Origin of the sequence: Lactococcus sp. S64, from assembly GCF_016516525.1 — a bacterium.
GTDB lineage: Bacteria > Bacillota > Bacilli > Lactobacillales > Streptococcaceae > Lactococcus > Lactococcus lactis.
The window spans coordinates 403,700-519,042 of the sequence record NZ_JACVUQ010000001.1 but is presented as its reverse complement, the minus strand read 5'-3'; the positions used below and the strand labels follow the sequence as shown (position 1 = coordinate 519,042).

109 protein-coding genes, 1 tRNA gene, 1 other RNA gene and 1 pseudogene (2 of these 112 running past the window's edge) are annotated in these 115,343 nt (G+C 34.4%); 79 read left to right on the top strand and 33 right to left on the bottom strand.

Translation table 11 applies throughout. The annotated features are described in order from the left end of the window. Together IAE51_RS02430 and IAE51_RS02425 are read left to right on the top strand one after the other, a co-directional pair. On the top strand, window positions 1-569 hold the 3' end of the coding sequence (locus tag IAE51_RS02430) for an ABC transporter permease/substrate binding protein (protein WP_012898065.1). It extends 1,153 nt beyond the left edge of the window; only the last 569 of its 1,722 coding nucleotides appear in the window; its start codon lies beyond the left edge, outside the window; the stop codon is at window positions 567-569. Window positions 570-760: 191 nt separating this feature from the next. Continuing rightward, window positions 761-931, top strand: a complete 171-nt coding sequence (locus IAE51_RS02425) for a DUF3042 family protein (protein ID WP_200094638.1) — start codon at window positions 761-763, stop codon at window positions 929-931. Window positions 932-979: 48 nt separating this feature from the next. Here IAE51_RS02425 and IAE51_RS02420 read toward each other — a convergent pair whose 3' ends face one another. After that, window positions 980-1,546 carry a TetR family transcriptional regulator gene (locus tag IAE51_RS02420; protein WP_058208175.1) on the bottom strand — a complete coding sequence of 189 codons (567 nt, stop codon included), beginning with the start codon at window positions 1,544-1,546 and terminating at the stop codon, window positions 980-982. A 274-nt stretch (window positions 1,547-1,820) separates the two neighbouring features. On the opposite strand from IAE51_RS02420, the gene IAE51_RS02415 reads away from it, so the two are divergent. The 5 genes from IAE51_RS02415 (at window position 1,821) to psiE (ending at window position 5,771) form a co-directional block, all read left to right on the top strand. After that, window positions 1,821-3,140 carry a DUF3440 domain-containing protein gene (locus IAE51_RS02415; protein WP_200094669.1) on the top strand — a complete coding sequence of 440 codons (1,320 nt, stop codon included), beginning with the start codon at window positions 1,821-1,823 and terminating at the stop codon, window positions 3,138-3,140. After that, the gene (locus IAE51_RS02410; RefSeq protein ID WP_003130454.1) at window positions 3,122-3,664 is read left to right on the top strand and encodes a ParB/RepB/Spo0J family partition protein; all 543 of its coding nucleotides are present in this window, start codon (window positions 3,122-3,124) and stop codon (window positions 3,662-3,664) included. The genes IAE51_RS02415 and IAE51_RS02410 overlap by 19 nt, the downstream gene beginning before the upstream one ends. A gap of 80 nt (window positions 3,665-3,744) precedes the next feature. Beyond that, on the top strand, window positions 3,745-4,047 hold the full coding sequence (locus IAE51_RS02405; protein ID WP_017864672.1) for a helix-turn-helix transcriptional regulator: 303 nt from the start codon (window positions 3,745-3,747) through the stop codon (window positions 4,045-4,047). Window positions 4,048-4,341: 294 nt separating this feature from the next. Continuing rightward, on the top strand, window positions 4,342-5,286 hold the full coding sequence (locus IAE51_RS02400) for a cation diffusion facilitator family transporter (RefSeq protein ID WP_012898061.1): 945 nt from the start codon (window positions 4,342-4,344) through the stop codon (window positions 5,284-5,286). Window positions 5,287-5,339: 53 nt separating this feature from the next. Continuing rightward, on the top strand, window positions 5,340-5,771 hold the full coding sequence (psiE, locus tag IAE51_RS02395) for a phosphate-starvation-inducible protein PsiE (protein WP_010905975.1): 432 nt from the start codon (window positions 5,340-5,342) through the stop codon (window positions 5,769-5,771). A 70-nt stretch (window positions 5,772-5,841) separates the two neighbouring features. On the opposite strand, the gene coaA is transcribed toward psiE, so the two are convergent. Then, the gene (gene coaA / locus IAE51_RS02390; protein ID WP_021722763.1) at window positions 5,842-6,762 is read right to left on the bottom strand and encodes a type I pantothenate kinase; all 921 of its coding nucleotides are present in this window, start codon (window positions 6,760-6,762) and stop codon (window positions 5,842-5,844) included. Between the two features lie 187 nt (window positions 6,763-6,949). Here coaA and IAE51_RS02385 point away from each other — a divergent pair, with 187 nt between their 5' ends. From IAE51_RS02385 to IAE51_RS02355, 7 genes are all read left to right on the top strand, one after another. Then, entirely contained in the window at window positions 6,950-7,552 is a 603-nt protein-coding gene (locus IAE51_RS02385; RefSeq protein WP_003130463.1) for a class I SAM-dependent methyltransferase, read from the top strand. A gap of 30 nt (window positions 7,553-7,582) precedes the next feature. After that, the gene (locus IAE51_RS02380) at window positions 7,583-8,875 is read left to right on the top strand and encodes a pyrimidine-nucleoside phosphorylase (protein ID WP_180259706.1); all 1,293 of its coding nucleotides are present in this window, start codon (window positions 7,583-7,585) and stop codon (window positions 8,873-8,875) included. Between the two features lies 1 nt (window position 8,876). Continuing rightward, window positions 8,877-9,065: a hypothetical protein gene (locus tag IAE51_RS02375; protein ID WP_180259705.1), complete on the top strand. Its 189-nt coding sequence runs from the start codon at window positions 8,877-8,879 to the stop codon at window positions 9,063-9,065. 12 nt (window positions 9,066-9,077) lie between these two features. After that, window positions 9,078-9,740: a deoxyribose-phosphate aldolase gene (gene deoC / locus IAE51_RS02370; RefSeq protein ID WP_003130468.1), complete on the top strand. Its 663-nt coding sequence runs from the start codon at window positions 9,078-9,080 to the stop codon at window positions 9,738-9,740. Continuing rightward, entirely contained in the window at window positions 9,727-10,119 is a 393-nt protein-coding gene (locus tag IAE51_RS02365; protein WP_003130469.1) for a cytidine deaminase, read from the top strand. The genes deoC and IAE51_RS02365 overlap by 14 nt, the downstream gene beginning before the upstream one ends. A 258-nt stretch (window positions 10,120-10,377) precedes the next feature. After that, window positions 10,378-11,430, top strand: a complete 1,053-nt coding sequence (locus tag IAE51_RS02360; protein WP_012898057.1) for a BMP family protein — start codon at window positions 10,378-10,380, stop codon at window positions 11,428-11,430. 191 nt (window positions 11,431-11,621) lie between these two features. Next, complete coding sequence (locus tag IAE51_RS02355; RefSeq protein ID WP_003130471.1) at window positions 11,622-12,329, top strand: GntR family transcriptional regulator; 708 nt, start codon at window positions 11,622-11,624, stop codon at window positions 12,327-12,329. A 7-nt stretch (window positions 12,330-12,336) separates the two neighbouring features. Here the strand turns inward: IAE51_RS02355 and IAE51_RS02350 are convergent, their stop codons facing one another. The 3 genes from IAE51_RS02350 to IAE51_RS02340 all read right to left on the bottom strand — a co-directional run bounded on the left by IAE51_RS02350 (window position 12,337) and on the right by IAE51_RS02340 (window position 15,130). Continuing rightward, window positions 12,337-12,777, bottom strand: a complete 441-nt coding sequence (locus IAE51_RS02350; RefSeq protein WP_012898056.1) for a DUF4395 domain-containing protein — start codon at window positions 12,775-12,777, stop codon at window positions 12,337-12,339. Between the two features lie 99 nt (window positions 12,778-12,876). Next, window positions 12,877-14,430: a cell wall metabolism sensor histidine kinase WalK gene (locus IAE51_RS02345; protein WP_017864667.1), complete on the bottom strand. Its 1,554-nt coding sequence runs from the start codon at window positions 14,428-14,430 to the stop codon at window positions 12,877-12,879. Further along, entirely contained in the window at window positions 14,420-15,130 is a 711-nt protein-coding gene (locus IAE51_RS02340; protein ID WP_012898054.1) for a response regulator transcription factor, read from the bottom strand. The genes IAE51_RS02345 and IAE51_RS02340 overlap by 11 nt, the downstream gene beginning before the upstream one ends. A gap of 183 nt (window positions 15,131-15,313) precedes the next feature. Here IAE51_RS02340 and IAE51_RS02335 point away from each other — a divergent pair, with 183 nt between their 5' ends. The 11 genes from IAE51_RS02335 to IAE51_RS02285 all read left to right on the top strand — a co-directional run bounded on the left by IAE51_RS02335 (window position 15,314) and on the right by IAE51_RS02285 (window position 19,764). Continuing rightward, window positions 15,314-15,649: a putative DNA-binding protein gene (locus tag IAE51_RS02335; protein WP_003130477.1), complete on the top strand. Its 336-nt coding sequence runs from the start codon at window positions 15,314-15,316 to the stop codon at window positions 15,647-15,649. A gap of 197 nt (window positions 15,650-15,846) precedes the next feature. Continuing rightward, window positions 15,847-16,205: a transfer-messenger RNA gene (ssrA, locus tag IAE51_RS02330) on the top strand. Between the two features lie 121 nt (window positions 16,206-16,326). Continuing rightward, window positions 16,327-16,485: a hypothetical protein gene (locus tag IAE51_RS02325; protein ID WP_017864616.1), complete on the top strand. Its 159-nt coding sequence runs from the start codon at window positions 16,327-16,329 to the stop codon at window positions 16,483-16,485. Window positions 16,486-16,642: 157 nt separating this feature from the next. Beyond that, window positions 16,643-16,993, top strand: coding sequence for an acyltransferase family protein (locus IAE51_RS12405; protein WP_080613254.1), 351 nt, complete (start codon window positions 16,643-16,645; stop codon window positions 16,991-16,993). 155 nt (window positions 16,994-17,148) lie between these two features. Beyond that, window positions 17,149-17,475, top strand: a complete 327-nt coding sequence (locus tag IAE51_RS02315) for a hypothetical protein (RefSeq protein ID WP_143466236.1) — start codon at window positions 17,149-17,151, stop codon at window positions 17,473-17,475. After that, the gene (locus IAE51_RS02310) at window positions 17,448-17,741 is read left to right on the top strand and encodes a hypothetical protein (protein WP_200094635.1); all 294 of its coding nucleotides are present in this window, start codon (window positions 17,448-17,450) and stop codon (window positions 17,739-17,741) included. Before IAE51_RS02315 ends, IAE51_RS02310 begins: the two co-directional genes overlap by 28 nt. 139 nt (window positions 17,742-17,880) lie before the next feature. Continuing rightward, a tRNA-Ser gene (locus IAE51_RS02305) sits at window positions 17,881-17,970 on the top strand. Between the two features lie 203 nt (window positions 17,971-18,173). Then, window positions 18,174-18,575, top strand: coding sequence for an arsenate reductase (thioredoxin) (arsC, locus tag IAE51_RS02300; RefSeq protein ID WP_103054851.1), 402 nt, complete (start codon window positions 18,174-18,176; stop codon window positions 18,573-18,575). A gap of 29 nt (window positions 18,576-18,604) precedes the next feature. Continuing rightward, complete coding sequence (locus IAE51_RS02295; protein ID WP_165379791.1) at window positions 18,605-18,766, top strand: hypothetical protein; 162 nt, start codon at window positions 18,605-18,607, stop codon at window positions 18,764-18,766. Between the two features lie 119 nt (window positions 18,767-18,885). Then, window positions 18,886-19,314, top strand: coding sequence for a universal stress protein (locus IAE51_RS02290; RefSeq protein WP_003130484.1), 429 nt, complete (start codon window positions 18,886-18,888; stop codon window positions 19,312-19,314). A gap of 96 nt (window positions 19,315-19,410) precedes the next feature. Further along, window positions 19,411-19,764, top strand: coding sequence for a DUF1304 domain-containing protein (locus IAE51_RS02285; RefSeq protein WP_200094633.1), 354 nt, complete (start codon window positions 19,411-19,413; stop codon window positions 19,762-19,764). 65 nt (window positions 19,765-19,829) lie between these two features. Here the strand turns inward: IAE51_RS02285 and IAE51_RS02280 are convergent, their stop codons facing one another. Next, on the bottom strand, window positions 19,830-20,588 hold the full coding sequence (locus IAE51_RS02280) for a TraX family protein (RefSeq protein WP_003130487.1): 759 nt from the start codon (window positions 20,586-20,588) through the stop codon (window positions 19,830-19,832). 182 nt (window positions 20,589-20,770) lie between these two features. After that, window positions 20,771-21,325 carry a TMEM175 family protein gene (locus tag IAE51_RS02275; RefSeq protein ID WP_012897984.1) on the bottom strand — a complete coding sequence of 185 codons (555 nt, stop codon included), beginning with the start codon at window positions 21,323-21,325 and terminating at the stop codon, window positions 20,771-20,773. Window positions 21,326-21,857: 532 nt separating this feature from the next. Here IAE51_RS02275 and IAE51_RS02270 point away from each other — a divergent pair. The 4 genes from IAE51_RS02270 to yoaB all read left to right on the top strand — a co-directional run bounded on the left by IAE51_RS02270 (window position 21,858) and on the right by yoaB (window position 27,239). Continuing rightward, window positions 21,858-22,691: a hypothetical protein gene (locus IAE51_RS02270; protein WP_200094631.1), complete on the top strand. Its 834-nt coding sequence runs from the start codon at window positions 21,858-21,860 to the stop codon at window positions 22,689-22,691. Window positions 22,692-22,831: 140 nt separating this feature from the next. After that, entirely contained in the window at window positions 22,832-23,401 is a 570-nt protein-coding gene (locus IAE51_RS02265) for a hypothetical protein (RefSeq protein WP_014570628.1), read from the top strand. 220 nt (window positions 23,402-23,621) lie between these two features. Beyond that, entirely contained in the window at window positions 23,622-24,344 is a 723-nt protein-coding gene (locus tag IAE51_RS02260) for an epoxyqueuosine reductase QueH (RefSeq protein WP_023189145.1), read from the top strand. Window positions 24,345-24,602: 258 nt separating this feature from the next. Then, window positions 24,603-27,239 (top strand): cation-translocating P-type ATPase, encoded by a 2,637-nt coding sequence (gene yoaB / locus IAE51_RS02255; protein ID WP_200094629.1) that lies wholly within the window; start codon window positions 24,603-24,605, stop codon window positions 27,237-27,239. Window positions 27,240-27,279: 40 nt separating this feature from the next. Here yoaB and IAE51_RS02250 read toward each other — a convergent pair whose 3' ends face one another. Continuing rightward, the gene (locus IAE51_RS02250; protein WP_012897981.1) at window positions 27,280-27,909 is read right to left on the bottom strand and encodes a glycoside hydrolase family 73 protein; all 630 of its coding nucleotides are present in this window, start codon (window positions 27,907-27,909) and stop codon (window positions 27,280-27,282) included. A 182-nt stretch (window positions 27,910-28,091) separates the two neighbouring features. Here IAE51_RS02250 and IAE51_RS02245 point away from each other — a divergent pair, with 182 nt between their 5' ends. The 3 genes from IAE51_RS02245 (at window position 28,092) to IAE51_RS02235 (ending at window position 33,042) form a co-directional block, all read left to right on the top strand. Then, a complete protein-coding gene (locus IAE51_RS02245) occupies window positions 28,092-28,565 on the top strand; it encodes a glutathione peroxidase (RefSeq protein ID WP_103054846.1) in 474 nt (157 codons plus the stop codon). A gap of 311 nt (window positions 28,566-28,876) precedes the next feature. Next, on the top strand, window positions 28,877-32,071 hold the full coding sequence (gene carB / locus IAE51_RS02240; RefSeq protein WP_200094627.1) for a carbamoyl-phosphate synthase large subunit: 3,195 nt from the start codon (window positions 28,877-28,879) through the stop codon (window positions 32,069-32,071). A gap of 434 nt (window positions 32,072-32,505) precedes the next feature. Next, window positions 32,506-33,042 (top strand): rRNA large subunit pseudouridine synthase E, encoded by a 537-nt coding sequence (locus IAE51_RS02235; RefSeq protein ID WP_025017118.1) that lies wholly within the window; start codon window positions 32,506-32,508, stop codon window positions 33,040-33,042. Between the two features lie 29 nt (window positions 33,043-33,071). On the opposite strand, the gene IAE51_RS02230 is transcribed toward IAE51_RS02235, so the two are convergent. The 4 genes from IAE51_RS02230 to IAE51_RS02215 form a co-directional block, all read right to left on the bottom strand. Further along, window positions 33,072-33,857, bottom strand: coding sequence for a TPM domain-containing protein (locus tag IAE51_RS02230; RefSeq protein WP_129880884.1), 786 nt, complete (start codon window positions 33,855-33,857; stop codon window positions 33,072-33,074). After that, a complete protein-coding gene (locus tag IAE51_RS02225; RefSeq protein WP_129880883.1) occupies window positions 33,854-34,993 on the bottom strand; it encodes a TFIIB-type zinc ribbon-containing protein in 1,140 nt (379 codons plus the stop codon). Before IAE51_RS02225 ends, IAE51_RS02230 begins: the two co-directional genes overlap by 4 nt. Window positions 34,994-35,152: 159 nt before the next feature. Further along, window positions 35,153-36,364, bottom strand: a complete 1,212-nt coding sequence (locus tag IAE51_RS02220) for an SPFH domain-containing protein (RefSeq protein ID WP_003132414.1) — start codon at window positions 36,362-36,364, stop codon at window positions 35,153-35,155. A 166-nt stretch (window positions 36,365-36,530) separates the two neighbouring features. After that, window positions 36,531-37,469, bottom strand: a complete 939-nt coding sequence (locus IAE51_RS02215) for an acetylxylan esterase (RefSeq protein WP_200094625.1) — start codon at window positions 37,467-37,469, stop codon at window positions 36,531-36,533. A 98-nt stretch (window positions 37,470-37,567) separates the two neighbouring features. Between IAE51_RS02215 and IAE51_RS02210 the strand changes: the two genes are divergently transcribed. From IAE51_RS02210 to IAE51_RS02155, 12 genes and pseudogenes are all read left to right on the top strand, one after another. Next, a complete protein-coding gene (locus IAE51_RS02210; RefSeq protein ID WP_038600580.1) occupies window positions 37,568-38,494 on the top strand; it encodes a 1,4-beta-xylanase in 927 nt (308 codons plus the stop codon). Window positions 38,495-38,608: 114 nt separating this feature from the next. Beyond that, window positions 38,609-39,928, top strand: a complete 1,320-nt coding sequence (locus IAE51_RS02205; protein ID WP_058211049.1) for an ABC transporter substrate-binding protein — start codon at window positions 38,609-38,611, stop codon at window positions 39,926-39,928. A gap of 91 nt (window positions 39,929-40,019) precedes the next feature. Continuing rightward, window positions 40,020-40,913, top strand: coding sequence for a carbohydrate ABC transporter permease (locus IAE51_RS02200; protein ID WP_080613247.1), 894 nt, complete (start codon window positions 40,020-40,022; stop codon window positions 40,911-40,913). Next, window positions 40,913-41,749 (top strand): carbohydrate ABC transporter permease, encoded by an 837-nt coding sequence (locus tag IAE51_RS02195; RefSeq protein ID WP_012897970.1) that lies wholly within the window; start codon window positions 40,913-40,915, stop codon window positions 41,747-41,749. Before IAE51_RS02200 ends, IAE51_RS02195 begins: the two co-directional genes overlap by 1 nt. Beyond that, on the top strand, window positions 41,746-42,300 hold the full coding sequence (locus IAE51_RS02190) for a hypothetical protein (RefSeq protein WP_200094623.1): 555 nt from the start codon (window positions 41,746-41,748) through the stop codon (window positions 42,298-42,300). Before IAE51_RS02195 ends, IAE51_RS02190 begins: the two co-directional genes overlap by 4 nt. Further along, window positions 42,293-43,719: pseudogene (locus tag IAE51_RS02185) on the top strand (glycoside hydrolase family 1 protein). The gene IAE51_RS02190 and the pseudogene IAE51_RS02185 overlap by 8 nt, the downstream one beginning before the upstream one ends. A gap of 71 nt (window positions 43,720-43,790) precedes the next feature. Then, window positions 43,791-44,507, top strand: coding sequence for a GntR family transcriptional regulator (locus IAE51_RS02180; protein WP_029344010.1), 717 nt, complete (start codon window positions 43,791-43,793; stop codon window positions 44,505-44,507). A gap of 162 nt (window positions 44,508-44,669) precedes the next feature. Continuing rightward, the gene (locus IAE51_RS02175; protein WP_058204796.1) at window positions 44,670-46,034 is read left to right on the top strand and encodes an MDR family MFS transporter; all 1,365 of its coding nucleotides are present in this window, start codon (window positions 44,670-44,672) and stop codon (window positions 46,032-46,034) included. A gap of 466 nt (window positions 46,035-46,500) precedes the next feature. Next, on the top strand, window positions 46,501-47,289 hold the full coding sequence (locus tag IAE51_RS02170; protein ID WP_200094620.1) for a dihydroorotate dehydrogenase electron transfer subunit: 789 nt from the start codon (window positions 46,501-46,503) through the stop codon (window positions 47,287-47,289). A 72-nt stretch (window positions 47,290-47,361) separates the two neighbouring features. Next, window positions 47,362-48,297 (top strand): dihydroorotate dehydrogenase, encoded by a 936-nt coding sequence (locus tag IAE51_RS02165; RefSeq protein WP_012897964.1) that lies wholly within the window; start codon window positions 47,362-47,364, stop codon window positions 48,295-48,297. Between the two features lie 220 nt (window positions 48,298-48,517). After that, on the top strand, window positions 48,518-49,231 hold the full coding sequence (pyrF, locus tag IAE51_RS02160) for an orotidine-5'-phosphate decarboxylase (protein WP_058203167.1): 714 nt from the start codon (window positions 48,518-48,520) through the stop codon (window positions 49,229-49,231). A gap of 1 nt (window position 49,232) precedes the next feature. Further along, entirely contained in the window at window positions 49,233-49,697 is a 465-nt protein-coding gene (locus IAE51_RS02155) for a hypothetical protein (protein WP_012897962.1), read from the top strand. Between the two features lie 15 nt (window positions 49,698-49,712). Here the strand turns inward: IAE51_RS02155 and rsmG are convergent, their stop codons facing one another. From rsmG to IAE51_RS02125, 6 genes are all read right to left on the bottom strand, one after another. Next, complete coding sequence (gene rsmG / locus IAE51_RS02150; RefSeq protein WP_200094617.1) at window positions 49,713-50,429, bottom strand: 16S rRNA (guanine(527)-N(7))-methyltransferase RsmG; 717 nt, start codon at window positions 50,427-50,429, stop codon at window positions 49,713-49,715. Beyond that, window positions 50,426-51,385, bottom strand: a complete 960-nt coding sequence (locus IAE51_RS02145) for a polyprenyl synthetase family protein (protein WP_017864589.1) — start codon at window positions 51,383-51,385, stop codon at window positions 50,426-50,428. Before IAE51_RS02145 ends, rsmG begins: the two co-directional genes overlap by 4 nt. Further along, on the bottom strand, window positions 51,376-51,906 hold the full coding sequence (locus IAE51_RS02140; protein WP_003131089.1) for a Gx transporter family protein: 531 nt from the start codon (window positions 51,904-51,906) through the stop codon (window positions 51,376-51,378). Before IAE51_RS02140 ends, IAE51_RS02145 begins: the two co-directional genes overlap by 10 nt. Further along, on the bottom strand, window positions 51,903-52,310 hold the full coding sequence (locus IAE51_RS02135; protein WP_129880878.1) for a NusG domain II-containing protein: 408 nt from the start codon (window positions 52,308-52,310) through the stop codon (window positions 51,903-51,905). The genes IAE51_RS02140 and IAE51_RS02135 overlap by 4 nt, the downstream gene beginning before the upstream one ends. 70 nt (window positions 52,311-52,380) lie before the next feature. After that, complete coding sequence (gene galU / locus IAE51_RS02130; RefSeq protein ID WP_015426578.1) at window positions 52,381-53,322, bottom strand: UTP--glucose-1-phosphate uridylyltransferase GalU; 942 nt, start codon at window positions 53,320-53,322, stop codon at window positions 52,381-52,383. Window positions 53,323-53,364: 42 nt separating this feature from the next. After that, the gene (locus tag IAE51_RS02125; RefSeq protein WP_003131086.1) at window positions 53,365-54,390 is read right to left on the bottom strand and encodes an NAD(P)H-dependent glycerol-3-phosphate dehydrogenase; all 1,026 of its coding nucleotides are present in this window, start codon (window positions 54,388-54,390) and stop codon (window positions 53,365-53,367) included. 191 nt (window positions 54,391-54,581) lie between these two features. On the opposite strand from IAE51_RS02125, the gene IAE51_RS02120 reads away from it, so the two are divergent. The 6 genes from IAE51_RS02120 to IAE51_RS02095 all read left to right on the top strand — a co-directional run bounded on the left by IAE51_RS02120 (window position 54,582) and on the right by IAE51_RS02095 (window position 61,951). Next, on the top strand, window positions 54,582-55,208 hold the full coding sequence (locus tag IAE51_RS02120; protein WP_010905895.1) for a 5-bromo-4-chloroindolyl phosphate hydrolysis family protein: 627 nt from the start codon (window positions 54,582-54,584) through the stop codon (window positions 55,206-55,208). A gap of 144 nt (window positions 55,209-55,352) precedes the next feature. Continuing rightward, complete coding sequence (locus IAE51_RS02115; protein ID WP_003131084.1) at window positions 55,353-56,531, top strand: toxic anion resistance protein; 1,179 nt, start codon at window positions 55,353-55,355, stop codon at window positions 56,529-56,531. Between the two features lie 172 nt (window positions 56,532-56,703). Next, a complete protein-coding gene (nagA, locus tag IAE51_RS02110; RefSeq protein ID WP_010905894.1) occupies window positions 56,704-57,852 on the top strand; it encodes an N-acetylglucosamine-6-phosphate deacetylase in 1,149 nt (382 codons plus the stop codon). Window positions 57,853-58,237: 385 nt separating this feature from the next. Continuing rightward, the gene (gene pfkA, locus IAE51_RS02105) at window positions 58,238-59,260 is read left to right on the top strand and encodes a 6-phosphofructokinase (protein ID WP_003131080.1); all 1,023 of its coding nucleotides are present in this window, start codon (window positions 58,238-58,240) and stop codon (window positions 59,258-59,260) included. 87 nt (window positions 59,261-59,347) lie between these two features. Continuing rightward, the gene (gene pyk, locus IAE51_RS02100) at window positions 59,348-60,856 is read left to right on the top strand and encodes a pyruvate kinase (protein WP_003131076.1); all 1,509 of its coding nucleotides are present in this window, start codon (window positions 59,348-59,350) and stop codon (window positions 60,854-60,856) included. 117 nt (window positions 60,857-60,973) lie between these two features. Continuing rightward, a complete protein-coding gene (locus IAE51_RS02095; protein WP_003131075.1) occupies window positions 60,974-61,951 on the top strand; it encodes an L-lactate dehydrogenase in 978 nt (325 codons plus the stop codon). A gap of 118 nt (window positions 61,952-62,069) precedes the next feature. Here the strand turns inward: IAE51_RS02095 and IAE51_RS02090 are convergent, their stop codons facing one another. The 5 genes from IAE51_RS02090 to IAE51_RS02070 all read right to left on the bottom strand — a co-directional run bounded on the left by IAE51_RS02090 (window position 62,070) and on the right by IAE51_RS02070 (window position 68,283). After that, window positions 62,070-63,023 carry an ABC transporter permease gene (locus IAE51_RS02090; protein ID WP_017864585.1) on the bottom strand — a complete coding sequence of 318 codons (954 nt, stop codon included), beginning with the start codon at window positions 63,021-63,023 and terminating at the stop codon, window positions 62,070-62,072. Then, on the bottom strand, window positions 63,020-64,114 hold the full coding sequence (locus IAE51_RS02085) for an ABC transporter permease (RefSeq protein ID WP_058203163.1): 1,095 nt from the start codon (window positions 64,112-64,114) through the stop codon (window positions 63,020-63,022). The genes IAE51_RS02090 and IAE51_RS02085 overlap by 4 nt, the downstream gene beginning before the upstream one ends. Further along, window positions 64,107-65,627 (bottom strand): ABC transporter ATP-binding protein, encoded by a 1,521-nt coding sequence (locus IAE51_RS02080; protein ID WP_058211432.1) that lies wholly within the window; start codon window positions 65,625-65,627, stop codon window positions 64,107-64,109. The genes IAE51_RS02085 and IAE51_RS02080 overlap by 8 nt, the downstream gene beginning before the upstream one ends. A gap of 178 nt (window positions 65,628-65,805) precedes the next feature. Continuing rightward, window positions 65,806-66,621, bottom strand: coding sequence for a putative RNA methyltransferase (locus IAE51_RS02075; RefSeq protein WP_129880875.1), 816 nt, complete (start codon window positions 66,619-66,621; stop codon window positions 65,806-65,808). Window positions 66,622-66,660: 39 nt separating this feature from the next. Further along, entirely contained in the window at window positions 66,661-68,283 is a 1,623-nt protein-coding gene (locus IAE51_RS02070; protein WP_129880874.1) for an NFACT family protein, read from the bottom strand. 315 nt (window positions 68,284-68,598) lie between these two features. On the opposite strand from IAE51_RS02070, the gene IAE51_RS02065 reads away from it, so the two are divergent. From IAE51_RS02065 to IAE51_RS02025, 9 genes are all read left to right on the top strand, one after another. Then, complete coding sequence (locus IAE51_RS02065; RefSeq protein ID WP_017864582.1) at window positions 68,599-69,042, top strand: hypothetical protein; 444 nt, start codon at window positions 68,599-68,601, stop codon at window positions 69,040-69,042. Between the two features lie 346 nt (window positions 69,043-69,388). After that, window positions 69,389-72,727, top strand: a complete 3,339-nt coding sequence (locus IAE51_RS02060; protein ID WP_200094614.1) for an adhesive domain-containing protein — start codon at window positions 69,389-69,391, stop codon at window positions 72,725-72,727. A 326-nt stretch (window positions 72,728-73,053) separates the two neighbouring features. Then, window positions 73,054-73,218 carry a hypothetical protein gene (locus IAE51_RS02055; protein ID WP_003131055.1) on the top strand — a complete coding sequence of 55 codons (165 nt, stop codon included), beginning with the start codon at window positions 73,054-73,056 and terminating at the stop codon, window positions 73,216-73,218. A 186-nt stretch (window positions 73,219-73,404) separates the two neighbouring features. Beyond that, window positions 73,405-73,824 carry a Spx/MgsR family RNA polymerase-binding regulatory protein gene (locus IAE51_RS02050; RefSeq protein ID WP_010905888.1) on the top strand — a complete coding sequence of 140 codons (420 nt, stop codon included), beginning with the start codon at window positions 73,405-73,407 and terminating at the stop codon, window positions 73,822-73,824. Between the two features lie 199 nt (window positions 73,825-74,023). Next, window positions 74,024-74,962, top strand: coding sequence for a 2-dehydropantoate 2-reductase (locus IAE51_RS02045; protein WP_021722833.1), 939 nt, complete (start codon window positions 74,024-74,026; stop codon window positions 74,960-74,962). A 151-nt stretch (window positions 74,963-75,113) separates the two neighbouring features. Then, on the top strand, window positions 75,114-76,286 hold the full coding sequence (locus IAE51_RS02040; RefSeq protein ID WP_129880872.1) for an exonuclease SbcCD subunit D: 1,173 nt from the start codon (window positions 75,114-75,116) through the stop codon (window positions 76,284-76,286). Between the two features lie 2 nt (window positions 76,287-76,288). Continuing rightward, entirely contained in the window at window positions 76,289-79,429 is a 3,141-nt protein-coding gene (locus tag IAE51_RS02035; RefSeq protein WP_180259689.1) for an AAA family ATPase, read from the top strand. 128 nt (window positions 79,430-79,557) lie between these two features. Then, on the top strand, window positions 79,558-79,785 hold the full coding sequence (locus IAE51_RS02030) for a DUF4176 domain-containing protein (RefSeq protein WP_129880870.1): 228 nt from the start codon (window positions 79,558-79,560) through the stop codon (window positions 79,783-79,785). 472 nt (window positions 79,786-80,257) lie between these two features. Next, entirely contained in the window at window positions 80,258-84,370 is a 4,113-nt protein-coding gene (locus tag IAE51_RS02025) for a bacterial Ig-like domain-containing protein (protein WP_200094667.1), read from the top strand. Between the two features lie 102 nt (window positions 84,371-84,472). On the opposite strand, the gene IAE51_RS02020 is transcribed toward IAE51_RS02025, so the two are convergent. Then, entirely contained in the window at window positions 84,473-84,886 is a 414-nt protein-coding gene (locus tag IAE51_RS02020; protein WP_033899008.1) for a VOC family protein, read from the bottom strand. A 272-nt stretch (window positions 84,887-85,158) separates the two neighbouring features. Here IAE51_RS02020 and IAE51_RS02015 point away from each other — a divergent pair, with 272 nt between their 5' ends. The 7 genes from IAE51_RS02015 (at window position 85,159) to IAE51_RS01985 (ending at window position 91,240) form a co-directional block, all read left to right on the top strand. Further along, window positions 85,159-85,872 (top strand): metal ABC transporter ATP-binding protein, encoded by a 714-nt coding sequence (locus tag IAE51_RS02015; RefSeq protein WP_033899005.1) that lies wholly within the window; start codon window positions 85,159-85,161, stop codon window positions 85,870-85,872. A 7-nt stretch (window positions 85,873-85,879) separates the two neighbouring features. Further along, a complete protein-coding gene (locus tag IAE51_RS02010; protein WP_129880867.1) occupies window positions 85,880-86,725 on the top strand; it encodes a metal ABC transporter permease in 846 nt (281 codons plus the stop codon). After that, on the top strand, window positions 86,718-87,659 hold the full coding sequence (locus IAE51_RS02005) for a metal ABC transporter substrate-binding protein (RefSeq protein ID WP_032946886.1): 942 nt from the start codon (window positions 86,718-86,720) through the stop codon (window positions 87,657-87,659). Before IAE51_RS02010 ends, IAE51_RS02005 begins: the two co-directional genes overlap by 8 nt. A gap of 167 nt (window positions 87,660-87,826) precedes the next feature. Beyond that, complete coding sequence (locus IAE51_RS02000) at window positions 87,827-88,408, top strand: aminodeoxychorismate/anthranilate synthase component II (protein WP_129880866.1); 582 nt, start codon at window positions 87,827-87,829, stop codon at window positions 88,406-88,408. 4 nt (window positions 88,409-88,412) lie between these two features. Continuing rightward, window positions 88,413-90,305 carry an aminodeoxychorismate synthase component I gene (pabB, locus tag IAE51_RS01995; protein WP_200094611.1) on the top strand — a complete coding sequence of 631 codons (1,893 nt, stop codon included), beginning with the start codon at window positions 88,413-88,415 and terminating at the stop codon, window positions 90,303-90,305. A 181-nt stretch (window positions 90,306-90,486) separates the two neighbouring features. Then, window positions 90,487-90,858 carry an ArsC/Spx/MgsR family protein gene (locus tag IAE51_RS01990; RefSeq protein ID WP_017864571.1) on the top strand — a complete coding sequence of 124 codons (372 nt, stop codon included), beginning with the start codon at window positions 90,487-90,489 and terminating at the stop codon, window positions 90,856-90,858. A gap of 58 nt (window positions 90,859-90,916) precedes the next feature. Further along, on the top strand, window positions 90,917-91,240 hold the full coding sequence (locus tag IAE51_RS01985; RefSeq protein WP_033898988.1) for an arsenic metallochaperone ArsD family protein: 324 nt from the start codon (window positions 90,917-90,919) through the stop codon (window positions 91,238-91,240). Window positions 91,241-91,295: 55 nt separating this feature from the next. Here the strand turns inward: IAE51_RS01985 and IAE51_RS01980 are convergent, their stop codons facing one another. Then, window positions 91,296-91,832, bottom strand: a complete 537-nt coding sequence (locus tag IAE51_RS01980; protein ID WP_129880864.1) for a ClbS/DfsB family four-helix bundle protein — start codon at window positions 91,830-91,832, stop codon at window positions 91,296-91,298. A gap of 203 nt (window positions 91,833-92,035) precedes the next feature. Here IAE51_RS01980 and IAE51_RS01975 point away from each other — a divergent pair, with 203 nt between their 5' ends. Together IAE51_RS01975 and IAE51_RS01970 are read left to right on the top strand one after the other, a co-directional pair. Beyond that, the gene (locus IAE51_RS01975; protein ID WP_129880863.1) at window positions 92,036-92,233 is read left to right on the top strand and encodes a hypothetical protein; all 198 of its coding nucleotides are present in this window, start codon (window positions 92,036-92,038) and stop codon (window positions 92,231-92,233) included. Window positions 92,234-92,339: 106 nt separating this feature from the next. Further along, entirely contained in the window at window positions 92,340-93,113 is a 774-nt protein-coding gene (locus IAE51_RS01970) for an alpha/beta hydrolase (RefSeq protein WP_200094608.1), read from the top strand. 40 nt (window positions 93,114-93,153) lie between these two features. On the opposite strand, the gene IAE51_RS01965 is transcribed toward IAE51_RS01970, so the two are convergent. Continuing rightward, on the bottom strand, window positions 93,154-93,975 hold the full coding sequence (locus IAE51_RS01965; RefSeq protein WP_098397062.1) for a LysR family transcriptional regulator: 822 nt from the start codon (window positions 93,973-93,975) through the stop codon (window positions 93,154-93,156). A 50-nt stretch (window positions 93,976-94,025) separates the two neighbouring features. Beyond that, entirely contained in the window at window positions 94,026-94,496 is a 471-nt protein-coding gene (locus IAE51_RS01960) for a MarR family winged helix-turn-helix transcriptional regulator (protein WP_003130267.1), read from the bottom strand. Window positions 94,497-94,630: 134 nt separating this feature from the next. On the opposite strand from IAE51_RS01960, the gene IAE51_RS01955 reads away from it, so the two are divergent. Next, entirely contained in the window at window positions 94,631-96,277 is a 1,647-nt protein-coding gene (locus IAE51_RS01955; protein WP_129880861.1) for an alpha-keto acid decarboxylase family protein, read from the top strand. 79 nt (window positions 96,278-96,356) lie between these two features. Here the strand turns inward: IAE51_RS01955 and IAE51_RS01950 are convergent, their stop codons facing one another. After that, window positions 96,357-97,325, bottom strand: a complete 969-nt coding sequence (locus tag IAE51_RS01950) for an ROK family protein (RefSeq protein ID WP_129880860.1) — start codon at window positions 97,323-97,325, stop codon at window positions 96,357-96,359. Between the two features lie 233 nt (window positions 97,326-97,558). On the opposite strand from IAE51_RS01950, the gene IAE51_RS01945 reads away from it, so the two are divergent. The 5 genes from IAE51_RS01945 (at window position 97,559) to IAE51_RS01925 (ending at window position 101,318) form a co-directional block, all read left to right on the top strand. After that, complete coding sequence (locus IAE51_RS01945) at window positions 97,559-97,987, top strand: VOC family protein (RefSeq protein WP_129880859.1); 429 nt, start codon at window positions 97,559-97,561, stop codon at window positions 97,985-97,987. Beyond that, a complete protein-coding gene (locus IAE51_RS01940; protein WP_129880858.1) occupies window positions 97,977-98,603 on the top strand; it encodes a sugar O-acetyltransferase in 627 nt (208 codons plus the stop codon). Before IAE51_RS01945 ends, IAE51_RS01940 begins: the two co-directional genes overlap by 11 nt. Before the next feature lie 38 nt (window positions 98,604-98,641). After that, a complete protein-coding gene (locus tag IAE51_RS01935; RefSeq protein ID WP_200094607.1) occupies window positions 98,642-99,448 on the top strand; it encodes a Cof-type HAD-IIB family hydrolase in 807 nt (268 codons plus the stop codon). A 269-nt stretch (window positions 99,449-99,717) separates the two neighbouring features. Beyond that, on the top strand, window positions 99,718-100,521 hold the full coding sequence (locus tag IAE51_RS01930; RefSeq protein WP_058204650.1) for an HAD family hydrolase: 804 nt from the start codon (window positions 99,718-99,720) through the stop codon (window positions 100,519-100,521). A 200-nt stretch (window positions 100,522-100,721) separates the two neighbouring features. Continuing rightward, the gene (locus IAE51_RS01925) at window positions 100,722-101,318 is read left to right on the top strand and encodes a histidine phosphatase family protein (protein WP_129880856.1); all 597 of its coding nucleotides are present in this window, start codon (window positions 100,722-100,724) and stop codon (window positions 101,316-101,318) included. A gap of 45 nt (window positions 101,319-101,363) precedes the next feature. On the opposite strand, the gene IAE51_RS01920 is transcribed toward IAE51_RS01925, so the two are convergent. After that, complete coding sequence (locus IAE51_RS01920) at window positions 101,364-102,467, bottom strand: SLC13 family permease (protein WP_129880855.1); 1,104 nt, start codon at window positions 102,465-102,467, stop codon at window positions 101,364-101,366. A gap of 125 nt (window positions 102,468-102,592) precedes the next feature. Continuing rightward, window positions 102,593-103,483 (bottom strand): tyrosine-type recombinase/integrase, encoded by an 891-nt coding sequence (locus IAE51_RS01915; RefSeq protein WP_200094606.1) that lies wholly within the window; start codon window positions 103,481-103,483, stop codon window positions 102,593-102,595. A 151-nt stretch (window positions 103,484-103,634) separates the two neighbouring features. On the opposite strand from IAE51_RS01915, the gene IAE51_RS01910 reads away from it, so the two are divergent. Then, window positions 103,635-104,390 carry a hypothetical protein gene (locus IAE51_RS01910; RefSeq protein WP_129880852.1) on the top strand — a complete coding sequence of 252 codons (756 nt, stop codon included), beginning with the start codon at window positions 103,635-103,637 and terminating at the stop codon, window positions 104,388-104,390. Here the strand turns inward: IAE51_RS01910 and IAE51_RS01905 are convergent. Continuing rightward, window positions 104,385-105,176, bottom strand: a complete 792-nt coding sequence (locus IAE51_RS01905) for a class I SAM-dependent methyltransferase (RefSeq protein ID WP_129880853.1) — start codon at window positions 105,174-105,176, stop codon at window positions 104,385-104,387. The genes IAE51_RS01910 and IAE51_RS01905 overlap by 6 nt on opposite strands. Before the next feature lie 134 nt (window positions 105,177-105,310). Between IAE51_RS01905 and IAE51_RS01900 the strand changes: the two genes are divergently transcribed. Genes IAE51_RS01900 through IAE51_RS01890 form a run of 3 tightly spaced genes read left to right on the top strand, consistent with a single transcriptional unit; the run spans window position 105,311 to window position 111,235 of the window. Continuing rightward, entirely contained in the window at window positions 105,311-108,382 is a 3,072-nt protein-coding gene (locus IAE51_RS01900) for a type I restriction endonuclease subunit R (protein WP_129880851.1), read from the top strand. Further along, window positions 108,382-109,965, top strand: a complete 1,584-nt coding sequence (locus IAE51_RS01895) for a type I restriction-modification system subunit M (protein WP_129880850.1) — start codon at window positions 108,382-108,384, stop codon at window positions 109,963-109,965. The genes IAE51_RS01900 and IAE51_RS01895 overlap by 1 nt, the downstream gene beginning before the upstream one ends. Before the next feature lies 1 nt (window position 109,966). Then, a complete protein-coding gene (locus IAE51_RS01890; RefSeq protein WP_233611012.1) occupies window positions 109,967-111,235 on the top strand; it encodes a restriction endonuclease subunit S in 1,269 nt (422 codons plus the stop codon). 32 nt (window positions 111,236-111,267) lie between these two features. On the opposite strand, the gene IAE51_RS01885 is transcribed toward IAE51_RS01890, so the two are convergent. Continuing rightward, a complete protein-coding gene (locus IAE51_RS01885; RefSeq protein WP_200094604.1) occupies window positions 111,268-112,197 on the bottom strand; it encodes a site-specific integrase in 930 nt (309 codons plus the stop codon). 86 nt (window positions 112,198-112,283) lie between these two features. Further along, window positions 112,284-113,477 (bottom strand): restriction endonuclease subunit S, encoded by a 1,194-nt coding sequence (locus IAE51_RS01880; RefSeq protein ID WP_200094665.1) that lies wholly within the window; start codon window positions 113,475-113,477, stop codon window positions 112,284-112,286. 223 nt (window positions 113,478-113,700) lie between these two features. Here IAE51_RS01880 and IAE51_RS01875 point away from each other — a divergent pair, with 223 nt between their 5' ends. Next, window positions 113,701-115,343: the 5' portion of a sialate O-acetylesterase gene (locus IAE51_RS01875; RefSeq protein WP_129880846.1), read on the top strand. The gene runs 205 nt beyond the window's last position; the window shows 1,643 of its 1,848 coding nt (coding positions 1-1,643); the start codon lies at window positions 113,701-113,703; the stop codon falls past the right edge of the window.

Sequence of the window (115,343 nt, the reverse complement as noted above, 5' to 3'; positions counted from 1 at the left end):
AATGGCAAAAATATGGTAAATCTGTTGATTTGTTAGGTCCTAACCTTAAAGGCGCTAAAGTTGGGTTTGTTGTTCCAAGTTATATGAATGTTAATTCAATTGAAGATTTAACAAATCAAGCGAATAAGACAATCACAGGTATTGAACCAGGTGCAGGTGTAATGGCTGCGAGTGAAAAAACGCTTAATAGCTATGATAATCTTAAAGATTGGAAACTTGTTCCTTCATCATCAGGTGCTATGACTGTAGCTCTTGGTGAAGCAATCAAACAACATAAAGATATTGTCATTACTGGTTGGTCACCTCATTGGATGTTTAACAAATATGATTTGAAATATTTGGCTGATCCAAAAGGAACAATGGGAACTTCAGAAAATATTAATACCATTGTTCGTAAAGGTTTGAAGAAAGAAAATCCAGAAGCTTATAAAGTTTTAGATAAGTTTAATTGGACAACTAAGGATATGGAAGCTGTTATGCTTGATATTCAAAATGGTAAAACACCAGAAGAAGCTGCCAAAAATTGGATTAAAGATCATCAAAAAGAAGTTGATAAATGGTTTAAATAATCAACGAAGATTTAGATTTAATGAAAACTTTCTAGCATTATAGTTAGAAGGTTTTTTATTATTTCATTCTAAGTTTATTATTTTTAGATTTATAACATTTATGTTAAAATGATTTTGTAGAGTCGAATGAGGAAATTTTACTAAAGTTTTATTATTTGGCTGTTTATCTATAAAACTAGGAGGAGAGACAAATGAATCGTACATTTATTAAAGGCTTTTTGGCAGGGAATGCACTTTTGATAGCTGGACTTGCTGCCACTGCTATTGGCATTAAAACAAAAGTTATCAATCCTATCAAGAAAAAAGAAGATCAAATTGAAATGGGTAGAAAACGAGCAGCCAGAAAACGGATTGCGCCCTAAGCATGAAAATATGATAATAAAAACGTAAATCTGTGGATTTACGTTTTTTTATTTTATTCCTTTAAAAATAAGTTGATTGATAGAAGCATTCATGAAAAACATGAATTTTGGGCGGAACTTGTCTAAATGGATCGGGATGTCAGCTTCTAGCCAAAGGGTTAGAACGGTAATCAGTTGAGCATTAAAATATTTTAGAAGTTCTTGAGCTGTAAAATAATTTGCTAAACCATGTTCTTTTATAAGAAAGTTAAAACGTTTTTCAGCCCATTTCCAAGTTCTATCACTTACTGGTTCAATTAAACGAAAAGGAAGTTGAGAGCTGTAGATAATATGCGCTTCTTCTTTATGTTGCCAAAGAACTGGGAGTAAAATATCGGCAAGAAGTTCAAGAGAAACCTCTTCACATTCATATTGGAGTAAACGTTCATTGACTTCATCTACAATATTCAGATAGATGTATTCGACAATTCCGGGAACGCCCGTTTTAAAATTATTTTTAATTGTTGTACGGGTAATGTGTGACCGTTTAGAGATTTCTTCAATGGTTACTTTTTGAGATTCGGAGGCGATATTTAAGAGAGTGCGAATAATAATTTCTTTCGTATCTTTTGTCATGATGCTTCTATTTTATACTTGGAGGAGTATAAAATCCTTTCTTTTTTAAAATTATTTGCTTAATAGGCAATAATTAAAAATAATCTATTATAGATAATTTTTTTAGTATTTGAAATAGTATATCATTATTTTATTAAGAAATTAATTGTTTTGATTATTTTTTAGTTTCATAAAAACTTTTACAAAGTCTTTGCTTTCTTGTAATATATAATTGTTGATAGTTTTAACGAAGCGCTTTGGAAAAATGAAATCAATAATGGAAAGGAAAGACGAGGTGAAAGTTTATCAAAATGAAAATGTTTATGAAGCATTTAATCATCGACTAGATTATATTTGTAGTTATTTTGACCACCTGATTATTTCCTTTTCTGGCGGTAAGGATTCGGGTTTGATGTTGGAATTGGTTCGTCTTTATTATGAAAGTCATGATTGGATGAAAAAAGGGATAAAAGTTTCTGTTTTTTATTTGGATTATGAGGGAAATTATCAAGAAACTAAAGATTATATTGAACGTTCAATGGGAAAATATCCAGAATTTGATTACTATCACGTCTGTCTTCCTGTATCGGCTTCTTGTGGAATTTCGATGTCACAATCAACTTGGTTGCCTTGGGACCCAGAACATCATGAACTTTGGTTGAATTCAATTCCTCCAGAAGCTATTTGTTTAGAAAATCAAGAATTTCCATTTTTTAAAGTTGGAATGTCTGACTATGAGTTTCAAAGTAAGTTTTGCCAATGGCTTCATCGAGAAAAAGAGGTCGTACGAACGGCTGTTTTGGTGGGAATTCGTGCTCAGGAAAGTTTAAATCGTTATAATGCGGTGACGCGCGAGGAGACTTTTTCTCGTTTTGGAACGACTAATTATAGCCATCGTATTAGTCAAGATGTCTTTAATTTTTATCCAATGTATGATTGGTTATTTGAAGATATCTGGCGAGCTAATGCTAAATTTGAGCTTGATTATAATCATCTTTATGATTTGTACTATCAGGCGGGAGTTCCTTATAAATCAATGAGGGTTGCTAATCCTTTCCATCAGTGTGGGGTGCATTCATTAAAACTCTATCAGGCTTTAGAACCAGCAACTTGGGGAAAATTAGTTGGTCGTGTTAATGGAGCAAATTTTGCAGCGCTTTATGGTGGAACTGCAGCAATGGGTTACCGTGGAGCTGTGCTCCCTAAAGGACATAGTTGGAAATCTTATGTTGAATTTTTACTTGAGACATTGCCAGAGGAAACTCGAAAGGTTTATCTTAAAAAATTTAAATCTTCAATGGATTATTGGATGAAAACTGGTGGAGCTTTACCAGAAAATGTGATTGATGAGTTAGAGGAGCTTGGCTCGGATTTTGAACGTTTGGGTCCACCAACAAATAAGCGCAAATATAAGCAAAGATACGAAGTGATTCGCTTTAAAGATTATCCAGATGATGTGCCAATTAAAAATTTTAGGTTGGTTCCTTCATACAAACGCATGTGTATCACGATTTTAAAGAATGATACTTCTTGTCAGTATATGGGATTTGGTCAAACGAAGGATGAATTACAGAAAAAACAAGAGGCAATGGAAAAATGGGAGACATTTTTATAAGTCCAGCTTATGATATCAGACGAGTACCAATTGAGAAGATTAGAGCAAATGCTTATAATCCAAACCGAACAGCACCTCCTGAATTTCAACTACTTGAACGGTCGATTTTGGAAGATGGTTATACAATGCCTATCGTTTGTTATTACGATAAAGAACAGGATTTTTATGAAATTGTGGATGGTTTTCATCGTTATCTTGTTATGAAAAACTCTGAAGAAATTGCTAAACGAGAAGGCAATTGTTTACCTGTTTCGATTATTGATCGTCCACTTGAAGATAGAATTGCTAGTACCATTCGACATAATCGTGCTAGAGGCACACATTCAATCGAATTGATGACGGAAATTGTTCAACAATTGGTAGAATCGGGGTTGAGTGACCAGTGGATTATGAAACATATTGGAATGGATAAAGAAGAGTTGCTTCGTTTAAAACAGTTGAGTGGTTTGGCTTCACTTTTCCAAAATCAGGAATTTTCTCGGGCTTGGAATTGGGAAGAGGATGAAGAAATCAGTGAAGAGTGAATTTGAATGTTTCTTTGAATTTATTTTATTCACTTATCGAAAACTTATCTATAAAAAATTAAAAAAGAAGGATTATTATTATGGAACATGAATATTTGTTTGTTTACTCAAGATTAAAGTTGTTGATTAAAGATGCTCATAAATCTTTTAATCAAGTTGAGCGGGAACTTGGTTATCCTCGGAATACTTTGAAAAATTATAAGTATAAGAAAAAACCGAGTGTTGGTCGTGTTTTTGAAATGGCAAACTATTTTAATGTGTCAATTGAATTTTTGTTAGGAATCGAAGAAAAAGACAATAAAAATAGTTTAGCTTATCGTTTAGAAAAATTGAATCGTGAGAAAAAAGAACTTGAAATCTTGATTTTAGAAGGTCAAAAATAATAAGAAACGTTTAGATTAATTTTTCACTAAAATATTTACGTTAAGGGATTGACACTTTTTTGTAAATGTTGTATTATTGTTTTAGTTGAGTGAAGTTTCATTAGTGGAATTCATTTGACTTCTTTTCTTACATAGTATTGAGGATAGGTTTTGATGATTTATTCTCTTGAAGGTTCTTTCTTTGTAGGAAGAGCCTTTTAGTTTTCTTTATTTTTGACTTAAAAGTTACAAATTAAATCTTAAATAAGGGCTTATGTTATAATTAAGATAGATTGAATAGGAAATGAGAGAGTTATGGAAGAGAAAAAATCTTCAGGGATGTTTGCGGTTTTTGCGGCACTTGGGGCTAATGTTCTGGTTGCAATCAGTAAGTTTATTGGATTTGGTTTATCTGGCTCAGCAGCGATGCTTAATGAAAGTATTCACTCAGTGGTAGATTGTGGGAATCAGATTTTACTTTTGTTTGGCGACCGTCGTTCAAGACAAGCGAGCACTAATCTCCATCAATTTGGTGAAGCTAGGGCAAAATATTTCTTTAGTATGATAGTGGCAACATTCCTCTTTTTTGGTGGGGGTGTCATTGGTGTAATGGAGGCCTATGATAAGTTGGTTCACCCAGCACACAGTGTTGAAAATGCGGGCATTGTTATTGGAATCTTGTTGATTGGCATGGCAATTGAAGGTTCATCATTAAGAGTGGCTTTTAAAGAAATTAGCGAATTGAATACAGAAAAATTACCAATCTTTAAGTTTTTGCATGAAAGTCGTCACAGTGAAATTTTAGTTATTTTTGCTGAGGATTTATGCGCAATTATTGGTTTGCTTTTAGCGCTTTTAGGAACTGTCTTGACGATGGTGACAGGCAATCCTGTTTTTGATGCAATTAGTGGGTTGTTGATTGGGTTCTTGCTTATGGCAGCAGCGATTTTCTTGACAAGAGAATTTTATAGTTTAATTGTTGGTGAACGTGTGACAGATAGTGATTTAGAAAAGATTTTGACAGCTTTTGATCGCCCTGAAGTAGAACGAGTAATTAATGTTAAAACGGTTCACCTTGGCCCAACAGAGATTTTGATTGCTGCAAAAATTGATTTGGTGAGTAAGCTTGTTTTAGAAGATTATGAGATTATTAATCAAATTGAAGCGGAAATCAGAAAAAAAATTAGTGATAAGAAGTGCTATATTTATATTGAAATTGACGAATTCGTTCAGGGCTATGTCCAATCTTCAGATTTATAAGCCTAATTTACTGACAGAAATATTTTAAAGATGAGACAAGAAGGAGAGCGCCTATGAAAAATTTTTTTAATCATATTGAACTGAAATTTGCTAATCTATTATCGAAAATTAGTTTTATGTTGCTTATGGTAGTAGGGCTTTTGATGGTTTATTTTCTATTTAGAGAAGTTTATAATCTTGTTTTACTTGCTTTTCTTTCTGAGAGTGAGGTTCATTATTATGATATTTTGGAAAGTATTCTCTCCTTCTTTATCTTCTTTGAATTTTTAACTTTGATTATTACTTCATTGAGAAATAAAGGGCATGTATCATTAATTTTCCTCTTATCACTCGGGATTACTTCACTGATTCGACTGTTGTTAACCTATCATGAACGTTTGGTTGGAGTATTATTGATTGCTAGTGCTATTCTGATATTAATTATTGGTGTCTTTGTCTTAAAGAAATTTGTTTTTCCAAATGATGATACAGCAGACTATTTCTAATCTTGTCTGACAGTTCTGTCAGTAAAATTGAAGACAATAAAAATACTGACAGATTTGTCAGTGTTTTTTTTTAGAATTTTTTCAGGTAAATTTTGTCAATATAGTGATTTTCTGTTTTGTGAAGAATAATTTCTGCCCGATTTCTTGTGGGCTCAATATATTCTCTGAGATTGACACGATTGACACGTGCCCATGTTTCACGGGCTAGATTGATTACTTTATCTTCTGGCATTTTTGTAAATTGATGATAGAAGTTTGTCTGGTCATATTTAGCTAGTTTTAAAAGGCTATCAAAACGTTCGAGGTACCATTTTTCAATGAGTTTTTCGTCAGCATCGACATAAATTGAAAAATCGTAAAAATCACTGATATAAAGCAGTTGATTTTGTGGATTTTGAAGCACATTAATTCCTTCTACAATAAGAATATCAGGGCTGTCAATGACTTGACTTTGGTTAGGTAAAATATCGTAAGTTTCATGTGAGTAAATCGGAACTTCAAATTTTTCACCATTTTTGACGTGATAAAGAAAACTTGTTAATTTTTCCATATCATAACTTTCAGGAAAACCTTTGCGGTCGAGAATCCCCATATTTTTTAAATCATTAGTCGTGTACAAAAATCCGTCGGTTGTCACTAAATCAACGGTTAATTTTGGAAAGGCACGTGAAAGGAGAAGCTGGAGAAGTCTTGCGGTCGTTGATTTTCCAACGGCGACTGAGCCAGAAATCCCAATGATGAGTGGGGGAGTTTTGACAATTTTTTGTAGGAAAAGTCCTTTAGAGTAACTCATGTCTTCTAAATTTTTTTTATATAAGCGAAGAAGATGAATCAGTGGTAAATAGACGTCCTCCACATCTTGTAAGCTGATTTCATCATTGAGTGAGCGGATTGACTCTAACTCATCATGAGTTAAGGGAGCAATCGAAGTATTATAAAGATTTTGCCATGTTTTTCGGCTAATTTCGTCAAAATTAATGAATTCATTCATGACAAATATTTTATCATATTTTTGGCTTATCAAGGTAAAAAAACTAATAAATCTGTAAGCGTATTAAATAAGTTACTGACAAGATTTTTACACTTCTGTCAGTAAAAGTGTAAGAGATTACAAAATAAGTAGAAGTTCTAAAAATTTTTTTAAGATAAAAAAGGGCTTTTATGTTAAAATAAAATTAATGGTTAAAACAAATATGTATTATGAAGACAATCAAGATTTATCGCATGACTTCCAGACCTTAACAGTTGAATTGTTAGGTCAGTCAATGCGTTTTAAAACGGATCGTGGTGTCTTTTCAAAAAATGGAATTGATTATGGTTCTCGTGTTTTATTAGAAAACTATCAACCTGAAAGTGCAAAAAGTCTTTTAGATGTTGGGTGTGGTTATGGAACATTAGGGTTAACCTTAGCTAAAAAGTTTGATTTAGGTGTGACAATGGTTGATGTCAATAGTCGGGCACTTGATTTATGCCGTCAAAACGCAATTGACAATGCTGTCAGTAATAGTAAAATTGAACTTTCAAATATTTATGAGTCTGTCAGTGAAAAATATGATGCGATTATCTCAAATCCGCCAATTAGGGCCGGTAAAGAAGTGGTCCATGAAATTTTAGCTGGTGCTTTTGGTCACTTAAATGATGGAGGGCATTTGACGATTGTTATCCAAAAGAAACAGGGTGCCCCGTCTGCTCAAAAGAAAATGGAAGAAGTATTTGGTAATTGTCAGCTTGTAGCCAGAGACAAAGGATACTTTATTTTAAGAAGTTATAAAAATATATAATTATTGATAAGATAAAACGAGGAGGAGCCTATGACCTATCGGATGGTTGATCTCATTCAAAAGAAAAGAGATAGTGGTGAATTTAGCCAAGCTGAAATCGATTGGATGATTGAAAATTATGTCAAAGGAATCGTGCCAGACTATCAAATGTCAGCACTTGCGATGGCAATTTATTTTAAAGGGATGACAACAGTAGAAACTGCTTATCTCACGATGGCAATGGTTCATTCAGGAAAAGAATTCGATTTGACTGATATTGCCGGAATCAAGGTTGATAAACATTCTACTGGTGGAGTGGGCGATAAAGTAACACTTATTTTAGCTCCGCTTGTAGCGTCATTTGGGGTTCCTGTTGCGAAAATGTCTGGTCGTGGGCTTGGACATACGGGAGGAACTTTGGACAAATTGGAGTCAATTCCTGGCTTCAAATTTGAAAAAACGGAAAAAGAATTTATTGATCAGGTCAAAGAAACAGGAATTGCCATAATTGGGCAATCCGATGAACTTGTTAAAGCCGATAAATTACTCTATGCTCTTCGAGATGTCACAGCAACTGTTGATATTATTCCTCTAATTGCTAGTTCTGTCATGTCCAAAAAAATTGCCGCAGGCTCTGACGCCATTCTACTAGATGTAACTGTAGGAGATGGGGCTTTTATGAAGTCAGTTGAAGATGCTCGCCTTCTCGCTCAAACAATGGTTGACCTTGGGAAATCTGTAGGACGAGAAACCGTCGCTGTCATCACAAATATGAGTCAGCCTCTTGGTTTTGCTATCGGAAATCGAAATGAAATGACTGAAGCAGTTCATACTCTACAAGGAAAAGCGCCAAAGGAATTCCAAGAATTTATTGCGGAACTTGCCCAAATTATGCTGCAACTTGCGGGACTTGAAAAATCAATTCCTGAAATTTTAGAGCATTTTACTAATGGTTTAGCTTACGGAAAATTTGTTGAAATGGTCAATGCCCAAGGTGGTGACCCAACTGCCTTTGACTATTTGACAGCTCCTCTTCAAGTAAAATATCAAGTGGAAATTAAAGCAGATAAATCAGGATTTATTAGTGAAGAAAAAGCCTTAGGAATTGGTCTTCTTGCTATGAAATTAGGAGCAGGACGTGCAACTAAGACTGATGATATTGATTTTGAAGCAGGTGTAACTCTGACGAAAAAGGTAGGAGATAAGGTGAGTGCCGGTGAAGTCATTGCTCAGCTTTATTCCAACCGCGAAATTACTGACGAATTAGTTGCTGAATTTAATGACAGTTTGGTCATTAGTGATCAACAAGTTCATCAAAAAGAAATTCTAGAAATTATCAGATAAGATGAAAAATGATTTAAAAATCCCAACACCTGTTATGGCCCTTCAAGTTATCTTGTCAGCTTTGGCTGGAGCAGCGACCAAATTGTACTTACAAAATTTTGGTTGGCTTATTCAACTTATTGCTTTTATCATTAGCTTCGTTGTAGTCTATCTCATCGTTGGAATAATTTACTTAAGATTAAAAAAATAGAAAGAACATAAAATGCAAATTAATAAATATATTGACCATACTATTCTTAAAGCCGATGCTCCAAAATCTAAAGTTCAACAAATAATTGATGAAGCAAAAAAATATGATTTCATGAGCGTTTGTATTAACCCAACATGGGTAAGTTATGCCAGTCAAGAACTTAAAGACTCAGACGTTAAAGTATGTACAGTAATTGGTTTTCCTTTAGGTGCTAATACTTCTGAACTCAAAGCTTTTGAAGCTAAAAACGCTATTGAAAATGGTGCTGATGAAATTGACATGGTCATTAATATTGGCGCAGCCAAATCTAAGGATTGGAATCTTGTTGAGTCAGATATCGCAGCTGTCAACGCAGTAAAAGGTGATAAACTTCTTAAAGTTATCATTGAAACAAGCCTTTTAACTGACGATGAAAAGATTAAAGCTTGCCAAATTGCTAAAGCAGTTGGTGCTGATTTTGTCAAAACTTCAACAGGTTTCTCAACAGGTGGAGCGACTGTTCATGATGTAAAATTAATGCGTCAAACGGTTGGCCCAGATATGGGAGTTAAGGCTTCTGGTGGAGTTCATAATCTTGAAGAAGCAAAAGCAATGATTGATGCTGGTGCAACACGTCTTGGTGTTTCGGCTGGTGTTGCAATTATGGAAGGTCTGACTTCAAATGACAACTACTAAAAAAATGATTGCTGCCGCACGCGAAGCGGCGAGTTTGGCATATGTTCCTTACTCTCATTTTCCTGTAGGAGCAGCTTTTCATACAACTGATGGTCGAATTATCACAGGTTGTAATATTGAAAATGCTAGTTTTGGACTTTCTAATTGTGCTGAACGAACAGCTATTTTTAAAGCAATATCAGAAGGCCTGAAAGATTTTGATGCTCTTTATGTATTCGGAGAAACAGAAGAACCAATTAGCCCTTGTGGTGCTTGTAGACAAGTTATTGCAGAATTTTGTCCAGCAGATATGCCAGTTTTTTTGATTTCTAAAAATGATAATGTAAAAGAAACTTCAGTTGAGGAACTTTTACCATATTCTTTCAAAAATCTTGATTAAAATAAAATTGAGATGCTATCAACAGGTAGCATATTAATTTGTAACTAAAGTAAGCGCTTTATCTTTTTTCTTTTAAAAAATGTAAAAATGGTAATTGCTGATAAATATGAATAATTCTTAGTAATTGATAGGTTATTTCCGAACATTTAGCGAGAAAAAGGGATATTCAGCTTATTTGGACTTGCAAAAAGGCTAAATATATCTTAAAATAGTCTTAAGCTATATTTAGCCAAACAAAACTCGGAGGATACCCTTTCCATGAAAAAACGTGTAATCGCAGTTAGTGCTCTCGCACTTGCATCAGTCGCAGTCCTTGCAGGATGCCGTTCACATGACGCAGCCGGATCAGGTAAAGCAAAAACTGACCTTAAAGCAGCAATCGTCACCGATACTGGTGGTGTAAACGACCGTTCATTTAACCAATCCGCTTGGGAAGGTCTTCAAAGCTGGGGGAAAGAAAATAACCTGAAAAAAGGTACAGGATACACTTATTTCCAATCTAACTCTGCTTCAGATTATACAACTAACTATAACTCTGCGGAACAACAAGGCTACAAACTTTTGTTTGGTATCGGATTCTCTTTACAAGATGCAACATCAGCTGCAGCAAAAAATAATCCTAAATCTAACTTTGTAATCGTTGACTCAGTCATCAAAGACCAAAAAAATGTGGCATCAGCAACTTTTGCTGATAACGAAAGTGCCTACCTTGCTGGTGTAGCTGCCGCAAAAGCAACTAAGACTAACAAAATTGGTTTCATCGGTGGAATGCAATCAGATGTTATTACACGTTTTGAAAAAGGTTATGAAGCTGGAGCTAAATCTGTAAACCCAGATATTAAAGTTGATGTTCAATATGCGGGATCTTTCTCTGACGCGGCCAAGGGTAAAACAATTGCTGCAGCTATGTACGGTGCTGGTGATGACGTAGTTTATCAATGTGCTGGTGGTGTAGGAACTGGTGTCTTCAGTGAAGCTAAAGCATTGAACTCAACTAAAAATGAGGCTGACAAAGTTTGGGTTATCGGTGTTGACCAAGACCAAGAATATCTTGGAAAATACAAATCTAAAGACGGTAAAGATTCTAACTTTGTACTTGTATCAACAATCAAAGAAGTTGGTAATGTTGTAAAAGATATCGCTGACAAGACTAAAGATGGTAAATTCCCTGGTGGAACAATCGTTACTTATGACCTTAAAAATGGTGGGGTTAACTTAGGACTTGACAGTGCAAATTCAGAAATCAAAGATGCAGTTGCTAAAGCAAAAGCAGATATTATTGATGGAAAAATCACTGTTCCTTCAAAATAATTGAATACTGATAAAAGATAAAATAGAGTTAGTTATATTAACTAATTCTTTTTTTATAAATTAAAAGCTAATAGAAGATAGGATTTGCGATTATTTTAAATGTTCTTTATTTGTAAGTCATATGAACTGTGATATAATGGTAGACAGATATTAAAGTGGTATATATTGTTATTATTTAGTTAGGGGGAACTATGGCAAGAAAATCAGTACCGAATTATGTAAAAATACATGATGCCTTAAAAGATGAAGTTGAAAAAGGCATCTGGAAAATTGGACAACGTCTTCCAAGCGAACGTGATTTGGCCGAGCGTTTTACTGTCAGTCGAATGACAGCAAGACAAGCGGTAACAGCTTTGGTTGATGAAGGAATTCTTGACCGTCGTGTGGGTTCTGGAACTTATGTTGCTAGCCGACGTGTTCGCGAAAAAATGCGTGGAACAACTTCCTTTACAGAAATTATCAGCTCACAAGGTAAAGTTCCTTCAACAGAAGTTTTGAGTTATATTAGAACGGCGCCAAATGAGGTTGAATGTGAAAAACTAAATATCACCAAAAAGGATTCCATCATCCGAATGGAGCGGATTCGTTATGCGGATAATGTTCCAATTTGTTATGAAGTGGCAAGCATTCCTTTCAAATTGGTCAAATCTTTTGATAAAAAAGAAATTACGAGTAACTTCTTTAAAACTTTAGAAAGTCACGGACATGTGATTGGTCGTAGTGAACAGATTGTTTCAGCTAAAAGAGTCAGTACAGAGGTTTCAGAGTATTTAAAAACAAGAGTTGGAGCTGCTATTCTTGGCTTAACTCAGGTTTCTTATTTAACAGATGGTACAGCTTTTGAATATGTCTTATCTCAATATGTTGGTGACCGTTTTGAATTTTATTTGGAAAGATAAAAAGGACTTAGTGAAGTCCTTTTTTTGCTTGCCGACGATATTTGTACTGACGAAGTTGAAAATGAATCCAACATCCTATACAAAAACCACTTAAAGCAATAGAAGCGGCTAGAAAAACAAAAGCTGCAAAGATTATTGCTAAGATAGGATGATTAGTGATTGAGGAAATCAAACTAGCACTTAATAGAACAGTAGCGATAATTTGATTGAAGCGAAGGTCTGATTTATCTTCGAGCACGTATTCTGAAGTTTTCTTTTTTAGAAATCTTTTGGCGATTAAAATAATAAAATTTCTCTCGAAAAGAATGCCAGATAGTCCAGCGAGAATAGAAAGTAGGAGAATCCAATAGAAGTGAGTGACAACTGCCAAAATAACACTGAGAACAATAAAAGTTTGATTAGTACGAACGAGTGGGCGAGGAATGCCCTGAAATGTATATTTAGCCATAAAAACTCTCCAATCTTGATAAATTGATTTTATCTTAATTGGAGAGTTTTGGTTATAAGATTTTTTTAATTTGATAAGTAAATTTGTTGAAGGCTTCGATTAAAGATTGACGGTGAAAGTTGTCCCTTTTCCAAGAATGGATACAACGTCAATTGTTCCGTGAAGCTCTTGAACATTTTTCTCAACGATAGCAAGTCCTAAACCTGTTCCACTAACTTCTGCACGACTTTCATCAACCCGGTAGAAGCGGTCGAAAATTCGCTCTTTTTGAATTTCACTAAGACCAGGACCATTGTCAGTTACACTGAAGATAACTTTATTTTGTTCAAGATGTAAGCTGACAAAAATTTGTCCATTTGCTGGAGTGTATTTAATTGCATTTTCAATCAAATTCTCAAAAATGCTGTGAACCATTGGTTCGTTGGTTTTAAAAGTGATTTCTTCAATTTGGGATTCTAAATGAAGTGATTTTTCATTAATTTGTGGTCCTGAGCTTTGGAGAATATTTTGTATCAAAGCTGTAAGATTAATTTTCTTTTTATCAATTCGATGATTTTGTTTGGTCAAAAGCAGTGTATCCTGAACTAAATTCATCAGGCGTGAACTTTCTTTATTGATAATAGATGCGAAATTTTTTGTGTCAGAACTTGAAATTGAATCTGTTTCCAGAAGTTCAGCGAAGCCTTTGATAGAAGTAAGGGGAGTTTTTAATTCATGAGAAACGTTAGCAATAAAAGCATTGTGGGCATCCACTGTTCGACGATAAGAGCTAACATCCATCATAGTCACCATAAATCGACTGTCCAAATCAGGTAAAGGAGTGATACGGACTTGATAATAAGCCCCAAGTTTTTCAAAATAGAAAAGTTTTTCTTGAATATCAGGATGTAAAATTTTATCAACAAGAAAATTTAAGAAATCAGCATAGGGGCTGAAAATATCTAGATTTTCAGTATCTGAAAATTCATTTTTAAAAGAAGCATTGGTCCGACGAATTTTTCCTTTATTATTATAAATGAAAATCGGAAATTGGAAAAATTCAATAAATTCGTAGAGATTTTCTTTCTTTTCAGTATGAGAGAGCGCTTGTTTCTGAATTTTTTCGCCCAATTTATTGAGCTCAGTTGTAATTTTATCGTCGTTCTCATTCATCAAATAGCTTTGAGTCAATGGGCTGCGCTCGATATTTTTAATTTTAGCAACGGTATTTTCTCGAAAAACATAAGCTCTCTGAGCAGAACGTAAAACTTGGATGGCGACAGCCAAGTAAAATAAAATTGCAAAAATGATAATGGCAAAATCTGTAAAGAAAGTAGAGGTACGATTTTCTGTAACCTTTAGATAACCGTTAATTTGACCCTCGCTAAATATGGGACTAGTCACGGTTATTTCTTGAGAATCTAAACTACGTGCGTAAGTCGCACCCTTTTTAATTTTTTTAGTATCCGAATTTACTGTATTCTTTGGAAGATGTTCAAAATTATCTGGCAGAGGATTATCAGGATGTTTTTCTAAAAAGAGTTGTATTTTATCTATTGTTTTTAATACTCGATTTGTATCATTTTCTAAGATATTTTGGTTCGATAGAATCACCAAACTTAAGGTCGCAATAATATATAGGACCGTCATAAGCATGATGTGTTTAAGTTTCATTTTCTTCAAAATAGTATCCGAATCCTCGTTTTGTTTTGATATAATGATTATTTAATTTTTTACGAATTTTAGAAATGAGCACATCAATGGTGCGGGTTTCAGCAGTGTCTGAAATTCCCCAAAAATGTTGCAGGAGTTCTTCACGACTGACAATTTTTCCCTCTCTTTTAGCTAAGAGTTCAAGGATTTCAAATTCTCGTTTGGTTAAATCTAAAACTTTTTCGTCAAAAGTGACTTCTTTTTTTATAAAATCAATGACCAATCTGTCAGTAACTAATGATGAAGGACTTTCATCTAAAGCTTCACTGACAGTTTCGGAGGGTGCTTGGTTATACATTTGATTTCTGCGAATGAGCGCATCGGCTCTGACAATGATTTCTTTCATTGGAGTCGTTTTATCTAAATACTCATCAGAACCTGCTGACAGCCCTGTCAGTTTCATTTCATCATCATCTCGAGCAGTTAAAATTAAAATTGGTGTAAAATTACCTTCTTTACGAAGTTTTTGGGTGACTTCAATTCCGGAATATTCGGGCATCATTAAATCAAGTAGAAGTAAATCAAAGGGATTTTTACGAGCTTTGTCATAAGCTTTTTTCCCGTCTGATACAATAGTTACTTCGTAATCATTTTGCCGAAAATTATAAGATAAAAGGGTCAAAATTGCCCGATCATCATCAGCAATTAAAATTTTTTTCATACTTTTAATTATAACGAAAACAGGGAGTTTTGTATAGAATAAATTATTATTTTTAGCTAAAAAAATAATGGATACTTAGACTTTGATAAAGATAAAAAAATTACATTTTATTATTTTAAATCATCAATTAGAAAATAATGAATAAACATAAAAAATGATATAAATTTTGTTATAATAGAGCTTATGGAAATCGAAAAAACGAATCGAATGAATACTCTTTTTGAGTTTTATGCGACACTCTTGACTGATAAACAAATGAATTACATTGAACTTTATTATGCCGATGATTATAGTTTGGCAGAGATTGCTGAAGAATTTAATATCAGTCGTCAAGCTGTTTATGACAATATCAAGAGAACAGAAAAAGTACTTGAAAGCTACGAAGAAAAATTACATCTTTTTAGTAATTATGTGGTTCGTAATCAATTATTAGAAGAGCTAATGAAAAAATATTCTACTGACCAATATTTAATCACTAAACTACAAGAAATTCAACAAATTGATGAAGAAGAGTTTTAAAGAATTTACTGACAGAAATTTTTTTATTACTGACAGCTTTGAATCAAATGATAAAGGAATCTGTCAGCTCACCTTTCTCATATAAAATACATACTTTAATGAAATTTTACTGACAGAAAAGTTAAAATATGCTATAATTAGACTTCAAGGTTCAAAGAATTACTGACAGAATAATCAGTAGGTATCTCCTTAAATTTGGGGGCGTTACGGATTCGACAGGCATTGTCGCGCATGAACTGCAACTGCTGAGGGATCAGGATAATCATCCGCAGATAAATATAACTGCTAAAAATAATACACAAACTTACGCAATGGCAGCCTAAACAGCACCATGCGTGCCTGATTTTTGCTCACTGATGGCAATTTGACGGCCTAAACTTTTAGTCAGATACGTTGTTGTGGAGGTTTGACGCAGCAAAAGAGATTTAAAGCCCCGCAAAATGTCGCTGTTTGAGACTGGCTTTGGCATTTTGTTAAATTTGAGAAAGTCCTATGGTTGTAGACGTTGATGTAGCAAGGTGTTTGGACAGGGGTTCGACTCCCCTCGCCTCCATTGAATGGATTTTATAGAATCCTATAGTATTAGAAATCGCTCAACAGAGCGGTTTTTGTTTTTGGTGTTCCGATATGATACGATATAAGCGGATAACAGTTCGATGCATCACTGACAGAAAGCATTGCAAAGATTCTTAGGAATCGGACAAGATGATCTATTTGGTCAAGCTACAATTAAAGACATGCAAAAACAGCTTGGAACAACACAAGATAGAACTATTAGCCCAGTTTCTGATTCTGTCAGAGAATTACAAATTCGATTGAATATGGATATATTCTAAGAAAAAGCCTGCATTATGCAAGCTTTTTTCATTTAAAGTTATATAAATATTAAATTTATAATATGTTATGATAATATTTGATTAAGGAGATTTTTGTGAAAAATATTTTTGGAGTTTTTTTGATGGAAAAGGATTAAAAAAAGATAATAGTTTAAATATTATTAGGCTATTTTTAGCAATATTAGTTGTTTATGAGCATACAGCACCATTAGGTGGATATAAAGTTAATCTTGATCTATTTGGTAAAAGTATTGGAGCATGGGCTGTTTATATATTTTTCGGAATTAGTGGATATTTAATTACAGCTAGTTCTTTTTCAAATAGTGTTCCGCAATACTTAATTAAACGTATTGCACGCATTTTTCCAGCTTACCTTGCTATTCAATTCGTAACAGCATTTATATTTGCTCCCCTTGTAACACTTTTAGACGGTGATAGTATCGCTAAATTATGGGAAACTCCAGTTACGCCTATAGGTTATTTTTGGGGTAATTCTTTGTTGCAATAAAAAGTTGGAGAATTGGGAGTACGTTATCTACAAACCCTTATCCTAAAGCTTGGAATGGTTCGACTTGGACGATCTGGAATGAATTTCTTTGTTATATTATTATAGTTATTGTTGTATCTTTAATTATTAAATATAAAAAAATTTATATACCAATCATGGCATTTCTTTGGTTGGGTTTAAGTTTTCTTTCCAGCCGCTTACCCGAATTAATTAAAGCGGGTGGAAATAGTTTGATTGATGTTAAGTTATTTATTCCACTATTTTCTGTTTTTATGGCTGGTTCGCTTTTATATTCTTTAAAAAAATACTTGCGGTTTAATTTATTCGGTGGAATCATTTCATTAATTGTAGCCTCCTTGATAATTACAAGTTTTCCTAATTTTGGATATCAATATGCTGCGCCTTTTATATTATTTGTAGTGTTTGTTATTGCAAATAAGATTCCATCTCCTAAATGGATAAAGAAGAACGACTTATCTTAAGGAGTATATTTAGTAGCATTTCCAATTCAACAGCTTATTGCTTTTGCTTTGTTAAAATGGGAATCAGTATTCCATTCATAGTATTTGGTGTATTAGCTTCAATATTATCAATAATTGTTGCTTCACTCAGCTGGAAATACATTGAATTACCTAGCCTTAATAAAGTTAAAGTTAACAACCTGACTAAACAAGAAAGAATAGATGAGATTCCGGCTATGCCAACGGAAACAGTAGGAGCGACTTATCGTAGAAGTTCTAGAATCTAGTAACTAATATACGATAATAAATTAACCCTGGCTTCGGTCAGGTTTTTTTGATTTATTAAACAAAAAGTAACGTATGTGCTACATATTGGTTTTTTACTTGTCATATATAAAATTAAATGATATACTAATTTAATAGTTCGGAGGATTACCCAAGCCTGGCTGAAGGGAACGGTCTTGAAAACCGTCAGGCGTGTAAAAGCGTGCGTGGGTTCGAATCCCACATCCTCCTTAGACAGCCAATGTATATTGTTTATCTTATCCATCATCTTCCTATATGAAGATTTCTTTAAATGGCCCGCCAATGGTGGGTTTTTCATGTTATTATTGCCCCTCGCCTTCTCATCGTTGAAAGCTGGAATAGTCAACTGTCAACTAAGAGAAAAAATTTAAATTATTATATAATATGTTAATAAAAATAAATGGAGTATTATTATGAAAAAAGTATATTTTCTTTGTACAGGTAACTCTTGTCGTTCTCAAATTGCCGAAGGTTATGGGCATAAAATTTTGGAAGGGTGGGAGGTTTGGTCCGCAGGGATAGAAACGCATGGTTTAAATCCCCGTGCAGTTAAAGTAATGGCAGAAGAGGGAATAGATATTTCTTCTCAGAAATCTGAGCTAATTGATTTAGATTATTTTAATGAATGTGATTTGATAATTACTTTATGTGGAGATGCTCTTGATAAATATCCGATGATTCCTAAAGGAGTTAATCACGAACACTGGGACTTACAAGACCCTGCTTGTGCGACAGGGACAGAAACAGAAATTTTGGCTGAGTTTAGAAAAACAAGAGATTTAATAAAAGAAAAAGTTAAAATGATTGAAAAATGATTTATTTTATCTATTAAAAAGGAGAGAAAATGAAGTATAAAATCGGACAATTAGTAAGTTTACCAGAAACAAGATATAAAGGAATTATAGGAACAGTAATCGCTGAAAATAAAGTGGGTATCTTAGTGAGATTTGATGGGATACAAGAGTTGTATTTTAAAGAAGAAGAACTTAAAGCATATAAAAAATAAATAAGTTTTAACTGATTTCGGGCAGTTTTTTATTTTCATTTATTATATAATGTTTATCGCTTTCATTTTGTTAGTGATAGTATTATAATAAAATTATAAGAATAGGTGGAGGTATTATTATGGCGAAACAGTATAAAAAAATATTAGTTCCTGTCGATGGTTCTGACCAAGCTTATAATGCGGTTCGAGAAGGAGTGATGTTAGCGCAATGGTCTGAAGCGGAGTTAATTGTATTGACCGTTAAAGATTTAGTGCGATATTATGGCATTGCTAACTATGGTATTGTTGAGACTCCAGGATTGGATAAGCTGGCAAATGATATTTTACTCAAAGTAGGCTCTATTATTCCAGCAGAATCTAAATTCAAAACGCAAATTTTATCGGGTTCTCCAAAACGAGAAATTGTTCAATATGCTAAGGAAAATGATATTGATTTAATTGTCATGGGGGCAACAGGAGCAGGAGCGTTTGATAGATTACTTGCAGGATCTACGACGAATTATGTTGTCAATCATGCACCTTGTGGTGTAACTATCGTTCAAGGATAAGAATCAGTTTATAATAAAAAGACCTATCATTAGTGATAGTTCTTTTTATTTTTTATATCTAATTTATGCTGATATAATCTAGTTGAGGAGAAATTTATGATATCACTTATTTTAATAATTATTGTAGGAATAGAGCATTTATTGTTTGGATTTATTGAGATGTTTGGAGGAACAAAGTTACAAGCTGACGCTTTTGGTTTTGATGAATCTGAATTAAAAAATAAGACATTGCAGGTTGCGCTCTCCAATCAAGGAATTTATAATCTTGGTTTTGGTTTGATGATTATATTACTAGCCATAATGAATGCAGCTACTTCCGTTTTTATTATTGCGATGCTTTTTGTCATCTTAGTTGGAATCTATGGTGCTTTGACAGTGACGAAAAAAATATTATTTGTTCAAGCTTTACCGGCATTTGTAACTTTAATAGTTCTTTTGCTATCGCTTTGAACCTAAAATTAACTTCTTTAAGGATAAAAAACGCTGCGATTAGCGTTTTTTTATTTCAAATTTATTTAGTGGTTTAGTAAGTGACCAATAATAAATAAAATCCAGATATGAATTGGATAAAAACCATAGAAAAAATATTTTTCAAAGGTTGAAGAGCGACCACCCTTTTTGCCATTGTATAGGTAAATAAAAGGAAGAACGGTGATGATTAGGAATTCTGGGTTAAGAGAAATACTTTGCCAAAGCGACATGGAAGTGTCAAAAGAAAAGGCCTGTAGAAGAAATAAGATTGATAAAAGTAGTGTACCAATATAAAGAATCCAATCTTTTCCACTTTTACGTGATGCGTACATTAAATATGGAAGGATTAGAGCAACTAAACTTGCTTCTGTAAATATTGAAAGAGCTGAAACGAAAATGAGCGGAAAAATCAGCAATATTTTCTTCTTTTCTATAATAGTATCAAGGAGCCATACAGCACCAAAACCACAGGCTAAACTCAGAAAGATATTTGGATTAAGGATGGTAAAAAAGCTTATGGAGACATTCATGAGATAATGTATGACTAAATTTCCGAGAGCCATGACTGCTCCAGCAACTAGAAGGCGTGTTAGATATTTTTTTCGACTTCGGGTATAAAAGAACCCTTCAATCATTAGAAAAAAGAAGAGAGGAGAGACGAATCGGGATGCCATATCTAAGATAGAAAAATCGGGTATCCCAGGAAGTCCTAGAAGAACTTCTAGGTAAATATGGTCAAGTAGCATGAATATGATTGCTATTATTTTAAGTTGATAGCCAGATAAACCAAAACGTTGTTTCAAAAAAATACCTCACAAAAATATATTTTACTTATCTATTTTAATATGGAAAATAGAAGGTATAACTTACGTTTATGTAAGGTCAGTTTTGAGGAAATACTCATTTATATTTCAGAAATAAATTGTTTGGAGTCAAGAAATCTATAAATCGCAAAACGGTAATAAAAAAAGCGTTGTTTAGACGCTTAATCAAAATTGCTATGTCTTCCCCAATTTATTGCCATTAAAATAGTCACTATTGGCAGAGCGTACAACCAAACAAGTGATATCAGAGCTCCAGGTAGTAAAAAGACTAGAAATATTTTAATTCTTTCCAGATTTCTCTTTCGAAGAGTAGCACTCCCATTGTATTGTTTATAAATTATTTGACTGAAAACAATCAAACTAATCCAAGGAATTAAATAGGTTGAAACATAGGCTAAACTTGCAGTCAAAGAGTTCGGATGTTCTGCATGTGCAACAGTTGAAAAGGGAAAGAGACAAACAATAAGTAGAATCCAATGATTAGACCAGAGAATTAACTCATCAACTTTATTTGATTTGATAAATGTCATTACATGGTGCAGTGAGTTCCAAATGGAAGCAAGAGCAACAAAAGTAGTGATATAAATAAGGAGCATAAGTAATACATTTGGTGAAAAAAGGTTTCCGTCTTCTGGAACTTTAAATTCTAAAACTGTTAGGGTCATTACTACGGCAAATATTCCGTCAGTAAGCGCCTCTATTCTGCTTTTATTCATACTTATAATTATAGCAAAAAAAGCTAATAAACTCTGTTATAGAAAGAGCTTATTAGCTTTTTATTGATATCTTATATAGGTGTTGTTAGTTGAATCACGAGTGACTAGATAGAAAGACCCATCTGGCAAAACTTGATAAAATCCCACTGTTCCACTTCCACCATTTGCAAGTATTTTATTGGAAATTACACTAATTATGCAAGTATCTCCATCTTTATCAGGAAGGAAACTATAGTTTTCTGCGTCTGCACCAAAGAAAACTTTAAAATAGGTGAGTACAGATGATTCTGTAAAGTTATTTGGATCTAATTTGGATATAAACGAGATGTGCTATTAGTGTCAATTATATGAATGTCATTAATTTTATTTGCTTCATCATTAAAATTAAAGATAATTTTTCTTGATTGAATTCATAAGTTTGGCTAAATGGAGCAGATTCTGTTTTAGATTGTGAAAAGAATACAAAGAAATATATCTAAATAATAGACTTTTAGATTAATTTAAGCTAGAATGATTTTAGGAGGAGTATCAGATGAAAAAGTTAACAAAAAGGCAATTTGCTGCTATTGGAGCGGTGGCAGTTTTAATTATTGGTGGAGTAAGCTTTGCATTAGTAAAACATAATGAAACTGATGGAGTAAAGACAAATGCTTCTAGTTTAAAAAGTAGTTCAAAAAAAGAAATGACTTCAAAAACTAGTGAAATAAATGAAAGCCAGAAAAGTTCAAGCAGCCAAACATCAAGTAGCAGTCAAGAAGAAACAACTCAAAGTCAGTTGAGTGTGGATACAAAAAATTTAACTGAAAATCAATTTGAGCAATGGGTAGCAATCACGCAGAGCAATCAAATGCAAGATACTCATCCTCTTCGAATTACTGTTTCTAAAAGTGATAATAATTTGTATCAAGCAAAAATAGATTATACTGCGACACGAATTGATTCCGTTAACTCTTATAAAGTTAATAGTTCAGGAGAACTTGAAGCGATTGATTTTGAACATTATCCAGCAATGAAAGTTGTATCACAAAGTTTTCCAGAAATTAAACAGAATCAATTAACAACGAATCAAATAAATATGTGGGTAGTAGCTGTTCAAGATGTTTTATTTGAACAAAAGGGGTTGAAACCTGGGATTGATGTGGTTTATGATTTAGAAACGGTTACTAATGGTAGTATCGCAAATGTGAAGGCTTTTAAAATCGATTATACACCTTCCGCTAATGGGGGTGCCGATAATGCTAACAAAACATTAATTAACGAATTTAGAATTAATTCTGATGGTAATTTAGAGATTAAAGATGTAAATAGTGAGACTGGTTACAGAATTATATCTAAAGTTTATATGGATACTTCCATGGTTCAATAAATGACAGTTTTTAAAATGATCTAAACAATTTTTGATCTTATCAGGAATTTGTTTAAGGTCATTTTTTTATGAAAACCATTCAAAAGTTTGAGAATCATTTTGAATTTTATAATATAATATAGAATGCAGAAGGAGTATTTATGTTAAAAATTGGATCTTATATCCTATTATTTTATTTGGCTTTTAGGTTATCAAAACATTCGTTCGAATTTGAAAAAGTTAGCAGACTTGAATTAATTATTTTGCCTTTGTATTCAACGCTGATGTTTTTTATCACGATGACTTGGAGTGAAGAAAATATAATGGTGGCTATTATATTACTCTTTTTATCATTTTTGGTGGGATGGCTGCAAGCTTCAAAAGTTGAATTTAAAGATGAGGGAAAAGAGGATAAATATCAGCGTCCGATTATTTTGATGAAAAAGAATTGGTCTTATATAATTGGTTGGGGTATTTTGTTTTTATTAATAATTGGTGCTCATTTTTATTCAAATTCACACATGGAAGTGGAAGAAGTAGTGACGGAATTCTGGAAAGAAATAGTTAAAGAAATTTCAATATTTGCTAGATTTAATGCTAAAGATGGTTGGGAAACTTGGTTAATAACCGGGGTTTCAAGTTTAACTTTTACGGCTTTTATAAAAAGTAAAAATAAAAAATTGGAAAAAAGTTTAGCGAGAAGAAGAAAAAATAGTTCTTTTAGTGAGTAGATATTTTTGTGATTAACAAAAGTTACCAATAAATGGTATTGAAAGCGAACTCGAAAATGGGTAGAATTATCTTATCCAATATCTCTTAGATTTTTCAAATTTCCAAGAATTTGATTTAACAGATATAATAACCAATAGTGACCTCTTGAAAGAGGTCATTTTTTATTTCAAAATGTGATATAATAATTGACAGAAATAGAGAGAATTTAAGGATATAATGATGGAAAATAGTTTAAATATCATTGAAAAAATGAATCCTAATCAAAAAATAAATTATGATCGTGTTTTTCAAAAAGTTCGTGAAAGTTGGGAAAGAGATTCTGTTCGTCCCAAAATTTTGCTTCATTCTTGTTGTGCCCCTTGTAGTACTTATTCATTAGAATACCTTACGCAATCAGCCGATGTGACGATTTATTTTGCTAATTCAAATATTCATCCGTCAACTGAATATACAAGAAGAAAAATGGTTCAAGAACAATTTGTAAAAGATTTTAATGAACGGACAGGAAATAATGTTCAATTTATTGCTGCCGAATATGAACCAAATGTCTTTTTACAAATGGTTCGTCAAAAACATTTAGAAAATGAACCTGAGGGTGGGAAACGTTGCACCTCTTGTTTTGAAATGCGATTGGATATAGTTGCTGAGAAGGCTTTAGAACTTGGTTTTGATTATTTTGGTAGTGCTTTGACTTTATCACCAAAGAAGAATAGCCAATTAATTAATGAAATTGGTCTTGATATTCAAAAGATTTATGATGTGAATTATCTTCCAAGTGATTTTAAGAAGAATAATGGTTATAAACGTTCAGTAGAGATGTGTAAAGAATACGATGTTTATCGTCAATGTTATTGTGGATGTATTTTTGCGGCTAAAGCACAAGGTATTGATTTAAAAGAACAGAATCGAGAAGCTATTAAATTTATTAGAAATCAATCATAATCATAGATTTGTATTTAAAAAATAAGAAAATAACTTGACAAAAAAGCCCATTTTTAATAAAATGAGGGTAACTTAAATATTCCAAAGGGGAGTAGCGTCGGTAAGACCGAAACAAAGTCGTCAATTCGTGAGATTCTCACCGGCTTTGTTGACATACTTATGTATGTTTAGCAAGACCTTTGCCAGTTTTGATATCTGGCAGAGGTCTTTTTTTGTAAAACCTCTCATGATATCAATTAGAAATAAAGGAGAATCATTATGCAGCCTTACAATCAATCCGTCAATGAAGTTTTAGAGGAAACTAAAAGTCAATTCGAAGGTTTGAGCCCAAAAGAAGTTGAAAATCGTCAAGCTAAAGATGGTTTCAATGAATTGAAAGAAAAGAAAAAAACTTCAACTTGGGAACTTTTTATTGATACTTTGAAAGACCCAATGGTTATCATCTTACTTTTAGTTGCTTTTGTCCAACTTTTCTTGGGGGAATTTGTTGAATCACTTGTTATTTTCATTGTTTTGATGATTAATTCAGTGGTTGCGGTCGTGCAAACTAAACGAGCAGAAAGTTCTTTAGATGCTTTGAGACAGATGTCGGCACCCTCAGCTAAAGTTTTACGTAATGGAGAGAAAACATCAATTCCTGCGCGTGAGCTTGTTGTTGGCGATATTGTTTCACTTGAGGCCGGTGATTTTATTCCAGCAGATGGACGTTTAATTAATGTTCAAAACTTACGTGTCGAAGAAGGAATGCTGACAGGTGAGTCTGAACCAGTTGAAAAATTTTCGGATGTCATTGAGGGAGAAGTTGCACTTGGTGACCGCAAGAATATGGTCTTCAGTTCAAGTCTTGTTGTTTATGGACGAGCAGATTTTCTTGTAACAGCAATTGCTGAGCAAACCGAGATTGGTAAAATTGCTCAAATGTTGGAAACTGCGGAAGCTAAACAAACGCCACTTCAACAAAAATTGGAAAAATTTGGGAAACAATTAGGTTGGGCAATTTTAGCGCTCTGTGCTTTAATTTTTGCTGTTCAAATTTTGAGACTCTTTACGACAAATCAAACGGCTGATATGCAAAAGGCTGTTCTTGATTCATTCATGTTTGCAGTTGCGGTTGCGGTTGCTGCAATTCCTGAAGCTCTTTCATCTGTTGTTACAATTGTTTTATCTGTTGGAACAAATAAAATGGCAAAACAGCATGCGATTATGCGTAATTTGCCAGCTGTAGAAACATTGGGTTCAACTTCAGTCATTTGTACTGACAAAACCGGAACTTTGACGCAAAACAAAATGACCGTTGTTGATTCTTTCTTGCCAACGCAAGGCAGTAAAGAACTGACAGATTTAACACAGGCAGACCAAAAATTGTTACTTAATGCAATGGTGCTTTGTAATGATTCATCATTTTCACAAGAAGGTCAGCTACTTGGTGACCCTACTGAAGTGGCTTTAATTGCTTACAGTGATAAAATCGGTTATCCATATCAAGATTTAAGAGAAAAATCACCACGTCTGGCTGAATTTCCATTTGATTCAGAACGTAAATTGATGAGTACAATCAATGATTTTGAAGGTCAGAAAACAATTTTTGTTAAAGGTGGCCCAGATGTACTCTTTAATCGCTGTAATCAAGTTTTCTTGGATGGAAAAGTGCAAGAATTTACTCCTGAATTGAAAGAGAAATTTCAAGCTCAAAATGAAGCTTTCAGTCAAAAAGCGCTTCGTGTATTAGCTTATGCTTACAAACCTGTCAGTGATAATAAGACTGAACTCACACTTACTGACGAAAATGATTTGATTCTGATTGGTCTGTCAGCAATGATTGACCCACCTCGTGAGGCTGTTTATGATTCTATTGCTGAAGCAAAAAAAGCCGGCATTAAAACGATTATGATTACGGGTGACCACAAAACGACAGCACAAGCTATTGCCAAAGATATTGGTTTGATGAACGAAGGAGATATGGCGCTCACTGGTCAAGAACTTGACGCACTGACTGAGGATGAACTTCGTGAAAATTTAGAAAAGATTTCGGTTTATGCTCGTGTGTCTCCTGAAAATAAAATTCGGATTGTTCATGCTTGGCAAAATGAGCATCAAGTAACCGCGATGACTGGTGATGGTGTAAATGATGCTCCAGCCCTGAAACAAGCTAATATTGGGATTGCAATGGGTTCAGGAACAGATGTAGCAAAAGATGCGTCAAGTATGATTTTGACTGATGATAATTTCGTATCAATTGTTTCTGCTGTATCAATTGGTCGTGTGGTTTATGATAATATCAAAAAATCAATTAGTTACCTTTTCTCTGGAAACTTAGGAGCGATTATTGCGATTGTCTTTGCTTTGGTCGTGGGCTGGGTCAATCCATTCACTGCTTTGCAACTTTTATTTATTAACTTGGTCAATGACTCTGTCCCAGCAATTGCCTTAGGGATGGAAAAAGCAGAACCAGATGTTATGGAAAAAGCTCCTCGTCAGTTAAATGAAGGAATCTTTGCCAATGGGTTAATGCGGGTTATTTTGATTCGGGGTTCATTGATTGGGATTGCGGCGATTATTTCGCAATATGTTGGACAAAAAACATCACCTGAAATGGGTGTGGCTATGGCCTTTACAACTTTGATTTTGGCACGTACTTTGCAAACTTTTGCTGCACGTTCAAATTCACAAAATATTTTAAAACTTGGTTTTACAACGAATAAGTACGTTTTGATGGCTGTGACTTTCTGTCTTGCTTTATACAGCTTGACTACTCTTCCATTCCTCAGAGAAATTTTCTCAATTCCAGCTGCTTTTGGTTGGTCTCAATGGATTGTAGCAGCAGGACTTGCCGTAATTGCTGTAATCTGTATGGAAATTCTCAAGTCAATTAAAGGCGTTTTTGAAAAACATTAAAATTTTAAAAAAATCACTGACAAAAATCTGTCAGTGATTTTTAAATACTTGAACTTTTATCATATTGATTTAAATGATAAGTTTCAATCATATTGATAAGTTTGTCAGCATAAGTGGGGTCTGTTGCATAGCCAGAATTTTGAACGGCTTTAGCAGCAGTTTTATAATCAGTTGCACTAAGAACCGAAGCATATTGTTTAGAATTCCAAGTTGTTCCGTAAAGGAAAAGCTGGGTGTGTGCCGAAACTGAATCAGCAAAATTTGGATATACACGGAAAACACCTTGGACAGTGACCCACTGACCATTTTCATATTCTTGCGTAGCAAGCGAAACCTTTGGCACATCACCAGATGCTTTGACACCAAAAAGATTATGATATTTGCTTGCAAGTTCGCTTTTGCCAAAATTAGACTCAAGGCAGGCCTGAGCAATGGTGATAGAAGCGAGTACTTGACTTTCTTTTTGTGATTTTTGAGCGAGTGGAGCAATTTCTTTGATGAATTTATGTTCATTAATTTCTTGAAGTTGTGCTTCAGACGGCTTTTGTGCTTGGTTATTAAAAATTTTATTATAGACTAAGATTCCTAAAATAACTAGGAAAATAAAGATGAGCTGTTTTAACAAGGATTGACGTCGATTTGGTTTTCTTCGTCGAGTTTTATATTTCATAAAAATAGTTTAACATAAAATTCAAGTTCTTGGCTTAAAAATCAATATTTGTTATACTAAAAATAGTTAAGAAGTAAGCGATAAAATTTCTGTCAGTAAAATTTTACTGACAGCCATAAATTTTTACTGACAGAATCGGTATTGTCAATAAATAATTAAATAAAAGCCATGGAGGCAATCAAATGAATTTTTATGATTTTAGTGCCGTTAAAATGAACGGCGAAACTGTTTCAATGTCTGATTTTAAAGGCAAAGTTGTAATTGTGGTCAACACTGCAAGTAAATGTGGCTTTACACCGCAATTTGAAGGACTTGAAAAGTTGTATGAAAACTATAAAGACCAAGGATTGGAAATTTTAGGTTTTCCCTGTAATCAATTTGCTAATCAAGACGCTGGCGAAAATTCGGAGATCAATGAATTTTGTCAGTTAAATTATGGAGTCACTTTCCCCATGTTTCAAAAAATTAAAGTCAATGGTAAAGAAGCACATCCCCTTTATCAATTTTTGAAAAAAGAAGCAAAAGGGGCACTTAGCGGGACCATTAAATGGAATTTCACAAAATTTTTAATTGACCGAGAAGGAAATGTTATTGAACGTTTTGCCCCAAAAACGGAACCTAAAGAAATGGAAGAAGAAATCCAAAAATTATTTTAATTAATTTCTTAAGGAAAAGTGTTTTAAAACTTGTAAAAGCTCAATTATTTTGCTAAACTAATAAACAATAAAACTTTTAATCTAGTCCAGAGAGGCTAGCAAGGTTGTGAACAAGAAATATTATCCTTAAAAGTTACTGACAGAACTGTCAGTAAGTTGCTAAGGCATTTTAGGACACATCTGCTAGGTTTCTGGCAGATGTTTTTGCTTTATTTATGACATTTTAATGTTGAAAATAAAGTGCGCAAGGAGCGAAGCGGGTTGTGAATCATTTGCAACGAAGTTATGCTTTACTACAAAGGAGAAAACAAATGCCAAAACGCAATGATATCAAAAAAATCATGATTATCGGTTCTGGACCAATCATTATTGGTCAAGCCGCAGAATTTGATTATGCAGGAACACAAGCCTGTCTTGCACTTAAAGAAGAAGGCTACGAAGTTGTTTTAGTCAATTCAAATCCGGCAACAATCATGACTGACAGAGAAATAGCTGACACTGTCTATATTGAACCAATTACTTTAGAGTTTGTCAGTAAAATTTTGCGTAAGGAACGTCCTGATGCCTTATTGCCAACACTTGGTGGACAAACAGGGCTTAACATGGCAATGGAATTATCCAAAACAGGAATTCTAGAAGAGCTTAATGTTGAACTTCTTGGAACAAAATTAAGCGCCATTGACCAAGCAGAAGACCGTGAGCTCTTTAAAGAATTATGTGAAAGAATTGGTGAGCCACTCTGTGCCAGTGATATTGCAACAACGGTTGATGAAGCAGTTGAAATTGCTGACAAAATTGGTTATCCAATCATCGTCCGTCCTGCATTTACCATGGGTGGAACAGGTGGAGGAATTTGTGATACCGAAGAAGAACTTCGTGAGATTGTGGCAAATGGACTAAAACTTTCTCCAGTAACACAATGCCTAATTGAAGAATCAATTGCTGGTTATAAAGAAATCGAATATGAAGTTATGCGTGATTCTGCTGACAATGCGATTGTTGTCTGCAATATGGAAAATTTTGACCCAGTTGGAGTTCACACAGGTGACTCAATCGTTTTCGCACCAAGCCAAACGCTCTCAGATAACGAATATCAAATGCTTCGTGACGCTTCACTAAATATTATTCGTGCCCTAAAAATTGAAGGGGGATGTAATGTTCAACTTGCCCTTGACCCACATTCTTATGAATATCGAGTAATCGAAGTTAACCCACGGGTAAGTCGTTCATCAGCCTTAGCTTCTAAAGCAACAGGATATCCAATTGCAAAAATGTCTGCTAAAATTGCAATTGGGATGACACTAGATGAAATCATTAATCCAGTCACTAATAAAACTTATGCCATGTTTGAACCAGCACTTGACTACGTTGTAGCAAAAATCGCTCGCTTCCCATTTGATAAATTTGAAAATGGTGACCGTCACCTAGGAACACAAATGAAAGCAACAGGCGAAGTCATGGCAATTGGACGTAATATCGAAGAAAGTCTTCTAAAAGCTGTACGCTCACTTGAAATTGGTGTTTTTCATAATGATTTACAAGAAGCACAAGAAGCAGATGATGAAATCCTCTATGAAAAAATGGTTAAAACACAAGATGACCGACTTTTCTATGTTTCAGAAGCGATTCGTCGTGGAATTCCGATTGAAGAAATTGCTGATTTAACCAAGATTGATATTTTCTTTCTTGATAAATTACTCCATATCGTCGAAATTGAAGACCAATTAAAAGTAAATATATTTGAACCCGAACTCTTAAAAACGGCTAAGAAAAATGGATTTTCTGACCGTCAGATTGCCAAATTATGGAACGTTAGTCCAGAAGAAGTAAGACGTCGTAGACAAGAAAATCAAATTATTCCAGTTTACAAAATGGTTGATACTTGCGCGGCTGAATTTGAAAGCTCAACACCTTACTTCTATTCAACTTATGAATGGGAAAATGAATCTAAACGTTCAAGCAAAGAGAAAATAATTGTACTCGGCTCAGGTCCCATCCGAATTGGACAAGGAGTTGAATTTGATTATGCGACAGTTCACTGTGTAAAAGCACTTCAAGCCCTTGGAAAAGAAGCAATTGTCATCAACTCTAATCCAGAAACCGTTTCGACAGATTTCTCAATTTCAGATAAGCTCTATTTTGAACCACTAACTTTTGAAGATGTGATGAATATCATTGACTTAGAACAACCAGAAGGCGTGATTGTTCAATTTGGCGGACAAACAGCTATCAATTTAGCGGAACCTCTCTCTAAAGCTGGGGTTAAAATTTTAGGAACGCAAGTTGAAGATTTAGACCGTGCTGAGGACAGAGATTTATTTGAAAAAGCATTACAAGATTTAGAGATTCCACAACCACCAGGAGCTACAGCAACAAATGAAGAAGAAGCTGTTGCTAACGCCAATAAAATTGGTTATCCAGTCCTTATTCGCCCATCTTTTGTTTTAGGCGGTCGAGCAATGGAAATCATTAATAATGAAAAAGACCTGCGTGATTACATGAATCGTGCGGTAAAAGCTTCACCTGAACATCCAGTACTCGTTGATTCTTATTTACAAGGACGTGAATGTGAAGTTGATGCAATCTGTGATGGCACAGAAGTTCTTCTTCCAGGAATTATGGAACATATTGAACGAGCAGGGGTTCACTCAGGTGACTCAATGGCTGTCTATCCACCACAAACTTTTTCACAAGAAATTATTGATACAATTGTTGATTACACTAAACGATTAGCAATTGGTTTGAACTGCATCGGAATGATGAACATTCAATTTGTTATTTTTGAAGAACAAGTTTATGTCATTGAGGTAAATCCACGCGCGTCACGGACTGTTCCCTTTTTATCTAAAGTGACAAACATCCCAATGGCACAATTGGCGATACAAATGATTTTAGGGAAAAACTTGAAGGATTTAGGCTACACAGAGGGCTTAGCAGAAACTCCTGATATGGTTCACGTGAAAGCACCAGTCTTTAGCTTTACAAAACTAGCAAAAGTTGACAGCTTACTTGGTCCAGAAATGAAATCAACAGGTGAAGCAATGGGTTCAGATGTGACCCTTGAAAAAGCACTTTATAAATCATTTGAAGCCGCTAAACTGCACATGGCAGATTATGGTTCGGTCTTATTCACAGTTGCTGATGAAGATAAAGAAGAAACGCTAGAACTTGCTAAAGATTTCGCAGAAATAGGTTATTCATTAGTTGCAACTCAAGGAACCGCTGCATTCTTTAAGGAAAATGGACTTTATGTCCGTGAAGTTGAAAAACTAGCTGGTGGAGAAGATGAAGAAGGAACATTAGTTGAAGATATCCGTCATGGACGCGTTCAAGCAGTTGTGAATACAATGGGAAATACTCGTGCCTCATTAACAACGGCTACCGATGGTTTCCGTATTCGCCAAGAAGCAATTAGTCGCGGTATTCCACTTTTCACATCACTAGATACTGTTGCTGCAATTTTAAAAGTAATGCAAAGTCGTAGTTTTACAACTAAAAATATTTAAAAAATAAAAAGTTTCAAAATTTAATTTGTCTATAACAAAACCATTATAAGAAAGAATGTTCTAAGGATTACTATCCCTGAACAAGGATATTATTAGTCGTCAGTTTATTACTACTTGTCTTATTTTCATTATTTTGTTGTGGAAACATAAAAAACTCAAAAAGAGAAGAAACGAATGCTTAGTAAAAAACTTCCTTTTACTCTAAAATAAAAAACTTTCATTTTAAACGGGAGTTTTTTATTATTTTATTAGGGGCTTATACTAATATTAAATATTCTAATATTTTATTCTATTATTGGTCTTAAAGCAGTAAATCAATTAAAATTCCTCCATCAGTCTTAGCTATGACTCTGTTTGTAAGCTAATAATTATTTTTTTTGGTAAAATAATTAATAGAAATAGATTTGAGAAAGATGAACTTTTGCAAAAAAATTATGATTATATTATTTAATAAACCTTATGATGTACTAACAAAATTTACTGACGGAGAGGGGCGGAAAACTTTAAAAGATTATATTAAAATACCAAATGTTTATGCTGCTGGAAGATTGGATAAAGATAGTGAAGGTCTACTTTTACTGACAGATGATGGAAAGCTCAATCATTTACTGACAGACCCAAAATCAAAATCTTACAAGACTTATTTGGTTCAAGTAGAGGGAGAATTTTCGTCAGAAGCAGCGCAAAAGTTGCAAAAAGGTCTTCTATTAAAAGATGGAAAAACATTGCCTGCGAAAGTAAAATTAATTGATGAACCTGATTGGCTTTGGGAACGAACTCCACCAATTCGTGAACGAAAGGCAATTCCGACTAGCTGGGTTGAAATTTCAATCAAAGAAGGAAAAAATCGGCAAATTAGAAGAATGACGGCAGCGGTTGGTTTCCCAACGCTTCGGTTAATTCGTTGGTCAATTGGTCAATATTCACTGGGAAATCTAAAATCTGGGGAATATAAAATTATTCAAAAATAAAAAGGAATCATTTTGTGATTCCTTTTTATTTAGAAAGAACGTCCGCCACCAGAACCGTCACTGAAATTATTGTTATCAGAAGAAGGACGAGGGATAATTCTTGTAGTTATAAATGTGTTGACTAAAATATCTTCACGTTGATGAAGTTCTAAATTACCATTTCGGCCGTAATCGTAACGCCATACGGCATGAGCATCTTTCATTTGGTAACGACGATAGATGGTCCAAACGAAGCCACCAGCTGCAATCAAAGAAATGATAAGAGCAATCAAAATTGATAAGGGTTGAAAGCTGCGATGGAAAGTTACAGCTCCTGTTTCGGAATTGATAGAATACTTTCTTGATGTTGGAATTCCTGCTTGGTAATATTTAGAAACTTGGTCAAAAAATCCACTGACAGCCTGATAATAATTATTGTCAGTCAATTCGGGTTGGACAATGTCTAAGGTTTTTTCAATTCGACTTGAAGGCAAGTAGTATTTAAGATTTCCTGTTGCCCAAATATAAACTTTACGTAAGTTCATGTTAATGACCAAAACGACACCGTTGTTTTTAGCGCCTACTTTATCAGCCAGATAAGTTTTTGCCATTTGACTGGCAGGGGTAGAGCTATCTGTCGTGACAACATAGACACCCGCTTTTGTTTCATTGGCCAATTTCTGAGCTTCTTGTTCAAGGAGGGTTACATTTCCACCTAAAAGCTGAAGATTATCTTCAACTCCTGATGAGAACGTCGCCGCTGCTGTCTTTGGTGCAATGAGTAAAAAGAAGAAGCTTAGGAAAAATAAAGAAAGAATGACTAATTTTTTTCTCATGATAGCAAATACCCCACAATAATTCCAAGAAGAAGCACTAGAATAAAGATTCCAATGGCAACTGTCCAAAGTTTTTTCTTATCAATGGGTAGAAGTCCGGCTACTTTACCAGTTTGACCATTCATCGCGTAATAAAAGAGACGGTCATTGCCAGCTTCTTTATAAGTAACCAGCCAGATTGGGAGTAAAACGTATTCTTCATCGATATTTTTAATCTGCTGATTACTTTGTAAATTACTGACAGAAGTATAACCGACAATTGTTGATTCCATTAATCCGTCAGCATATTGACGAAATTCCCGTTCAACATTTTCTTTCATATCAGGGAATTCAATATCTCGTTTTTCAGTTAAAAAGCCAGAAAGATATTGATTTTTAAAAGGAATAGCAGCAGTCATATCAAAAGGCTGAACGGCGCCAACCATCTTGTCTGACAGATTTTTTTTCAAGGCATTTTTGATTAAATCCTTAAATTTTGTCTCTCCGCCCCGCTGAATCTCATATTGAGAATGCTCAGTGTACTCGGTATCGCCAACCATCCAAACACGTAAATTGGTGGCTTGCGCCGAAATACCGCCAGATAATTCAGCATCAACAGCCCAATAGGGGAAATAAACGCCTGATAGATTTTGAATTTGTTTTTTGTCAAAAAAGGCCTTGGGAACAAATTTTTTCTTGCCCACCCAGTCTAAAAATTGTTCTTCAGCCGCTTTTCTCTCAATTTGAAAAGGGAGAATTTTTTCGGGGAGAAATTTACCAGACAATCGCTCGGTCAGAACAACCGGATTATGACAATAATAGCACCAAGTTGAAGCAATTGTCGCATCAGTGACGATTTCTGCACCACAAGATGGACAGAGAAATAGTCCAATTTCTTCGTCAGTGTTTTCGTCAGCTCTTTTTTGGTCGCTGTCAGTAATTTTTTCCGTTTCGTCAGTCGTTTCAGCGTTACTGACAGAGCTGATAGGACTGTCAGTAACTTTTGCTGCCTCTTGCTTGGCCTCGAAATCAGAAACTTCTTGTTCCGTAAATGTTGAACCACAATATTCACAGTGAAATTTTTGATTTTTGGGTTCAAAAAGCAGTGGACCTCCACAATTGGGACATTTATGTGTAAGAACTTGGCTTTCGCTCATCGTTACTCCTTACTTTTAAGTTATGAAATCTGCTTATTTAGCAGGGGAAATTCAGTTAGAAACTAAAAGAATTTTCATCAGAAATAAATTCTTAAAAATACGCAAAGACAAGCAGCCCTAAGTTAGAACTACTTTATCTTAAATCATTATTTACATGTCTTAGAGCGCTTTGGCAACAAAAGGCTTACCACATTCAGGACAGAATTTAGGAACACCATTCGCCAAATTAACGACTGCTCCACACTCGTTACAAGCCATATTTAATTCAGGCATAACAGGAGTTGCTGAGGGTTTCGCTTGCCCACAATTTGAACAGAACTTACCGGTATTTTTAGTATTACATTCAGGACAAGTCCAAGTATCGGCCTTGTTCTCTGCTTGGGCTTGCATTTGAGCTTGGTTAGTTTGTGAAAAACCAGCTAGATTTTGTCCACCCATATTCATTCCCATAAAGGCATTTGTCGCACCACCAGTGTTTGAACCAGCGGCTTCAAGACCACGAGCAACAGCTCCTTGGACAAAACCTTCACGGATAGAAGGGTCACCAAGCATTGCGCCTTGATTACGCATGTTAATTAATTTTTGACTGTCATCAGTGTAAGAAATGCTAGCGACAGCAACGGAAACAATTTCCATTCCTCGCAACTGTTTCCAATCTTCATCAAGAACAGAGGCCATGTATTTGCTGAGCTCCATACTTTTTGAAGTTAAGAATGAAACCCGTTCGCCTTGAGCAGAATATTGGTTAATTGACGTATTTAAAGCCGTTAAAAATTCAGCCAAATATTGGTCATTAATTTCTTGAATTTCGACATGGTCAGCATTTTTAGGAATGACGTTTGCGTAAAAAGCAAGAGGGTCAGTGATTTTTATTGAATAAGTTCCATGTGTACGCAAGAAAAGCTCTGCATTATAAAAATTATCAAAGTATTGAAGAGGTGTCGCTGTTCCAAATTTAATGCCTTTAATTTCTTGAAGATTGACATAATAAACTTCTTGTTTTTGAGGAGTTGTTCCACCAAATTTGAAACGGAAGAAGCTTTCTTGAATTGAATCACGCAAATCACCATTAAAAAGACTTGGCGCAGTGTCGTTTTTGACAGTATAATATCCAGGTTCAGCGGTGTAATCAATAATTTTACCACCATCCACAAGAATCATCATCATGTTTTCATAAACGTGAACGATAGAACCGTCAGTAATTACGTCTTCGGTTCCTTTACGATTAGAACCACGTTTTGCATCTTTTCTTACTTTAATTCCCTTAGTGAAAACCGTTTGGTCTGACATTTCATTTGGCTCAATGACCTCAAGCCATTGGTCAGCCAACGCCCCACCGAGTGAACCTGTTGCAGCTTTAATAATTCCCATGTATTCTTTTACAAACAAATTCAATTCAAAACAAAATTTTAGAGAATGAATTTGCCTTCCTTTCCTTTAGTGAATAGCTCAGCTATTTGACTTAATTATATCAAATTTCTCTGACGAAACCTATCAATTATTTGAAAATTTACTAAAATCAGACTAAAGTCGGAATTTATTGATTCTCTCTTAACCAGTCGCTAATTTTAGGAAGATATTCATGGCCGTATTCAGGTAAGACATAGAGAGATTTTTTACTTTGTATTTTATTGTAAGCCGCCATTTGCGTAATCGGAGGAACAACAGTATCTTTGCCGCCTAGGATCCAAATGACCTCAGCCTTAATTCTTGGTGCTAAATTTTGAATATCAATGTATTCCAACTGATTAAAAAACCAGTCTTCTTTTAGATGAAGTGGATCTTTAAACTGAAACCAATATGGAAGTTCTTCGAAAGCAGATTCCTCGGCACCAAGCTCATAAGCTTTGCGATAATCTGAAAGAAAGGGGTAAGTGGCAGTCGCCTTTTTTATAAGAGGAGAAAGTGCGGCGCAAGCAACGGCAAGCGCTCCACCTTGAGAAGCACCTTGTGCACTTATATTTGTTTCATCAACAAAATCAAACTCGGATAAAATTTTGGTTGCAGTTATTAAGTCCATAAATTGGCGAACGTAATAGAGATTTTCATACCCTTCATCAATTCCTCGAACAATGAGTCCCTTCATTGTCATCCCCATAGTTTGAATATTATCTTGACTTAAACCACCTTGTCCTCGACAATCAAGCGCAAGAACTACATTCCCTTCGGCAACTATCCCTATTTTATCGACCCAATCCCCACTATCGCAATGATAACCATGAAATTGTAAGATGGCTGGGTATTTCTCTTTCAAATTCTTGGGAACAATTAACTGAGCATGAATTTTAGCTCCATCAATAGCTGTAAACCATAAATGATAAAACTTTGCTACCTTAGAGGAAAGATTTTTTTCTATTAATTCAAATTCAAAATGATGATTCGAAACCAAATTAATTTTTTCATCCCAAAATTTTTCAAAAGTCTCTGGTTTAAGTGAACTTCCTTGATAATCCTGCCAATTGTTTATTTTTGCCATAATACTCTCCGATTTAGTCTTGCAATTCTTTTTGAAAAGGTTTACACTTATTTTGTTTAATATAAGTATATACTTTTGATAAGAGAAAGGCAAGAAAAATGAAAGCAATCAAAGCAGCAAGTTTTGGATACTATGCTAAACCAGGAGAGTTAAATAATTGCAATGCTCAGCGGTCGATGAAAATTCTGAAAGAACGAACAAATATTAATACGATTGTTTTAACCATTGTAGCTGAGCAAGCAAATGCTCACACAACAAGCATTAATTGGCAGACTATGCCACCAAAAGATGAGGAAGTAAAAGCGACAATTCGCTATGCTCAAAGTCTGGGACTAGACGTCATCTTAAAACCAATGATTAATTGTACCGATGGCACTTGGCGAGCTTATATTAATTTTTTTGATATTGATGTTATTTGTGAACCAAAATGGTCAGATTGGTTTGCAGCTTATACTGAATTTCAGCTTCATTATGCTAAAATCGCTCAAGAATGTGGAGCTACAATGTTTGTTGTAGGCTGTGAGCTCGTTAGCTCAGACCATCGAGAAAAAGAATGGCGGAAGTTGATTGACGATGTTCGTGAGATTTATAAAGGTTTGATTACTTATAATTGTGACAAATACCAAGAAAATCATTTGACTTGGTGGGATGCAGTTGACGTCATTTCAAGTTCTGGATATTATCCCTTTGATCAATGGGATAAAGAGCTAAGGCGAATCGAAAAAGTCATAAAAAAATATGACAAACCTTTTTTCTTCTGTGAAGCAGGTGCTCCAAGTATTGATGGTGGAGATTTATTGCCAAATGATTGGACCATCAAAGGAGAAGTAAATCTTGAAGCTCAAACGCGGTATTATAAAGGAATGCTCACCGCTTGTGCCAAGGTGGATTTTGTCTTAGGTTTTGGTCTCTGGGATTGGAAAGCTCAAGTTTATTCTGAGGATCAGGCAAGATTTGACAAAGATTATGCTTTTTACAACAAACCAGCTGAAAAATTAATCAAAGATTATTATGATAAACCTTAAAAAACGTATAGTGTAATAAAATCAAAAAAAGTGTTGACAAAAATATTTTAAAAGTATATACTTATTCCATAAAATAAAAACGCTTACAAAAAAGCGGATAAGGAGAAAATCATCATGAAAAAACGGTATATTTTTGGTTCACTCGCTATTATGGGTTTGGCAGCACTAACGCTTGCAGCTTGCGGTAGCAAAACCTCCTCGTCGGGGACTGGAAAGAATATCAAGGCAACCATTACCTTTGTTAACCAAAAAACTGACATGCACTCCAATGGAATGTGGAAAAAGTATATTGCTGAGTTTAATAAAGAATACCCTAACATCACTATTAAAGAACAAGCCTTAAATAACTATGACCAAACAGAGCAAACACGGATGTCATCGAAAAATTTTGGTGATGTCGTTGCGATTCCAGCAGCAGTTGCACCAAAAGACTATCCTAATTTCTTTAGCTCACTAGGTAAAACCAAGGATTTAGAAAAGAAATATACTAGTCTACAAGACCGTACTTACAAAGGAGAACAATACGGACTTCCTTCAGAAGTCAATGCAAATGGTTTTGTCGTTAATTGGAATGTTTTCAAAAAAGCTGGTATTGATAAATGGCCCACGACTACGGATGAATTTATCCAAGATTTAAAAACAATTAAAGCAAAATTACCTGATGTTACTCCTTTGTACACCAACTATGCTTGTGGTTGGGCATTAGTTGATTGGGACTTCCAACGTTCATCAGTAGCTGGAGATCCAAACTTTGATTTAGCACTTGCCAAAACAGATAAACCTTTCACAGAAGGCCAGCCCATGTATACTATTTACAATACACTTTACACCGCTGCTAAAGATGGCTTGATTAATCATGATCCAACGACAGATGATTGGAATACTTCAGTTTCGCAAATGGCTAAAAATAAAGTTGCAGTGATGATGCTTGCGACATGGGCTGTTCCTCAAGTTCAATCTCAAATGTCATCAAATAAAGATGCGATTAACGTTGAACCCTTCCCACAAACCGCTCCTGACGGAAAAACTTATATGCTTGTTGGTGGCGACTATAACTGGGGAGTTAATAAAAACAGTAAAAATCAAGAAGCCGCTAAGGATTGGGTTAATTGGCTGGTAGATAAATCTGATTTCGCTAAAGATAATGGTGGAATGACAGCTATGAAAAATCAACCTTACCCAACAGATTTAAATGATGCTAAGAAAAATGGAGTCGTATTCTTTGAAGCAGGTTCTACACCAGCAGATAAAGCAGACTTATTCTCAAATATTAATAATGGTTCGCAAGTTGGAATTGGTACAACTCAAACTGTTAAACAACAAATTATTGATTCAGGAGTTGGCTCATCTAAGAAGTCTTTTGCCTCTATTATGGATGGATTAAATACTGCTTGGTCACAAAATGTAAAACAATATAATCCGGATAAAAAGTAGAAAATTTCATAATTTAAATATATTTTTAGAAAAAAGAAAGGTGCTGGGTTGGAAATTTATTTTCCAACCTTTCATTTTGGAGGTTCTTATCTTGAGTAAGTTATCGCAAAAAGCGCAGAAAAGATTAATTATTTTTTCATTTACTATTGTCCCTATTGTCTTGCTTTTAATGTTTTCCTACTATCCCTTGGTGAAAATGGTTCAATATTCGCTGACCGATTGGAACGGAATTTCGCCAAGCTCAAACTATCTCGGATTTGCTAATTATGAAAAAGTTTTTTCAAATCCCAATTATTTTGGTGTTTTTAAGACAAGTTTATATTATTTTTTATCAAGTTTTCCGCAACTTGGACTTGCCCTACTTTTTGCGACAATTTTATCTTTCAAAGTTAAATTTGCAAATTTTTGGAAAGGAATTTTATTTTTCCCTTACTTACTTAATGGGGTAGCGATTGGTTTTATGTTCTTATATTTTTATAAAACTGGTGGAACATTAGATTCTCTTTTACATCTGTTTGGAATCCATCACCTTCCGCTCTGGTTAGGAAATCAATCAATCAATAATATTTCTTTATCATTTGTATCTATTTGGCGTTATATGGGATTTAATTTTTTAATTTTTCTTGGTGCCATTCAATCAGTTGACCCTGAAATTTATGAAGCAGCAGAAATTGATGGTGCGAATCGTTGGAATCAATTTCGATATATCATTATTCCAGCAATCAGAAATATCTTATTTTTGAATATTATTTTATCTGTTTCGGGATCACTTTCAGTATTTGAAGTGCCATACATCATGACAGGAGGTGCAAATGGAACAATGACATTCGTCATTCAAACGGTACAAACAGCTTTTAATTATAATCAAGTGGGACTAGCTTCAGCAATGGCTGTTATTCTTTTGATTATTGTCGTCCTCGTTTCGGCAGCTCAGTTTATTTTAACGCAAGACAGAAGTGATGCTAAAAAGAAAGCAGGTGCATGATGAATAAAACGAACAAGAAAGTCTTTCATATTGGTGACGTTCTAAAATATATTCCATTAGTTTTAGCTGCTATTGTAGCAGTTTTACCGCTTTTAGTCGTGTTTATAGGGTCATTTAAATCAATGACAGAATTTACTAATTCTGGTGTATTGACCTTGCCAAAACATTTTTCAATAGATAATTATACTAAAGCTTTTACCGAAGGGAATATGTTGACTGGCTTTAAGAATACTGTGATTATTTTCGTGGTATCAATGGTTGGACAACTTTTGATTTCCTCATCATTTGCTTATGTGATGAATCGGTTTGAATTTCGGCTGAAAAGGCTCATTTTAGCTTTATTTACAATCGCTATGTTGATTCCAGCGATTACTTCGCAAGTTGCAGTCTTTCAATTAGTTAATAAACTTGGCTTAGTAGGGACGCGTTGGTCAGTGATTATCCTTTATATTGGAACAAATGTGATTGCACTTTACATTTTTCTCCAATTTTTACAAGAAATTCCTTATTCTTTAGATGAATCTGCTTTGCTAGATGGGGCATCATACTTTAGAATCTTTTGGTCAATCATTTTGCCAAATCTGAAAGCACCGATTGTAACTATGGTCATTATTTCTGGTGTTGGTGTATATAATGATTTTTATAATCCATATCTTTATATGCCAGACCCTAGTTTACAGGTCATTTCGACGGCACTTTTTGCTTTCAAAGGTTCATCGGTTGTGCAATGGCCGGTCATCTTGGCTGGGGTTATGATTGTGATTATTCCGATTTTGATTGTCTTTATCGTTTTACAAAAATATATTTATAATGGGGTAACAGGAGCGGTTAAATGAAAGTATCAGGTTTTATTTGGTTTGTTCAACAGGTTTATATGATAATCATAGCCTCTTTAATGTTCTGGTTAAATTTTCTGCTTGGTTTTGTTTTTTTAGGGACAACTTTTTCTTTTAAAAGGACCTTTGCTTACATTGAAGGAACTTACTATGATAAATATCACGAAAGAACAAAAGAGGTTAAGTTGAAATTTGAATGGAGCAATTTGATTTTTCTTTTTACAGTCGGAGTTTTCATTTTGGCTAGCCATTTTCCTTTAAGTAACTTAAGTACATTTTTGATTTTGGTTAGTTTGGCTTATTTTGTTCTGACTTTGATATATATTATTTTCAAGACCTATTATAGACTTGAAAAGTTTACAGATGTCATGCAAAAACTAATGAGAAATTGGACAATGGCAATTTATAGCTTAATGCTCATTATTTTAGCTATTTTCTTGACTGGTTTTAATCGAGTTTGGTTCTTATTTTTTATTCCTGGATTATTCTGTAAAATGATTGATATTTCCTTTAAACACTTAGATAAAAAGAAAGTGAAAATAAATGACTAAATTAATATTTCCAAAAGAGTTTTGGTGGGGGGCGGCGACAAGTGGTCCACAAACTGAAGGCCGGTTTAAAAAGAAAGCCGCCAATATTTTTGATTATGATTTTGAAAAATTTCCTGAACATTTTTGGCAGGGTATTGGTCCTGATATGGCTAGTAATTTTTATAATGATTTTCGAGAAGATATTAAGTTGATGAAAAAGCGGGTTTAAATTCGGTGAGGACAAGCATTCAATGGTCACGTTTAATTGATGATTTAGAAGAGGGGACAGTAAATCAAGATGCAGTCGACTTTTATAATGCTGTCATTGATGAGTTTATAGCCAATGGAATTCGCCCAGTCATCAATCTACATCATTTTGATTTACCAGTTGATTTACTTCATAAATATGGAGGATGGACAAATAAACATGTGATTACATTGTATGTAAAATTTGCTGAGCAATGTTTTAAACTCTTTAGCGATCGAGTGAGTGACTGGTTTACCCATAATGAGCCAATGGTAGTGGTTGAAGGGGGTTATCTCTATCAATTTCATTATCCAGATTTGGTTGATGGAAAACTTGCAGTACAAGTAGCCTATAATTTGCAATTAGCTTCAAGTTTAGCAATTCAAAAATTTCATGAAATCAATCAAAATCCTAATGGTAAAATAGGAATTGTATTAAATCTAAGCCCAAATTATCCAGCGTCAGAGGATAAAAAAGATATAGCTGCGGCTCATATTGCGGATTTATGGCAAAATCAGCTATTCATGGATGCTTCTGTCAAAGGAGAATTTCCTAAGGAATTGGTTGAAATCTTAACTAAAGATAAAGTAATTTGGCAATCAACTAAAGAAGAATTAGCAATTATAAAAAATAATAAAGTCGATAGACTTGGAGTTAACTATTATCATCCAAATCGAGCACAAAAGCCCTATTATTCACCAGATAGCTTAGCTATAGATTGGTTACCAAATAAATATTTTGCTAATTATCAAATGCTGGGTGCTCGAATGAATGTTGATAAGGGTTGGGAAATTTATCCTCGAGCATTATATGAAATTGCAAAAAATATCCAAGAAAATTATGATAATATTCCTTGGTTTGTGTCAGAATGTGGTATGGGAGTTAGCAATGAGGAACGTTATTTGAATGAAGAGGGACAGATTGATGATGATTATCGGATTCAATTTATTCAAGAACATTTGTATTGGTTGCATCAAGCAATCGAGGAGGGAAGTTCTTGTTTTGGCTTTCATCTATGGACACCGATTGATTGTTTTAGTTGGCGTAATTCTTATCGTAATCGTTATGGCTTGATTTCGGTGAATATCCATACACAAGAAAAGACTTTAAAAAAATCGGCTTATTACTTTAAAAATTTAGCAGAACATTCGGTATTAGAGCTTTCTGAGGAATTCTTTGATAAATTTAATTAAACATTTCTTTTTTGAGGTAAATAGTGCTATAATTCGGATAATAATAGAGAAGGTTTTGAAAGGAGAGGTATTTGAATAAATACGCAAAAATCCGAAATGATGTAAGAAATAAAATTATTTCGGGAAAATATAAACCTGGAACTTTACTCCCTAAAGAATCGGAAATGATTATGAAATATAGTGCTTCCAAATTAACAATAAAAAAAGCAATGGATGAGCTTGTCAATGAAGGTTTAATTGTTAAGCGAAGAGGAAGTGGAACATTTGTTAAAGGATTAAGTACTGAGGACATTGAAAAATTAAAGGTGGTCAATCAGTTTCAGGGTTCAAGTGCATTCTTTGCTGATAAAGTGGTTGAAAGCCGAATTTTAGTATTTGAGGTAGTAAAGTCTGAGCCAGAAATAATGGAACGATTGGGACTAGGTGAAGTTAGTGATTTATACCATGTTGTCCGTACTCGTTTGATAGATGGAGAACCTTATGTTATTGAGAGTACTTATATGCCCGTTGATTTAATCAAAAATTTAACTTTTGAAATCTGTTCAGGGTCAATTTATGAGTATATTGAAGATGAACTTGGTTTAACGATTGGAAGTGCTCATCGTAGAATTGAAGCTCGAAAAGGGACTGATGAAGAATTGACAGAGTTAGGTGGAGAGTTTGGAGATCCAATTGTTTTAGTCTCACAAGTTGGTTATCTATCAGATGGGAGAACTTTTGAATTTTCGACGAATGTTCATCGTTATGATAAATATGCTTTTGAAACAGTTCTAATGCATAAAAACTAAATTAAAGTTAAGGCTTGCATTTTATCAGATTTATAGATATAATAGACAAGTTATAACTTTCGTACAGATAACATAAATTATGTTGAATTATACAGAGGCGAAATTATTATTTTAGGATAATAATTTCGTCTCTTTTTGTTTAGTTTTAGGAGATTTTATTGCATGAATAAAAACAACCATTTCCACTTATTGGGGGCAGTGATTGCTACAGGGATTTTGTCATTTTCTGGCGTTTTGATTGAAACGGCGATGAATGTGACTTTCCCAACGCTGATTAATGAGTTTGGACTTTCTACTTCAAAAATACAATGGGTAACGACGATTTATCTGCTTGTGATTGCGATTACGATTCCGCTCTCTTCTTATTTTAATGAGCGATTTTCAGCAAGAAAACTTTTCTTGGTCGCTAATCTTATCTTTTTAGTTGGGGTTTTAACCAACTGTTTCTCACCAAATTTTGCCATGCTATTATTTGGCCGACTTTTACAAGGGGTGGGAACCGGGATTGGTTTACCTCTGATGTTCCACCTGATTTTGACTAAAGCACCACTTCATAAAAGAGGAATGATGATGGGGATTGGGACTTTAACGACTTCCATCGCTCCGGCTATTGGCCCAACTTATGGAGGAATTATTTCTAATTCGCTTGATTGGCGTTATATCTATATTTTCCTTTTACCTTTGGTGGTAATTTCTTTAGTGCTTGGTTTGGCTTGTCTTCCAAGAGAAGGGGCAAAAACGCCCAAGAAATTGGCGCTTTGTCCAGTTATTGCATTATCAATCATGTTCTTTGCTTTCATTTCGGCTCTAAGTGCAGAGCATTTAATGACTTTCGCCTTACTCTTTATTGTAGGATTGGTTGGAGCTTTCTTGTTTGTTCGATTCAACCGCAAAGAAAGTTTAATTGATTTAGGAATTTTGAAAAATCACCGATTTGTGGCGCTAATTTTCAGTCTTTTAGTATATCAAGCTTTGCTATTAGGTCTATCTTTTGTTTTACCAAGTTTTATTCAAGTTTCTGCGGGATTTAGTTCATCAGTGGCGGGACTATTTATGTTTCCTGGAGCTTTGATTGGCGCAGTTTTAGCACCAATTTCTGGGAAAGTTTTGGACCAAATTGGTGCCAGAAAACCAATTACGACTGGTTTGATTTTAGCAGCTCTTGGTCTTGCTTTGCTCTTCGTTTTTTTACCAACAAAAAGTCTTGCTTTACTCTTGGTGGCACACATTGTCTTGATGTTAGGCCTTGGGATTTCATATAGTAACTTGATGACTTGTAGCTTGAGCACTTTAGCTACTGACCAACTTTCTGATGGAAATGCTTTGGTCAATACTTTGCAACAATTTATCGGTGCAGTAGCAACAGCAGTTGTCGCAACGACACTTTCAATTTTCCAAGGACTCAATGGCTTCAAAGTTGGAACAAGTCATGGAACTTCAATTATTTTAGCTCTATTTTTCATCTTGATTATCGTGAGTTTAATTGTCAGTTTCCCAAATTTGAAAAAAATTAGGGCCAATCATTAAAAAAATCTTTGACGAATGACACTTTTTTCGTTATAATATTTTAAAACCTTTAACTAAGTCCAGAGAGGCTTGCAAGGATACGGAAAATTTAATTTGGTTTACTGACAGCTTAAAGATGAACTTTTTTAGCGCATTTATTCTGTCAGTAAATTACCAGTTTTTTAGTACACTTGTAAGTTCTCTTACAAGTGTTTTTTTGTGTCAATTAAAGAGTTGCCAGTAAATCTGAACTTTCTGTCAGTAAAATGCGATTAACATGAGCATTTTATCGATGAATAAAAGAAGGTTCAGCAAGCTGAACTTTCTGTCAGCAATGCGATTAACATGAGCATTTTATCGATAAATAAAAGAAGGTTCAGTAAGCTGAACTTTCTGTCAGTAATGCGATTAACATGAGTATTTTATCGATAAATAAAAGAAGGTTCAGCAAGCTGTAGCTTCTGTCCGAATAAAGAATGGAGAAATAATGCCTAAGTTACAAGAGATGATGACGATTGTCAGCCAACGTGAGGTTGCTTCTAATATTTTCGAGATGGTTCTTAAAGGAGAGCTAGTAGAAGAGATGGATTTGCCGGGACAATTTTTACATCTTGCGGTGCCTAATGCTAATATGCTTTTACGTCGCCCAATCTCTATTTCCAGTTGGGATAAAGTCGCAAAAACTTGTACGATTCTTTATCGAATTGGGGACGAAACAAGTGGAACTTATGAAATTTCAAAATTACAAACAGGTGCAAAAATTGATGTAATGGGCCCACTGGGAAATGGTTTTCCAGTAGATGAAGTAGTTTCGACTGATAAAATTTTAATTGTTGGCGGAGGAATCGGAGTTCCACCTCTCTATGAATTGGCTAAACAACTTGAAGAAAAAAACTGCCAAATGACCATTTTGCTAGGTTTCGCTTCTGAAAAGGTCAAGATTTTAGAGAAGGAATTTGCTGAACTAAAAAATGTAAGCTTGAAAATTGCAACTGACGATGGCTCTTATGGAACAAAAGGTCATGTTGGGATGTTAATGGAAGAAGTTGATTTTGAAGTTGACGCTCTTTATACTTGTGGTGCGCCAGCCATGCTCAAAGCTGTTGCAAAAAAATATGACCAGTTGGAACGACTTTATATTTCAATGGAAAGCCGGATGGCTTGTGGAATCGGAGCATGTTATGCTTGCGTTGAACATGATAAAGAAGATGAGAATCATGCCCTTAAAGTCTGTGAAGATGGCCCTGTATTTTTTGGAAAACAACTATCACTATAATTGGACTACTCTATCGGCATAAAAAAAATCATCAGTAGAGCTGATGATTGTCACAAAAAATTAGGAGAAAAAATGACCGAAAATAATCGTCTGTCAGTAAAATTACCCGGACTTGATTTAAAAAATCCAATCATTCCAGCTTCAGGTTGTTTTGGCTTTGGTGAAGAATATGCCAAATATTATGATTTGAACAAATTAGGGTCAATCATGGTCAAAGCAACAACCCTTCATCCTCGTTTTGGCAATCCGACACCCCGTGTGGCTGAAACAGCGAGTGGAATGCTTAATGCAATTGGACTACAAAATCCAGGATTAGAAGTTATAATGGCCGAAAAATTGCCTTGGCTCAATGAAAATTTTCCAGACCTTCCGATTATTGCTAATGTAGCTGGTTCTGAAGAAGATGATTATGTGGCTGTTTGTGCAAAAATTGGAGATGCACCCAATGTGAAAGCCATTGAATTAAATATCTCATGCCCTAATGTTAAACACGGCGGACAAGCTTTTGGGACAGATCCAGATGTTGCAGCTGCGCTAGTCAAAGCTTGTAAAGCGGTCAGTAAGGTGCCTTTGTATGTGAAACTTTCACCCAACGTGACCGACATTGTTCCGATTGCAAAAGCAGTTGAAGCTGCTGGAGCAGATGGATTGACAATGATAAATACACTGATGGGTGTACGTTTTGATTTGAAAACACGAAAACCTGTTTTAGCAAATATCACAGGTGGATTGTCGGGTCCTGCAATTAAACCAGTTGCACTCAAACTCATTCATCAAGTGGCTCAAGTAGTTGACATTCCAATCATTGGAATGGGCGGGGTTGAAAGTGCTCAAGACGTTTTAGAAATGTATATGGCAGGAGCTTCAGCCGTTGCCGTTGGCACTGCCAATTTTGCTGACCCATTTGTCTGTCCAAAAATCATTGAAAAATTACCAGAGGTAATGGATCAATATGGAATTGATAGCTTAGAAAACTTGATTCAAGAAGTTAAAAACTCAAAAAAATGATTTTATTATTAGCTAAAATTACTGACAGCCTGTTTAATCATTCTGTAAGTAAAATGCGACCAAAGCGAGCATTTTATCTATAGTTAAAAGAATTGTCAGTGGAACTGATAATTCTCTCGTTCGTTAGCGACCAAAGCGAGCATTTTATGGATAGCTAAAAGAATTGTCAGCGGAGCTGATAATTCTGTCATTAAATATTTAGAAAAAGGAAGTAGAAAAAATGCAAGAAAATAGACCTGTCATTGCCCTTGATTTCCCTGAATTCTCAGACGTAAAAGATTTTCTCGAAAAATTTGATCCGTCAGAACAATTGTATATTAAACTAGGAATGGAACTTTTTTACACGGCTGGACCCCAAGTTGTTTACTATGTAAAATCGCTCGGTCACAGTGTATTCCTTGATTTAAAACTCCATGATATTCCAAATACTGTTGAATCCTCAATGCGTGTCTTAGCACGTTTGGGAGTGGATATGGTTAATGTTCACGCCGCTGGTGGTGTTGAAATGATGATCGCGGCTAAACGTGGTTTAGAGGCTGGAACGCCAGTTGGACGGCAAAGACCAAAATTAATTGCGGTCACACAATTAACCTCAACTTCTGAGGAAATTATGCAAAATGACCAAAAAATTATGACTAGTCTTGAAGAATCGGTTATTAATTACGCACAAAAAACCGCTCAAGCAGGACTTGACGGTGTCGTTTGTTCGGCACATGAAGTTGAAAAAATTAAAGCAGCGACATCGAAAGAATTCATTTGTCTCACACCAGGAATTCGCCCAGAAGGTGCAAGTAAAGGCGACCAAAAACGAGTAATGACACCTAAAGAAGCAAGAACAATTGGTTCAGATTATATTGTTGTCGGCCGTCCAATTACCCAAGCAAAAGATCCAGTAGCTAGCTACCATGCGATAAAAGCAGAATGGAATCAATAAAATGAAAAAATTACTTCACTTTTTGGTTGTGTTACTTGGAATATTTGTAGCTTTTATACTGGCTCGATTATTCATAGAAATTTATACGATTGTTGGTGATGTTTATTTACAAGTTGATAATAAAACAATCACTCTTTATAAAGTTTTAGCCGAGATTGATTATTTATCAGTTGGGATTACTTTTGCGATGGTTTTTGCTTACATGCTCCTATTAGACTTAATTGTTGTTGTCGTCGTAAGGTCATGGTTTAAAATTCAAAATAAAAGTCAAAAACAAAGTCAAAAAGTGTGGAAGAATAAATTTACTAAATTTTGGTTTCGCTATCGGTCAATACATATTACTTTTATCTTACTCTCAATCTTTACTAGCCTTTCACTGACGGCACCTGCAATGGTCATGAATAGTTTTACTGCGATTGTTTCTATTTCAGTATTGGTGATTAATCTCAGCAAAAAAATCGGCTAAAAATGGCCGATTTTTTTATTTTATTGGATTTTTTGCAGGAGTTCCGGCTTTGCGTGGGTATTTTTTAGGGGTTTCTTTTTTCTTTTCAATCAGAGCAATGTGACGCTCATCACCGTTAGGCAATTCATAAGCGACTTCTTTGATAAATTTTCCGCCAAGTGTAGCAATTGCCTTTTTAGCGTCATTCAATTCTTCTTCAAATTGAGCTGCTTTTAATGACAATAAAATACCATTTTTCTTGAGAAAGGGAATCGTAAATTCAGTCAAAACAGAAAGTCTAGCAACCGCACGGGCAGTAACAAAATCAAAAGTTCCACGATAATTAGCATCCTGACCAAAATCTTCAGCTCGTCCGTGAAGTAAAGTCACATTTTCGAGGCCTAATTCCTCTGTCAGTAAACTTAAAAAATTAATTCGCTTATTGAGAGAATCAATGATAGTCACTTTTAATTCAGGGAAAATAATTTTCATTGGTAAGCTAGGAAAACCAGCTCCAGCACCAATATCTAAAATGCTGACAGGTTGGTCAGTAATCAATCCATATAAAATTGGTGCAATAGAATCATAAAAATGTTTTAAATAGACTTCATTTTTTTCAGTAATTGCTGTCAGGTTAATTTTTTCATTCCATTCAACCAAGAGTTCAAAATAGCGTTCAAACTGTTTGATTTGTTTATCAGAGAGTTGAATATCAAATTCTGCCAGTGCTGACAAAAATTCATCAGGGGTCATAAAGTTCGCTCCAAAAGTTTTCTAGTAATTTCAGCAATCAGCTCACGATTTTTACCTTTTGGTAATTTATCAATTAAATTTAATGCTGAAAGAGTATAAGATTTTGCAAGTGCTTTGGTTTTTTCAAGGGCATCAGAAGTTTTGATAAAATCATAAACTTCATCAAATTTTTCATTTTTAATTAATTCAGAAACAAGAGCATTGTTTTCCTGTAAAGCAAAGAGAACAGGAGCAGAATAAATGCCTTGTTTAATGTCTTCAAGTACCGGTTTTCCAAGCGTTTGAGCAGTCGATGCATAATCTAAATAATCATCCATAATTTGGAAAGAAATCCCAATATTCATTCCAATTTTATAAGCTCGTTTGGTCAATGTATTATTTTTAGAAATTAAAGGAGCAACAGAAGCAGAAAGTGCAAAAAGTTCTCCCGTTTTTCCTGAAATATTTTCAATATAATCATCTAAAGTTTGTTGAAGATTAAAATGATGATTAAGTTGACCAAGCTCACCACCTAATAAACGCTCAATTGAACCAATATTTTTGGTTAAATTTGATAATTCTAATGAGTGTTCAGACATTAGACGAAAGACAGCAATAAATAAATAGTCCCCAGCATAGACGGCAATTTCTGGTCCGTATTTTGCTGACAAAGTAGCTACGCCACGCCGTGTGTCTGCGTGGTCAATGACATCATCATGAACTAAAGTCGCTGTATGCATCATTTCGACAGAAGCCGCAAGTGCCAATCTTTCATTTTCAGAAAGATCAGTAAATCCTGAAAATAAAAGTAAATAAGCTGGACGCAACATTTTTCCGCCCGCATCAAATATATCAAAAATAGCCGATTTAACATCTGAATTTTTGATGGTAACGTGGCTTTTCATTAATTGTTGAACTTGAACCAATTCTTTTTCAAGCTCTGGATAGTCTTTCCAAAAGTTATTTTTTAAGTCCATTGTTTACTTTCTTTAATAAATAGTTCTTGAATAGGTTTAACACGTGTAATTAATTGATTCCCAGCAATGCCAATTGCAAAACCAGCAAGTATTCCAAAAAAGGCAAGCCAAGGCAAATAAAGCATCACAGAAGTTGTTTTAGCTAAAAGAGAAGCCATTGCTAATTGGCCAAAATTATGAAAAAATCCACCAACTGTCGAAATTCCAATCATTGAAACCAGTTTTGGTCCAAATTGCTTCATCAAATACATGGCTAATAGAGATAAGATTCCGCCTGCAAAAGAGTACAGAAAAACGGAAAAACCAGTAAAAAGTGCTGTAATTAATAGACGAAGAATTTGCATGACCCAAACTTGTCGCCATCTTAAAGTGAAAACTGCAATAATCATCACCAAATTGGCAAGGCCCACTTTAGCTCCAGGTGCAAAAGCAAAAAAAGGAGGTAAAGAGCTTTCAATAATTCCCATAACTACCGCAGCAGCTGTCAATAGAGAAACATAAACGTATTCTTTAATATTCATACTTTATAATCTACCCGTTCATCCTTTTGACCACTCATAACTTCAATCACTAAATTATGAGGTAAACAGACAATAGTTTCCCCAGTCTTAGAAATATAGCCCCTTTGGACGTCAATTTGGTCTTTACAATTGGCTTCGACAACCGCAATTTCACCATTTTTAACTTGTATTTTATTATAATCGCCATCTTTATCACGGTAGGTCCAAGTTTGATTTTTATTTAAATCAAAAGTTTTAATCACCTTACCACTAATTCTTAGTTCGGCCTGAGCTCCCTTGGAACCAGTAGCGAAGAAGAACAAGGTTGAGAAAGAAGCGATGAACAGTAGAAAAATAATAACAAAATCAAGCGGTTTTGTCTTTATGCTTTTAAAAAAATTAACCGTGTTTTTAAAGAAGTTCATTAAGGTTAATTATAGCAGAATTAATGAAAAAATTCACGAAATCAAAAAGAAAAAGCCTTTCGGCTCTTTCTTATTTTTTAGTGATATTTTTTGAGTCATCTTTAGAAAGCTCTTTTGCTTTTTCAATGATGTAGTTTTTCAAATTCGCCCCGATTTGTGGGTGTTCTAAACCATATTCAATTGTTGTTTCAACAAAACCAAGTTTATCACCAACATCATAACGTTTTCCAGTAAATTCATGAGCAAAAACGCGTTGTGTTTTATTCAAACGTTCGATAGCATCAGTCAATTGGATTTCATTTCCAGCACCGGGAACTTGTGTTTCTAAAACATCAAAAATTTCAGGAGTTAAGAGGTAACGACCGATAATTGCAAGGTCAGAAGGAGCTTCATCAACATTTGGTTTTTCGACAAAACGTTCAACATTGTAAAGGCCTTTAGAAACTTCACCGTTAGGGTCAATGACACCATATTTATCAACATCATCATGAGGAACTTTCATAACCGCGATTGTTGAAGCGTGAGTTTTTTCATAATCATTGATTAGGTCTTTAGTTAAAGGAGTTTCATTCCCAGTAATATTCATCAAGTCATCGCCAAGCATGACTACAAAAGGCTCATTTCCAACAAAAGCTTTAGCTTGAAGAACGGCATGTCCCAATCCTTTTGGATGAGATTGACGGATAAAGTGAAGATTAATATCTGTTGTTTCTTCAACAAGTTTAAGTAATTCTGTTTTTCCTTTTTCAAGCAAATTTTGTTCAAGCTCAATGTTTGAGTCAAAATGGTCTTCAATAGGACGTTTTGCTTTACCAGTAACAATCAAAATATCTTCGATTCCTGATTTCAAGGCTTCTTCAACGATAAATTGAATAGTAGGTTTGTCAACGATTGGCAACATTTCTTTGGCAATCGCTTTAGTTGCTGGCAAAAAGCGAGTTCCGAGACCAGCGGCAGGAATAACAGCTTTACGTACTTTTCTGGCTTTAGTTGGAATAGTGTTTTGTTTCATGGATAATAACTCCTTTATAGTTAGATAAATCGTATTTACTTTTTATTTATTATTAATGAATTCATTTTCGGCACGAGTTTCGCGGCGCATGATATCAAGAATTCCAGTTTTTGCATCTAGATTTTCATAGAGAACTTTGTAGATTGTTTCGGTAATTGGCATATCGATACCTAGCTGTTGAGCGAGCTCAAAAGCAGCTTTAGTGGTTGAAACACCTTCAATAACCATTCCCATATTTTTTTCAATATCAGCTAGCTTTTCGCCGCGACCAAGAGCATCACCCGCGCGCCAGTTTCGTGAGTGAATTGAAGTACCTGTTACAATTAAGTCACCAACACCAGACAAACCGCTATAAGTTAAAGGTTCAGCCCCCATAGCCACACCTAAACGAGTAATTTCGGCAAGACCACGTGTAATAATTGCTGCTTTAGCATTATCACCAAAACCAAGACCGTGCAGAGCGCCCGCACCTACAGCAATAATATTTTTAAGGGCGCCAGCTGTTTCAACACCAATAACATCAGTATTAGTATAAAGACGGAAGTAGTCGTTGCTAAAGATCGCTTGAGCGTATTTCGCTTCATCATGGTCTTTAGAAGCTGCAGAAATTAAAGTAATATCACGAACAATTGTTTCTTCAGCATGAGAAGGGCCAGAAACTACCACGATTTCTCCTCGCAATTGAGCGGGGATTTCTTCTTCAAGAATAGTAGAAATTCGCTCATGTGTCCCTTGTTCAAGCCCTTTAGAAGCGTGAAGAATGTGGACTTTGTGTTTAAGGACTTCGGCTACTTGTTTTGCGACCAAACGTGTCACTTTAGTTGGTACAACAAATAAAATAGCATCAACGTCTTCTAAAGCTAAATCTAAACGATCAAATGCTTTTATTTTTTCATCCAAAACAACATCTTTAAAATAGCGTGTATTTGTATGCTTTTCATTAATTTCAGCCATCTGTTCTGGGTTATTTCCCCAGATACGAACTTCATGACCATTATCATTAAGAACTTGTGAAAGTGCAGTTCCCCACGAACCTGGGCCTAAAACTGCAATTTTTTGTGGATTCATAGAAATGATCCTTTCTTTCGTTTTGGTTTCCTTTACATTTTAACATAAGCAAGAATAAAAATCAGCCCTAAGTATGATTTAGGGTTCAAATATTATGATAAAATAGAGATATATCCGAAAGGTTATTCTTAAAAATGAAATTTAAAAATTAGAAACTTGTGAGAACAGGACGCAAGCGGGAGGAAAAAAATATGCCAGTCAGTTTATTTATGAATCATCAGGACATGATGTTCGGTTATGGTCATCTAGGAATCGTGAATGTGATTTTTGGATTAGTTCTCTTTTTCTTAATTATAAAAATGATTATCGGAATTAGTTTTATGCGAAAAAACCCCGATGAAAGAGAAGAAGGATATAAGGATAAAGGAATGAGCAAAAAAGAAAATATTGAACGTTACCACGAAGCAGGACTCTCAGATACGGATATTAAAATTTTCCGTGAAAACTTGTCAGAAGCAAAAGAAAATATCAAAACTTGGGAAAAATTACTGAAAAAAGAAGATGATTTACAAGTTGTTGAATCAGTGACAGGTGGTTTAGAAGCCAGCAAACAAACGTTTAAATATATTGTTCAAAATCCACAAGAACTCACAAAACAAAATGAGTTTCTATATAAAGACTTGCCAAACATGGTCAAATTGTCAGAGAAATTTATTGAGATGAAGAAACAGTCAGTAAGAACAGAAGAAATCAATCGTGATTTAGATGAAACCTTACTTTTGATAAAAACACTCTCACATTCAATTTCTAAAAACTACCATGAAATTTTGATGGACGATGTCAATGTCATCAAACATCAAGTTGATTTTGACAAATAATTTTACTGACAGACATTTTAAAAATTCTTGTCAGTAAAACTGATGATTCTGTCAGTAAAAAAACAAATATTCCTGTCAATTTTGGCAGGAATCATTTATAATTAAAAGTAAAGAAATATAAGTATAGCAAAGGAAATTAAAGATATGGATAATCCAATTTTAGATGATTTGATGACCAATGATAAAGTCATTAAAGAGGCAGAGCAATTAGATGAACAACAAAAGTCAGAAATTGTAAAAATGCACGAAAAAGCCTCTTTAGCAGCAGTAGAAGTTCTTTCTACGGAAGAATTAGAAAAAGCAAAAGAATTATCAAAACAGTTGGATGAATCAAGTGCTCAGTCTGTCATTAACTATGGAGCAAGCGCCCAAGATAAGATTTCGGCTTTTTCTCAAAGTGTCTTAAATAAAGTTCAGGCACAAGATTTGGGTGAAGTTGGTTCTTCACTGACAGATTTGATGTTTAACTTACAACAAGCTAATCCAAACGAATTGGTGGCTGAAAATAAAGGGATTTTTACCAAAATGTTTGGTAAAGTTAAACGTTCAATTTTTGAAGTGACGCAAAAATACCAAAAAATTGGGGCAGGTATTGATAAAATTTCTGCAAAATTGAACAATGAACAACAAGGACTTTTGCAAGATAATGAAATGCTCGATAAACTTTACGATGAAAACTTGAATTATTTCAAGGCTTTGAATGTTTATATTGCAGGTGCTGAATTAAAAGTCCAAGAATTAGATACAGAAATTATTCCGCAAGCTCGAAAAGAAGCTCAAGATTCGACTGACAATGCCTTGATTGTTCAAAAAGTGAATGATTTAGAATCATATAAAAATCGCTTAGAAAAACGAGCTCATGACTTGCGTCTTGCTCGTCAGTTGACAATTCAACAAGCCCCACAAATTCGTCTCATTCAAAATACCAATCAAGAATTAGCTGAGAAAATCCAAACTTCAATTAACACTGCCATTCCACTATGGAAAAATCAGGTTGCGATTGCTTTGACCCTCTTAAAACAAAAAGATGCTTTGACAAGTCAACGTATTGTTTCAGAAACAACCAACGATTTGTTGCGTAAAAATTCAGAAATGCTTAAAGCATCAACAATTGAGGCTGCAACTGAAAATGAACGTGGTTTAGTAGATATTGAAACATTAAAATTAACTCAACAAAACTTAGTTGATACTATTCAAGAAACCATGAGAATTCAGGCCGAAGGACGTCAAAAACGTCAACAAGGTGAGGTTGAACTTTCTAAAATGGAAGAAGAAATTAAAGAAAAATTGTTACAATTATCAAATAATAAACAATTAAATTAAATTTTAAAATTACTGACAGAAATTGAGCGCTATTTTCATCTGCTAAAGCATGATTTGTATAGGCTCAGGCAAAATCTGTCAGTAATTTTTTATAGTGATAATTGGTATATACTGTTTATTGACAAAAAAGATAAAGGGTGCTAAAATTAAAGAAAAAGAAGAGGAGATATTTATGACTTACTATATTAAAGCAGATCAATTTTTCTACGCTTATGAAACAAAAAAAGGTGGTTTCTTAGAAATTACTGATGGAAAATTTGGAGAGTGGACAGAAGAAGCACCAGCAGGAGCTGACATTTTAGATTATTCAGGTCAATCAATTGCCCCAGGTCTTGTTGAAACACATATCCATGGTTTTGGTGGAGCGGATGCTCAAGATGCTGAAGTTGAAGGAATTATGGGAACAATGTCAGAAGGCTTGTTGTCAGCAGGGGTCACTTCATTTTTACCAAGTCCTTTGACCGATGATCATGAAGGATTGAAAGCAGTTTGTACGGTTGTAGGAGAACATTACCAAGAAGCTCGCGGAGCCAAAGTTCGTGGTATTTTCTTTGAAGGTCCATTCTTTACAGAAGAAAAGAAAGGGGCTCAAAACCCTAAATACATGCGCGATGCCAAAATGTGGGAACTTGAAGATTGGCAAGAAGCTGCACATGGAATGCTCAAAAAAATCGGTCTTGCCCCAGAACGTGATGGTTCAGAAGACTTTATCCGTAAAGCAACTGAATCAGGTGTTGTTATTGCATTGGGACATTCAAATGCGACTTATAAACAAGCAGTTGCTGGGGTACAAGCTGGAGCATCTGTTTGGGTTCACACCTTTAATGGAATGTCTGGAATGACTCACCAAGAACCAGGAATGGTTGGAGCAATTTTAAATACACCAAACACTTATGCTGAGTTAATTTGTGATGGACACCATGTTCGTCCAGAAGCAGCTGAAATTGTAATGAAAATGAAAGGTGCTGACCATGTTGTTTTGATTACAGACTCAATGCGTGCCGCAGGACTTCCTGACGGACCTTATATGCTTGGCGAATACGAAGTAGAAGTTCGTGACGGAGCCGCATGGCTTCCAACAGGACGCCCTGCTGCTTCAATTTTAACACTCAAAACAGCTGTTAAAAATGTCATTGACTGGGGGATTGCCACACCAGCAGAAGCAATTATGATGGCTTCATTGACACCAGCAAAATCTGTAAACATTGATGATGTTTGTGGTCAAATAAAACCAGGTTTGTCAGCTGATTTTATCGTTTTAGACAATGATTTTGATTTAGTTGCAACTTATCTTGATGGTGAAAAACGCTATGAAGCGTAATATAAAAAATGAATTTCGCAAGGAATTCATTTTTTTTTGAAAATATTTCATTTTTCAAGTTGAATAATCAGAAAAATAAACAAAAAGGTAAAAGATTATTTACTTTTTTGTTAAAATATAAAAGAATAGAATGGCTATTATTGTGTCATATTATAGAAGAATTAAGAGCAAATGAAGTCTATAAATTTTATTTGAAAATGCTAGAAAACCCTTGCAAAATAAGGCTTAGAAAAAAAGAAACAATGAAAACGTTTCATACAGTTTGTAAAGAGATTTTTTTATAAATACGTGATATAATGAACTAGACAACAAATGAACATGGTAAAAATATTAATAACGTTTACGTATTTTTGCTATGTATCTCAATTTCGGAGGACAGATTTAAATGAAACGCATTGCAGTTTTGACTTCTGGTGGTGATGCCCCAGGAATGAATGCGGCTATTCGTGCAGTTGTTCGCAAAGCAATTTCTGAAGGTATCGAAGTTTACGGTATCAATCACGGATATGCGGGCATGGTTGCGGGAGATATTTTCCCGCTTACGTCAGCTTCAGTTGGTGATAAAATCGGTCGTGGTGGTACATTCTTGTATTCAGCACGCTACCCAGAATTTGCTCAAGTAGAAGGACAACTTGCTGGGATTGAGCAACTTAAAAAATTCGGTATCGAAGGTGTCGTTGTAATCGGTGGTGATGGTTCTTATCATGGAGCTATGCGTCTTACAGAACATGGTTTCCCAGCTGTTGGACTTCCAGGAACAATCGATAACGATATCGTAGGAACTGATTTTACAATTGGATTTGATACAGCTGTTTCAACAGTTGTAGATGCCTTGGATAAAATCCGTGATACTTCATCATCACATAACCGTACTTTCGTTGTAGAAGTAATGGGACGTAATGCTGGAGATATCGCTTTGAATGCTGGTATCGCTGCTGGTGCAGATGATATTTGTATTCCAGAAAAAGAATTTAAGTTTGAAAACGTAGTTAACAACATTAACAAAGGCTACGAAAAAGGTAAAAATCACCACATCATCGTTCTTGCTGAAGGTGTAATGACTGGTGAAGAATTTGCTACAAAACTTAAAGAAGCTGGTTATAAAGGGGACCTTCGCGTTTCTGTCCTTGGACACATCCAACGTGGTGGTTCACCAACAGCTCGTGACCGTGTTCTTGCTTCACGTATGGGTGCTCGTGCCGTTGAATTGCTTCGTGATGGAATCGGTGGCGTAGCCGTTGGTATCCGTAATGAAGAACTTGTAGAAAGTCCAATTCTCGGAACAGCTGAAGAAGGAGCACTCTTTAGTTTGACTACTGAAGGTGGAATCAAAGTAAATAACCCGCATAAAGCTGGTCTTGAACTTTACCGTCTTAACTCAGCACTCAACAATCTTAACCTTAACTAAGTTACTGCAAATCTGTTTCTAGTTAAGTGTTAAACGCATAATTAGGGCAGAGATATATAATTAATCATTATAGGAGAAAAACACAAAATGAATAAACGTGTAAAAATCGTCTCAACTCTTGGACCTGCTGTCGAAATTCGTGGTGGCAAAAAATTTGGTGAAAGCGGCTATTGGGGAGAATCTCTTGACGTCGAAGCATCAGCAAAAAACATTGCAGCTTTGATTGAAGAAGGCGCAAATGTCTTCCGTTTCAACTTCTCACACGGTGACCATCCTGAACAAGGTGCTCGTATGGCAACAGTTCACCGTGCTGAAGAAATCGCTGGTCATAAAGTAGGTTTCTTGCTTGATACTAAAGGTCCTGAAATGCGTACAGAACTCTTTGCTGACGGTGCTGATGCAATCAGCGTTGTTACTGGAGATAAATTCCGCGTTGCAACTAAACAAGGTCTTAAATCAACTCCTGAATTGATTGCTTTGAACGTAGCTGGTGGTCTTGATATCTTTGATGATGTTGAAATCGGTCAAACTATTTTGATTGACGATGGTAAACTTGGTTTGTCATTGACTGGTAAAGATGCAGCAACTCGTGAGTTTGAAGTTGAAGCACAAAATGATGGCGTTATTGGTAAACAAAAAGGTGTTAACATTCCTAACACTAAAATTCCTTTCCCAGCTCTTGCTGAACGTGATGATGCGGATATCCGTTTCGGACTTTCACAACCTGGCGGAATCAACTTTATCGCTATCTCATTCGTACGTACTGCAAATGACGTTAAAGAAGTACGTCGTATTTGTGAAGAAACTGGAAATCCACACGTACAACTTTTGGCTAAAATTGAAAACCAACAAGGTATCGAAAACCTTGATGAAATCATCGAAGCAGCTGATGGTATCATGATCGCTCGTGGTGACATGGGTATCGAAGTTCCATTTGAAATGGTTCCAGTTTACCAAAAATTGATCATCAGCAAAGTTAACAAAGCAGGTAAAATCGTTGTTACTGCAACAAACATGCTTGAATCAATGACTTACAACCCACGTGCTACACGTTCAGAAATTTCAGACGTATTCAACGCTGTTATTGACGGAACTGACGCAACAATGCTTTCAGGTGAATCTGCTAATGGTAAATACCCACGCGAATCAGTTCGTACAATGGCTACTGTTAACAAAAACGCTCAAACAATGTTGAAAGAATACGGACGTCTTCACCCAGAACGTTACGACAAATCAACTGTAACAGAAGTAGTTGCTGCATCAGTTAAAAACGCTGCAGAAGCTATGGATATCAAATTGATTGTTGCTTTGACTGAATCAGGTAACACTGCTCGTTTGATTTCTAAACACCGTCCTAATGCTGACATCTTGGCTATTACATTTGACGAAAAAGTTGAACGTGGATTGATGATTAACTGGGGTGTAATCCCAACGATGACTGAAAAACCTTCATCTACAGATGACATGTTTGAAGTTGCTGAAAAAGTTGCTTTGGCTTCAGGTTTAGTTGAATCTGGTGACAATATCATCATCGTTGCTGGTGTTCCAGTTGGTACTGGTCGTACAAATACAATGCGTATCCGCACTGTTAAATAATTTGTCAATTAAGAATCTTAAAACAATAATGCCTGCCGCTATCGACAGGCCCTATTGTTGAAAAGATTATATTTTATAAAATACTCGTTTATAATTTGAAAGGAATTAAAGAAAATCATGGCTGATAAACAACGTAAAAAAGTTATCCTTGTAGGTGACGGTGCTGTAGGTTCATCATACGCTTTTGCTCTTGTAAACCAAGGGATTGCACAAGAATTAGGAATTGTTGACCTTTTTAAAGAAAAAACTCAAGGAGATGCAGAAGACCTTTCTCATGCCTTGGCATTTACTTCACCTAAAAAGATTTACTCTGCAGACTACTCTGATGCAAGCGACGCTGACCTCGTTGTCTTGACTTCTGGTGCTCCACAAAAACCAGGTGAAACTCGTCTTGACCTTGTTGAAAAAAATCTTCGTATCACTAAAGATGTTGTCACTAAAATTGTTGCTTCAGGTTTCAAAGGAATCTTCCTTGTTGCTGCTAACCCAGTTGATATCTTGACATACGCTACTTGGAAATTCTCAGGTTTCCCTAAAAACCGCGTTGTAGGTTCAGGTACTTCACTTGATACTGCACGTTTCCGTCAAGCATTGGCAGAAAAAGTTGATGTTGACGCTCGTTCAATCCACGCATACATCATGGGTGAACACGGTGACTCAGAATTTGCCGTTTGGTCACACGCTAACGTTGCTGGTGTTAAATTGGAACAATGGTTCCAAGAAAATGACTACCTTAACGAAGCTGAAATCGTTGAATTGTTTGAATCTGTACGTGATGCTGCTTACTCAATCATCGCTAAAAAAGGTGCAACATTCTATGGTGTCGCTGTAGCTCTTGCTCGTATTACTAAAGCAATTCTTGATGATGAACATGCAGTACTTCCTGTATCAGTATTCCAAGATGGACAATATGGCGTAAGCGACTGCTACCTTGGTCAACCAGCTGTAGTTGGTGCTGAAGGTGTTGTTAACCCAATCCACATTCCATTGAATGATGCTGAAATGCAAAAAATGGAAGCTTCTGGTGCTCAATTGAAAGCAATCATTGACGAAGCTTTTGCTAAAGAAGAATTTGCTTCTGCAGTTAAAAACTAAAAATAAAAAGAGTTGGTTGAGATTTCAACTAGCTCTTTTTTTATTTTAAATTAAATTTGTTAAGCTAAAAGTATAATAAAAAAGTCTGTTCATCAACAGACTTTTTATTTTTGTAAAGTTATTTAGATTTGATGTAGTTAACACCATCAGCCTTAGGCGCAATTGCTTTTCCAAGAAAGAGTGCCAAGACAATAATTGTAAAGACATATGGAGCCATTTGTAGGAATGAAGAAGGGATTTCTTTGATTCCAGGGATTTGACCACCGACAACAGCAAGTGAGGTAAAGAGCCCAAAGAGAAGTGATGATAACATTGCTCCAATAGGATTCCATTTACCAAAAATCATAGCTGCAAGTGAAATGAACCCTTGACCAGCAATTGTTGAAACTGAGAAGTTACCAGAAATTGCTTGAGCATAAATTGCACCACCTACCCCACCGAGGACACCTGAGAGAAGCACACCAGCCCAACGGTAGGCATAAACGTTGATTCCTAGGGTATCAGCTGCTTGTGGGTTTTCACCAACTGAGCGAAGGCGAAGACCAAAACGTGTTTTAAATAGAACGTACCAAGCGAGAATGGCTACAACAATTGCAAGAAACCCTGGTAGAGAGGTTTGACTAAAGAAGATTTTACCAATGACAGGAATGTTTGATAGTAGTGGAACGTTCCAATAACCGATTTGTTCACTGATATTAATTTGACCTTGTTGATAGAAAACTTGAAGTAGGAAAACTCCGAGTGCTGGAGCCATCAAGTTGAGTACAGTACCAGATACGATATGGTCTGCTCTTAGGTTCACTGTAGCCACCGCATGAAGAGAAGAGAAGAGAGCACCAATTAAAGCTCCAAAAAGGATTGAGAGCCATGGAGTCATACTTCCAAACATTCCGGCAGTAGTTAAGTTGAATACAACGGAACTGAAAGCTCCGATAGTCATTATTCCTTCAAGACCGACATTGACGATACCGCCTCGTTCGGAGAAGACACCACCAATACTTGTAAAGATTAGAGGAGTTGAATAGATGAGCATATTAGCGACAATGATTTGTAAAGTATTTACAAGATTCATGCTTTTTCTCCTTTCTTCTTAGCAGCTTCTGATGCTTTTATTTCTTTAGCTTTTGGTAACATGACTTCGATAATGAATTTCACTGCGATAAAGAAAATAATTGAAGCAGTGACGACTTTAACGATTTCTGGTGGGATACCATCATTTGTCATACCAGGAGCACCTGTTTGAAGAACTGAGAAAAGAAGAGCGGCAAAGAGAATACCTATAGGACTATTACCACCAAGAAGTGCAACGGCCATCCCGTTGAATCCGATGTCGAGGGACGCTGACTGAGAAACAAAGTTTTGCATGTATCCAAATCCGTAAACAACACCACCAAGACCAGCAAGGGCACCAGCGACAACCATAGATAGGATAAGGGTACGTTTTGCTGAAATACCAGCATATTCTGAAGCGTCAGGATTTAAACCAACAGCTTTGATTTCAAATCCTAGAGTTGTTTTAGTAAAGATAATCGCCATAATCACAAGGGCAATCAATGCAATGATTAATCCAATATTTAAGGTTGAATTATCAGTTAATGATGACATCCAATTTGTTCTGAAAGAAGCATTGGCACTAATTAGTTTTGTCTGGTCAGTAGTATTATCCATCAGGATACTTTTTTGGAACATGCTATGAATCATAAATGTTGAGAAGAACAACATGATATAGTTTAGCATGATTGTGGTGATAACTTCTGATGTTCCAAGGAGAGCACGAAGAATACCTGGTATGAATCCCATAAATGCACCGAAGAACATTCCAATGATTACAACTAAAGGAATCATCAATAAACGTGGGATATCTGGGAAACTCAAAGCAAACCACATCGAGCTAATCCAACCAGCAAGTGCTTGACCAGACATCCCGATATTGAAGAGACCTACTTTCATTGCTACCGCAAAAGATAAAGCGGTCAAAATTAGTGGGCCCATTGTTTGTAAGGTTTCACCGATTGCTCTTGCATTTCCTAAAGCAGAAATGAAGAGGTCTTCATAACCCCAAATTGGGTTGTAGCCAAAGGCTAGCATGATAATTGCTCCCAATAAGAAACCAAAAACAATGGCTATCAGAGGAACAAGGACTTTTTTTGTTTTACTATTCATTTATGTTTCCTCCAACCATTAAAATACCGAGTTCTTGCTTTGTGGTTGTTTCAGGGCTTACAATTCCCTGAATTTGACCATCGTGAATAACAGCGATTCGGTCGGAAACATTTAGAATTTCGTCAAGTTCAAAAGAAATAACAAGAACTGCTTTTCCTTCATCACGAGCTTGGATTAAACGTTTATGAATATATTCAATCGCACCAACATCGAGTCCACGAGTGGGCTGTGATACGATTAGGAGGTCAGGATTTCGGTCGATTTCACGGGCGATAATTGCTTTTTGCTGATTACCACCAGAAAGAGAAGCAGCAGAAACCCATTCACCAGCACCACGAACGTCAAATTCTTCCATGAGTTTGCGAGCGTGACTATTTATTTGACTATAATCAAGGAAACCATATTTGCTCATTGGTGGTTTGTAGTAGGTTTGCAAAGCAATATTTTCGGCTACTGTCATTTCCAAAACAAGTCCGTCCCGATGTCTGTCTTCTGGGACATGCCCGACAGATTGTTCTGTGATTTTACGGGGGCGTTGGTTGGTGATATCTTTATTGTGGAGTTTGATAGAACCGGAATCAACCTTTGTCAAACCAGTAATAGCTTTCACTAATTCTGTTTGACCATTTCCATCAATTCCGGCAACCCCTACAATTTCACCGGCACGAACATCAAGTGATAATCCTTTTACTTTTAGAGAACCGCGACTTTCTTTGATATTTAAGTCCTTAATTTCGAGGACAATATCTTTAGGTTGAGCGGGAGCTTTCTCGGTGATGAATGAAACTGAGCGTCCAACCATTAATTCTGCAAGTTCTTGATTCGTTTTGTCACCAAGTTCAACAGTATCAATTGATTTACCACGACGAATAACTGTGATACGGTCAGCTACCGCACGGATTTCATCCAATTTATGTGTGATGAGGATGATTGACTTGCCTTCTTTAATTAAATTCTTCATGATTTGCATCAATTCAGAAATTTCAGCTGGAGTCAAAACCGCTGTTGGTTCATCAAAAATTAAGATATCAGCTCCACGATAGAGTGTTTTTAAGATTTCAACCCTTTGTTGCTGACCGACAGAAATATCACGGATGAGCGCATCAGGTTCAACAGAAAGACCATAACGCTCAGAAAGTTCAAGTATTTTTTTCTTAGCAGTCTTTAAATCGAGATTGATTCCTTTAGTAACTTCATTACCAAGGATGATGTTTTCAGTAACTGTGAAGGCGTCAACTAACATGAAGTGTTGGTGAACCATTCCGATACCGAGGTTTGCTGCTTTAGACGGAGAGTCGATATTTTCGAGCTTTCCCTTAACGTGGACTTCACCTTCGCTAGGCTCGAGGAGTCCTGAAAGAATGTTCATCAAGGTTGACTTACCGGCTCCATTTTCGCCGAGCAAAGCATGAATCTCACCTTTCTTCAACTCAAGATTGACTTTGTCATTAGCGACAAAATCACCAAAACGTTTGGTGACATCAATCATTTGAATGACAGTTTCATTTGCCATATTGGCTCCTTCTTATAAAATAATATAATAATGTAAATTGTAAAAATTACAAATTTAATTATATCAAATTTGTCCAATTTATGAAAGCCCCGTCATTCCAATAATGAGAGTGCTTTTCCTAATAATTGGTTTTTAAAAAAGCTTGGTTAAAATACAGTTATTTTTCAGTTAAAAAGATTTATTTTTGTCGCTTTAATAAATCAATTTCAATACTGATTGTTACTTCCAAGGATTCAAATTTCTTTAAATTTTCAATTCCTTCTGGTTTGATTTTCCAATAATGTGGTGTCATCAATAGCAGACTTAATAAATCTTCGGTAGATTGAATGGTAACTTTATATGAAAAATTTTCTTGTTCAACGCAAAAGCCGGGGAAAGTTTTGATAGATGAAGTTTTTACTTTTTCATGAATTTCAGGATAAATAATATTTTTTAATTCGATAAGATGATTGTTTGCGGCTCTGACAATAATAATATTTCCGTCGTCAGTAAGAATTCGGTCGATTTCTAGAACAGAATATTCGGCAAACATTGATAAAACGGTGCTGACAGATTTGTCCTTGAAAGGAAGTTTGGCAAAATTAGCGACTAACCAATGAATCATCGGATTTTTTTTAGCCGCCATGCGAATTCCTAATTTAGAAATATCCATTCCATAGAAATTAGAGGCTTTCGGAGCAATTTCTTTTTGGAAGCGTGAAAGGTAGTAGCCCTCGCCGCAACCAATATCAAGGATAGCTTGGTCAGTTAAATGAGATTTTTTAAGTCTTTGATTAACTCTATCTGATAGTTTTTCATAATAGCCTTTGGCGAGAAAGTCGCGTCTGGCTGCCATCATTTCTTTTGAGTCGCCAGAAGTTTTTTTGGCATTTAAAAGAAGGTTGAGATAACCTTCCTTAGCTAAATCAAAAGTATGGTTATTTTCACACTTATAAGTATTTTGTTCCTTTATGAGCAAGTGGCTGCATACAGGGCAGCTGATGATTTCAGACATTTGTTCTCCAATATAAAAATTAAGTTTTGTCAGTAAAATTTACTTACCAATTTTGCGAGATTTAATGACAGATTCGTCAGGAGTCACTCGAATCGTTTTTTCACGGTCATAAGTAACAAACCCTGGAGCTGTTCCTGTTGGTTTGTGTAATTTTTTTACATCTAAAACATCCACTTGAACAAGGTTGGAATAACGTGCTTTGCTGAAATAAGCTGCTAATTCCCCAGCAAAAGTAATTGTTTCATCAGATGGATTTGCATTTCCTGTAATCAAAACATGGCTTCCCGGAATATCCTTAACGTGAAACCAAAGATCGCCACGGCGTGAAAGTTTGAAACTGACTTGTTCATTTTGTAAGTTATTTTTACCTACTAAAATAATTGTTCCATCTTCAGCTTGATATTTTTCTGGTGGGAGCATTTTTTGCTTTTTATTACGATATTTTTGCTTAATATAGCCTGTTTGAATTAATTCTTCACGAATATCAGCAATTTCAGCAACGTCAGCATTTTCAAGATTTGATTCAACAGATTCTAAATAATGAATCGTTTCCTTGGTCTTAGCAATTTGCTCTCCTAAAAATTTGACGGCTTGTTTCAATTTTTGATAACGATGAAAGTAACGTTGAGCATTTTGAACAGGACTTAAAGCTGGATTTAGAGCAATTTCAATTGGTTCATTAGTATAGTAATTTTCCAAAGTTACACTTGTTTTATCATTAGGAACTTGATTCAAAAATGTATTAAGCAGTTCACCTTTTTGACGGAAAATTTCAGCGTTGTCAGTCGCAAGTAATTCTCGTTCTTGTTTTTTTAATTTATCACGATTTTTCTTCAGTTCATTTTGAATTTTTTTAATGACAGAAGCAGCAACCTGTTTAACACGGTCACGTTCGGCCTTATCCGCATAGTAAGTATCAAGCATTTCAGAGAGGCTGTCAAAACTTACATATTCGTCAGCAAGTTTGATACTGGAAAAAGTATCGTTAGGATAAATTGATGGAGTGACTGTCAGTAATTTTTCATTGAATTCTTTTACTGACAGACCTGTCAACGCATTTTTAGAATCACGTCCGATTCCTTGTAATTTTTGTTGTAATTGTTCAGTTTGTAAAGCTTCAAAAATTTCTTCGTCAGTAGCTTTGAAAGGGTCAATAGCAGTATTTAAAGGTGGTGCAATATAAGTTGAACCTGGTAGAATTGTGCGATATTGATTCTGTGAAAAGCCAATATGTTTAATGGATTCAATAATTTTTTGCGAAGTTTTTTCTAGTAGAATAATATTACTATGTTTACCCATAATTTCTGTAATTAAAGCAATTTTTAAACTGTCACCAATTTCATCTTTGGTTGAAATATGGAAAATAATCTGACGATCATTGCCCACTTGTTCAATTTGTTCAATAAAAGCACCAGCCAAATATTTGCGTAAAATCATCACGAAATTATTTGGATTTTGTGGATTTTGAAAATCAGTTTTGGTCAGCTGAACACGACCAAAAACAGGGTGGGCTGAGAGTAAAAGTTTATGAGATTTACCAGCTGACCGAACTGTTAGAACAAGTTCTTGGTCAAAAGGTTGATTAATTTTTTGAATACGTCCACCAACCAGCGGTTGAAGTTCAGCCGTCATGTGGTGTAAAAAAATACCATCAAAGGACATTAGGTGCCTCTTTCGTTTTATAATTCTTATAAGCAGTTTTCACTGTTAATTAGGGAGTGATTATATCTTTTCAATTTATTGACAAACCTGTCAGTAAATATGAGAAGTTTTATAATTATTTCTATGCCAATTTTACCAAAAAAAGAGTAATTTTTCTTCTATTATTAAAGAAGGGCTTGTATTTCTTTCAAAAGTTTTGAAAAAACTTTGGATAAGTGAGAAAGTAACTTTTATCAGTAAAAAATGTTAAAATAAAATAGAAATAAGTTCAGGAAAATTAGTAAATTAGTAAATTAGAAAATATAGGATAATTAAATGAATAAAATTGTCGGCATAGTTGAGCGTATTCTACGGATTATCATGTTTGTCGTTGCTGTGGCAATGCTTGGAGGAGCTCTCTTTTTATTAGGCTTGCATCAAACAAATAAAAACTTAGAGAAAATACCTGTTTCAGGAAAAATTGTTTACGGAACAGAGGTTAAAGCAATCCATGAAGTAACATACAGTTTTGAAGGAAAAGAATATCAAAAAAGACCTTTAGATGTATATTTTAGAAAATTAGGAGATGATGGCAAAAAAATTACTGTATATGTGGCTAAAGACCATCCTACTCGTATTTTCATTTCAAAGACTGGGCGACCACTTATCGATTCAGCAGGACTAATTGGAGGTTGGAGCTTGGTTTTATTACTAATTTTATTTGGAGAACATCAACTTTTGCGTAGAATGAAAATGTTAGAAGAAAATTCCGAGAAATAAATAAAATACAAAATAAAATCATATAGAATAAAAATACAAAAATAAAATAAAAATACAAAAATAAAGAAATCGCTATCATTGGCGATTTTTTTTATTTTGAAAATGTCATCTAAAATTGATAGAAGTTCCTGAAAGCGGGGGATTTGAGACTTAATTGTTTTCACACAAGCTCTTGTGAAAGTCAGCAATAGTCAAGCAAAAACAAAAGTATTTTTATGTTTTTTTATAAAAAAATGATGTATAAATAGTGTATAGAATAGATTACTTAATACATGTTGCTTAAAAATATTTTATGCCTGATCAACATAAGATATTTTCCCAAACGATTTAGGAGGAATTTGACAAAATGGAAATGCAGAAACAAAAACCACCACGTAAGAAAAATAAAATTATTACTAAACGTAAAGTATTATCAGCAACGATGTCAGGAACTCTATTAATGACATCGGTAGTTATTCCAACAGCTTACAGCCTTCTTTCTAATCAGATCACAGCACAAGCAGCTGCCTTGAATATTGACCTATTGCAAAATATCACTTCAAGTAATAATAGTGGTACAAATACAACTAATCGATGGACCAGTAATTCAGGGAGTCACAACGTTGATTTTACAATCTCAGGTCATGCTTTAGCTAATGTCTCTTTACTCTCGGGCCCAAGATACGCTGCTTTGGCCATTCCTCAAGAATTGCGTGGATATGTTGTAGCGAACGGAAACACTTCTGTTACAACTAATCTCACAATTGATTTCAATCAAATTGCGCTAATCAATGCGATTGTTAGTGCTGGAGATACTTTTGTTGCAGGGGTTGCTACAATTTTAAGTAACAATCCGGCAGCCAGTATTAACTTGACACAAGTAACGACACAATTGAATTTACTAAAAGGTATTCAAAATATTGGTGGAGGAACCTTTACATCTCCAACTACACTTAATGGGAATTCAATGCTTAGTGCACCTTTAAATGACGGAATAGGAGCGATTTTATCCCAAAACGTCACAGCTATTTTGCAAAATTTACGAACAGCTGTTAATAGCCTAACCGCAACCGGTTTGGCGGCTCCTGCGGCAAATACTGCCTTAGCTTTAATTAAACCTCCACTCATTACAGCAATCGATGCTGTATTAGTACCATTAGTTAATGGAACTGGTGGAATTTTAGATCTCCTTTTAAACGCTTCAGCATTGGGTGATACAAGTATTACAATTCCGACCAAGATTACAGCACCAACTACTATTGCAAGTAACATTGATGCCAAATTTGTAGGATCAGCGGTTCAAACCAATTTATTGGATGTCAATATTCTTAGTGGTGCAGATGGTATTTCCTATGTTTATTTAGCAGGTGATGTCAATTTAACATTGGTAGCGCCTACAGGAAATCTGAGCGCAACAACCTCGGCAATTGGAGCGTCAGATGCGACAGCGACCCTTCCAGCGACTTTAAAAAATAATGCTGGTACAGACATTCCGGTAACTTCAGTCATTACCAATAGTTCAGGAACTACTGTGAATAATGGTCAGTTGTCAGCTGGTACTTATACCGTGACATATTCAGCCGCAGGCTATTCTAGCGTTATCCAAACCTTGGTTGTTACAGATCCAGCAGACACCACTGCTCCAGATGCGCCAATTGTCACAAGCGTGACTGGGAATAGTACGAATGGTTATACGGTGACAGGTACAGCCGAGCCAAATTCAACAATTACTATCAAAAATGGAGCCGGAGCAACGGTCGGTACTGCCACTACTCAACCAAACGGAAGTTACAGTGTAAATCTTCCAGGTTCAGTCGGCGCTAACGCCCCACTTAATGTAACCGCCGCAGACGCCGCAGGGAATGTAAGTAATCCAACTCCAACAACAACACCAGCCGATCCGATTAATCCAGTTCTCGTAGCCCCTACTGGGAACTTGACTGCAACGACCTCAGCGATTGGTGCTACAGACGCAACAGCTACACTTGCAACCACTCTGAAAAATAGTGAAGGTGCCGATGTTCCGGTAGCTTCGGTCATTACCAATAGTTCAGGTGCTACAGTAACTAATGGTCAGCTATCAGCCGGAACTTATACTGTGACATATTCAGCTTCTAGTTATGAAGACGTCACTCAAACCCTAGTTGTTACAGACCCCGCAGATACCACTGCTCCGGATGTACCAACAGTAGGTAATGTGACAGGCAACAGCACGAATGGTTACACGGTCACAGGTACAGCTGAACCAGGTTCAACGGTCACAATTAAAGATGACAGTGGGGCAATCGTTGGAACAGGAACTACAAATGAAACAGGAGATTATACGGTTACTCTTCCGGGCTCAGTCGGCCCTAATGCACCAATTAGTGTTACAGCGACCGACGCCGCAGGAAATGTGAGTGATCCAACTCCAGCGACGACTCCAGCAGACCCAGTAAGTCCAGTTCTCGTAGCTCCAACTGGTAACTTGAGCTCAACGACCTCAGCGATTGGTGCCGCAGACGGTATGGCTACTCTTCCAGCAACTCTGAAAGACAGTGAAGGTGCCGATGTTCCGATCACAGCAGTTATCACGAATACTTCAGGAAGTGCGGTTACTAATGGTAACTTGGCAGCAGGTACCTACACCGTCACTTATACGTCAGGTGGTTATGAAGACGTCACTCAAACTCTAGTTGTCACAGACCCAGCAGATACCACTGCTCCGGATGCACCGACAGTAGGTGATGTGACAGGAAACAGCACGAATGGTTACACGGTCACAGGTACAGCTGAACCAGGCTCAACGGTCACAATTAAAGATGGCAGTGGGGCAACCGTTGGAACAGGAACTGCGAATGAAACAGGAGATTATACGGTTACCCTCCCAGGCTCAGTCGGCCCTAACGCACCAATTAGTGTCACAGCGACCGACGTTGCAGGAAATGTGAGTGATCCAACCCCAGCGAAAACCCCAGCAGATCCTGACACAATTGCCCCTAAAGCACCGACAGTAAAAAATGTGACAGGAAATAGTAGTAAAGGTTATACGGTTACAGGTACAGCTGAACCAGGTTCAACGGTCACAATTAAAGATGGTAGTGGTGCAACCGTTGGAACAGGAACTGCGAATGAAGCAGGAGCTTACACCGTTACTCTTCCAGGTTCAGTCGGCCCTAACGCACCAATTAGTGTTACAGCAACCGATGCCGCTGGAAATGTGAGTGCTCCAACCTCAGCGAAAACTCCAGCTGATCCTAAGGCTCCGTCAGATACTACAGCTCCTAATCCTCCAAGTGTAGATACCGTGACTGGTAACACTGATACAGGTTATACGGTTGGTGGTAAGGGGGAACCTGGATCCACAATAACAATTAAAAACCCAGCAACTGGTGAGGTTTTGGGAACTACTATAGTGGATAAAGATGGAAACTATAGCATCAAACTTCCGACGGGGGTTAAACCGGGTACTCAACTTACGGCTACCGCAACTGATGCTGCAGGAAATGTAAGTGATCCAACAGACTTTATTATTCCGGCCTTGACTTCTGGAATGGCAATAGGTAATAGTGGGGATAATATGGGTGGTAAGTATTTCTCAAGTGGTAAATTACCAGCAACAAATGGTGCAGACACTGGCTGGCTTGGTGTAATTGGAACAGTCATTCTATCTCTGCTTGGTAGTCTATTGTTCTGGCATAAGAATAAAAAGGAGGATGAAAGCTAACACCAATAAAATTTTTCAAACAAATAATTAGTTAAAGTTTATAAAATACGATAGAATAAGAGAGTCAAGGCATATCCAACCTTGACATCTCTGAAATTCTTTTCAAATTACAAACATTGAGCCAGTCCATTCGACTGGCTTTTTTGTTATTTAATGGGGTATTCAAATTATCTATATCAAAAGTAAGCTTTTTTCTTCATAAAATGTTATTTTTTTGGTATAATTACGTTAAGAGAATGAAATGATTCTCTATATCCTTTAGATTTTTTTTAAGCTATATAGTAGTTTTAGAGGTGGCCTGTTCGGTTAATCATCTAAGAGCACTAATGGGAGGAAATCAATTGTCTAAAAAAATATCAGTAAAAGTGGTCAAAAATAGTAAACAACAAACAGAGAGAAATACTCTGCTTGCAGACACCTTTGAAAATCGATGGTTCCAAAACGAATGGAAGCATAAATTTAAGACATTAACTTCTGGGGGGAGAAAATAAGTATTAAACAAAAGCCATCAAAATGATGGCTTTTATTATTTAATAGGGGTATGCATAAAAACTATAGTTTAATAACAAAAAAATTAAATAAAAATAATAATATATATTGACAAAAAATGAAAGATTTAATATAATATATTTGTAAATGAGAGAAAAATAATAAAAAACAAAAAAGGAAATTATGCCATGATTAAATTATTTTCTTCGACAAACTGTAGCTCAAGTAAAAAAATGAAACAATGGTTAATTACAAACAAATTAGAATTTGAAGAGATAAGTATCTTAGAAAATACTTTATTAAAAAAAGATATCTTAAGAATACTCTCATTAACAGAAACTGGAGTAGAGGAAATTATCTCTAAAAGAAGTAGTGCTTATAAAAAACTATCAAAAATCATTGATTTTGATGCGCTCACTCTAAATTCACTTGTAGAGTTAATTGTTCAGAATCAAAAATTATTGCGTCGTCCACTTGTGGTGGATGAACATAGGTTGCAAGTAGGCTATAACGAAGATGATATTCGTAAATTTCTTCCACGAAAAGTCAGACAGCTTGGCTTGATAACCGCTATTGAAAATGTTCGAATTTGGGATCAGGCAAAATAAGAATATCTAGTGAGGGTTTGTTGAATTTTCAAAATATCTCTGTCTTATATTTTGAAAGTTAATTTTTGATTTTTGACTAATAAAAAGCTACAATTTTAACTATAAATAATTTGTTATCTATAAATTACTATAACTGAACTCGTTTAAAAATAGCGAATTCAGTTATTTTATGGAAAAAATATGTAGATTGAGAGATAAAATGAGAATTACAATTGCCGGTGCAGGAGCGATGGGGAGTCGTTTTGGTTTAATGCTTCATAAAGGTGGCAATGAAGTAACCCTTATAGATGGATGGCCTGAACACGTTAAAGCGATTAAAGAGCATGGTTTGCGAGCTAATTACAATGGAGAAGAACTCACCGCTCATCTATCGGTTGAGTTACAATCTGAGATTTCTTCTAAAGAAAAAACAGATTTAATTATTTTGTTTACAAAAGCCATGCAATTAGATAAGATGCTACAAGATATTAAACCATTAATTGACGAGCATACCAAGGTACTTTGCTTACTAAATGGAATTGGTCACGAAGATACTATAGAAAAATATGTTTCGAAAAATAATATCTTTATTGGTAATACTATGTGGACTGCTGGATTAGAAGGTCCAGGTAAAGCTAAATTATTTGGTGATGGTTCGGTTGAGCTACAAAATCTTATTTCAGGTGAGGAAGAAACAGCTAAAAAGTTAGCAGAAATATTATCAGAATCGGGACTGAATGCTAAATATTCTAACAATATTCATTATTCTATTTATAGAAAAGCTTGTGTTAATGGAACAATGAATGGGCTTTGTACTATTTTAGACACTAATATGGCCGGATTAGGTGAAACAAAACCAGCACATGATATGGTTGTTACTATTGTTAATGAATTTGCAGCAGTAGCAAAATTTGAGAATGTAAACCTTGATATTGCTGAAGTAGTTCAGCACGTTGAAACCTGTTTTGATCCATCCACAATTGGATTACATTATCCTTCTATGTATCAGGATTTGATTAAAAATAATCGATTGACAGAGATTGACTATATTAATGGGGCTGTTTCACGTAAAGGTAAAAAATATAAGGTAGCCACACCTTATTGTGATTTCTTAACACAATTAGTTCACAGCAAAGAAGAGTTATTAAAAGCAAAATAATAAATAATTGAATTTATTGAAATACTAGTGTTAATGCTAGTATTTTTGTTTTATCAGATACTCTATCAATGAATAATATAAAACTATTTGATAATGTTATAATGAAAGGTGAATATTATAAGGATTAAGATTATTTTTGGGGGATAGAGATATGAAATTTTTACACACATCAGACTGGCATATTGGAAGAACACTCAATGGTTTTTCTTTATTGGAAGAACAAAAATATGCATTTGAGCAAATTTTATCTTTGGCAAAACAAAATCAAGTTGATGGAATTATCATTGCTGGAGATCTTTATGACCGAGCAGTTCCGAGTGCAGAATCAGTCATAACATTCAATCAGATGCTGAGAGAGATGAATATTATAGAAAAGTTTCCTATTTATATGATTTCAGGGAATCATGATGGAGCCAAAAGACTAAGTTATGCTAAGGACTGGTTGGATTTTAATAATTTACATCTACGAACATCTCTTGAGGAAGCCTTTATTCCAGTGGAAACAAAAGAAACTCAGGTTTTTTTACTTCCCTTTTTTGACCCAATGGATGCAAGAATATATTTTTTAAATCAGGGATTAGATGAAGAAGACACAAAACAAATTAAGACAATTGATGATGCGATGACATTGGTAATTTCTAAGATGAAAAGTCAGTTCAATAATAAGAAGAATCAGGTTTTAGTCACTCATTTTGCGGTGAGTCCTCATAAAGAAGAAATTGTTTTAACAAGTGAAACCTCATCTAAAGTAGGTGGATTATCGACCTTAAATGTTTCACAGTTTGCAGATTTTGATTATGTTGCGTTAGGTCATATTCATAGTAGGTTAGCTTCCCCAAGTGATAAAGTACAGTATTCGGGAAGTCCAGTAAAATTTAATACCAAAGAAGCGTCAACACAAAAAGGAATCTTTGTTGTTGAAATTAAAGAAAAAATGCTCAATTCTAACTTTCTTCCACTACAAGTTAAAACAGATTTAGTAGTTCTTGAAGAAGAATGGGAGCAACTAATAAACCGTGATTTTTATGAAAGGCAACCACTTAATAAAGCTTGGTTTGCGATTACAATTAAAAATTTTGAGCGGACGAAACTCGTGGGACAAAATTTACGTGCCCAACTCCAAAAGATTTATGGAACAATTATAGAACTTGACTATCAATTTGAAAAAAAACAATTAACAAGAAGTAGGAGTCAAGATATTGAAACGTTAGATAATGTGGAAATTCTTTCTAGTTTTTATAAATTTACTACAGGGGAAACGCTAGATGATGTACAAACAGCAATCATCGAAAGTACATTTAATGAATTAGAAGGAGAAAAATAAAAATGAAGCCTATATATTTGGAAATGAATTATTTTGGCCCCCATGAGAATTCTGTCGTAGATTTTCGACTGCTAGATGAATCTCCTATCTTTCTAATTAGTGGGGATACAGGCGCTGGAAAATCCACGATATTTGACGCGATGACATATGCGTTGTTTGGAACAACAACGGGTGATAGAGATGCCAAAGAAATGAGAAGTCAGTTTGCAACAGCTGATGATAGGACAAGCGTGACTTTTTATTTTGAACAAGGAAATCTTTTATACAGAATTGAAAGAAGTCCTGAACAAAAACTCTCAAAGAAACGAGGCAGTGGATCTACTCTTCAAAAATCAACAGCGAAATTAGCTATTGTAGATAGAGTACAAGGAATCGAGAAAAATAATATTGCAATAAATCCTAAAAACGTTGGAGAAGAAATCACTCGTCTTTTACATCTGAATGCCGAACAATTTAAAAAAATAATTCTTCTACCTCAAAATGATTTTTCGAGATTTTTGAAGTCTTCTACTCCAGATAAAGAGGCAATATTAAAAAGAATATTTGGTACCTACATTTTTACATCTTTTAGCAATGAGATAAAGGCTAAAAATTCAGAGATGAATGCTGTTTATTTAGAACATGATCGAAAACAACAAAATTTATATGAATCACCAATTTGGAATCCTATTGAGTTAAAAGAACTAGAGGATGCAGCTGAACAAGAAAAACGGGATCTAGTCACGTCTCTATGGAAGGATCGTGTTGCGAGAAAAAATGAGATAGAAGGTCAAACTTTTGAACAAGAAGAAAAAGTAACTTCGCTTGAAATAGCTTATAAATCCGCGTTGGAATTAGAAAATCAGTTTAAAAATCTAAATAATTTAGAAAATGATTACCAGCAGAATATTATTGAAAAGTCAGCTATTTTTGAAGAAAATTCCGAATATCTAAAAAAATTGAAATGGGCCTCTCCCTTAAAAGAAAGTATTCATGAATTAGAACAAGATATAAAACAGTCAAAAAGTTTAAAAAATAATATTGCTGGGGTAATTTCTGAAAAAGCAAAAGATGAAATTCTTTTGAAAAAATTAACAAAAGAAAAAGAGGACTTAAATAAACAGCAAGAAAATATTAATGAGAATAAAAAAGCAGCAGAAAAAATATTTGTCCAGATTCAGCTATCACTTCAAGTAGAAAAAAAACAATCAAAGGTAGAGGAGTTAAAGTTAGAGCAAGCTGATAATCTCACACTACTAGAAAGTTTTAAAGCTAACTTGGGACAAGCAGCCGAAAATATTTCAACTCTTCAAGATGATGTTATTTCTGATGATTACTTTATTAATAAAAGAGAAGAGAGAAATCAATTAGAATTAACATTTCGAGGGAAATTAATTCCGACCTTTCAGAAAGTGAAACATTCAAAAGATGATATTGTTGGGTTAGAATTAAAATTAAAAGAAAACACAATAACGCTTTCTGAAAATAAGGACAATCTAGAAAAGGCTAAATTTGCTTATAATGAAAAATTAAAAGGTAGAAGACGCTTGATGATCGCACAGCTGCAATCTGAGTTGCAAGAAGGCGAAGCATGTCCCGTGTGTGGTGCATTAGAACATCCGTTTACAGAAACTATTGAAGAAAGCTCTTATAAAGAACTTGGAAATTTATTGAAAGAGATTGATGAATCACAAAAGAAACAAACAGTCCTTTTGGAGAAAAATAAACAATTACAACAATTAAAGACTGAACTTAAATCTAGTCTTGATTTGAAAAAAATAGAGGCAGATGAGTTTGAAAAAGAACTTTCAATTCTTTATAGTGAATTTATTGCTGATTATTCACAAATATTTCCGGATTCCTTTGATGAAGTATCTATTGAGGAAAGTCTTTTAAATTTAACGAAATCGTTAGAGTTGGAAGAGGTAAAAAATGATGAAACAAAAGTAAAGCTTGCTGATTTGGAGTCAAAAAAACTTGAATTACAGGAAAAAGTAAAAGACTTTGAATATAGTAATCAAGAGTTTAATAGACAGATAGAAAATTTAAACGCTGAAATAACGGAGATAGGGATTACTGAAACAAGTTATAATTTGATAAGGAAGCGAAATAGGCTAATGGAAAAAGCTGATTTATTTGAAAAAAATCTGTCAGAACTAATGGCACAACTTTCAGATATTAAAATAAAAATTTCTTCACAAACGGCCAGCTTAAATTCATTTGAAAGTCAAGAAGCAACATTACTTGAAAGGATAAGCGCCAATAAAGAAAAAATAAAAGAAAAATTTTCTGAGCAAGAGGCATTCACGACAGAATTTCAAATATTAAAAGAGTGGGCTTATGATGATGATTTAATTCAGATTTCCCAAAAAGTTGAACAATATAAAGCAGATAAAGCAAGATTGAAAGTCGAAATTAAAAATATTCAGCAATTAATTCAAAATAAAAAGCGACCAAATCTTGCATCGATTGAAGAAGAAAAGAAACAGACAAATGAAAACTATGTTTTTTTGCAAAAAAAATTGGTGTCTGCTGAAAATGAAGTAGAGCAAGCGAAGTTAATTCTTAGTGAATTAAAAAAAGTCATAAAAGAACAAGAAAAGGATGCTAGCAAAAACGCTGCAATTACTAAGCTTTATAATGCAATTTCTGGTAGAGCTTCCGAAGATAAACTAAGGCTTGAAACATATGTGGTTCAAAATTATTTAGAAAAAATTCTTGATTATGCTAACTTTCATTTTATTAATCAGTTGTCAAACAATAGATATCGATTTGAACTTGCTGGTGAGGGAGATAATCGACGAATGGATCATGGCTTAGATATTAATATTTATGATAATGAAACAGGGGCGGCTCGTTCAGCTGATACCTTATCGGGTGGAGAAACATTTATAGCCGCATTGTCAATTGCTTTGGCTTTAAGTGAAGTCGTACAAAATACAGCTAATGGTGTCCAAATAGAAGCACTATTTATTGATGAAGGATTTGGTTCTCTTGACCAAGAAACATTACAAAAAGCGATGCAAGCTCTTGAACAAATTGGTGAAAATAGATTAGTTGGAGTAATTAGCCATGTAGAGGAAATGAAAGCAACTATTGGACAACAAATTATCATAAATAAAATGGGGGATGGTAGAAGTAATATTAAACCTGTCATTAAATAATTTTTTTTATGCTAACTAAAAATGATGTAATATTTCTATTTCAGTTGTAGCTTTGTGTTCAGGTAAATGTTATAATTACTCTAACGTATAAGAGTTATAGGAAGAAGCAATAAGGGAAATTGTAAATTATGAGGGAGTTAAAGGATTTTCTGCCACTTGGGAGTGTAGTTTTACTTGCTGGTGGAAGTGAAAAATTGATGATCATTGGTTATAAGCAAGTAGGGTTAGATTCAAATAGTGAGCTAGACTATTCAGCAATAGTAATACCAGAAGGATATAAAGATCTCAAATCAATTCGTTATTTTAATCAAGAAGAAGTTGTTTATATTTTTCAAATGGGTTTTTTTGATAATTAATTGAAAAGATTATGGAGTTAGTTCTATGAAAAGGCAGGAGGTTTTATATCTTTTGCTTTTTTTATTGTTTACAATTACTGTTGATGGCAAAAAATAAGAATTTTCGTATGTCGAAATCTTTTTATTTCGCTTTAAAAAAAATACAACAAGTATTATTGGATTCTTAATGAAAGAAAATAATTTGTTTATAGCAACTATTAGGTTGATATTAGGCTTTTACTCGATTTTTTAACAATTATGAATAATTATACATTATAGAAAGTGAGTTTTTGATGAATAAAAACTATTTGTCTATAGTGTAATCTATATAAAACTGTTTATCGGAGAGGGTTGTGTCTTAAAAAAATATCAAAAAGGAAACTATTTATAAAAGCAAAATATGAATAATACTTCCAAAGACTTGAATTATTATTAATTTAAATGTATTATGTTATTGTGAAACAATTTTATTTTAAACGAAAAGGAATAAACTATGGAGAAACTTAAGAAAGAAAATCTCAAAGAAGTAAACACTCAATTTCGTACTTGGAAATCTGGTAAAACTTGGCTTTATAGTTCTGCAGTTATTGCATTTATATTAGTAGGTGCTTTAGGAACTGAACTAGACGTACATGCAGATGGACAAGTTCTTAGTTCAGCGGGTGCTACTGGGACGGAAAATACCGCAACCGGAGGTTTAGGATCTAATGCCACCGCAGGCGCTGATAATGCCTCATATGCTAATTCACTGCAAAGTTCAATCACTTCTTCAAATATGGTGGTTGCAAGTAGTTTAGCAGCTACCTCAAGTGTGGCTAGTTCTACAAGTGTAACGAGTACGAGTAACGTTGTTTTAAGACAAGATGGAACTTCAGTAATTTCAAACTCTTTAGGCTCTACTGCAGCTCCAACAGGACTTCCAGAAACTAAAAATACAACTAATACTGACGGAACTTATAGTGTTAATAGTTCTGTTAACAGAGTTGATTCCTCAGCCTCACCAGCTTTAGGAGTTACAAATAGCACAGCATTGAATAATAATGGGGCAATACAAGCTGGTAGTAGTGCAAACTCTTCAACATCATTTGATATTAAGCAAACTCAAATAGTACCTTCAGGAGAACCAGCTAATGATATTCTGTCTGGGGGAAATTATTCATGGACAGTTGAAGCCCCTTCTGATTTAGTAGAGGCTGGTCTATCAGTAGCAGATACCAAAGTAATTTATGTAGCAAATCAGGAATCGACAGCTAATTTACAAGGGACTACAACAACTCTCGCTGTAAAAAATAATGCAACGGCACAAACAATTGGTGGTTCTTATCAAATAATAAATGAAGGAGCTCAAAGTTACTATCCGAACGATGTGGTTGGAAGTGAAGGGTTTGTTCAATCAACTTCTACAACTGCAAAAAATTCTGCTATTGCATCCTCGATTGCTGATTTGTCAAAAACTACTAGTTCTATGGCGATTGATTATGCTTCATTGTCTGCCGCAGAATCACAAGCAATTGCAGTGGGTGGATTTAATGCAAGTGCGGCTTCTTTACTTACACAGATGACGAATCTATTGACTAGTATTACTGCAAATAGTACAGCCATTGCTTCAATGCAAAATATGATGAGCGCAGAAGAAACTGGCTATATCGTCACTTCAGCAGCCAGTACTGCAATGGTTAGCATTCAATATACTGCTGACTCAAGTACGACAGAAGCTTTAGCTAATACTCTTGGAGGTGCAGTAGGAAGTGTGGCTTCCCTTGTAAATGATATAGCTGCAGGTGCGGGCTCTGCTTGGGTTTCAACTACTGATACAATCAATCAAATTTTGAATGGTAACTTAGCTTCCTCTCTTGCAACATATTTTACTGGTGCTTTAGAGGCTGTTATTGATCCAGCTGTAAGTGTTCCAGACAGCGTCCTTAAGTATGTTGGACTCTCAGCAACAGATTATGTGAATGGAATTATTTCAAGTTCAGTAAATACTATTCTTTCGCCTTTTAACCAGTTGTCATTTAATTCTATTTTAAATGGCGGTCAACAACAACTTAATAATTTAATTACTACAGTTTTAGGTACTGAAATATCTATTCCAAATCCACTTACTGGAGGAGCACTTTTCTCTGGACCTACTATTGGTGAACTTTTAAAAATTAATCCTACTAGTTTTGAACAAGGAATTTATAATGTTGCTACTCAGATTCAGTATATAACTACAGTTGCAGCGACAGCTTTACAACAGTATGGTAATAATGTTCAGTTTGCAATAAATTCTATTAATGAATCTGGAAAGGTATTGGCAAATGCTAGCTCCCCAACGAGCGGAATATTTACTGAAAATTATCTTGCACCAGTTGTTGATAACGGTGATGGTACCTTTACCGTTCAAGGAAGTGGTCATGGCTTTATTACTGCTGTAGCTAACTGGGCAACTAATCTTGTGACAAATTATACCCAATCAGTAGGTAATGAACTGGGAACGATTGTTACTCTACCAAGTTCGATTACAAATCTATTTGATGATTACTCAAGTAATACTTCTTATACAGGGCTTGCTATTGTAGATAACTTTTTGAATGGTATACTCAATACAACCACGGCAGCTTATAGTACCGCTTTAAAAGGATATAATTCTATTGTCCAAGGATTACAAGCAGATATTACAAATAGTTTAACAAGCGGAACTAATAGTATAGGGTATTCTTTAGGTCAAACTTTAGCAGGAATAGGCAATATTGCTAATTTATCAAATTCTGCTATTGCTGGTTCAATACAAGGAAATTTAAGCAGCCCACTTGATGCTATCCAATTTGGTATTGGTGTGATTGATGGTGTTCTCAGCCTTGGTGGGAATGTTGGTGCAAATGGTACAGGAACAGCTGCTATTCCTACAATAACAGCATCTGCAACTATGACAGTTGGGTTTACAGCACAAGACCCAAGCAGTCAGATTAGTCAAAACCTTGCATACGAAAACTATTATTATCAAGGTCAAAAAGCTGTTACAGGATCAAATCAGGATGGTATGTTTGTACCCGAAACGTTTGTAGTTAAACCAACTTTAAATGGAGCAACTACAACAATGGGAACTGCTGCAGCATCTACGCAAGGAGGGAATACTGCGGGAGTAAGTTTAAACAGCGCTCCTACACAGGCTGGTTATACAACAATTGTCTATCAAATGAACAATGAAAATATTAACCCTATAATTGCTCCAACTAGTGCTGTAACAATTACGACCCAATCTCAAACCGTATTTGTTGGGGATCAATATTCTCCAGATGCTGGCTTCGTTTCTGCAATTATCACTGGAGGTAAGAGTTTATCATTGGATGAACTCAGTGTATCTGGATACGTTAATACAAACTCAGTCGGAACTTATACAGTAGATTATAGTTACATTGATCCTATAACTGGTAAAATTTATAAATCATCTGCGCCAGTTTATGTTGCTTCTGGTAATCACCAACTTGCGGGAGCGTATTTACAAGGACAAATTTATGCGGATGGAAACCAACTAGCCTATGATTTTGTTCAAGTTGAAAATGATATGATGGACGCAAATACTTTTCAACCTACGGAAGGGACCCTTTATGACAGCCATACAGGTAAAATTATTGCTACCGCCCATGGAAATATGGTAGTTGATAATATCGGTTCTGGTCATGTTGTTTTGACTTATAACTTTGATGCTTCAAGTATCCCTGTGGGAGACATATTGACAAGTACAGTTACTTTTGCCGACCCAATTACTCTACCTGGATCAGGAAGCTTGACGGTTGTTGCACCAAACAATTCAAATAGTTCTAGCTCGACAAGTAATAGCAGTAATGTTGCATCTAGTTCTAATAACAGTGCTGAAAGTTCTAGTGCAACTAATAATTCAAGTATAGCTAGTAGTTCCTCAAGTTCTATAAGTAGTTCAGCTGCAACAGGAGGTGTAACACTTCCTGGTGAAGGATCACTCACGGTTGTCCCTCCTACCGGAACCACAGATCCAGGAGTAACTGGTCCAACAGGTCCTGAGGGTAAAGAGCCAGATATTAGCATTGGAGAAAATGGTGATTGGTATATTGATGGAAAAGATACGGGAGTTTCAGCACAAGGGCCAGCAGGTGTAGCAGGTAAAGATGGTGCCGATGGTCAAAATGGTACAAATGGTACAAATGGTAAAGACGGAGAAAGTCCAACACTTACAATTGGAAATAATGGAGATATCTTTATCAATGGAAAAGATACGGGAGTTTCAGCACAAGGGCCAGCAGGTGTAGCGGGTAAAGATGGTGCCAATGGTCAAAATGGTAAAGATGGAGTGAATACAGATGACACTCTTAGAAATAATATGAGAGTAAAAGTAATAGAAAAAGTACCATTTTCAAAAGTTTGGAACACTGCACTCTCTGTTCCTACAATATCAACTGGTAATAATTCAGCTCTTCGTAACAAGGTGAATGTTCTTAGTACGCCAATAGTATCGGAGCCGTTTGGAGCTTCACTTCCTACTACAGGCTCAGATGAATTAATGAGTTCAGAGTTGATGGCACTTGGCTTAGGTTTGCTTTCAGTATTGACAATTGGAGGAATTGCATGGAGAAAGAATAATTAACTAGTTTCTTTTGAAAATAAAATATAAGATTTCTTTTTTAAAATAAAAAAAGGCTCTCGTTTGTGAGAGCCTTTTTATTAGTTAGAGAAATTTTTCATGAGATCAATTTTTTCCCATCTCAGAATTCATCCAAACAGGCTCTAAACAGTTGCCGTCTAGATCTTGGACTTCAAGACCATACATCATTTCTTCAGAAATACCATTATCTAAATAAAGGCTTTTTCCGCCATTTTCATCTGCCAATTTACCAAAGTCCTTTACACTCTGCGCACTTGAAAAAGTAAATGAAATTAATGCAGCACTTGATGATTTTGTATCCGCAATTTCTTTTTCACCAATGAATGTTTTATAACGAGCATGTGATAGTAGCATGATAAAAAAATTTTCATCCCAAACCATGCAACTAACCAATTCATCTGAGAAATTAGGATTCTTTTTAAAACCTATTTTTTCATAAAAACTAGTTGATGCTTCAATATCAGATACTGGAAAATTTACAAAAACCATAGTTGTCATATTGTTTGCCTCCTTGTGTAAATGAAAACGTTCTCTAAACAATCTTACTTGAAGTATAACAGATAATAGTGCAGGAATCCAAACTTATGACTTAAACTTTTTGAGAACGAAATCTGCAATTTAGTATGGAAAGAAAACTGTGAGTTTTCAAATAGATTAATTAATATTAAAAGATAAATAGCCTGGACGAATTATATTGATTAAATATTTAGCATATGCTATAATTGTGAAAAGATTTATAAGTTTTTATTTACTAGCATAAGGAGAGAACGATGATAAGTACTAAACATTTAGATGTATTCTATAATGAAAATAAAGTCCTGAAGGATATTCAACTAGAAGTTAAACCTGGGAAAATCACTGGTATTATAGGACCAAATGGTGCAGGAAAATCTACTTTAATCAAGGCTATTCTCAATATTGTTCCACATTCTGGAAAAATATTAATAAATGGTAAGGTAAGTAAAAAGGAACTGAAAAATATAGCTTATGTAGAGCAAAAAAGTGATATTGATCATACTTTTCCAATTAAAGTTAAGGAGTGCGTATCTCTTGGTACTTATACGGGATTAAAGCTGTTTCAAAAACTTGGAAATAAAGAATGGTCAAGGGTTTCTAACGCTTTACAAAAAGTTAACTTATCAGAATATGAAAATAGGCAGATAGGTGAACTATCAGGTGGTCAATTTCAAAGAGTTTTGTTGGCAAGGTGTTTAGTTCAAGAAGCAGACTATATCTTTTTAGATGAACCATTTGTAGGGATAGACTCAATAAGTGAAAAGATTATTATGAATATTCTTCAAGATTTAAAAAGTCAAGGGAAAACTATTTTAATAGTACATCATGATCTAAGTAAAGTAAGAGAGTATTTTGATGACATTGTTATTTTAAATAGAGAATTAATTTCTTATGGTTCAGTAAGAGATAGTTTTAATCAAAAATACTTAAAAGCGGCATATGGAGATAATATATTTATAGGAGATTAAGAATCAAATGATACAGAATTTTATAAATGGTTTATATGAATTCCATTTTTTACAGAATGCTTTAGTTACAGCAGTTGTGATAGGCGTAGTTTCAGGAGCAGTTGGTTGTTTCATCATTTTGAGAGGAATGTCCTTAATGGGTGATGCGATTTCTCATGCAGTACTTCCTGGTGTTGCTATTTCCTATATTTTAGGAATAAATTTCTTTGTAGGGGCAATTATTTTTGGATTATTGTCGTCAATAATTATTACTTTCATAAAAAATAATAGTATTATCAAAGGAGATACTGCAATTGGAATTACATTTAGTTCGTTTCTAGCCTTAGGTGTTATATTAATCGGAGTTGCCAATAGTTCAACAGATTTGTTCCATATTCTTTTTGGAAATATTTTAGCTGTACAAGATATTGATAAATGGCTGACAATAGGAGTTTCAGGAATTGTTTTAATAGTAATCATTCTTTTTTTTAAGGAACTTTTAATTACATCATTTGACCCATTGATGGCAAAAGCAATTGGAATGAAAGTGAATTTTTATCACTATCTTTTGATGGTTTTATTGACGTTAGTATCCGTAACTGCGATGCAAAGCGTCGGAACTATTTTAATTGTTGCTATGTTAATTACGCCAGCAGCAACAGCATATTTATATACAAATAGCTTGAGGAAAATGATAATTCTCTCCTCTTCACTAGGGGCAGTTTCTTCCGTTTTAGGTTTATTTATAGGTTACAGCTTTAATATTGCTGTCGGTTCAAGCATTGTCATTACTTCAGCTATCATTTTTGCAATTAGTTTTTTAGTTTCACCAAAACAAAATTTTATAAAAAAGAAGGTTAAAATTGATGATTGAAAAATATAAAAATATATTGATAACTTTTATAGCACTAGCTGCTATCGTTTTTCTAGTAGGTTGCTCAAATAAAAAAACAGACCAAGTCACAGATAAAAAAATAAATGTGGTCGTGACTAATTCAATTTTGGCAGATATCACAAAAAATATTGCTGATGATAAAATCAATTTGCATAGTATAGTTCCTGTTGGCAAAGACCCGCATGAATATGAACCATTGCCTGTAGATGTTCAAAAAACTTCTAAAGCAGATTTAATCTTTTACAATGGTTTAAACTTGGAAACAGGTGGAAATGCATGGTTTAGAAAACTAGTGAATAATGCAAATAAAAAAGAAAATATTGATTATTTTCCTGTAAGCACTGGAGTTGAGGTCATTTATCTTGAAGGAAAGAACACTGAAGGAAAAGAAGACCCGCATGCTTGGCTCAATTTAGAGAATGGGATTATTTATGCAAAAAATATTGAACAACAGTTATCTAAAAAAGACCCAGTTAATAAGGATTTTTATAAACATAATTTAGATAAATATGTTAAAAAATTATCTGATCTTGATCAGCAAGCAAAATCTAAATTTTCTTTAATACCTGAAAATGAAAAGATGATTGTAACGAGCGAAGGTTGTTTTAAATATTTTTCTAAGGCTTATAATATTCCCTCTGCTTATATTTGGGAGATAAATACAGAAGAAGAAGGCACGCCAGATCAAATAAAAAATCTGGTTAGAAAGTTAAGAGCTACTGAACTCAAATCGCTTTTTGTAGAAAGTAGTGTTGATAATCGACCAATGAAAACTGTTTCTAAGGATACAGGAATTCCAATTTATTCAACAATATTTACAGATTCAGTGGCGAAAAAAGGGGAAAATGGGGATAGCTACTATAGTATGATGAAATGGAATTTAGATCAAATTTATAAAGGTCTTGCTAAATAGTTTTTAAAATTCATATACTTTCAAAAAAGAACTTATTTAAGTTCTTTTTTGAAAGTATATGAATTAATTAATTTATGAGGAAATATTCGCTTTATAGATTTGAAATTAGACTGATTAAAATACTTAACTTAATAAATATTTTAGTATAATTAAAGAAGGAGGCTGAAATGAAATTGCTATTAATTGATAATTATGATTCTTTTACTTATTTGCTTGCACAGTATTTCGAGGAATTAGATTGTAGTGTAACAGTGGTTAATGACCAAGAGAAAATGAGTCAGAAAATTAGAATTTCTCCGGATTTTATTTGTGAAAATTATGATGCGATTATCATTTCTCCAGGTCCAAAAACACCAAAAGAAGCCGTTTTTAGTAGGGATGTAGTTCAACTATACGCTGGAAAAATTCCTATGTTAGGAATTTGCTTGGGTCAGCAAGTCATTGCTGAATGTTTTGGGGGAAATGTTGTTCTTGGTGAGAGGCCAATGCATGGAAAAATTTCTGTCATTCGTCATAATTGTCAAGGAATTTTTAAAGGACTTCCACAAAATTTGAAAGTTGCACGTTATCATTCGTTGATTGTCGATAAACTACCTGATGATTTTGAAATTGATGCGCAGAGTGAGGATGGTGTTATCCAGGCCATTCATCAGCCAAAATTAAAATTGTGGGCTTTACAATTTCACCCAGAAAGTTTAGTTACTGAATATGGTCATGAAATGTTAAATAATTTTTTGAAAGTGGTGTAGTCTTTTGAAGGAATTTATAATAAAAAATACGGATATTTGGAAAATTTTCCTAAAATATTATCGGTCAGATGAAGAAATTGTTTTTTTACATAGTAGTCAGGTGACCGAAAATGAGCATTATAGTATTTTAGCTCATAAACCTTATAAAAAGGTTTCAAAATATAAGGGTCAAGTGTTTTTTAATGGTGAAAAAAAGAAGTTCAATTTTTTAGATGCGGTAGATTTGCTGAAGGATGAGAGAGTTGAACGACCTAAAAATTGGCCTTTTTATCCAGAATTATTGGGTTTTGTAAGTTATGAGCAAGATCCGGCTTGTTTTGCAGCTTATGATGAAGTTTTACTTTTTGACCATAGAACAAAACTGTTACGTGTCGTGCAATTTGAACAAACTGATGGCCAATATTGGCTGACTGAATCGGAAGAAATTGAAGTGGATTCAGAGATTGAGTTCGATGGTCAGAATGGCATAGGGGCTGTTTTTATTGACCAAACGAGGCAAGAATATATTGCTTCAATAAAAAAATTACAAGACTATATGAAGGCCGGCGATATTTATGTTGCCAATTTGACGCAACAATTTGAAATTTGGTCCGATCAAAAACCTATTGATGTTTTTAAGAAAACAAGGAAACAAATTCCTGCTCCTTTCTCATCATTTTTACAATATCCTGAATGGAAAATGACGCAAATTTCAAGTTCTGTTGAACGCTTTATTTCTATTCATAATGGAGCATTAATTTCAAAACCCATTAAAGGAACAATTGCCAGAGGAGAAAATGTTGTAGCTGATAGATTACAAAAGAAAATACTTTCCGACAGTAGTAAAGAACGGTCTGAGTTACTGATGGTGACGGATTTATTGCGTAATGATATTGCCCGAATTAGTCAACCTTTTTCTTTGTCTGTCCCTAAATTTGCAGAAATTGAAACTTTTTCTCATGTTCATCAACTGGTGACTTCAATAAAAAGTAGAATTAAAGAAGATTTGACTTTTTCAGAATTTATGACGGCTTTATTTCCGGGAGGTTCAATCACAGGTACACCTAAGAAGCGGGCAATGGAGATTATTAAGGAAGTTGAAAAACAACCTAGAGGAATTTATACAGGGATGCAGGGTTGGTTAAGTCGAGAAATGGATTTGGATATGAACATCGTGATTCGGACATTAGTTCATGACGGTGAGCATTATCAGCTTGGTGTAGGCGGTGGAATTACGTTCGAGAGCGAAGCAGAAGCAGAGTTTTCAGAGATTTTACTAAAAGCAAAACCCTTTTTAGATATATTAGCTGTGAAAGATGTTCCAAGTATTTTATTTACAACAGGTCTTGTCAAAAATGGTGAATTGTTAAATTTAGAGGGTCATGTCAATCGCTTGAAAAAACAATACCATCATCCAGATTTGGAAGAAAAATTGAGAATATTTGCCCAAAATGTTACTGACGGAGTTTTACGTATCAGTACTGACGGAGATTCTTTGACCCCTGGGATTCGTCAGCTGACGCATTCAAATGAGGCCTATCGTGTTAAACTGTCGTCAATTAATGACAAACCCAGTCTTTTGTCTAACTTTAAGCTTTCAGGTCCAGATTTTCAAAAGGTCTTTCGTCAGGAAGTCTTAGAAGCGAAAAAAGAGGGGTTTCAAGATATTCTATTTCATACAGATGGTTTGGTCAGTGAATTATCAATCGGAAATTTTGTGGCAAAAAAGGGTAATCAGTACGAAACGCCAGCCAAATATGCTCTAAAAGGAACTTTTTTAGATTTATTTGCGAAAAATCATACGCTAATATATAAAGATATTGCCCTTTCTGATTTGAAAACATATGATTGTTTTTATATGACAAATGCTGTCAGAGGATTAGTTGAAATAAAAATTGATGGAACTTTCCTAATATAGTCCTTGGTTTTACTGACCAAGGGCTTTTTTGGGGCAAAAATTACTGACAGAATCTGTCAGTAAAAATATTCTAAAAATTTACTGACAAAAATAAATTAAAATTAAGAAATACATCTCAAGTCTGAATTTTTAATCGCAAAAATGAGTTACAATAGATTTTATAAAGGAGAGGAGCGTGAAGATGATTAAAATCTACCAAAAATCAAGTTCAAACCAGTCAGCTGAGCGCGTTACCAGTTGGTTTAAAAAGCGAAATATTCCTTATGTTGTCATTTCCAAAACTTCATTGTGTAAAGAAGATATTGTCAGAGTCTTAGAGCTTTCAAATAAAGGTTTTGAAGAAATTATTGTTTCGGAATCAAAAGCACCCAAACTTTATTCGGAACTAAGAAGTTCTTGTGATATGGACCAAATTTCGACGGAGCAAATGATTCAATTTATTTTGAAAAATCAGCAATTATTGCGTTCACCAATTACTTTTGATGACCGTCGTTTACTTATAGGTTATAATAACGAAGATATTCGGACCTTTATTCCTTGGCGTCTCCGTTAGTGAATTTGACCTGTTCTTTTGATATAATAATTTTAATGACAAAAGACAGGACATTAAGATGAAAATTGAACTTTTTGAGGAAGATATTCCCGAATTTAGTAATGAAATGATGACATTAACCCAAGTTTTTGCCACTTTTAAATGTGGTGAAGACTTGCAAATGGCACGTTACAATTTAAAAAATCAGCCGGAAATTTTTCAAAACTATCCTCAAGTGACACAGATGTTGGAAAAAAAGGATGTTTTACCTCTGACCCTTGTAGATGGAGAAATTACATTGATTGGTGACTATCCAACGGTGGAAGATTTGACAGAAATCACGGGCTTAAGTTTTCAAAATCTCGGATGTGAAGAAGACTGTCAGGACTGTTCTTGTCAGTAAAATTTACTGACAGAAATGATTAAATTCAAGAAACTAATAATAAAAATAAAAAACCTCATAGTTCTGAGGTTTTTTTGTGTAATTTAATTTTTTTATAAGCCCACTCGTAGTGCGATGACATAGAAGACTGAAAATATTGCCCCAGACTAGTTGAACCTGTCCAATCAAAATATTTTTTTGTGAACAATTCTTTGTTTGAAAAATTTTCAATGAGGGTGATTAGCTCCATATGGCTTTCATAAAGTTGTTGTGTTATCTCAGATAATGATTTTTTTTGCCCATTTATTTGAAAATTATCATTCATTTCACCATAATTTTTCCAATTATAAGGAGAGGGCAGAAAGGGCGTTTTCTCTCCTCTTTTATTTTTTTCGACAAAGTTGATTAATAACTGATGCCACTCATAGAGATGAACCATGACGTCTCTTAGATTTTTATCTCTTGCCCAATGCTTTTCTTTTTTATCTTCAACTTTAAAGGTAAAATTGGTATTTTTTGTTTCTTCGTTTAATGAATTGATTAGTGAACATAATTTCTGCCAACTTTCTTCAGAAAAAGTAATTAATTCCTCTTTGGATTGGGCTCTTGCCATTATAATCCCTCCTTGAATATATTAAGTACATTTTATCATTTTTGAATACCTTTTCAAAATGACATCCAAAATTAAGATTTTCACAAGAGCTAATCGATAATTTTCTTTTAGATTTAGTTGGATGTTCTCTCCAAACCAAATATTCGTAATTATTTGACTCCATCATTTTTTAGGACTATAATCAATTAGAAAGAGGTGATAAAATGAAAATTACATTTAAAACTTTGGATGGTCGCACATTGAACAAAGAATTTATTGATGTTAATGACTTTATTCGTCAACAAAACCTTGAAATTCCAGCAATTGATGATTCTGCAAAAGTAGTTGAAGTTCTTATCGATGAAAAACCTTATGATTTTACAGGTAATATTGCTGATTTGTACTTCAAATTAAACAAATAATCTATTTACAAACGAAATTAAGAAACAAAATGACCTTCTCAAACTAACTTTGAGGAGGTCTTGTGATAGTTGAATTAGAAATACAATTTAGTTAGGAGGAAATAAGATGAAAACTTTTAATTATGGTAAAGATGAATTACAAGCGCTTGACCTCTATCAACCAAAAGAATGGAACGGAAAAACTTTAGTATTGATTCATGGAGGCGGTTGGTGGCAAGGAGACAAAGGCAAAGAAAAAGAAGTTACCACAGGATTAGCTACCGAAGGTTATCAGGTTGCAGCTCTGAATTATCGTTTGGCCACACAAGCTAAAAATCTTTTTCCAACCCAAGATGAGGATGTTGAAGCTGCCTACACTTGGCTTCTTAAAAATATCCCAGATTTCAAGGCTGATAACATCGCTTTTATTGGTGGCTCAACAGGTGGACATTTAGCTGCTTATTTGGGACTGACAAAAGGTCGCCCCTTTATCAGTCTGTCAGGACTTTTAGATTTAAAGGGGTTTTATGAAAATCATAAGGAAACGATTCCTAAACAATTAATCATTGCCCCAGACTTACCCAGTAAGAAGATTGACCAAGCGGGAGCCAATGATTCTTACTATAAGTGGATTATCGAAAACTTACTGGCGTCAATAAATGATGATAGTTTAGAAAAGGCCTCTATTTTTTCTAAAGTAACTAAAAAGAGTGGGCCGGGCTTGCTTTGCAACTCAATGAATGAGCTTGTTCCTACTTATGAACATCAAAAATTAGCAGAACTATTGCGACAAGAGCAAATTCCAGTAGAAACTTGTCTACTTAACGGTTCAAGACATGGGGAGGCTTATATTGATGACATTTGGCCTAATCTTTTAAACTTTTTGAAACGTTATATCTAATGATAAAAACAATCAACTCAGTAGTTGATTGTTTTTTAATTTATTTAGTAGAAGACTTTATCATTTCGATAAGCTTTAAAATTTCATCAGTATGAAAATTGTTTGATTTATAGAGGGCATAAAAACCATTTTTAACTCCAGTATAGTGATAGTTATAATCTTTTTCAAAATATTTTAGAAAACGAGCAGAAATGAAAGTTGCACTATTTTTATTAATATTAATATTTGAGAGGGCATCTTGAGTCGACTCAACTGCAGTATAAGGTAAGTGTGAAAATAATGGATTATTTTTTTCCAATATTTTGTAAACATCAATTTTACTTTTACTGACAATAAGAGAAGTAACTTCGCTTTCTAGTGGATTTTTACTGACAGAAATAATTTCATCATCAAAAATTTTTTTGACCGAAATATCTGCTGACAGAACGGGCTGACTAGAAGCACTAATCAATGCTAAATCACAGTAACCATTTTTTAATTCTGTCAGCGCATTAAAAGAAGAAGTGCTTTTGATAATTAAGTTAGCCTGATTAGTTTCATGATCGAAAATTTGAGGAATCACAAAATTTGTCATTAAAAAATTTCCTGAAATCCGGAGAACAGAAGAATTTTTTAAGAGTGATTCTGCGGAAACAATAGCGTTCTCAAAAAAGGAGCGAATAATTTCATAAAGCTGAATTCCAAGAGCTGTCAGCTGGATTCCCTGACCATTTTTTTCGATTAGGTGAACACCATAAGCAGACTCAAGTTTTTTGATTTGGCTACTGACAGCTGGCTGACTGATATAAAGTGCCTCTGCTGCCCTTGATATTGACTGAAATTTTGCGACATGATAAAAAATTTCAAGTTGATGCGTATTCATTGATATCTATTTAACTTTCACTTGTAATTGATAGTAGTCTGATTAAGACCTTATAAACGATTGACATATTTTTCACCAATTTCATTGGCATATAATTCCATGACCTTAGTCCAAAAACTGCCCTCTTTATCGCCAGATTCACTAAAATATTGCTTCATTTTATTGATTTGATTTTCATTCATACGTTCATCTAACATGTTTCCTTGTTCGGTCAGATAAAGCTGTTTGATTCTTTTGTCATTTTCATTTGGCTTGAAATGAACCAATTCTTTTTCTTTTAAATCATTCATAGGACCGTTCAAAGCTTGTTTAGAAATATCAAGCACTTCAAGTAATTCATTAACGGTCAAGCCAGGAAGTCTTCCAATGAAAAATATAATTCGCCGATGTACTTGACGAATTCCGTAAGAAAGTACTAGGTCGTCCTCTTGTTTAATAAATGCACGGTATCCGAAGTAAAATAAAGCCAAATCTCTAGTAAAATTTAAGTTATCGTCTATTCCTGAGTTTTCTTTAGTCATAATTCACTCCTTTTATTAGTCTATTATACTTGATAATTTAAATAAGTCAATATCGTTGACTTATTTAAAGAAAAGCGTTATTCTATAAATGTCAAGCTGATTGACCAATATATAATAAAATATGGAGGAATGCGATGTATACAGTAGGAGATTACCTATTAGACCGATTACACGAGTTAGGAATTGAAGAAATTTTTGGAGTCCCTGGAGACTATAACTTACAATTTTTAGATCAAATTATTTCCCGCAAGGATATGAAATGGGTCGGAAATGCTAATGAATTAAATGCTTCATATATGGCTGATGGCTATGCTCGTACTAAAAAAGCTGCCGCATTTCTTACAACCTTTGGAGTAGGTGAATTGAGTGCAGTTAATGGATTAGCAGGAAGTTACGCCGAAAATTTACCAGTAGTAGAAATAGTGGGATCACCTACATCAAAAGTTCAAAATGAAGGAAAATTTGTCCATCATACGCTGGCTGACGGCGATTTTAAACACTTTATGAAAATGCACGAACCTGTTACAGCAGCTCGAACTTTACTGACAGCAGAAAATGCAACCGTTGAAATTGACCGAGTACTTTCTGCACTATTAAAAGAAAGAAAACCTGTCTATATCAACTTACCAGTTGATGTTGCTGCTGCAAAAGCAGAGAAACCCTCACTCCCTTTGAAAAAAGAAAACTCAACTTCAAATACAAGTGACCAAGAGATTTTGAACAAAATTCAAGAAAGCTTGAAAAGTGCCAAAAAACCAATCGTGATTACAGGACATGAAATAATTAGTTTTGGCTTAGAAAAAACAGTCTCTCAATTTATTTCAAAGACAAAACTACCTATTACGACATTAAACTTTGGAAAAAGTTCAGTTGATGAAGCTCTCCCTTCATTTTTAGGAATCTATAATGGTAAACTCTCAGAGCCTAATCTTAAAGAATTCGTGGAATCAGCCGACTTCATCCTGATGCTTGGAGTTAAACTCACAGACTCTTCAACAGGAGCCTTCACTCATCATTTAAATGAAAATAAAATGATTTCACTGAACATAGACGAAGGAAAAATATTTAACGAAAGCATCCAAAATTTTGATTTTGAATCCCTCATCTCCTCTCTCTTAGACCTAAGCGAAATAGAATACAAAGGAAAATATATCGATAAAAAGCAAGAAAACTTTGTTCCATCAAATGCGCTTTTATCACAAGACCGCCTATGGCAAGCAGTTGAAAACTTTACTCAAAGTAATGAAACAATCGTTGCTGAACAAGGGACATCATTCTTTGGCGCTTCATCAATTTTCTTAAAACCAAAGAGTCATTTTATTGGTCAACCCTTATGGGGATCAATTGGATATACATTCCCAGCAGCATTAGGAAGCCAAATTGCAGATAAAGAAAGCAGACACCTTTTATTTATTGGTGATGGTTCACTTCAACTTACAGTGCAAGAATTAGGATTAGCAATCAGAGAGAAAATTAATCCAATTTGCTTTATTATCAATAATGATGGTTATACAGTCGAAAGAGAAATTCATGGACCAAATCAAAGCTACAATGATATTCCAATGTGGAATTACTCAAAATTACCAGAATCATTTGGGGCAACAGAAGATCGAGTAGTCTCAAAAATCGTTAGAACTGAAAATGAATTTGTGTCTGTCATGAAAGAAGCTCAAGCAGATCCAAATAGAATGTATTGGATTGAGTTAGTTTTGGCAAAAGAAGATGCACCAAAAGTACTGAAAAAAATGGGTAAACTATTTGCTGAACAAAATAAATCATAATTTATAAATAGTAAAAAACATTAGGAAATACCTAATGTTTTTTTGTTGACTAAATCAATCCCTCTTTCTTTAGAAAACCTTAGTTTCTCAAAGACAACTTAATTAAGCCTGCCAAATATAAACTAGAGAAGTTGGAAGAAAATTCCATTTGCGGAAGAGTTCCTTTAGGAAAAATCTCTCTGAGTTCATCCTTTATCTTGTCTATATTTAAGAGTTTCTCCCAAACCTGAGGAATAAAGATGATTAATTGATGTGGCGCATACATTGCGATAATTGTTTGAATCGAATCAAATACTTTTAGATAAATCTCTTTTTGACTCAATGGAAATTCAGCATTTCTAAAAGTAGGAAGATATTTTATTTCCCCACTAATATTATTGCTTCCTTTAAAAATAGTTTGATTAATAATCAAAGAAGAACCCGGTGGAAATTTTTCTGGAAAATAAACGCCTGATAAAACTTCATTATCCTCTAAAGCATAACCTAGAGTAGCGGCGTTAATATCATTTTCAATAATGGTTTCAATCTGAGTTGAATCTCTAATTTCTTTAGCGAGATTGACATTTTTAAGCGGTGAAAAATCCATAATACGTAATTCTCCATCAATCTCAACTCCAGTAATACCACAAGTAATTAAAACGATTTGAGGAAAAACACTTCTAAAATGATTAATATTAAGCAAAAGTTCTTCTAAATTATTAGTCTTTAAATTTTTTTGTTCGATGACATTTCCCAGAAGATCGACAATATGATAATTGACCACTAAATTTTTATCATTTTCGATAAATTGAAGGATTAGTATTAACTCCTTAGTAGCATTAAATTCATAGGCTGTTGCGAAACGACCGCCAGTTTTAGCATGTTTATCAAGAGATTTAATGGTATCACTCTCAATCAGTTCCACAATGAGTTTATTAATTGTAACAACACTGAGTTGAGTCCCATCTGATATTTGACGAATCGTAAGTGGTAAATGAGCATTTTTAATGTAATCAGAAATCAGTTCCTTATTGTGTTCTTTGATATTTTTAGGTTTATAGGCTTTCATAATTCTCCTTATATGATCATTTTTCAAAATAAAAACGCTTTACTAATTTTGATAAAAAAGATATAATGAAATCAACTTATTAAAGTTTGTTAATAAAGTTTATTTAAAAAAATCGGCCTGCTCTTATTATTCTTAATAAAAGGAGCAATCATTGCCATTAGAATCATTATACCACTATTTTTAAAAGATTATCCAGCAATTGGATAAAGATAGCTAGAAAATGGAGAAACAGAATGTACATCGAACACGTAGCGATTTATGCTGAGGATATTGAAAAAATAAAAGCTTTTTATGAAAAATATTTTAATGTCACTTCAAGTGATTTATACCATAATCAAAAAACAAGCTTCAAATCTTACTTTTTAACCTTTGACTCAGGGAGTCGAATGGAAGTCACAACAAAAAAATTCTTATCAAATAGAATTGCTGAGAGTTTAGGATATGCCCACATCGCCATTGCAGTAGGTGATAAACAAGCAGTAGATGAATATGCTGAAAGATTTGTAAAAGATGGTTATCCATTACTCAACGGCCCTCGTACTACGGGGGATGGCTATTATGAAGCAGTTATTCAAGATCCTGAAGGGAATTTGATTGAACTCACGACAACACTAGATGAAGAACATAAAAATAGAGAGTGGGTAAGAGGTTTTGGCAGTTGATTTTGATTATCAAGAGATGTTGTTAGGTAACTTATACCTTGCTGGGAATATTTTGCCAGAAAACAAATCTATCCACGGCAAGAAAATTATCCAAAAAATCAATAATACTCCGATTGAAGAAAAAGAAACAATCGTTGCTTTAGAACGTCAAGTTTTTGGGAAAACAGGGGACAATCTGTATGTAACTCCCCCATTTCAGGTGGATTATGGCAGACACGTAGAAATTGGAAATAATTTCTATGCAAATATGGATTGTATTTTCTTAGATGTTAATAAAATAAAGATTGGCAATAATGTTATGGTGGGTCCACGTGTCAGTTTTTATACGGCAGGACATCCAATAGATCCTCAAATTAGAATAGAAGAACTTGAATTTGGGTTGCCTATCACTGTTGAAGATAATGTATGGATTGGTGGGAGTGCCACTATTCTACCAGGAGTGACCATTGGTAAAAACTCAATCATTGCTGCGGGCGCAGTAGTGACGAAAGATGTTGCAGCCAATACAATTGTCGGAGGAAATCCAGCTCAGCTTATCCGAGCAATCAATGAAGAAGACAATCACTATTGGAACAAGAAAAAAGAAGAATATCAATCAAGATTAAAAGAAAGATAGAAATAAATCGATATATTTTTTTAAATTGGAGATAATGTATGATTAAAGCAATCGCCGTAGATATGGATGGGACCTTTCTTAATTCAAATAATGACTACGACAGAGAAGCATTCCTTGAGCTCTTTAAAAAATTAAAAGTTAAAAAAGTGAGATTTGTGGTAGCAAGTGGAAATCAGTACGCTCAAATAAGTTCTTTTTTCCCAGAAATTTGGCGAGAAATAACATTTGTCTCAGAAAATGGCGGACTCGTATTTGAAAAGGGAAATTTATTAATAAAAAAGATCATTGCCAAACCAATTATTCAGGATACTTTGACTCTTTTAGAAAATACTTCCTACAAAGTTGGAATTATTCTTTGTGGTGTAAAATCTGCCTATATCCTCAAGAGCGAAAACGCTGATTTGAAAAAGGAAGCAGCAAAATACTATTTTGCAATCAAAGAAATCGATTCATTTCAAGACCTTCCAGATGATGAATGGGTAAAAATTGCCCTTCAATTAGAGGATAAAAATGCTTTTTCGTTTATTGATTTAATGAATGAAAAGAATAATTCTCAACTAAAAGCCGTATATAGTGGACACGGAAGTGTTGATTTGATTGCAAACGAAGTAAACAAAGGGAACACACTTAAGCAATTATTGAATCAAAGGGAAATTAAGCCCGAACAATTTCTAGCTTTTGGTGATAGCAATAATGATTTAGAAATGTTAGAGCTCGCAGGCTATAGTTATTCTATGGCTAACGCAAGTGAACAAGTGAATCAAGTAGCAAAATATCAAGCACCATCAAATGATGAGAACGGAGTAATTTCTACTATCAATGCTTTATTTGATAAAGTAGGCTAAAACTTTATGAAGTGGAAGGAACAAGTAAAAACCACTTCATTCTAAGGCAGTAAACTTAAGAGTAAATAATTGATATTATAATGAACAACTATAATTTTGACCTCCTATAGAAACATTATTGTAGAGCTCTCACCAAGCACAAGGACATTATAATGATCTAAGTAGCAATAAATCTTGTCTTCAATTTGATTTACTGTCTTAAAATGAAGTGGCTAGCTTTTAACTCAGATTCTTGAACAAAAAAATACTAATAAAAGAAAGATAATAATATGATTAAACTTGTACTTACAGATTTAGATGGTACTTTCTTAAACAAAAGCGGTAGTTTTGATCAGTCTTACTACGAGAAGGTAAAGACAATGATGGATCAGAATAATGTTATTTTTGCCCCCTGTACTGGTAAACAATGCGAGCGGGTTGAAGAACTCTTTGATACGGATATTTCTAAAAATATCTGGATATTGGGTGATAGTGCAACACGAATTAAACATGAAGGTAAATATATTTATGAGTCCTTATTACCAAACAAGTTAGGCCTTCAAATTATTGAAAAACTAGAAAATATTGCATCAGATCATATTATTATCGCTTGTACCCCAACCGCTGCCTATATCAAGTCAACGGTCTCTAAAGAGGACGCTCAAAAAATAAGAAAGTCATATGCTGTTGTCAAAAAGCAGGAAGATTTACAAAATATTGAGGAAGACTTTGTAAAAATAACCGTTTTTGATCAAAAACTGAGAGCATTTGAAAATGTTAAAGAGCTGTCCGAATTTGAAGCTCAAGCCTATATCGTGGCCTCAGAAGCAGCATGGATTGATATTTCCAACTATAATGTCCACAAAGGAACCACCGTTCAAGCACTACAACATATTCTTGGGGTAACAAAAGAAGAAACAATTGCCTTTGGCGATGGACTCAATGATATTGAACTATTAGAAGCCGCTGGCTGTAGCTTTGCCGTTAATAACGCCTTTGACATCGTAAAAGAAAAAGCTGATTTCATAACAAAATCAAATGAAGAGAGTGGCGTTCTTCAAACAATTGAAAAGTTGTTACTTTTACAAAAATGAAAGGAAACATAGGTCTAAGTTAACTGATTAAAATGCAAAGGACAATAATACCTATTGTCCTTTTTTATGTTTTATTATTAAAGATTATCTACTACATTACTTTTGATAGCAAGACTCTTAACTTTTACTTATATCTGCTTAATTAAAATGTATTTTTAAAAAACTATTTATTTTACTAAAATAATTTTTGAGGTGAAAAAATGCTAGAAATTTATTTAATACGACATGGACAAACAAAGTGGAATCTCGAAAAGAAAATGCAAGGTTCACTCAATTCTGACTTGACAGTTGAAGGAGTTAAACAAGCAGTATCATTAGGTAAAGAGCTGAATAAACACTATTTTAATCATATTTACTCAAGTACAAGTCCTAGAGCTCTGGAAACTTCTCGACTAATATTTGGTGATGAAAAGAAAACTTCATCAGATTTGCTAGGTGAAATCGCTATGGGCGCGTGGGAAGGAAAAACTTATCAAGAAATTGAAAAACTCGCCCCTCTAGAATGGAATAATTTCTTTAATCATCCCTTTAATTACTTTCCCTCTAAAGATGGTGAATCATTTGCTCAACTAGAAGCCAGACTAAAAGTTTTTATCAAAGAAGAAGGACTCAGGGAGCGCTCAGGCAAAATCGCAATCGTTTCTCATCGCATAACGATTAGAATGCTGATTTCTCTCTTATTAAACAACAAAGAACTTTATGGTAAGATGGACCTTAGCTCGACATCATTGAGCATTATAGAAGTAGAAAATAAAAAAGCAAAATTAAAGCTCTTAAACTCTACGGCGCATTATTAATAATAAAAAATCAAATCAGAAAATGATTTGATTTTTTTATCAATATTATCGAAGAAATAAAATCCCAATTCCGATAAAAACAAGTAGATAAAGAAAATTTAAAAGCGTAAAAAGGCCGAAAAATTTCAAGGTAGATTGATCTTTAACATTCAATTGATATTGCCTTAAGGCTAGCAAGTTAGCCAAAGAAGCCACCAGTGTTCCCAAACCACCGATTGTCACTCCCAAGTATAAAGGAGAAAGTTGCCCGGTAAATTTTGATAATAAGACCGCAGCAGGAACATTGCTGATGACCTGACTAGATAAGATAGAGGTAAAGAAAATAGAGAGGTCATTATTCATCAGCTGGTGAAGCCAATTATGAATCAAAGGAATACGCCCAAGTGCACCAACAATAATAAAGAAATTGATAAAAGTTAAGATGATTCCATAATCCACTTCTTGATAAACTTTTTTCTCGATAAGATAAGCACAGACCAAGCTTACAATTAAAGAAATCCAAACAGGAATTAAAGCTAATACGCCCAAAAGTACAATTAAGGTCGTGAATCCTAACAAGTAAAGGTCTCTTTTTTTGATAGAAAATGCCTTGTTTTTTAGCTGTTTGACAGTTTTCTTTGAAAATAATAAGGCACATAAAAATAAAGTCAATAAGCTGACCAGTCCTAAAGGTATGGAGAGTTTGAAAAAGTCTAAAAGTTTTAAATGATAATAAGAAACCAAATACAAATTTTGAGGATTTCCAATAGGTGTAATCGCACTACCTAAGTTGGCATAAATGGTCATCAAACTAATCAAGCCAATTTTAGGTAACTTCACCTTTCGGTCAATATTAAAAACAATCGGCACCAAAGTTAAAATTGCCACATCATTCGTAAAAAACATCGAACCAAAGAAAGACAAGAGCAGCACCACTAAAGCCACTTGTCTCAAGTTTTGACATTTATCAATAATAAAGGCCGCAAAATATTTTAAAATACCAAGAATTTCAAAAATAGAAATAAGAATAATCAAGCTCAAAAGAGCCAAAATGGTTTTCAGATCAATATCAGAAGCTCTGACCGTTCCAAAAATTAAAGAAAGTAGCGCTAGAGCGAAAGTAAATAAAAAAGTTTTATCAGAAAAAATATGTTTTAGAGTAGATGCCATAGAGATTCCTCGCAAAGGAGTTATTTTTAATTAATTTTAGCATAAAACTGCATGCAAATTATTAATAGAACCTATTAATTTAACATAATGAGACACTATATTATTGAGGTCAGTATAACAAATGGTTAATACTTTTTTACTCCAAATTTTGAAAGAACTTTTTTCTTTCTCGCAGATGAGACTTCAACATAAATTTCGGTAGTCGTAATACTTGAATGGCCTAATAGTTCTTGAATATCTCTTATATCTGCGCCATTATTTAAAAGTTCAGTTGCAAAGCTGTGTCTTAGATGGTGAGGAGTAGAGTCACTTTTTATATTAGCCGCATCCCGATATTTAAAATAGATATTCTCAATCCCATAAATTGAAAATCGTTTACCATATTTATTTAAGAAAAGAGCAGCTTCTTTTGAAGAAGGGGAATAATTGTTTCTTGAATTTAGATAATTTTTCATTATATCTCTATCCTCAGTATTTGTTAAAAAGAGAATTCGTTCTTTATTATTTTTTCCAAAAATTATTATTTCTCCATCTTTAGGATTGTAGTCCTGAATATTTAAATTTCTAATTTCACAAATTCTCAATCCTAGGCTAATTAATAAGTTTAAAATCGCAAAATTCCGAAGTTGATCTCTTATTTTTTTTTCGGTGGTTGGTATGCTTGAGGCTACTCGCAAAATTTTCTTAATTTCTGAATGATTAAGTGTTTTAGGCAGTCGTTTTTCTTTACGAATTTTTACATTTGGTATTTGATTTATTTTACAAACATTTTCTTTATGTAAAAAACTATAAAACATTTTTAAAGTCACTAACTTACGAAGCTTGGAATTTGGCCGATAATCGTTTGTTTGTTCTAAATAGATAAGATAGTGACAAATTCCGTTTTCCAAGGAGAGACCTTTATCATTACAGTAGTAGGAATATTTTAAAAGATCAGACCGATAGGCTTTAAGAGTCCCTATCGATAAATTTTCAAGCTTTTTCATTTCAAGAAATGAATTGATATGATTTTTCAATAAATTTGCACCTCTTTTTAATATTTTTGTTATAATGTATTTTGGAAGTATGATTAATCCCTAATAAATAATCATACAATAATATTCAATTATTTGGAGGTTTTTATGAGTAATGGTAGTCAAGCAAAAATGAGAAAGATTGGGAATAATAATGAACAAAAATCAAAAAAATAAACTCTATCAAATGTCTATTGCTATTAGTGTTATATTCGGCATTCTTTCAATAATTTTTGGATTTGTACCATTTTTATCAGATTTCACACTACCATCATTTTTGTTAGCTGTTTTTATACTTTTAATTGAACAATCATTAAAAATAAACGATAGTTTAAATCATACAGAAGAGCATTCAAGTGAAATGTCGAATGATGTTAAAAATCACTTAGTTGTAATAAAACTAGATGGCTCAATTGCTCATGTCTTTGATGAATATGTAATACAGCGATTAGAAACTATTAAGTCAATAAAAAATACCAGTTTTAATGTAATTAATGATCATCAAGATGCAGACGAGCTTTTTAATACTTCTGACGAGTTAAATATGGCTCCAAAAATAATAAGTCGGTATATCTCTAAAGGACTAATTTGGGAAGATATAGGTGATGATTTTGCTACCAAACGTTTCAGAATATGGGACAAAATTAATAACTCAAAAATCAATAAAAAATCAAATAGTGGCGGATACCATTATTCAATATTGAATAATCAAAAAGTTCCTTATCCCAATTTTTTAATAATTACATATAATAATAATAAAAAGGAAGAGGTACTTTTTAATTGGGATGTTCGTTTAAACGGAATTGAACCTGAAGTATTGGTTTCAAATGAAAATAAACTTGTTGAATTTTACAAAAATCAATTTTATTTATTACGTAAAAATGCAGGTCCTGATTCAGATAAATTATGATAATAAAGCTATCCAATCTAAACTAAAAAAATATAAAGAGCTATCATTTTCAGCAGCTCTAGTCAGCCAATTATGAATCAAATTTTTTTCATATTTGGGCATTCTATCAGCCGTCCATTCAGCTGTTCCCTTAATATAAGGCCAAGAGTTAACTGTGAATGGAGAAAAGGATTTATATAATTCAAAATCTCTTATTAAAGGAGTGCGTCCAGTTTTTAATGCTACTTCAATCAATCTATCCATATCATAATAACGTATTTGATTTGAGCTTCCTATTGAGTTTTTGAGAGATGAAGCTATAGCTTCATGTTCATTCGGATTAAACGGTCCGAACTTAATTTCATCACCAGCAAATTGACGTAAGGCAATGCCTTTGAAACCTCTCTCTTGTGAAATGCTGGAAAAAAATAATTCTAAATCCTCTATGTATGAAGAAAAATTAAAAATTAATGCTAAATCGGCAACAGGAATTGCTTCTGGTTCTTTATTGATATCAATGACTTTCCATTCACATTCTCTTTCCCAATTGGATGATCTCTTTCTTGCTTCATTTAGCGATGATGGATCAAGATCTACACCAATAAATTTACAGTCTTTGGGTAAAATATCATTAAAAACACTGAGCCATAAACCTGTTCCGCAACCGATATCAACAATAGATTTGGGCTGGAACTCGGCTATCTTTTTTGCAAAGTGATATCGAAGTTCTTTCTTTGCATTATGATGATCTTCGAGCCAGTTTGATGCCGATAGCTGTACTCCAGAATTATTGCGCTGATTAGACATAAAAACCTCCAAATAATTGAATATTATTTGGAGGTTTTTATGAGTAATTTATTATTTCAACTTTCCTTTAAAAATGGGTATTTTTTATGGTTTTTGCTATAATTAAAGTAGTTAAAATCAGGTAGGAGTGACTTATGACTGCAGAAAAAGAAATAGAAGATCAGTTTATTCATATTTTAAGCGAGGCTGAAAATCAGTGGCGTTATCGTGATGATATACGCACAGAAGAAGCACTTTGGCAAAATCTAAGAGTTCACTTGAATCGAATAAACCAGGCACAACTTTCTGGAACTCAATTGACGGATACAGAATTTGAACGTATAAGAGTGGAATTTGGCCGTTTAACTGCAACACCTTTTCAGGCTTCCCAATGGTTAAGAGGGGAAAATGGTGTGGCTCAAATTACACTGGAACGTGAAGATAATTCTAAAATTACTCTAGAGTTTTTCAGAAATAAGGATGTGGCTGGAGGAATTTCTTCTTATGAGGTTGTTAATCAAATCGTTCCAGATTCTGATCGAATGACGCGAGGAGATGTAACTCTTTTGATTAATGGATTGCCCATCATCCATGTTGAGCTAAAAAATGAGGTTGCAAAAGATGGTTATATGCAAGCTTATCGCCAAATAGAACGCTATGCCCTAGATGGCTTTTTTGATGGGATATATGCTACTACACAAATTTTTATTGTCTCTAATAAGGTTCAAACAAAGTATTTTGCTAGACCAAGCGAGAATACGGAAAAAGCCTATAGAAGAATGGAGAAGTTTCTTTTTAACTGGAGAACTTCTGATAATGATGCAGTAGATAATCTTTTTGATTTTACTCGTCAAGTGTTGCGTATTCCAGCAGCTCATGAATTGATTAGTCAATATACTGTTTTGGTAGATGATCAAAAAAGTCAGAAATTTTTAATGGTTTTACGGCCATATCAAATCCATGCAATTAAAGAGATTCGTAAAAATGCTTCAAACCATAAAGGTGGATTTATTTGGCATGCTACTGGTTCTGGGAAAACAATTACAAGTTTCGTAGCAACAAAGTTATTGGCACAAAATGCTACTGGAGTAGACCGAACGATCATGGTCGTAGACCGAACGGATCTTGACGCTCAAACGCAAGATGAGTTTACAAAATTTGCATCAGAATTTCATACTGGTCAAACAAGTGGAACTGCAAAATCCAATACGCTGATTGTTGGGATAAAAAACCAACATCAATTAACGAGAAGTCTCCTTTCGAAGAAAAATAATAATACAATTTTGGTCACTACGATTCAAAAATTATCTGCGGCCATGAGAGCAGCTAAAGCAGAGACCGAAAAAGAGGGAACCGAACGTTTTGCCAAATTACGTGGTGAACATATTGTCTTTATTGTTGATGAGGCGCATAGAGCTGTTAGTGATGAGGAAATGAAGAAAATAAGAAAATTATTTCCAAATTCAACTTGGTTTGGACTCACAGGAACTCCTATTTTTGATAAAAATAAAAAACAAGAAAATGGGATATTTGCGAGAACAACTGAACAACAATATGGCGATCTCTTGCATGCCTATACAACAAAAAATGCAATGGATGACAAAGCAGTACTTAATTTTCAAGTTGAATACCACTCATTATTATCTTCCGATGAGCAAGAAGCGTTTCTTGAAAAATTGATAGAACAAGTTCCAAGTGAACCTATAGAACAGGAAAAACTTTTAAATAATGAAGTTTATCAATCAGATAAACACATTGAGGCAATGCTTCATAAGATTTTTAATCGACGTAGTTTAGTTAAAAAATTTAATGTCCAAAATGGCTATCCAACAATGTCGGCGATTTTAACAACGCATTCTATCGCACAGGCAAAGAATATTTATCATAAGTTAATGGAAATGAAGAAAGATGGATCTTTGCTCTCTGGAAAAGACTACGATGAAAAAAGAAGACTTATTGATGAAGATTTTCCTCGGGTAGCAATTACATTCTCAACAAATCCAGATCAACTTGAAAAGAATCGACAAGATGATGAACTTTTAGATATTATGAAAGAGTATAGCGAAATGTATCAACAAACTGCTTATACAGATGAAAAGCTCTATAATCAAAATATCAATAAACGTTTAGCAAGAAAAGAAGCTCAATATCAAAAAAATGGACAATGGCTTGATTTGGTTATCGTTGTTGATCGACTTTTAACAGGTTTTGATGCGCCAACTATTCAAACCCTATATGTTGATAGAGAAATGAACTACCAAAAACTTCTACAGGCTTTTTCACGTACTAATCGTCTCTATCCGGGAAAAGATAACGGGATGATTGTTACTTTCAGAAAACCTGAAATAATGAAACAAAATGTTGCTGACACTTTTGAACTTTTCTCAAATGAGGCTCAAGATTGGATTGAATTACTTCCTCCTGAATATAAAGCGGTAAAAAATAGCTTTAAAGACTTGAAGAAAGCTTACGAAACGGCAAAAAAACAACTTGAAGAAAATCCTAATGATTTAAAAACTAAGATTAATAAACTGCAGGCTTTCCAGAAGATGGATAAGGTTTATAAAGCGTTAAAAAGCTATGATGAGTTTGAAGAAGAAGCAGAGAGTTACACAAGCTTTGAAAAAAATTTAGATGATTATCGTGGAGATGCAGAAAACTTACGTGGGGAAATCAAGGCTGAGCTAGAACCTGATGAGGGCGATAAGCCATATATTGATGAACTTTTACAAGATGTTGAATTTTCTTCACAGTTAAATGCGACACATCAGGATAAGGTAGACAGTTTTTACATTAATCAGTTACTAAAAAATCTTAAAGAAAAAATAGAAGGCGCTGAAGAAAAATTTGATGAAGAAATAAAATCAAAAGATCCAATGGTTCAACCTATTTATCATGAGATAAAACGTCAGATTCAAAATTCAGTTGAAGACATAGACATCTCGGAAATTAAAGCTAAAATGTTTACAGATGAAATTATTAACCGTATTCAAGAAGAGGTGCGCAACTACGCTCTTCCAGAGGATTCTGTCAAATCTGCATTTAATGAATATCGACCAGAAAAATCAGAAATTCCGTATTTAGCTAATATTGTTGATAATATGTCATTATCTAAAAGTGATTTTGAAGAAAAAACTGGAAAAAAATACAGAAGTAGAACAAAAGTTATGGGAAGTCGTCTCAAAGATGTCTTTACAGAGCTACAAAAATTGAAAGAAGAAATTTAATGTCAACAACACTAAATAATCAACTTTGGGCATCAGCGGATATTCTCCGTGGAAAGATGGATGCTAGCGAGTATAAAAACTATCTCTTAGGTTTAATTTTCTATAAATATCTATCAGATGTTGAACTACGTGAAGTTTATGAACAAGAAAATGGTCAGACAACAGAGTTCCCAGAGCGTGAGGAACAGTTCAAAATCTTGAAAGATTGGTATGATGAAGATAAAGATGATCTTGAAGAAATTATGCGTCTACAACGGGGATATTTCATTGCTCCCGAACAGCTTTTTTATCATTTTCGCCAAAAGGCAGATGCTTATGAGTTTAGATTGGTCGACTTGCAATCAGGCTTTAACGACTTGGAGCGTCAAGGGGACCAGTTTAGTAACCTCTTTGCGGATATTGATTTAAATTCAACAAAACTCGGCTCTAATGACCAACAAAGAAATGTTACGATTACTGAAGTGATTAAGGCACTTGATGAAATAGACCTTTTTGAACATAATGGAGACGTAATAGGGGATGCTTATGAGTATCTAATTGGCCAGTTTGCGGCTGGAGCAGGGAAAAAAGCTGGTGAATTTTATACTCCTCAAGCTGTTTCTCGCATTATTTCAGAAATCACTTCAATTGGTCAAGAAAATAGAGCACCTTTTCATATCTATGACCCAACGATGGGGTCTGGGTCACTCATGCTGAATATTCGTAATTACGTTCATGATAAAAATAAAATTCATTATCATGGTCAAGAGTTGAATACAACAACTTTCAACTTAGCACGAATGAATCTTATTTTGCACGGTGTTGACAAAGGAAGAATGCGTCTTAAAAACGGGGATACTCTAGATAGTGACTGGCCAACAGAAGAGCCACATCAGTTTGATGCTGTCGTTATGAACCCCCCTTACTCAGCAAAATGGTCTGCTGCTGAAAAGTTTCTTTCTGATGCACGTTTTGAGCGTTATGGGAAATTAGCTCCCAAATCGAAAGCAGATTTCGCTTTCTTACTTCATGGGTTCTATCACTTGAAAGATACTGGGACAATGGGAATTGTTTTACCTCATGGTGTCTTATTCCGGGGAGCAGCAGAAGGAGTGATTCGTAAAGGCTTGCTTGAGATGGGTGCGATCGATGCCGTTATTGGCTTACCTGCTAATATTTTTTACGGAACAAGCATACCGACAACAGTAATTATCTTGAAAAAAAATCGTGATAATCGTGATGTTTTGTTTATTGATGCTTCAAATGATTTTGAAAAACAAAAAAATCAAAACATGCTTCGCGATAGTGATATTGAAAAAATTATTAGAACTTATAAATCACGTGAGAATGTTGAAAAATATGCCCATTTAGCAAGTTTTGAAGAGATAGAATCCAATGATTTCAATCTTAATATTCCGCGCTACGTTGACACTTTTGAGGAAGAAGAGCCTGTTGATATTATTGCACTAAGTCAAGAAATTGTAGACATTAATCAAGAGATTAGTAAGACAGAACAAGAATTCCTCTCAATGTTAAATCAACTTGCAGTAACAGATGATAGTCGTGAGATTATTGAAGCTACTAAACGAATTTTTGGAGAATGATATGACAAGTAATAATAATTTAAATGTCGAAAAAATTAAGGCAGAGGTCTCTAAAAATGTTCCTGAGCTTAGATTTCAAGGGTTTATAGATGCTTGGGAACAGCGTAAGTTGAAGGAGGTTACGGAGAGGGTTCGTGGAAACGATGGGAGAATGGATTTACCAACACTTACAATATCGGCAGGAAGCGGTTGGTTAGATCAAAGAGAACGCTTTTCAAACAATATTGCAGGTAAGGAGCAAAAAAACTATACTTTACTTCATAAGGGAGAATTATCATATAATCATGGAAACTCAAAATTAGCAAAATATGGAGCAGTTTTTGAGCTTACAACTTATGAAGAAGCACTAGTTCCTCGTGTATACCATAGTTTCAAGACGAATGATTCTTCTTCTTGTTTTATTGAGTATATGTTTGCTACTAAAAGACCTGATCGTGAACTTGGTAAATTAGTATCATCTGGTGCTCGTATGGATGGATTACTAAATATCAATTTTGATGAATTTATGGGAATCAATATTATTTTACCATCAACAAATGAACAGAATAAAATTTCAGAGTTTTTACGTAAATTAGATTTTACACTTACCCTTCATCAACGTAAGTTAGACAAACTCAAACGGCTCAAACAGGGTTATTTACAGCAATTGTTCCCTAAAAATGATAAAAAAGTGCCGAGGATTAGATTTGCTAACTTTGAGGGAGATTGGAAACAGAGTTTGTTGGGGGAAGTATTGAACGAAAAAAATGTTCAACACCCACAAAATGAAGAATATCCACTTGTTTCCTTTACTGTTGAAAAAGGAGTAACCCCTAAAACAGACAGATACGAACGTGAGCAACTAGTAAAGGGAGACAAAGTCGCAAAAAAATATAAGGCAACTGAATTGGATGATATTGTTTACAATCCAGCTAATTTGAAGTTTGGAGCGATTGCTAGAAATAAATATGGAAAGGCTGTTTTTAGTCCAATCTACGTTACTTTTAGAGTAAATGAAGAGTTAGCATATCCGAGCTTTGTTGAAAAGTTTGTGACAAGACGAGATTTCATTCAGTATAGTTTACAGTATCAACAAGGCACTGTTTACGAAAGGCAATCTGTAAGTCCAGAAGATTTACTGAGCTTAAGAATGCCTTTGCCTAATAAGGAAGAACAAGTTAAAATTGGTAGTTTTTTCAGCCATCTTGACTCCCTCATCACCCTTCATCAGTCTAAACTTGACAATATGAAATTAATAAAACAAGCTCTTTTACAAAAAATGTTTATCTAATATAAAAAGGCGTATATAGCTCCTTTTTATATTTAAGCTATAGTTGATAAATGTCGCATAATTTTATCATTATCCTGATTTTCTAGTTCCTGAATAATATGGAGATAGGTTTCTTGTGTCGTGGACATACTTGAATGACCTAATCTTCTAGCTACACTGGCAATAGAAACGTCCGCAAATAAAAGAAGTGAGGCGTGCGTATGCCTTAAACCATGAATTGAAATAGAGGGAATATTTGATTTTGTGCATAAAACTTGAAGTCTATTATTTACAGTAGAATTAAATATTCGTCCTTTTACAAAAATTGGTTTTTCGTTTGGAAAGTTTTTGATTAATTGAGAAAACTGCATGGCAGTTTGCCAATCTAATTGTATCTTTCTCTTAGAAGAATTGTTTTTAGTGGGTTGAAATTTTCCAACGGAAGACTTGTAATCCCAAGTTTTATCAATTGTTAATTTTTGATTTGAGAAATCAAAATCATCTGGTGTTATAGCTAATGCCTCAGAAAAACGTATTCCTGTTTTTAAAATCAAGAGTATAAACCAATCCCAATTAATTTCACTAGTAAGATTCATTTGTTTTACTAGTGCTTGAACTTCATATAAATTCAAAAATTTTGGTCTTTTTTTCCTCGGGGCTTTTCCTTTTATGATAATTTTTCTTGTTGGATTTTGCATAATTAAGCCATCATCTACCGCGTCTAATATTGCTCCTTTAAGGTGGTGGTGAAAGTCCATTGTTGTTTGTTTTTCATGCGAAATAGCATAATCATTCAATAGTTTTTGATAACTTCTACGAGTAACATCACAAACTTGTAAGTCAGGTACAAGTTCTTCCAAGTGTTGCTTACTGATATAGTATTTTTTCAAAGTAATTGGACGTACTGCACCAACTTTATAAAGTTCAATCCACTCCTCGAAATACTCCGAAAATAATTGCTTTGCTTTTTTGTTTTTTACCAAAATAAAAAATCTCCTTGATTAAATAGTTTAGAAAGCTAACTTTCCATACCTATTCTATCAAGGAGATTTTATTTTCTCAATAATTATTATATAAACATTTTTTGGAGGAGGGCTTGTTTTAATAATTTCAACTTATCAAGTTTAGACTGATGAAGAGTGATTGTATTATCAAGATTCTTGAAGAATGATCCTATTTGGGTTTGCTCATTTTTACTCGAAATTGAAACTTTAATATTTTCAATATCAGAACCATTATATGATGGCAACGCACCGATTTGGGCAAAACGAGGTAAATTTATTGTATCAAACAATGTTTTACCAAAGTCAATATTCCAACTTTTATCAAAAACATATGTCATTGTATTGTTGTCATTTAAGAACGGAGTACAAATAATTCGTTTTCTATTAAGCATTATCGCAGCTCCCACTTTTGCAAATATCACTGCTGGAACACCTTCATTTGGTTTCCATCTCATTCTTTTTAACTGTTCTTTACTGACATAATTATTCGCCGTTTTCATTTCATGTTCATTTCCAGTATTGTTCATATCAGAAACTTTGAAGAAAGGTGTACCTTCTCTTCCCCCTTGCTCACTATCTGGAAATCCAATACCTGATTGTATGCTTCCAATTTCGCCTAACTTACACTGTTTCCAATCTCCCTCAAAGTTAGCAAATCTAATCCTCGGCACTTTTTTATCATTTTTAGGGAACAATTGCTGTAAATAACCCTGTTTGAGCCGTTTGAGTTTGTCTAACTTACGTTGATGAAGAGTGATAAGGTGGTCGAGATGTATAAAGAATGAACCTATTATTTTTTGTTCTTCAAGACTAGGAAAAAGTAAATTCACTTTTTTCAGCTCAGAATTGTATAAATGAACAACAGAATTTCCTTGCGCTCGTTTAGACAACTCCTTTTGTTGCGAGCCGTTTGAAATTGTAAAAGCTAAAAATACAGAATTCAAATTGGATTTAGGTTTGATGATATTCAAATCTCCACCCATTAAAATCCCTGATTTATCAACCACAGCAGCCCTTGAAATATCTTCAGAGGTTTCACCAGATGCAGGAACGATTACCTCATTTCCTTCACTTATTGTTGAGTTTCCTTTCGGAACAACAAAAGTATCAACATCTTTTATCAAAGTTTCATACTTTGTATAAAGGCGACCATAAAGAATAATTGGAGAACCTTCTTCAACCAAATCTCTTTTTGAATATCCACTTCCCTTTGAAAAAGTGGCAAGGCTATCTAACTTACGCAGTTCCCAAGCATTAATTTAAAGGTAGAAATACAAATAAAATAAAAGAAGCGAGAGTTTATCTCGCTTTTTTTGTTTTTTTATATTTATTTTATTATTGGATTTACTAACGAAACCCTAAACACAACATTTCCCAGTTCACATCGTAAGAAAAATCAGAAAACCAAACCATGAAAGCGCTATATTTATTTTTAGATAAAAACTTATATATAAGTTTTGTAACAAACGAAAGAAATAAACCATGAAATCATCTATCTTTATTCCATATCTTCTAAGAGATGGAGCAATCTTACAAAGAAATCAAGAAAACCGTTTCTGGGGATATACGGGTTCAGAACAGGAAGTCACATTGTCGTATGAAGAGATAATTTTAAAAACTAAATCTGATGAAAAAGGTTATTTCGATATTATTCTTCCAGCACACGAAGTAAGTGAGAGCATTGACTTTAAAATTTCAACTGTTGATGCAGAAATTGTTCTCAAAGATATTTGTTTTGGCGATGTGTTCCTACTTGGGGGTCAATCAAATATGCAACTTTGGATGGAACGTCTCAAAACACGCTATCCTGATGAGATAGAACAAGCCAGAAATCCTTTGCTTCGTTATTTTGAGGTACCACAAGAACCTTCTTTCAATAACATTAAAACAGAATTAACCTCAGGACGATGGAAAAGAGCCGTTGGCGAAGATTTAAAGAATTTGTCAGGGATAGGATATTTTTTTGCAAAAGAAAAATTTTCAGAAGATGGCGTACCAATAGGCTTGATTAAAACAGCAGTTGGTGGGACACCGCTTAATGTTTGGTTGAGTGAAGAGTCTTTAACCAAATTTAATTCTCTTCCACCATCCTATAATGCTTTAAAAAATAAAGAATATCTAAAAGAAATTCAAAATCTTGATAAGTTCTATCAAGACAATTATCAGAAACTTTGCGAAGAAACAGATGAAGGTTTACATCAATCTTGGCAAGACCCTAACTTAGATGATAGGGATTGGGCTGAAATTTCATTAAGTGAGACTGGGAATGAAAAATATACTTTTCCAGGTACACTTTGGTTAAGAAAAAAACTTCAAATTTCAGATAAATTTATTGGAAAGGAGGGGGAGTTACGCTTTGGAACAATGACCGATGCTGATGTTATCTATGTCAATGGAAAGAAAGTTGGCAATACTGACTACAAGTATCCACCTAGAAATTACAAAATATCTAAGTTAACAAAAAGTTTTACGATTGCAATTCGTCTTAAAATTTATAATGCTCCTGGTGGAATTACTCATAGTAAGCTTCACATTCTCTTAATTGGAGAGAATCGTTTAGATTTAAATCATGGCTGGAAAATTAGGCGAAGCAGTACATTACCCGAACGTTATAAGGAATACTTTATTAATTATGAACCAACTGGTTTATATAATGGTATGATTGCACCTTTACAAAAGTTAAAGTTTGCAGCTATTCTCTGGTATCAGGGTGAAAGTGATGCAGGTAGTCCGCAAAATTATGGCCCACGTTTTCGAGAATTAATCGAAAGTTGGCGAAAACTTTTTAAGCAAGCAAATTTACCTTTTCTTTATGTCCAGTTACCAAATTGTGATACTGAAAAAGATGCAGATTGGGCAAGACTTCGTGAAGAACAAAAAGAGGGGCTAAAAATATCACGAACAGCCATGGTCGTGACAATCGGAGATGGAGAAGATGATGATCTCCACCCTTTAAATAAAAAAGATGTCGCTCATAAACTATTAAACGCTTATCATAATGTTAAATTATTCCCAAATGGTTATTGTATAGGTCCTCTTGCTAAAGAAGCTATACAAGCGAAAAAGAATGTCATTATCCTTTCATTTGAAACTTTTGGAAAAAAATTTAACGTTGAGAAAAATAA

Excerpts from the sequence above, each read along its gene's own strand:
- IAE51_RS02235 (WP_025017118.1), top strand. The coding sequence starts at position 32,506 with ATGATTATATTATTTAATAAACCTTATGATGTACTAACAAAATTTACT.
- IAE51_RS01925 (WP_129880856.1), top strand. The coding sequence starts at position 100,722 with ATGCTAGAAATTTATTTAATACGACATGGACAAACAAAGTGGAATCTC.
- pfkA (WP_003131080.1), top strand. The coding sequence starts at position 58,238 with ATGAAACGCATTGCAGTTTTGACTTCTGGTGGTGATGCCCCAGGAATG.
- arsC (WP_103054851.1), top strand. The coding sequence starts at position 18,174 with ATGAAAAAAGTATATTTTCTTTGTACAGGTAACTCTTGTCGTTCTCAA.
- IAE51_RS02380 (WP_180259706.1), top strand. The coding sequence starts at position 7,583 with ATGACCTATCGGATGGTTGATCTCATTCAAAAGAAAAGAGATAGTGGT.
- galU (WP_015426578.1), bottom strand. The coding sequence starts at position 53,322 with ATGAAACAAAACACTATTCCAACTAAAGCCAGAAAAGTACGTAAAGCT.
- IAE51_RS02335 (WP_003130477.1), top strand. The coding sequence starts at position 15,314 with ATGGAAATCGAAAAAACGAATCGAATGAATACTCTTTTTGAGTTTTAT.
- IAE51_RS02020 (WP_033899008.1), bottom strand. The coding sequence starts at position 84,886 with ATGACAACTATGGTTTTTGTAAATTTTCCAGTATCTGATATTGAAGCA.
- IAE51_RS02055 (WP_003131055.1), top strand. The coding sequence starts at position 73,054 with ATGGGAGGAAATCAATTGTCTAAAAAAATATCAGTAAAAGTGGTCAAA.
- nagA (WP_010905894.1), top strand. The coding sequence starts at position 56,704 with ATGACTTACTATATTAAAGCAGATCAATTTTTCTACGCTTATGAAACA.
- IAE51_RS02010 (WP_129880867.1), top strand. The coding sequence starts at position 85,880 with ATGATACAGAATTTTATAAATGGTTTATATGAATTCCATTTTTTACAG.
- IAE51_RS02230 (WP_129880884.1), bottom strand. The coding sequence starts at position 33,857 with ATGAGAAAAAAATTAGTCATTCTTTCTTTATTTTTCCTAAGCTTCTTC.
- IAE51_RS01930 (WP_058204650.1), top strand. The coding sequence starts at position 99,718 with ATGATTAAACTTGTACTTACAGATTTAGATGGTACTTTCTTAAACAAA.
- IAE51_RS01950 (WP_129880860.1), bottom strand. The coding sequence starts at position 97,325 with ATGAAAGCCTATAAACCTAAAAATATCAAAGAACACAATAAGGAACTG.
- IAE51_RS02135 (WP_129880878.1), bottom strand. The coding sequence starts at position 52,310 with ATGAACTTCTTTAAAAACACGGTTAATTTTTTTAAAAGCATAAAGACA.
- IAE51_RS02425 (WP_200094638.1), top strand. The coding sequence starts at position 761 with ATGAATCGTACATTTATTAAAGGCTTTTTGGCAGGGAATGCACTTTTG.
- IAE51_RS02385 (WP_003130463.1), top strand. The coding sequence starts at position 6,950 with ATGGTTAAAACAAATATGTATTATGAAGACAATCAAGATTTATCGCAT.
- IAE51_RS02165 (WP_012897964.1), top strand. The coding sequence starts at position 47,362 with ATGACCGAAAATAATCGTCTGTCAGTAAAATTACCCGGACTTGATTTA.
- carB (WP_200094627.1), top strand. The coding sequence starts at position 28,877 with ATGCCAAAACGCAATGATATCAAAAAAATCATGATTATCGGTTCTGGA.
- IAE51_RS02025 (WP_200094667.1), top strand. The coding sequence starts at position 80,258 with ATGGAGAAACTTAAGAAAGAAAATCTCAAAGAAGTAAACACTCAATTT.
- IAE51_RS02085 (WP_058203163.1), bottom strand. The coding sequence starts at position 64,114 with ATGAATAGTAAAACAAAAAAAGTCCTTGTTCCTCTGATAGCCATTGTT.
- IAE51_RS02205 (WP_058211049.1), top strand. The coding sequence starts at position 38,609 with ATGAAAAAACGGTATATTTTTGGTTCACTCGCTATTATGGGTTTGGCA.
- IAE51_RS02340 (WP_012898054.1), bottom strand. The coding sequence starts at position 15,130 with ATGAAAAAAATTTTAATTGCTGATGATGATCGGGCAATTTTGACCCTT.
- IAE51_RS01970 (WP_200094608.1), top strand. The coding sequence starts at position 92,340 with ATGAAAACTTTTAATTATGGTAAAGATGAATTACAAGCGCTTGACCTC.
- IAE51_RS02045 (WP_021722833.1), top strand. The coding sequence starts at position 74,024 with ATGAGAATTACAATTGCCGGTGCAGGAGCGATGGGGAGTCGTTTTGGT.
- IAE51_RS01895 (WP_129880850.1), top strand. The coding sequence starts at position 108,382 with ATGTCAACAACACTAAATAATCAACTTTGGGCATCAGCGGATATTCTC.
- IAE51_RS01990 (WP_017864571.1), top strand. The coding sequence starts at position 90,487 with ATGATTAAAATCTACCAAAAATCAAGTTCAAACCAGTCAGCTGAGCGC.
- IAE51_RS02080 (WP_058211432.1), bottom strand. The coding sequence starts at position 65,627 with ATGGCAAATGAAACTGTCATTCAAATGATTGATGTCACCAAACGTTTT.
- IAE51_RS02285 (WP_200094633.1), top strand. The coding sequence starts at position 19,411 with ATGATATCACTTATTTTAATAATTATTGTAGGAATAGAGCATTTATTG.
- IAE51_RS02355 (WP_003130471.1), top strand. The coding sequence starts at position 11,622 with ATGGCAAGAAAATCAGTACCGAATTATGTAAAAATACATGATGCCTTA.
- IAE51_RS02050 (WP_010905888.1), top strand. The coding sequence starts at position 73,405 with ATGATTAAATTATTTTCTTCGACAAACTGTAGCTCAAGTAAAAAAATG.
- IAE51_RS02345 (WP_017864667.1), bottom strand. The coding sequence starts at position 14,430 with ATGAAACTTAAACACATCATGCTTATGACGGTCCTATATATTATTGCG.
- IAE51_RS02225 (WP_129880883.1), bottom strand. The coding sequence starts at position 34,993 with ATGAGCGAAAGCCAAGTTCTTACACATAAATGTCCCAATTGTGGAGGT.
- IAE51_RS02040 (WP_129880872.1), top strand. The coding sequence starts at position 75,114 with ATGAAATTTTTACACACATCAGACTGGCATATTGGAAGAACACTCAAT.
- IAE51_RS02060 (WP_200094614.1), top strand. The coding sequence starts at position 69,389 with ATGGAAATGCAGAAACAAAAACCACCACGTAAGAAAAATAAAATTATT.
- IAE51_RS02360 (WP_012898057.1), top strand. The coding sequence starts at position 10,378 with ATGAAAAAACGTGTAATCGCAGTTAGTGCTCTCGCACTTGCATCAGTC.
- IAE51_RS02420 (WP_058208175.1), bottom strand. The coding sequence starts at position 1,546 with ATGACAAAAGATACGAAAGAAATTATTATTCGCACTCTCTTAAATATC.
- IAE51_RS02215 (WP_200094625.1), bottom strand. The coding sequence starts at position 37,469 with ATGGCAAAAATAAACAATTGGCAGGATTATCAAGGAAGTTCACTTAAA.
- IAE51_RS02115 (WP_003131084.1), top strand. The coding sequence starts at position 55,353 with ATGGATAATCCAATTTTAGATGATTTGATGACCAATGATAAAGTCATT.
- psiE (WP_010905975.1), top strand. The coding sequence starts at position 5,340 with ATGAAAAATTTTTTTAATCATATTGAACTGAAATTTGCTAATCTATTA.
- IAE51_RS02265 (WP_014570628.1), top strand. The coding sequence starts at position 22,832 with ATGTTAAAAATTGGATCTTATATCCTATTATTTTATTTGGCTTTTAGG.
- IAE51_RS02250 (WP_012897981.1), bottom strand. The coding sequence starts at position 27,909 with ATGAAATATAAAACTCGACGAAGAAAACCAAATCGACGTCAATCCTTG.
- IAE51_RS02315 (WP_143466236.1), top strand. The coding sequence starts at position 17,149 with ATGGCATTTCTTTGGTTGGGTTTAAGTTTTCTTTCCAGCCGCTTACCC.
- IAE51_RS02405 (WP_017864672.1), top strand. The coding sequence starts at position 3,745 with ATGGAACATGAATATTTGTTTGTTTACTCAAGATTAAAGTTGTTGATT.
- IAE51_RS02275 (WP_012897984.1), bottom strand. The coding sequence starts at position 21,325 with ATGAATAAAAGCAGAATAGAGGCGCTTACTGACGGAATATTTGCCGTA.
- IAE51_RS02005 (WP_032946886.1), top strand. The coding sequence starts at position 86,718 with ATGATTGAAAAATATAAAAATATATTGATAACTTTTATAGCACTAGCT.
- IAE51_RS02295 (WP_165379791.1), top strand. The coding sequence starts at position 18,605 with ATGAAGTATAAAATCGGACAATTAGTAAGTTTACCAGAAACAAGATAT.
- pyrF (WP_058203167.1), top strand. The coding sequence starts at position 48,518 with ATGCAAGAAAATAGACCTGTCATTGCCCTTGATTTCCCTGAATTCTCA.
- IAE51_RS02075 (WP_129880875.1), bottom strand. The coding sequence starts at position 66,621 with ATGTCTGAAATCATCAGCTGCCCTGTATGCAGCCACTTGCTCATAAAG.
- IAE51_RS02155 (WP_012897962.1), top strand. The coding sequence starts at position 49,233 with ATGAAAAAATTACTTCACTTTTTGGTTGTGTTACTTGGAATATTTGTA.
- IAE51_RS02035 (WP_180259689.1), top strand. The coding sequence starts at position 76,289 with ATGAAGCCTATATATTTGGAAATGAATTATTTTGGCCCCCATGAGAAT.
- IAE51_RS01905 (WP_129880853.1), bottom strand. The coding sequence starts at position 105,176 with ATGTCTAATCAGCGCAATAATTCTGGAGTACAGCTATCGGCATCAAAC.
- IAE51_RS02015 (WP_033899005.1), top strand. The coding sequence starts at position 85,159 with ATGATAAGTACTAAACATTTAGATGTATTCTATAATGAAAATAAAGTC.
- IAE51_RS02220 (WP_003132414.1), bottom strand. The coding sequence starts at position 36,364 with ATGGGAATTATTAAAGCTGCAACAGGTTCACTCGGTGGGGCGTTGGCT.
- IAE51_RS02310 (WP_200094635.1), top strand. The coding sequence starts at position 17,448 with ATGGATAAAGAAGAACGACTTATCTTAAGGAGTATATTTAGTAGCATT.
- IAE51_RS01985 (WP_033898988.1), top strand. The coding sequence starts at position 90,917 with ATGAAAATTGAACTTTTTGAGGAAGATATTCCCGAATTTAGTAATGAA.
- IAE51_RS01960 (WP_003130267.1), bottom strand. The coding sequence starts at position 94,496 with ATGACTAAAGAAAACTCAGGAATAGACGATAACTTAAATTTTACTAGA.
- IAE51_RS01910 (WP_129880852.1), top strand. The coding sequence starts at position 103,635 with ATGAACAAAAATCAAAAAAATAAACTCTATCAAATGTCTATTGCTATT.
- IAE51_RS01935 (WP_200094607.1), top strand. The coding sequence starts at position 98,642 with ATGATTAAAGCAATCGCCGTAGATATGGATGGGACCTTTCTTAATTCA.
- IAE51_RS02065 (WP_017864582.1), top strand. The coding sequence starts at position 68,599 with ATGAATAAAATTGTCGGCATAGTTGAGCGTATTCTACGGATTATCATG.
- IAE51_RS01890 (WP_233611012.1), top strand. The coding sequence starts at position 109,967 with ATGACAAGTAATAATAATTTAAATGTCGAAAAAATTAAGGCAGAGGTC.
- IAE51_RS02170 (WP_200094620.1), top strand. The coding sequence starts at position 46,501 with ATGCCTAAGTTACAAGAGATGATGACGATTGTCAGCCAACGTGAGGTT.
- coaA (WP_021722763.1), bottom strand. The coding sequence starts at position 6,762 with ATGAATGAATTCATTAATTTTGACGAAATTAGCCGAAAAACATGGCAA.
- IAE51_RS02030 (WP_129880870.1), top strand. The coding sequence starts at position 79,558 with ATGAGGGAGTTAAAGGATTTTCTGCCACTTGGGAGTGTAGTTTTACTT.
- IAE51_RS01945 (WP_129880859.1), top strand. The coding sequence starts at position 97,559 with ATGTACATCGAACACGTAGCGATTTATGCTGAGGATATTGAAAAAATA.
- IAE51_RS02120 (WP_010905895.1), top strand. The coding sequence starts at position 54,582 with ATGCCAGTCAGTTTATTTATGAATCATCAGGACATGATGTTCGGTTAT.
- IAE51_RS02245 (WP_103054846.1), top strand. The coding sequence starts at position 28,092 with ATGAATTTTTATGATTTTAGTGCCGTTAAAATGAACGGCGAAACTGTT.
- deoC (WP_003130468.1), top strand. The coding sequence starts at position 9,078 with ATGCAAATTAATAAATATATTGACCATACTATTCTTAAAGCCGATGCT.
- IAE51_RS02400 (WP_012898061.1), top strand. The coding sequence starts at position 4,342 with ATGGAAGAGAAAAAATCTTCAGGGATGTTTGCGGTTTTTGCGGCACTT.
- IAE51_RS02175 (WP_058204796.1), top strand. The coding sequence starts at position 44,670 with ATGAATAAAAACAACCATTTCCACTTATTGGGGGCAGTGATTGCTACA.
- IAE51_RS02070 (WP_129880874.1), bottom strand. The coding sequence starts at position 68,283 with ATGTCCTTTGATGGTATTTTTTTACACCACATGACGGCTGAACTTCAA.
- IAE51_RS02000 (WP_129880866.1), top strand. The coding sequence starts at position 87,827 with ATGAAATTGCTATTAATTGATAATTATGATTCTTTTACTTATTTGCTT.
- IAE51_RS02095 (WP_003131075.1), top strand. The coding sequence starts at position 60,974 with ATGGCTGATAAACAACGTAAAAAAGTTATCCTTGTAGGTGACGGTGCT.
- yoaB (WP_200094629.1), top strand. The coding sequence starts at position 24,603 with ATGCAGCCTTACAATCAATCCGTCAATGAAGTTTTAGAGGAAACTAAA.
- IAE51_RS02290 (WP_003130484.1), top strand. The coding sequence starts at position 18,886 with ATGGCGAAACAGTATAAAAAAATATTAGTTCCTGTCGATGGTTCTGAC.
- IAE51_RS01900 (WP_129880851.1), top strand. The coding sequence starts at position 105,311 with ATGACTGCAGAAAAAGAAATAGAAGATCAGTTTATTCATATTTTAAGC.
- IAE51_RS02365 (WP_003130469.1), top strand. The coding sequence starts at position 9,727 with ATGACAACTACTAAAAAAATGATTGCTGCCGCACGCGAAGCGGCGAGT.
- IAE51_RS02270 (WP_200094631.1), top strand. The coding sequence starts at position 21,858 with ATGAAAAAGTTAACAAAAAGGCAATTTGCTGCTATTGGAGCGGTGGCA.
- IAE51_RS02210 (WP_038600580.1), top strand. The coding sequence starts at position 37,568 with ATGAAAGCAATCAAAGCAGCAAGTTTTGGATACTATGCTAAACCAGGA.
- IAE51_RS02375 (WP_180259705.1), top strand. The coding sequence starts at position 8,877 with ATGAAAAATGATTTAAAAATCCCAACACCTGTTATGGCCCTTCAAGTT.
- IAE51_RS02125 (WP_003131086.1), bottom strand. The coding sequence starts at position 54,390 with ATGAATCCACAAAAAATTGCAGTTTTAGGCCCAGGTTCGTGGGGAACT.
- IAE51_RS01920 (WP_129880855.1), bottom strand. The coding sequence starts at position 102,467 with ATGGCATCTACTCTAAAACATATTTTTTCTGATAAAACTTTTTTATTT.
- IAE51_RS02195 (WP_012897970.1), top strand. The coding sequence starts at position 40,913 with ATGAATAAAACGAACAAGAAAGTCTTTCATATTGGTGACGTTCTAAAA.
- IAE51_RS02410 (WP_003130454.1), top strand. The coding sequence starts at position 3,122 with ATGGGAGACATTTTTATAAGTCCAGCTTATGATATCAGACGAGTACCA.
- IAE51_RS02350 (WP_012898056.1), bottom strand. The coding sequence starts at position 12,777 with ATGGCTAAATATACATTTCAGGGCATTCCTCGCCCACTCGTTCGTACT.
- IAE51_RS02260 (WP_023189145.1), top strand. The coding sequence starts at position 23,622 with ATGGAAAATAGTTTAAATATCATTGAAAAAATGAATCCTAATCAAAAA.
- IAE51_RS01980 (WP_129880864.1), bottom strand. The coding sequence starts at position 91,832 with ATGGCAAGAGCCCAATCCAAAGAGGAATTAATTACTTTTTCTGAAGAA.
- IAE51_RS01975 (WP_129880863.1), top strand. The coding sequence starts at position 92,036 with ATGAAAATTACATTTAAAACTTTGGATGGTCGCACATTGAACAAAGAA.
- IAE51_RS02145 (WP_017864589.1), bottom strand. The coding sequence starts at position 51,385 with ATGGACTTAAAAAATAACTTTTGGAAAGACTATCCAGAGCTTGAAAAA.
- rsmG (WP_200094617.1), bottom strand. The coding sequence starts at position 50,429 with ATGACCCCTGATGAATTTTTGTCAGCACTGGCAGAATTTGATATTCAA.
- IAE51_RS02140 (WP_003131089.1), bottom strand. The coding sequence starts at position 51,906 with ATGAATATTAAAGAATACGTTTATGTTTCTCTATTGACAGCTGCTGCG.
- IAE51_RS01955 (WP_129880861.1), top strand. The coding sequence starts at position 94,631 with ATGTATACAGTAGGAGATTACCTATTAGACCGATTACACGAGTTAGGA.
- IAE51_RS02090 (WP_017864585.1), bottom strand. The coding sequence starts at position 63,023 with ATGAATCTTGTAAATACTTTACAAATCATTGTCGCTAATATGCTCATC.
- pyk (WP_003131076.1), top strand. The coding sequence starts at position 59,348 with ATGAATAAACGTGTAAAAATCGTCTCAACTCTTGGACCTGCTGTCGAA.
- IAE51_RS02190 (WP_200094623.1), top strand. The coding sequence starts at position 41,746 with ATGAAAGTATCAGGTTTTATTTGGTTTGTTCAACAGGTTTATATGATA.
- IAE51_RS01965 (WP_098397062.1), bottom strand. The coding sequence starts at position 93,975 with ATGAATACGCATCAACTTGAAATTTTTTATCATGTCGCAAAATTTCAG.